Annotated in this window: 88 protein-coding genes, 3 tRNA genes and 2 pseudogenes; 31 read left to right on the top strand and 62 right to left on the bottom strand. The window is 38.5% G+C overall.

Annotation, left to right across the window (positions count from 1 at the left end):
• The 5 genes from ACXM0J_RS14160 to ACXM0J_RS14140 all read left to right on the top strand — a co-directional run.
• A partial coding sequence (locus ACXM0J_RS14160; RefSeq protein WP_479750610.1) for a hypothetical protein occupies positions 1–376 on the top strand: 376 nt, incomplete at its 5' end.
• 67 nt (positions 377–443) lie between these two features.
• Positions 444–1,088 (top strand): SOS response-associated peptidase, encoded by a 645-nt coding sequence (locus ACXM0J_RS14155; protein ID WP_086264485.1) that lies wholly within the window; start codon positions 444–446, stop codon positions 1,086–1,088.
• Positions 1,089–1,203: 115 nt separating this feature from the next.
• Entirely contained in the window at positions 1,204–1,701 is a 498-nt protein-coding gene (locus tag ACXM0J_RS14150) for a LexA family protein (protein WP_086264484.1), read from the top strand.
• Complete coding sequence (locus ACXM0J_RS14145; protein ID WP_086264483.1) at positions 1,698–2,993, top strand: Y-family DNA polymerase; 1,296 nt, start codon at positions 1,698–1,700, stop codon at positions 2,991–2,993. The genes ACXM0J_RS14150 and ACXM0J_RS14145 overlap by 4 nt, the downstream gene beginning before the upstream one ends.
• Positions 2,994–3,054: 61 nt before the next feature.
• Positions 3,055–3,711 (top strand): hypothetical protein, encoded by a 657-nt coding sequence (locus ACXM0J_RS14140; protein ID WP_139841458.1) that lies wholly within the window; start codon positions 3,055–3,057, stop codon positions 3,709–3,711.
• 143 nt (positions 3,712–3,854) lie between these two features.
• Here ACXM0J_RS14140 and ACXM0J_RS14135 read toward each other — a convergent pair.
• The 15 genes and pseudogenes from ACXM0J_RS14135 to ACXM0J_RS14065 form a co-directional block, all read right to left on the bottom strand.
• Positions 3,855–4,172: pseudogene (locus tag ACXM0J_RS14135) on the bottom strand (ubiquitination-like system serine protease family protein).
• Positions 4,173–4,718 carry a glycoside hydrolase family 108 protein gene (locus tag ACXM0J_RS14130; RefSeq protein WP_086264500.1) on the bottom strand — a complete coding sequence of 182 codons (546 nt, stop codon included), beginning with the start codon at positions 4,716–4,718 and terminating at the stop codon, positions 4,173–4,175. It lies immediately after the preceding pseudogene.
• A gap of 41 nt (positions 4,719–4,759) precedes the next feature.
• Positions 4,760–5,149 (bottom strand): hypothetical protein, encoded by a 390-nt coding sequence (locus ACXM0J_RS14125; protein ID WP_000433895.1) that lies wholly within the window; start codon positions 5,147–5,149, stop codon positions 4,760–4,762.
• Between the two features lie 340 nt (positions 5,150–5,489).
• Positions 5,490–7,766 carry a phage tail protein gene (locus tag ACXM0J_RS14120; protein WP_235823107.1) on the bottom strand — a complete coding sequence of 759 codons (2,277 nt, stop codon included), beginning with the start codon at positions 7,764–7,766 and terminating at the stop codon, positions 5,490–5,492.
• 62 nt (positions 7,767–7,828) lie between these two features.
• Complete coding sequence (locus ACXM0J_RS14115; protein WP_086264480.1) at positions 7,829–8,437, bottom strand: hypothetical protein; 609 nt, start codon at positions 8,435–8,437, stop codon at positions 7,829–7,831.
• A complete protein-coding gene (locus ACXM0J_RS14110) occupies positions 8,430–9,023 on the bottom strand; it encodes a baseplate wedge 1 family protein (protein WP_086264479.1) in 594 nt (197 codons plus the stop codon). The genes ACXM0J_RS14115 and ACXM0J_RS14110 overlap by 8 nt, the downstream gene beginning before the upstream one ends.
• Positions 9,023–10,207: a baseplate J/gp47 family protein gene (locus ACXM0J_RS14105; RefSeq protein WP_086264478.1), complete on the bottom strand. Its 1,185-nt coding sequence runs from the start codon at positions 10,205–10,207 to the stop codon at positions 9,023–9,025. The genes ACXM0J_RS14110 and ACXM0J_RS14105 overlap by 1 nt, the downstream gene beginning before the upstream one ends.
• A gap of 2 nt (positions 10,208–10,209) precedes the next feature.
• A complete protein-coding gene (locus tag ACXM0J_RS14100) occupies positions 10,210–10,563 on the bottom strand; it encodes a contractile injection system sheath initiator (protein WP_086264477.1) in 354 nt (117 codons plus the stop codon).
• Positions 10,564–10,597: 34 nt separating this feature from the next.
• Positions 10,598–11,260: a Gp138 family membrane-puncturing spike protein gene (locus tag ACXM0J_RS14095; protein ID WP_086264476.1), complete on the bottom strand. Its 663-nt coding sequence runs from the start codon at positions 11,258–11,260 to the stop codon at positions 10,598–10,600.
• Positions 11,261–11,262: 2 nt separating this feature from the next.
• Positions 11,263–12,222, bottom strand: coding sequence for a phage protein (locus tag ACXM0J_RS14090; RefSeq protein WP_086264475.1), 960 nt, complete (start codon positions 12,220–12,222; stop codon positions 11,263–11,265).
• Entirely contained in the window at positions 12,223–12,516 is a 294-nt protein-coding gene (locus tag ACXM0J_RS14085; RefSeq protein ID WP_086264474.1) for a phage baseplate plug family protein, read from the bottom strand.
• Between the two features lies 1 nt (position 12,517).
• Positions 12,518–13,111 carry a phage baseplate protein gene (locus ACXM0J_RS14080; RefSeq protein ID WP_086264473.1) on the bottom strand — a complete coding sequence of 198 codons (594 nt, stop codon included), beginning with the start codon at positions 13,109–13,111 and terminating at the stop codon, positions 12,518–12,520.
• Between the two features lie 54 nt (positions 13,112–13,165).
• Positions 13,166–13,888, bottom strand: coding sequence for an HNH endonuclease (locus ACXM0J_RS14075; RefSeq protein WP_086264472.1), 723 nt, complete (start codon positions 13,886–13,888; stop codon positions 13,166–13,168).
• Between the two features lie 3 nt (positions 13,889–13,891).
• Positions 13,892–15,064, bottom strand: coding sequence for an AAA family ATPase (locus ACXM0J_RS14070; protein ID WP_086264471.1), 1,173 nt, complete (start codon positions 15,062–15,064; stop codon positions 13,892–13,894).
• A gap of 33 nt (positions 15,065–15,097) precedes the next feature.
• On the bottom strand, positions 15,098–15,487 hold the full coding sequence (locus ACXM0J_RS14065) for a hypothetical protein (RefSeq protein ID WP_086264470.1): 390 nt from the start codon (positions 15,485–15,487) through the stop codon (positions 15,098–15,100).
• Between the two features lie 58 nt (positions 15,488–15,545).
• Here ACXM0J_RS14065 and ACXM0J_RS14060 point away from each other — a divergent pair, with 58 nt between their 5' ends.
• A complete protein-coding gene (locus ACXM0J_RS14060) occupies positions 15,546–15,896 on the top strand; it encodes a lysozyme inhibitor LprI family protein (protein ID WP_086264469.1) in 351 nt (116 codons plus the stop codon).
• Here the strand turns inward: ACXM0J_RS14060 and ACXM0J_RS14055 are convergent.
• The 26 genes from ACXM0J_RS14055 to ACXM0J_RS13930 form a co-directional block, all read right to left on the bottom strand.
• Positions 15,886–17,919 carry a cell wall hydrolase gene (locus ACXM0J_RS14055; RefSeq protein WP_086264468.1) on the bottom strand — a complete coding sequence of 678 codons (2,034 nt, stop codon included), beginning with the start codon at positions 17,917–17,919 and terminating at the stop codon, positions 15,886–15,888. The genes ACXM0J_RS14060 and ACXM0J_RS14055 overlap by 11 nt on opposite strands.
• Positions 17,920–17,926: 7 nt before the next feature.
• A complete protein-coding gene (locus tag ACXM0J_RS14050) occupies positions 17,927–18,109 on the bottom strand; it encodes a DUF6889 family protein (RefSeq protein ID WP_016802831.1) in 183 nt (60 codons plus the stop codon).
• Positions 18,110–18,114: 5 nt separating this feature from the next.
• On the bottom strand, positions 18,115–18,579 hold the full coding sequence (locus ACXM0J_RS14045) for a phage tail assembly chaperone (RefSeq protein ID WP_068523664.1): 465 nt from the start codon (positions 18,577–18,579) through the stop codon (positions 18,115–18,117).
• A complete protein-coding gene (locus ACXM0J_RS14040) occupies positions 18,579–19,022 on the bottom strand; it encodes a phage structural protein (protein ID WP_086264467.1) in 444 nt (147 codons plus the stop codon). Before ACXM0J_RS14040 ends, ACXM0J_RS14045 begins: the two co-directional genes overlap by 1 nt.
• Before the next feature lie 15 nt (positions 19,023–19,037).
• Positions 19,038–20,513 carry a DUF3383 domain-containing protein gene (locus tag ACXM0J_RS14035; RefSeq protein WP_086264466.1) on the bottom strand — a complete coding sequence of 492 codons (1,476 nt, stop codon included), beginning with the start codon at positions 20,511–20,513 and terminating at the stop codon, positions 19,038–19,040.
• 8 nt (positions 20,514–20,521) lie between these two features.
• Positions 20,522–21,061 (bottom strand): phage neck terminator protein, encoded by a 540-nt coding sequence (locus ACXM0J_RS14030; protein WP_086264465.1) that lies wholly within the window; start codon positions 21,059–21,061, stop codon positions 20,522–20,524.
• 3 nt (positions 21,062–21,064) lie between these two features.
• Positions 21,065–21,436, bottom strand: coding sequence for a hypothetical protein (locus ACXM0J_RS14025; protein WP_033848441.1), 372 nt, complete (start codon positions 21,434–21,436; stop codon positions 21,065–21,067).
• Complete coding sequence (locus tag ACXM0J_RS14020; protein ID WP_086264464.1) at positions 21,437–21,916, bottom strand: phage virion morphogenesis protein; 480 nt, start codon at positions 21,914–21,916, stop codon at positions 21,437–21,439.
• Positions 21,913–22,296: a DUF4054 domain-containing protein gene (locus ACXM0J_RS14015; RefSeq protein WP_086264463.1), complete on the bottom strand. Its 384-nt coding sequence runs from the start codon at positions 22,294–22,296 to the stop codon at positions 21,913–21,915. Before ACXM0J_RS14015 ends, ACXM0J_RS14020 begins: the two co-directional genes overlap by 4 nt.
• A 2-nt stretch (positions 22,297–22,298) precedes the next feature.
• Entirely contained in the window at positions 22,299–22,697 is a 399-nt protein-coding gene (locus ACXM0J_RS14010; RefSeq protein WP_086264462.1) for an STY1053 family phage-associated protein, read from the bottom strand.
• Between the two features lie 11 nt (positions 22,698–22,708).
• On the bottom strand, positions 22,709–23,737 hold the full coding sequence (locus ACXM0J_RS14005) for a DUF2184 domain-containing protein (RefSeq protein ID WP_033848431.1): 1,029 nt from the start codon (positions 23,735–23,737) through the stop codon (positions 22,709–22,711).
• A 62-nt stretch (positions 23,738–23,799) separates the two neighbouring features.
• On the bottom strand, positions 23,800–24,288 hold the full coding sequence (locus ACXM0J_RS14000; RefSeq protein ID WP_086264461.1) for a structural cement protein Gp24: 489 nt from the start codon (positions 24,286–24,288) through the stop codon (positions 23,800–23,802).
• A gap of 13 nt (positions 24,289–24,301) precedes the next feature.
• Positions 24,302–25,627 (bottom strand): DUF2213 domain-containing protein, encoded by a 1,326-nt coding sequence (locus tag ACXM0J_RS13995; protein ID WP_086264460.1) that lies wholly within the window; start codon positions 25,625–25,627, stop codon positions 24,302–24,304.
• A 46-nt stretch (positions 25,628–25,673) separates the two neighbouring features.
• Entirely contained in the window at positions 25,674–26,360 is a 687-nt protein-coding gene (locus tag ACXM0J_RS13990) for a phage head morphogenesis protein (protein WP_235823106.1), read from the bottom strand.
• A complete protein-coding gene (locus ACXM0J_RS13985; protein WP_086264458.1) occupies positions 26,320–27,735 on the bottom strand; it encodes a DUF1073 domain-containing protein in 1,416 nt (471 codons plus the stop codon). Before ACXM0J_RS13985 ends, ACXM0J_RS13990 begins: the two co-directional genes overlap by 41 nt.
• An 11-nt stretch (positions 27,736–27,746) precedes the next feature.
• Positions 27,747–29,402, bottom strand: a complete 1,656-nt coding sequence (locus ACXM0J_RS13980; protein WP_086264457.1) for a terminase large subunit — start codon at positions 29,400–29,402, stop codon at positions 27,747–27,749.
• Positions 29,399–29,914, bottom strand: coding sequence for a DUF2280 domain-containing protein (locus ACXM0J_RS13975; protein WP_086264456.1), 516 nt, complete (start codon positions 29,912–29,914; stop codon positions 29,399–29,401). Before ACXM0J_RS13975 ends, ACXM0J_RS13980 begins: the two co-directional genes overlap by 4 nt.
• A 46-nt stretch (positions 29,915–29,960) precedes the next feature.
• Positions 29,961–30,608 (bottom strand): putative metallopeptidase, encoded by a 648-nt coding sequence (locus ACXM0J_RS13970; RefSeq protein WP_086264455.1) that lies wholly within the window; start codon positions 30,606–30,608, stop codon positions 29,961–29,963.
• Positions 30,609–30,648: 40 nt separating this feature from the next.
• Positions 30,649–31,455, bottom strand: a complete 807-nt coding sequence (locus ACXM0J_RS13965) for a hypothetical protein (RefSeq protein ID WP_139841457.1) — start codon at positions 31,453–31,455, stop codon at positions 30,649–30,651.
• A 373-nt stretch (positions 31,456–31,828) separates the two neighbouring features.
• Entirely contained in the window at positions 31,829–32,047 is a 219-nt protein-coding gene (locus tag ACXM0J_RS13960) for a hypothetical protein (protein WP_086264453.1), read from the bottom strand.
• A gap of 756 nt (positions 32,048–32,803) precedes the next feature.
• Positions 32,804–33,301: a hypothetical protein gene (locus tag ACXM0J_RS13955; protein ID WP_086264452.1), complete on the bottom strand. Its 498-nt coding sequence runs from the start codon at positions 33,299–33,301 to the stop codon at positions 32,804–32,806.
• Positions 33,298–33,690, bottom strand: coding sequence for a DUF559 domain-containing protein (locus tag ACXM0J_RS13950; protein ID WP_086264451.1), 393 nt, complete (start codon positions 33,688–33,690; stop codon positions 33,298–33,300). The genes ACXM0J_RS13955 and ACXM0J_RS13950 overlap by 4 nt, the downstream gene beginning before the upstream one ends.
• The gene (locus ACXM0J_RS13945) at positions 33,687–34,622 is read right to left on the bottom strand and encodes a helix-turn-helix domain-containing protein (protein ID WP_086264450.1); all 936 of its coding nucleotides are present in this window, start codon (positions 34,620–34,622) and stop codon (positions 33,687–33,689) included. The genes ACXM0J_RS13950 and ACXM0J_RS13945 overlap by 4 nt, the downstream gene beginning before the upstream one ends.
• Complete coding sequence (locus ACXM0J_RS13940) at positions 34,619–34,939, bottom strand: hypothetical protein (RefSeq protein WP_086264449.1); 321 nt, start codon at positions 34,937–34,939, stop codon at positions 34,619–34,621. The genes ACXM0J_RS13945 and ACXM0J_RS13940 overlap by 4 nt, the downstream gene beginning before the upstream one ends.
• Positions 34,940–34,999: 60 nt before the next feature.
• On the bottom strand, positions 35,000–35,356 hold the full coding sequence (locus ACXM0J_RS13935) for a transcriptional regulator (RefSeq protein WP_086264448.1): 357 nt from the start codon (positions 35,354–35,356) through the stop codon (positions 35,000–35,002).
• Positions 35,357–35,364: 8 nt separating this feature from the next.
• Positions 35,365–35,583, bottom strand: coding sequence for a YdaS family helix-turn-helix protein (locus tag ACXM0J_RS13930; RefSeq protein ID WP_086264447.1), 219 nt, complete (start codon positions 35,581–35,583; stop codon positions 35,365–35,367).
• 128 nt (positions 35,584–35,711) lie between these two features.
• Here ACXM0J_RS13930 and ACXM0J_RS13925 point away from each other — a divergent pair, with 128 nt between their 5' ends.
• The 10 genes from ACXM0J_RS13925 to ACXM0J_RS13880 all read left to right on the top strand — a co-directional run bounded on the left by ACXM0J_RS13925 (position 35,712) and on the right by ACXM0J_RS13880 (position 41,107).
• Complete coding sequence (locus ACXM0J_RS13925) at positions 35,712–36,386, top strand: LexA family protein (RefSeq protein ID WP_086264446.1); 675 nt, start codon at positions 35,712–35,714, stop codon at positions 36,384–36,386.
• Between the two features lie 12 nt (positions 36,387–36,398).
• The gene (locus ACXM0J_RS13920; RefSeq protein WP_086264445.1) at positions 36,399–36,803 is read left to right on the top strand and encodes a putative four-helix membrane protein; all 405 of its coding nucleotides are present in this window, start codon (positions 36,399–36,401) and stop codon (positions 36,801–36,803) included.
• A gap of 226 nt (positions 36,804–37,029) precedes the next feature.
• Complete coding sequence (locus ACXM0J_RS13915; RefSeq protein WP_086264444.1) at positions 37,030–37,470, top strand: hypothetical protein; 441 nt, start codon at positions 37,030–37,032, stop codon at positions 37,468–37,470.
• Between the two features lie 2 nt (positions 37,471–37,472).
• Positions 37,473–37,799, top strand: a complete 327-nt coding sequence (locus ACXM0J_RS13910) for a hypothetical protein (RefSeq protein WP_086264443.1) — start codon at positions 37,473–37,475, stop codon at positions 37,797–37,799.
• Positions 37,800–37,809: 10 nt separating this feature from the next.
• Positions 37,810–38,880 (top strand): ATP-binding protein, encoded by a 1,071-nt coding sequence (locus ACXM0J_RS13905; protein ID WP_086264442.1) that lies wholly within the window; start codon positions 37,810–37,812, stop codon positions 38,878–38,880.
• Positions 38,877–39,878, top strand: a complete 1,002-nt coding sequence (locus tag ACXM0J_RS13900; protein WP_086264441.1) for a hypothetical protein — start codon at positions 38,877–38,879, stop codon at positions 39,876–39,878. Before ACXM0J_RS13905 ends, ACXM0J_RS13900 begins: the two co-directional genes overlap by 4 nt.
• Entirely contained in the window at positions 39,878–40,174 is a 297-nt protein-coding gene (locus ACXM0J_RS13895) for a hypothetical protein (RefSeq protein ID WP_086264440.1), read from the top strand. The genes ACXM0J_RS13900 and ACXM0J_RS13895 overlap by 1 nt, the downstream gene beginning before the upstream one ends.
• The gene (locus ACXM0J_RS13890; protein ID WP_086264439.1) at positions 40,175–40,459 is read left to right on the top strand and encodes a hypothetical protein; all 285 of its coding nucleotides are present in this window, start codon (positions 40,175–40,177) and stop codon (positions 40,457–40,459) included.
• 81 nt (positions 40,460–40,540) lie between these two features.
• Complete coding sequence (locus ACXM0J_RS13885; protein WP_086264438.1) at positions 40,541–40,882, top strand: hypothetical protein; 342 nt, start codon at positions 40,541–40,543, stop codon at positions 40,880–40,882.
• Complete coding sequence (locus ACXM0J_RS13880; protein ID WP_086264437.1) at positions 40,883–41,107, top strand: hypothetical protein; 225 nt, start codon at positions 40,883–40,885, stop codon at positions 41,105–41,107.
• 138 nt (positions 41,108–41,245) lie between these two features.
• On the opposite strand, the gene groL is transcribed toward ACXM0J_RS13880, so the two are convergent.
• The 5 genes from groL to ACXM0J_RS13855 all read right to left on the bottom strand — a co-directional run bounded on the left by groL (position 41,246) and on the right by ACXM0J_RS13855 (position 54,960).
• Positions 41,246–42,880 carry a chaperonin GroEL gene (gene groL, locus ACXM0J_RS13875; RefSeq protein WP_002120607.1) on the bottom strand — a complete coding sequence of 545 codons (1,635 nt, stop codon included), beginning with the start codon at positions 42,878–42,880 and terminating at the stop codon, positions 41,246–41,248.
• Between the two features lie 58 nt (positions 42,881–42,938).
• Positions 42,939–43,229, bottom strand: a complete 291-nt coding sequence (locus tag ACXM0J_RS13870; protein WP_002120604.1) for a co-chaperone GroES — start codon at positions 43,227–43,229, stop codon at positions 42,939–42,941.
• 240 nt (positions 43,230–43,469) lie between these two features.
• Positions 43,470–52,979, bottom strand: coding sequence for a biofilm-associated Ig-like repeat protein Blp1 (gene blp1 / locus ACXM0J_RS13865; RefSeq protein WP_139841456.1), 9,510 nt, complete (start codon positions 52,977–52,979; stop codon positions 43,470–43,472).
• Between the two features lie 303 nt (positions 52,980–53,282).
• Positions 53,283–54,041, bottom strand: a complete 759-nt coding sequence (locus tag ACXM0J_RS13860) for a metallophosphoesterase family protein (protein WP_086264436.1) — start codon at positions 54,039–54,041, stop codon at positions 53,283–53,285.
• Entirely contained in the window at positions 54,022–54,960 is a 939-nt protein-coding gene (locus tag ACXM0J_RS13855; protein ID WP_086264435.1) for a diacylglycerol/lipid kinase family protein, read from the bottom strand. Before ACXM0J_RS13855 ends, ACXM0J_RS13860 begins: the two co-directional genes overlap by 20 nt.
• A 391-nt stretch (positions 54,961–55,351) precedes the next feature.
• Here ACXM0J_RS13855 and ACXM0J_RS13850 point away from each other — a divergent pair, with 391 nt between their 5' ends.
• Positions 55,352–57,184 (top strand): phosphoenolpyruvate carboxykinase (GTP), encoded by a 1,833-nt coding sequence (locus ACXM0J_RS13850; protein ID WP_086264434.1) that lies wholly within the window; start codon positions 55,352–55,354, stop codon positions 57,182–57,184.
• A 41-nt stretch (positions 57,185–57,225) separates the two neighbouring features.
• On the opposite strand, the gene glpD is transcribed toward ACXM0J_RS13850, so the two are convergent.
• The gene (glpD, locus tag ACXM0J_RS13845; protein WP_086264433.1) at positions 57,226–58,743 is read right to left on the bottom strand and encodes a glycerol-3-phosphate dehydrogenase; all 1,518 of its coding nucleotides are present in this window, start codon (positions 58,741–58,743) and stop codon (positions 57,226–57,228) included.
• Positions 58,744–58,897: 154 nt separating this feature from the next.
• Positions 58,898–60,406, bottom strand: a complete 1,509-nt coding sequence (gene glpK / locus ACXM0J_RS13840) for a glycerol kinase GlpK (RefSeq protein WP_479750599.1) — start codon at positions 60,404–60,406, stop codon at positions 58,898–58,900.
• 373 nt (positions 60,407–60,779) lie between these two features.
• Between glpK and ACXM0J_RS13835 the strand changes: the two genes are divergently transcribed.
• Together ACXM0J_RS13835 and ACXM0J_RS13830 are read left to right on the top strand one after the other, a co-directional pair.
• Positions 60,780–62,111 carry an MFS transporter gene (locus ACXM0J_RS13835; protein WP_005803945.1) on the top strand — a complete coding sequence of 444 codons (1,332 nt, stop codon included), beginning with the start codon at positions 60,780–60,782 and terminating at the stop codon, positions 62,109–62,111.
• 117 nt (positions 62,112–62,228) lie between these two features.
• Complete coding sequence (locus ACXM0J_RS13830) at positions 62,229–62,651, top strand: hypothetical protein (RefSeq protein ID WP_086264431.1); 423 nt, start codon at positions 62,229–62,231, stop codon at positions 62,649–62,651.
• A 22-nt stretch (positions 62,652–62,673) separates the two neighbouring features.
• Here ACXM0J_RS13830 and ACXM0J_RS13825 read toward each other — a convergent pair whose 3' ends face one another.
• Positions 62,674–63,342 (bottom strand): class I SAM-dependent methyltransferase, encoded by a 669-nt coding sequence (locus tag ACXM0J_RS13825; protein WP_086264430.1) that lies wholly within the window; start codon positions 63,340–63,342, stop codon positions 62,674–62,676.
• A 270-nt stretch (positions 63,343–63,612) separates the two neighbouring features.
• A complete protein-coding gene (gene folD, locus ACXM0J_RS13820; protein WP_002115552.1) occupies positions 63,613–64,461 on the bottom strand; it encodes a bifunctional methylenetetrahydrofolate dehydrogenase/methenyltetrahydrofolate cyclohydrolase FolD in 849 nt (282 codons plus the stop codon).
• A gap of 152 nt (positions 64,462–64,613) precedes the next feature.
• Here folD and ACXM0J_RS13815 point away from each other — a divergent pair.
• Both ACXM0J_RS13815 and ACXM0J_RS13810 read left to right on the top strand, forming a co-directional pair.
• Positions 64,614–64,687: transfer RNA gene (locus tag ACXM0J_RS13815), tRNA-Cys, on the top strand.
• An 11-nt stretch (positions 64,688–64,698) separates the two neighbouring features.
• Positions 64,699–64,784: transfer RNA gene (locus tag ACXM0J_RS13810), tRNA-Leu, on the top strand.
• Between the two features lie 103 nt (positions 64,785–64,887).
• Here ACXM0J_RS13810 and ACXM0J_RS13805 read toward each other — a convergent pair.
• Positions 64,888–66,675 carry an alkaline phosphatase D family protein gene (locus ACXM0J_RS13805; protein ID WP_086264429.1) on the bottom strand — a complete coding sequence of 596 codons (1,788 nt, stop codon included), beginning with the start codon at positions 66,673–66,675 and terminating at the stop codon, positions 64,888–64,890.
• A gap of 196 nt (positions 66,676–66,871) precedes the next feature.
• Between ACXM0J_RS13805 and ACXM0J_RS13800 the strand changes: the two genes are divergently transcribed.
• Together ACXM0J_RS13800 and ACXM0J_RS13795 are read left to right on the top strand one after the other, a co-directional pair.
• Positions 66,872–66,957, top strand: a tRNA-Leu gene (locus ACXM0J_RS13800).
• A gap of 78 nt (positions 66,958–67,035) precedes the next feature.
• Entirely contained in the window at positions 67,036–67,377 is a 342-nt protein-coding gene (locus ACXM0J_RS13795) for a hypothetical protein (protein WP_213034370.1), read from the top strand.
• On the opposite strand, the gene ACXM0J_RS13790 is transcribed toward ACXM0J_RS13795, so the two are convergent.
• The 4 genes from ACXM0J_RS13790 to rlmE form a co-directional block, all read right to left on the bottom strand.
• The gene (locus ACXM0J_RS13790) at positions 67,378–67,692 is read right to left on the bottom strand and encodes a DUF5713 family protein (protein WP_057062925.1); all 315 of its coding nucleotides are present in this window, start codon (positions 67,690–67,692) and stop codon (positions 67,378–67,380) included.
• Positions 67,693–67,826: 134 nt separating this feature from the next.
• Positions 67,827–68,678, bottom strand: coding sequence for a dihydropteroate synthase (gene folP / locus ACXM0J_RS13785; protein WP_213034368.1), 852 nt, complete (start codon positions 68,676–68,678; stop codon positions 67,827–67,829).
• A 133-nt stretch (positions 68,679–68,811) separates the two neighbouring features.
• Positions 68,812–70,707, bottom strand: coding sequence for an ATP-dependent zinc metalloprotease FtsH (ftsH, locus tag ACXM0J_RS13780; RefSeq protein WP_033848050.1), 1,896 nt, complete (start codon positions 70,705–70,707; stop codon positions 68,812–68,814).
• Positions 70,708–70,840: 133 nt separating this feature from the next.
• Positions 70,841–71,491, bottom strand: coding sequence for a 23S rRNA (uridine(2552)-2'-O)-methyltransferase RlmE (gene rlmE, locus ACXM0J_RS13775; RefSeq protein WP_000235573.1), 651 nt, complete (start codon positions 71,489–71,491; stop codon positions 70,841–70,843).
• Positions 71,492–71,690: 199 nt separating this feature from the next.
• On the opposite strand from rlmE, the gene yhbY reads away from it, so the two are divergent.
• Together yhbY and ACXM0J_RS13765 are read left to right on the top strand one after the other, a co-directional pair.
• Positions 71,691–72,014, top strand: coding sequence for a ribosome assembly RNA-binding protein YhbY (gene yhbY, locus ACXM0J_RS13770; RefSeq protein ID WP_002115576.1), 324 nt, complete (start codon positions 71,691–71,693; stop codon positions 72,012–72,014).
• A 16-nt stretch (positions 72,015–72,030) separates the two neighbouring features.
• Entirely contained in the window at positions 72,031–72,567 is a 537-nt protein-coding gene (locus ACXM0J_RS13765; protein ID WP_086264428.1) for a DOMON-like domain-containing protein, read from the top strand.
• Positions 72,568–72,626: 59 nt separating this feature from the next.
• Here ACXM0J_RS13765 and ACXM0J_RS13760 read toward each other — a convergent pair whose 3' ends face one another.
• Positions 72,627–73,214, bottom strand: a complete 588-nt coding sequence (locus tag ACXM0J_RS13760) for a hypothetical protein (protein WP_086264427.1) — start codon at positions 73,212–73,214, stop codon at positions 72,627–72,629.
• Between the two features lie 29 nt (positions 73,215–73,243).
• Positions 73,244–73,390, bottom strand: a pseudogene (locus ACXM0J_RS13755) (hypothetical protein); the annotation flags it as partial.
• Between the two features lie 136 nt (positions 73,391–73,526).
• On the opposite strand from ACXM0J_RS13755, the gene carA reads away from it, so the two are divergent.
• From carA to ACXM0J_RS13735, 4 genes are all read left to right on the top strand, one after another.
• Complete coding sequence (gene carA, locus ACXM0J_RS13750) at positions 73,527–74,666, top strand: glutamine-hydrolyzing carbamoyl-phosphate synthase small subunit (RefSeq protein WP_005067597.1); 1,140 nt, start codon at positions 73,527–73,529, stop codon at positions 74,664–74,666.
• Positions 74,667–74,680: 14 nt separating this feature from the next.
• A complete protein-coding gene (gene carB / locus ACXM0J_RS13745; RefSeq protein ID WP_086264426.1) occupies positions 74,681–77,911 on the top strand; it encodes a carbamoyl-phosphate synthase large subunit in 3,231 nt (1,076 codons plus the stop codon).
• 88 nt (positions 77,912–77,999) lie between these two features.
• A complete protein-coding gene (gene greA / locus ACXM0J_RS13740) occupies positions 78,000–78,476 on the top strand; it encodes a transcription elongation factor GreA (RefSeq protein ID WP_002115570.1) in 477 nt (158 codons plus the stop codon).
• A gap of 74 nt (positions 78,477–78,550) precedes the next feature.
• Positions 78,551–79,180, top strand: coding sequence for a CatB-related O-acetyltransferase (locus ACXM0J_RS13735; RefSeq protein ID WP_086264425.1), 630 nt, complete (start codon positions 78,551–78,553; stop codon positions 79,178–79,180).
• Here the strand turns inward: ACXM0J_RS13735 and ACXM0J_RS13730 are convergent.
• Entirely contained in the window at positions 79,175–80,605 is a 1,431-nt protein-coding gene (locus ACXM0J_RS13730; RefSeq protein ID WP_086264424.1) for a KAP family P-loop NTPase fold protein, read from the bottom strand. The genes ACXM0J_RS13735 and ACXM0J_RS13730 overlap by 6 nt on opposite strands.
• 187 nt (positions 80,606–80,792) lie before the next feature.
• Between ACXM0J_RS13730 and ACXM0J_RS13725 the strand changes: the two genes are divergently transcribed.
• Positions 80,793–81,230, top strand: a complete 438-nt coding sequence (locus ACXM0J_RS13725) for a universal stress protein (RefSeq protein ID WP_086264423.1) — start codon at positions 80,793–80,795, stop codon at positions 81,228–81,230.
• Between the two features lie 73 nt (positions 81,231–81,303).
• On the opposite strand, the gene ACXM0J_RS13720 is transcribed toward ACXM0J_RS13725, so the two are convergent.
• The gene (locus ACXM0J_RS13720; RefSeq protein WP_086264497.1) at positions 81,304–81,633 is read right to left on the bottom strand and encodes an MGMT family protein; all 330 of its coding nucleotides are present in this window, start codon (positions 81,631–81,633) and stop codon (positions 81,304–81,306) included.
• 82 nt (positions 81,634–81,715) lie between these two features.
• Here ACXM0J_RS13720 and ACXM0J_RS13715 point away from each other — a divergent pair, with 82 nt between their 5' ends.
• Positions 81,716–82,432: a zinc metalloprotease gene (locus tag ACXM0J_RS13715; protein WP_086264422.1), complete on the top strand. Its 717-nt coding sequence runs from the start codon at positions 81,716–81,718 to the stop codon at positions 82,430–82,432.
• Here ACXM0J_RS13715 and ACXM0J_RS13710 read toward each other — a convergent pair.
• The 3 genes from ACXM0J_RS13710 to ACXM0J_RS13700 all read right to left on the bottom strand — a co-directional run.
• Positions 82,429–84,159, bottom strand: coding sequence for a CapA family protein (locus ACXM0J_RS13710; RefSeq protein ID WP_086264421.1), 1,731 nt, complete (start codon positions 84,157–84,159; stop codon positions 82,429–82,431). The genes ACXM0J_RS13715 and ACXM0J_RS13710 overlap by 4 nt on opposite strands.
• Positions 84,156–85,811, bottom strand: a complete 1,656-nt coding sequence (locus ACXM0J_RS13705; protein WP_086264420.1) for a glycoside hydrolase family protein — start codon at positions 85,809–85,811, stop codon at positions 84,156–84,158. The genes ACXM0J_RS13710 and ACXM0J_RS13705 overlap by 4 nt, the downstream gene beginning before the upstream one ends.
• 144 nt (positions 85,812–85,955) lie before the next feature.
• Positions 85,956–89,952: beta strand repeat-containing protein (locus ACXM0J_RS13700; RefSeq protein ID WP_304457334.1), on the bottom strand; the 3,997-nt coding region annotated here is incomplete at its 5' end.

Raw genomic sequence — 89,952 nt, 5'->3', positions numbered from 1 at the left:
GCATGAGGTTAAGCTTAAGGCTCTACTAAATGAATTTAGTAGTTTGGGTAATGAGTTCTTATTTCTTAATAAAGATTTTGCGAATAACGTCTATCTACCCATCTATAATGAAATAAAATCTATTAGTAGTGTCGGATGGACTGATTCAACCCTAATGACCCCTTCTCTATCTGGAGATGGACAAAAAGATAACTTAGTTCAAAACTATTATAGAGTGTTAAATAATTTTTATAATAATGCTGGTGTACTTGAAGAGATGGATAAAAGAACAGGCCAATATACTTCTAAGTTTTTAAATTATAATGATTTTTATAAATTAATGAATGATTGTTATGAGGAGATAAATAAAATTATAAAAAAACGAATGAGGGCTTAAGTCTTTATTAGAAAAATATTGAACTTTTATACACACTAAATTTTTTAAAACAAATAAGGGTGTTTTTATGTGCTCAAACTATGAACCAATTGCAAAAGATAGAATTCACTTGCTGGATCTGTTTGAGCCAACATTTGAATATAAATCTCATATCTATCCTAACTATGAAGCTCCCCTTCTATTCTCTAAAAATGAACAAATGGAATGGCGATTAGCTAGATTTGGCCTAGTAGCCCCTTGGGTTAAAGATCTTAAAAAGGTCCATAATACTTACAATGCAAGAACTGAGACTGTTCACGAAAAGCCCAGCTTCAAAAATGCTTGGAAGAAAAACCAATTCTGTTTAATACCTGCCGATGTAATTTTTGAACCGAAGTATATTAATAACAAGCCAGAATGGTGGGGAATTTATCGCAAGGATGAAATGCCTTTTACCATTGCCGGCATTTATGAATATGCAGTAGTGAACGGCGAAGAAATCAGATCTATGAGCATGCTCACAATTAATTCTGATCACCATCCTTTCATGAAGCAATTTCATGCGCCAACCGATGAGAAGCGCTCTATTATTGTTATTTCACCAGAACTAAGAGATGACTGGCTGCATTGTAAACATGAAGAAGCTAAGGAGTTTTTCTTAGATATGCCATTAGATGAGTTCGTAGCACAACCTAAATCAGAATTGAAGAAATTCCGACCAAATGCACAATAATGTGCGACAAGTTACGACTAGTCATTATTTATCCACAACTTTTTAAATTTGAAATTTAACTAAGCTCTAGCATATCATCTTGAATATGTTACAAATTCAAGTTAAGGGGTATTTTATGAGCGAAATTGCACCATCCATTATCCAGATAAAACCGTACCTCACACAAGGCGCTGTTTTATCTGAAGCCTTGTTAATCAAGCAAGTTGTACCATCAACACACCTGCTTGTCCCTTACGCTCTTGAAAAAATTTCCGCTGGCTTCCCCTCTCCTGCACAAGACTATATTGACAAAGCGCTCGATATGAACGAGCACTTAATAAAAAATGAAACTGCGACTTTCATTGTCAAAGTCGCTTCGCTCTCTATGCTTAATGCAGGTATTGATATTGATGACGAACTAATTGTCGATCGTAGCTTAGATGCAAAACACGGCGATATTGTAGTCGCACTAATCGATAATGATTTTACTGTTAAGAGGTTAATGATCGATGAAAAAGGCCAATGGCTAAAAGCAGAAAATCCAGAATATAAAAATATCTATTTGCAGGAAGGACAAGAACTAATTATCTGGGGCGTTGTCACCTGCATTATTAAAATGATTAGAAACTCATGAAACATGAGAACAAAGTCTTTTTCTTGATTGACGTCAATAACATGTACGTTTCATGTGAGAGAGTCTTTGACCCAAGTTTAAATAACAAACCTGTGATTGTTCTGAGCAACAATGATGGTTGTGCCGTTGCTCGCAGCAATGAGTCAAAAGCGTTAGGCATTAAAATGGGCGTCCCCCTATTCCAGATCAAAGATATTGTTCAGCAACATAATGTCTTAGTGCTATCAAGCAACTATGCAATGTATGCAGAAATGTCGAGACGTTTTCATACGATCCTTGCTTCTTATGTTACAGATCAAGAAGTTGAACCGTACTCAATCGATGAATGCTTTGTTGATTTCACAGCTTATGAAAAGAACTTTGATTTAGAAAAAGTCGGGCAGCAAATGCGCCAGCAAATATGGAAATGGCTGGGCCTTCCTGTATGTGTTGGTATCGGTAGAAGTAAAACTGAATCAAAGATAGCTAACCATATAGCTAAAAAGAATGCGGGATTTAACAGTGTTTGCGATCTCGTAAATATGGATCCGTGCAATAAAGAATATTACTTCTCACTTATCGATGTTTCAGAAGTTTGGGGAGTTGGCCGTAAGCATGCAAAAAAATTGCAAGGTATGGGCATCAACACTGTTTTAGATCTTGCATGTGCAGAACCACGTGAAATGCAAAAGAAATTTTCTATTGTCATGGCTCGTACTATCTATGAATTGCAAGGCATGTCATGCATTGAGATTGAACATACTCCCCCATCAAAAAAGCAGATCGTTGCTTCTAGGTCTTTCGGTGGTCGTGTAACTGAACTAACGGATCTAAAAGAAGCTATTTCGATGTATGCGCAAGATGCATGTAAAAGGCTACGTGATGAAGAGCTTTTATGCGGATGTATGATTGCTTTTGTACAGTCAAATCCATTTGATCCAAATGTACCTTTTTATAATAAGTCGATTACTGGTTCATTTTCTGAACCCACAGATTGCGCTATTGATTTTGTTAAAGCAGCAACAAGAATGTTGAATGAAATCTATAAAGAAGGGATTAAATATAAGAAGTGCGGTGTTGTGCTAACTGGTCTTGAGCCAAAATCTGGTCATACTTATGACCTTTTAACCGACTTTGAGCACATAGAGAAAAAGGAATGTTTGATGAAAGCTATGGATGGTATTCATAGTAAGTTTGGAAAGAAGAAAATAGGAGTCGGACCATGTTTTGTTCCTGATCGGAACTGGTCGATGAGTAGAGATAAATTGAGTAGGAATCCATTCAGATGGGAGGAATTGTTGACTATTAAGTAATAAGTATAGTAATTAATCTTTTAGATAAATTAAATTTATGAAAATATTTAAGGTAAATTATATGTATAAATATACTTCAAAGTATGTAGCTGATCTTCTTTTTCAAAAAAATATTATTCGAATTGGTACTTTAAAGGGCTTCAGAGAGATGGAAGAAAAACAAGGTATATCTGATCCCTTAGAAGGATCTTATAGGGACATATTTCAAACATCAAATGTTAATGAAAAAAATTATTTTAGTAATCCAAGATTAAGAGAGAATATCAAGCATGCTATTTCAATTGGTCCAAATAGTTCAAATATTCATATTGGCAGCGTAGAAATTAGAACTCATCGACAATCACCCAACTATCTAATTTATTGTATTGCACATACAAAGTCAAAAGACCTATTAGATGAGTTTGAGGGAGCAGAAATATGTTATCAAATTAATAAGCCTGATACTTTTTATCAATTAATTACTTGGGCTTTAGAAAAGAAATTGAATTGTGAAGTTGAGTTTTTAGGGGTGCACGAGGTTTCATATGATGAATATGAACGAAAACGCTCTGATGAAAATTCACTACCAATTCCTCCTGCTTTGACAAAAACTAGTCATTTTTCTCGTCAATGTGAGTTAAGAGCAATTTGGAAGGCTCCAGAAGAGTTTATAAATGATCCATTTTATGATCTAAATATTATAGGACTAAAAAAAACATGTAGCATAGCTGATTTATAAAAAATCTTAAAAATTTAAAAGATCACAATATTTATAAAAAAATCAGCCCTCATTAGAGGGCTTTCACACAAATACCTACATTAACATTGCTATTGATCGTATGCGCTGAGCATCCTGATAATAGGATACATAACATCAAAAACTTAAACATCGATCGGAACCATGTCGACCGTTTGACCAGCCAATTCGTGATGACAGTCAGATAAAAATTGAATCTTCCCGTCAGTCAAAAACAGATGGCATCAGCTTGCTGGATAATGGTCATTAACAAGTAAAGAAGGTTTAAACGTTGGTTTTTCAACGTCTCCGTTAAAAGTCCAGATGCTGCCATTATGATGTGCACCCTCTTTAACATTAAAAGGATGTAAATACTTACAACCAGGGCACTTAAACATATAGATACCGCTGCTCCAGTACTCAAGATAAGGAGTAAGCTCAGTTACTGTTTCTGCTTGAGTCATTTAGATCACCACTCGATTGCTGATCCAACCATAGAAAAATTGTTCCTGGCTTGGATTGCGTTCGCAGATTTCAATGTAACGTTGGCCTTGCATGATATTAAGAACTCGCACTAATACTTTTTCACCTTCTTTCCCGCGCTTGGCCATAAAAGTTTTTAGTGCATTCAGAGTTGCTGGACCATAAATCCCGTCCACTGATAAATCTGGCCACCCTGCTTTACCATTGTTATTTAATAGATTCAAAGCACGTTGTAAAAGTGGCTTTGCAAATCCAGTGCCGCAATTCACACCAGTATCTAGAAGTTCTTCAGCTACTGCAGAAGAAACGATATTCACTTGGTCAAATCGCGGAGCTGTCCAGTACTGCTTTTTATAAATGGCTTGGGCCACATCAAGCGGTAAATCTTTCATGTTGCCCTTAAAGCCGTTTGTACGTGCTACTGCTTCAGTAATACCGAATTTTGTTGCACCTCCTCGATCCGCTGGATTATTTACATACCCGCCTTCGCGTTTAATCAGATCTTCAAGATATTGATCAATATTCATTTCAGTTTCCTTTAGATGTAAAAAACCGCCTTTCGGCGGCATTAACTGTTTTCGATATCTCTTTTGGCTTTCTTAACTTCTTTAATTACTTCGACAATCGTCTTACCTTCTTGTTTATCAATGAAGTTGAAGATCCATCTGACTAAAGCCCAACCGGGTAAACCACAAACAAAGAAAAATCCACCTAATGCAGTCATGCCCCATATATCTGTAACCCACTCATGAAGCCCCCACTTCACAATAATGAATGAACCACCTGCCAAACTCGATACAACCGTACAAATCATCCCAACAGCCCACTCTCTCGGTGAACGTGGCATGCGTGTCATCATCACAACCATTGCAACCAGTGCGATTGCAAGCGTAATCATAATTGCAGCACCGTAAAATTTTAAAAGTGCTGTAAAACCGCTAGTGGAAACTGGTTCCATTTATTTCTCCAGAAAATTTAGGTAATAAAAAAGCCCTAACTTATTAAAGCTAGAGCTTTCAATGATGTATGAGGGGAGCCCCCTAAACTGTATTCTTGTACTCTCTACTAAACACTGAATTAAAGTATCGTCTAAACTCATCTTCAGCTAACTTTCTTGAATTACCTAGATCAGCTTCATAAACAAAATATTCAATTAGATATTTAATTTTTCCAACATAAATATAGTCTTGAACACGTACATACCCATCATCGGTCCGGTATGTATTTTCATTTAGCTGAATCAAAGCACATGAACGAGTACCACCATAAAGTTTAAATAATATTTGCATAATCAATACCTATACTATTTTTAAGAAAACACGGCCACTTGGTGTAATAGTTTTACTAGTGCTTGATGGGTTAAATATCCACACATCAAATGTACCTGTTGCTGTAACTTCAGCAAAAATCTGACATCCTAGTAGCGGAATATCTGCTGTAACTTGCAATTTATCTGATGTAAGTAATCCTGAAATAGTACCTCCATCAATTACCTTTACCTGAGAATTTGCAGGTACTGTTACTACATTTAAAATTAAGCTAGTCGGTCTGGATTCAATTTTTTCAAGAACTGCCGTACCTCCATAAACACCCGCTGTCACAACACGAAGCCTGTTTGTGGCACCAGCCCCAACACCAGCAAGATTAATGTAGTCATTTGACTTGACATTAAGTCCGATTACAGCAATAGGAGTTGAGTAAAATTCTCGAAACATACCATTAGTTTTCTTTGTGACCCCACCTTGTATCGCAGATGAAACCGAACCAGAGGCGACACTATAACTATCTAGAGAGATAGGATCATTCACATCATTTGTGTTACTGATTAAAAAAGTTTGAGTATAGAGAGGATCATTTACATGTATCTCACCTATACTAAAATCTCGACCTAAAGCCCCATTTGCGGTATCTGCAATGCAATAAGCGTTACCATGCTCTTCAATAACAATCTTATCCACTCTACAGTTGATAGAGAGTTTATTTGTTACTCCGGTCCGGTAGGCATTGTTTGTTGAAGTTATGCCAAAACGTCGTAACACTAATTTTTTTATCAGGACATTTTTTGGCAAAACTGATGCTGTAGTACCAGAACCTTCAATAACAAGAGGATTTAACTTTGAATCAGTGACAATCAATTCATCAATAGTGATATCGTGACCAAGATTTTTAGCAGATAAGCCTGAGTAGAATTTTGTAGCTTTTGCAACGCCAATGTTCAACCGTCCCTTTCCTGTCCTTCCGCCTATAGCTAGATTTGATGAAACATTCCTTGTGTAATCACCTGTAACGTCCATGTAATCAATATCTAATTCAATCTGAGCAAGATAGTCCTCATAAATAGGTGGTATAGGAACATTTGTAGTATCGTCATTTGCACCATACAAAGCCCATGGGATTAAATCCACTCCGTATGCGAATGTTTTTCCCTCCACTGTTCCAATTTTAAGTCTTCGCATTTTATGGGCTTTTTCTTCACTAGAAGCATATGCAAAGCCTAAATCACCAGGCGTAATAACAATGAGCCCCTTATCAGTTTGAGAGCTATCGAGAAGATTCCCATTTACTTTTTTAATTTCAATATCATACCCTGCGGAAATACATACAATTGCACTTACATCATTAGTGTCACAAGTTAAATTCCCAGTCACAATTTCATCAATAATACAGTCATGTGGATGAGTTGTTGGACTGTAGTTTGCAACATGTCGGTATGTACCATTGTCATTGTAATGCTGAGTGAAATTCCCCCAGTGGGCCATGAATACGCGAGCGATAGCATCAGTGTCATCACATACTATTCGCTTTCCTCGAACTAAGCTTGCACCACCTGCCATAGCCAATCCGGTGATATTTTTATGTCCACCTTTAAATCTTAATGTTTCAAAATAAAATCCACGGACTTGAGGAGTAATATTATTAAAACTATCTAAACGTACATGGCATTTTTCCCCCCATGGATTTGTAGTAGGAATCCCCATATCAATCGTTAAATCTCCAGTTAATTTGACGTTTGATCTCGGCGCAAGTCCAGATGCTGTTTTACTTGCTAAAGCATCACCAACTTGCTCGATTGTTGTAAAACAACTCAACCAAGTAAGATTTTCTGGCAAAACAAACTCTTGAGATAGTTTATAAGTCTTATTCTTTGTAACTAACGTAGCGTTATTAAATGCTGCAAATTCTGCTGCCGCAACAATGTCATCATTAAAATGTTCAGGAAATACAAACATTGTTTTAAGGCGAAGATTAATCATTGCCTGATTTTCAAGACCGTCCTGTACTAATAGCGCAGTCCATCCATTCGCTCCAGCTCCAGCAGCTGCAGCGGCTTCAATAGCATCATTAAATGCAGAAGTCCGCTCATCAATCTTTTGGTCGAGAAATGTGAGAGTTTCTAAAGCTTCTTCAATAGTGATTTGACCATCAGCTGCAACTTTCTCTAATTGGGCCAATACTTCATCAATTGTTGTTCCATCAACTTTTAACTCAAGAAGAGAAAGCACTTTGCGTAAAATAGCTAGAATATCTGCTGAATTATTAACATTCGCTAATACCGCATTCCAGTTTGTTGCCATATCAAAATCTCCACGCAACAAAAAACCGCCGGAAGGCGGTTAGTAAAATGTTTGTCAAAAAGTTAGTAAAAGACGACTACCGTACAAATCTGGGGAGTATAAGGACCTTGAGTGTTATCACCACCATAGGCCCCCATTAAACGGAACTTTGTTTTTGTTCGAACAAAGTCAGCACGTTCCTGCAGACTTACTGCATCGGTATTATTGCTAGAACCGGTACAAAGTAATCCAAAGTCTGTATCTGGAGCAGCCGAGGAAAGGGTAAATTCAATTTGACCTCCCCCAACATTTGAAACGGAGGAAAAACCAGAGTTCTTGACGATTTGATAAGATGAGCCATTTAACCGAATTACAGCAATTGCCTTAATCCCTAGAGCAGCCTCGAAAGTAGTTTCAATACTAATATCTTGTGAACCATCAAATGTTTGACTTCCTTTAACTACTCCAGTAAAAGTAATTTTTCTAGCGGTTTTTAATTTCTCTGCAGAAACTGCACTAGCCTCCGCATCAAGCTTTCCATCAATAATTTCATTGATCTTTTTGGTTATTGAATTAAATAACCAGTTAAACCATTGTCTTGCAGGTTTCTTGTTTGATGGGAAGCCATCCAACAATGTCAATTCATCAATATTTTTTGGCCCATTGAGGCTAAATTCTTCTAACTTATCCATCTATTAATTCATCCAAAAATATTAACTCAACTCCGCTTGGTAAGGGAAACAACAAGCGAACCAGCTCTTTATCGATAGGTTGAAATTCAGCAAGAAATTCAAAGGTAACGGTCATATCCCTGTTGTCCTTTAATTTGAAAGGAACATCAGTTAATAACTTGCAAATTTCAAATGCGTCATCAAGGGTGCAATCACAATTGTTAAGTAGGATCTTAGCTTTGACTACATTGGGAAGCTTTTCAGGTGATATCGTCTCTCCCCTGAAGCTATTCATCCCTGATTCACGCCAGTACCCGCCAATCTCAGGGTTATCAGTCTCCCCAAAAGTTAATGACTCTGGTTGGTCTGAAAACCCAAAGAAAGGCAGCGGTACCGTATTGGGTACTACTGTAGGTGCACCTACCCACTCGGCCAATATTGTTAACTGGTCACCAGATGCAGAATCTAAATCAAATTTTTCATGCAGTGTTTTAAGCACATTCATACAGTCAAGTATTGGCTCAATTGACACTTGAACTGTGCTCTTAAACTTGGGTTTGGTTCTGTGTTGATTGATTATTAAATTTAGGTAATCCTCTGTCTGCATCAAGCACCTCCGGTTACACTAATTTCAATATCATCAGAATCACAAAATGCGACTTCATTGAATGCCAACGTGTAATCACCTATTTTTGGCGATCCATTAATAATTAGTTGAATGCTGTCTAACTCATATGTTCTTGCTTCTAAAGCACCATACAAACCCGCTGGCACATAAAGCTTATTAAGACTTATACGATCACCAATATCGAGTTGGTTTACATAGTCAGCAATTGCATATTTGACCTGTTCACCAATATCAACTGTGTAATCTGTTGTTGTTCTTAAATTTAACTTTAGTCCCACAACAACTTGATTTGGACGCCAATATTGAATTTCTACAGGATCACCGTAAACGGTCGGGCGAACCACAGTTGTATTTCCGTACAGATCACAACCGGGTGCCTTCTTTACTCGAATCGTCTCAGCAATCAATTGATCATCTCCACCCGCTACGACAACGGCCAAAGAGTTTGGCGGCAAGCCTAGCGGATCATTAAATGATTTTTGATTTTCATAAACCTTACAACGGCTCACACCATCAAGACTAAATAGAGCACCTAAAATCCCCTCTGTATATGAACGCGAAGGAATGGCCGTTGATAATGCTTGGCGTTGACGTAATTTAGTATTGCTTTCGACCGGAGCACCTAAAGTGGAAGCCTGAGGATTGTTTACGGATTGCCAACCACGTGTAGGTGTTGAAATAGTAGTAACAGCATTGGGCAGCGCTAGAATTGCTCCAGCTTTTTCAGCTATAGCAGATACAATAATTTCCCCTTCAGTTGGGATAATAATCTGTGCCGGCAATAACCAACGATTATTATTTTTGTCGCTCACAATACCGTTATTAATGATTGTCCCAGCAACACCAACCAACACCACCGAAACACTTGATTGTGTGGCCACAGCACGGCGAATACCGTTAATCTTTACATTACGTGATAGCGCATCAGTATCGGCAGTACTTGGTGACATAGAGTTATAAGCATTTATAACTTCAGCATTACAGTCAGCAATTGCACGTGCAATAACTCCAATCCACTGACCGTCTTGACTATCGTTTTCCAAGTAAACATCGTGGCCGTAAATTCCTCGGTACTTATCCTTTAGATACTCGACAATTTCACTATAAGTTGCAGCTGTAGCACCATACTGATTAATTACAGGGGCTATGCTAGTTAATGCCATCTTTAAATCTCCCCTTGTAAATTTGCCGAACCGTAGATCGTTGTAATGGTTGATTGAATCGATAGCTTTCGTGTTTCACCATCAAATTGACTATCAAAAGAATCGACTCTTAAAACACCCTGAGTACTTAAAATTCGCTGTCGAATCATGAGTTCAAACAAATGGTCGGTGAATTTCCCTAAAACATCAGTGGTCCATCCTGTGCCGTCTGAAGTATCAGCAAACCATTCACCTACCCAAAATTTAAGGCGGGTCATTACCGCCTGCGCTACACCCTCAGGTGTATTTATATGGAAATTGTTTTGACCTTGGCCAAAGCTATAATCCCCATCATCATCTAGCTTTCTATAGCGCATAAAAAAAGCCGCCTTTCAGCGACCCCTCATTTATTTATGGTTTTGGTGGACCAGATTCACCATTACCCGGTTGTACTTTCGTATGGCCATGGCTAGAGCCAACATCAATATCGTTATTTTTTAACGCCCCTAAGACACCTAATCCTTCTTTCATTTCAACTGGGCAATTAAAAGATGCCTTGGTACCGAAAAACTCTAATTCACCTGCATCATTTATCCGGATCTTGGCATTACCTGCATCATTTCTTAATTCAACCGCATCAGTGGCCACACTATTTAAACGTTTAGGCTGTGATTGCGGCGCAAATGTAGCGAAGCCATCAGATAGATCATGCTTGCGGTTTTCAAACGGTGGTTGGATCTCACCACTCTGCCACCATAAATCAATGCATCGAGATGAAAAATGCACTAAACACTCATCCCCCTGCTTAACTGGAAATGTTAAAGCAAAGCCTCCAGCCTTAGGCCAGCATACTGGAACATCAGGCAATGGTTTAATTGTTACCATCTCAATAGATCCATCTTCTTGCATTACAGGAATTTGAATGGCTGGTGTAACAGTCACTGTTTGCTTATCTGGATCATAAGAATCAACAATACAAGGTAAATTGGTCCAGACTACGGCCAAGGCTGATTTAATCGCGTCATTAATGATATTCAGTAAATGAGGCGATCTTTCGTTATTACTTAAAGCCATATTCAATCCACCGCCAAAATAGTGATACCAGATTTAGGAACTACAGCACCCTGACCAACTGCAACAAGACTTGTATACCAATCATCGCCGCGTGTATCTCCGTAATGCTCTACCGCTTTAATGATGTAAATGCCATTAATGCCACCAGCTGTTTTAAGGTCCTTTTGTGCCTGGTCTTGCCCTTGAGTTTGGTAATCGATATCAAAAGCCTGTGTTTGGATGCTTGTCGTATCAACATGAATTCGCCCACCACGGCGCAATTGTGGATTGAGCAAGCAATTCACCATTAGCCCCTCTGTTGTGAGTTGAGGCATGCCAATCATGCCCGAGCTGGCATCCATTTCAAAAACTGAGTCAAGTAAAAAGCTACTGATACCAACCATGTACAGGTACTCATCATCAATAAAGTATTCTGTGTTGGTATCTTTGCAAAACTGTCTGATCTGCTCGTCTAATGAACCGAACATTACTTTGCCGCGAACATATTTTTGATCACTCAGCTGCGGCAGTTCGCCTGTTTCCACTCCATTCGCTTGATACTCTTTTGCGAGCTCATTCTTGACTTGATCGACTGAGGTACCAGCTGCAATGGTTTTATTAACCAACGCATAGTTTTTAGCTTTATCACCAGACTGAGCCAGAATGCATAAAAAGGTATCTGTCGGGCTTTCTCGTCCACGGCGATATTGGAATGTTGAACCTTTGAAAATTGTGGCCAACTCTTCACCGTAACCAGCCTCGAAAGTGACCATCGCTCCCACGTTGGAATTATCCTCGCCAGCAAGTCGATTCATTGTATCGACTGATAAGTTATAGATATAAAACTCCGCTGCTTTGGGTGTTTCAGCTGTAGGTTGATTAATACGAAATACAATCCGCATTTCTGATAAATCTAATGCCTCTGGCTCCCCATATTTAAGCTGGACGGTTAGCCGGCAATTTCGCTTCCATTGTTCAGTCATTTAAGGATCCTGCCAAAAAAGCTTTATGTGGGTGCCTAAATCACTAAATGATTGGCTCTCATCTTCATTGAGGTTTTGAACGTACATAGAACCGCTAATTACATGGCTAAAAGGGCTCAAAATATCGATACCTGAGACTAACGGAATACCTAACGCAACAGGCTCAGAATTAGTTTGAAAAATATCTAGGTACCATCGTTTTCGATAAACAAGTTTGAGCTGGTAATTCACCTTGTTCAGTTTGATAAAAAACTTTTGGTTGCGATCGAGCAAAGGGATTTCATACAAAGCCATGTTAAAAACCCCATTCGTATGCGCCGCCAGCTTGACCTAAGCCAGTTACTGAACTAATTAGCGATTTATCAACCTCTTTAGGTTGCTTAGTGCCTGTATCCACAACATCTGAGGTAACTTCTGGATTCTTCTGTTCAGCAATTGAAACGAGTGTTTCTTTGGTTGAAACAATAAAAACTTTTTTAAAAACAATATCGATCATTAAAGCGTTTTCGGAAGTTTCATCAGTGACGTTCTTTAATGATTTAATGAGCATGTCTGTATAAAGGCGTTTTCCCGTAGAGATAACAAGCCGCTGACCTTGTAAAGCTTGTAGTCCTTGGTAAATCCCCAATAGAGACAAATCAGAGCCGATAAACGTATTACCAATAAGTCCATTCATTTTGCCAGCACTTTCAGACCAGCCAATCTTCATTGTTACTTCTGGCGGAGCTTTATAGCAGTGGTCAGAAATCGGTGAACCCTTTTCTACTGGATGCTCGGTAATAACAAGCTCATCAGAAAGATTTTCCTCAATCACCACATCAGCAAATAAACCCATTATCGAACGATGGCCACCAAGTAAGAGGGAGCCAACTGTTTCAGTGATAGCCATGCTTTTCTCCAGGCATAAAAAAACCACTTGTGAAAGTGGTTTTTTTAAAAATTATTAACTTATTTTCAGTGGAAGCGCGATTTCCAGTGATGCTTTATGCAATCTTTCCAATTCCTCAGTCCATAACTCTTCATGAATTAATCTATTTTTAATTTCTAGATATTCATCCATAGAATGAATAGTTGCAGAAACTGTTGCAGAATAAGGTTTTGATGATTGAGCCATCAATAAAATATTTTTGAATCTTCTCCTTTTATGATGATCAAGTCTTTCTAACTCAAGAAAGTCCTTATATATTTCTTTTAAGCTTTTAATAGCTATGGATGTAATTCTAAATCTTTTTACTAAAAGATCATCTTCATTTAAATCAATTATATTTTCTGTATCTTCACCTAATACAGTACTGCCTAAAATTAAAAATTTATCTAAAAATAGTTCAGTTCTAGGATCATTTACATAGGGGTTAATAATCAATTTATCTTTCGCACTTTTTGTACCATTACATCTTTTACATGAAGGCAATAAATTATCCCAATCCACTACAAGTTCTGGTGATGCTTTTTTATGCTTAAAGTGCTCAACTTCCATATAAATGCCAGGATCAGTAACTACAGTTTCACAATATGCACATTTTCCATTAGAACTTTCAGATAATGGAGCTTTAATTTTTGCATGATTCCATACTGATTCTTCAGTTTCAGAATATTTAGTTGTTAGTTCTGCAACTTTATCATCAGAAAGATAATCAGGTTTTGCACCTTTTATTAATTTAATCATGGATTACTCTCCAAGACTAAGAAGTTGTATTTTGTAAATTTCAATTAATTCATTTTCTGGGTGGAGCATTTTTTTAAGTTTATTAAAAGCTATTTGTGCAACTTCATAATTATTCTTTTTATATGCATTAATAAAGGATTCACGGGTTTCGATATATTCTGGAGTTTTTAACGAACCCATTCCCATTACATATTTTAAAACCTCTTCAACGGTCCAGCCTAGATATCCATATTCTTGATTTTCTAAATTCCTTTTATGCACATCATCGCCTAGTCTTTCTAATGCAATAACTTCACCTTTTAGGGCAGTTTGGATAACATGAGGGCTATGAGTGGTTAATATGAATTGGGCATTTTTGAATACATCTTTTAAGATTCTACTTACCTGTTCTTGCCATTCAGGATGTAAATGAAGCTCAATTTCATCGATTAAGACAATACCGTCAAACTCTTCTGCTCGAATCCGATTATCACGAAATCTAAATTCAATTTCTCTAATGATTCCAAATAATATTGATATTATTGATTTGAATCCTGAGGATAAGTACTCATAGATAATATCTCCACTTGGCGTATTAACAATAATATCAAGACTATCGGGATCAACTGTTTTGAAAGAAAATTCCTTATTTAATTTTGAGAAACAACTTTTGGCAAGTTCAAAATTATGTATTTGCTCAGGTTTTAAGGAATTTGGAACATTTGCAAATACAAACTTATTTATAAACCATGATTTAGTTGAGGTATGATGAATACCAAGCATAGAAAGCTCTGCGGAACGACTGATATCTACAATATCATCCTTAGCAATGGCACCTAGATTTTCATAATAAAAAGTTCTATTCGTTTTTAAATGAATAATTTTATTTGAAAGATCTGAACGACTATTAAAGCGACATTGTTCTAATGGATTGTATACATCGATATTTAGAGTATCAGAGATATCTTCAATGTCCTCAAATTGAAGTGTATATTTTATTGATCCAGTTTCCGAATTAACATTTTTTTTTAATAGTTGTGAATATCCATGAGTAAATATATGGGCGATACTATCTATGATTGTAGTTTTTCCAATACCATTTGGACCGCAAATGATATTCATTTTTGGATCAAAATTATCTAAAGTTAATCTTGGAATTCCCCCAATATTTACTATTTCAAGCTCTTTAATTCTCATGAGTTTAATACCTATTTAAATAACTTCTTGATTTTAACGCGTTCTATAGCAAGTATCCATCTTGCCACTCACTTGCTTATAACAAAGCCAAGCATCTTCTTTATACTCTTTAAGTTCATTCTTAGTCTTTTTATCACGATAGTACTCTTTAGCTTCCATTAGCTCATCTGAGTCACTACCCATGGATATAGATCTATCTTCACTATCAGGATTCATTGTTGACTCTTCAATTAAGTATTCTTTCTCACCAATTGTAAGAAGCGTATACATTCCACCCGCACCGCCACCAGAGGAAACAATACATCCTTTAGTAATATTCTTCCCATCCACTACAAAGCACTTTCCAATACGGTCAGGATTTTCATGTGCAAATGCTGCGGCTGAAATTAGAAGAGAACTTAGTAAACAAGTAATAGTTTTCATGGAAAATAATCCGTTTCTTATTTAAGATTAATTAATTTTTAAAAATCAGATTATATCCATGAAAAGATTACTTTTAATAACTTTAACTACATTTTTTAGTATGAGTACTTTTGCTGATTGCTCTAAAACTAAAACTTCATTTGAAGCACAGAAGTGTTTAAACCAAGAAGTTAAAGCTTTAAAAACACAACTTAACGCAACCTATAAAAAAGCATATGAGACAACCTCAGCAAAAGAAGAGTTAGATAATGCCCAAAAACAATGGTTAAGTTTCAAAGAAAAACAATGCGGTGATTTTGTTGTTGCGGATACACAAGGAAGCCCAGCAACTGTTGAATATGATTTAACTTGCCAATCTATTCTTTATAAACAACGCATCTCATTTTTAAAGGAATTATTTAACCAATAAGCCCTTTAGCATTTCTAGCCATCTGAACCATTGTATTTTCATTGTTACGTTTAACCAAACTAGCTGTCTCCTTAGGATTATTCGCCTCATTAATCACCATGTCAGTTTTATGAGTTTGGTAAATAGTAATATTCTTTGAGCTAGAATTAGCCGAATTCAACTGATCCTTATAAGGATTACTTGAATTTGGCACAGCAATATTTTTAATGCTGAGATTTGAAAAATTATTAGCTCCCAAAGCACTATTCACACCTAAAGAAATGGCAAAAGGTTTAGGCATTTTATGCTTATCAGCAGTAGGTGTCCCATGCACATGTACAGCTTTACCTGATCCAAAAACTTGTCCCGTTTCTATTGCCTGTTTCTGCACCTCTCTAACCCATTTCTTAGTTGAACTACTCGCCTCACTTAAATAATAAGGATTAGCATAAGAGACATTTTCACCAACTATAGACTCTTGCCCAGCTGCTCGTTTGGCAACATATTCACGAACAAACTTTTCCATACGCTTAGACACTCTTGACATTGGAACTTTATCGACACTTCCATATGCACTTTTTCTAGGTGCATTAATGTCTGAAAATGCCCAGCGTTGATTAACAACACCTTTAACGCCTTCCCCATACTTTCCAGAAGCCACTCGATTCAAAATTGTATCAACTACTCCAGCAGCTTGATTCTCAAAGTCCTTACCTTTCAAAGAACCTACTACTTCAGTAGACGCAACTTTCATAATATCTACAATATCCTGTTCGGAAAGTTGCAAAACTCTTCCACTTTTTGCAGTAGAAACTGAGCTCTTAATATTACTTATTGTTGTCTGAGTTGCATTAACCACAGCAGCTGCACCAGTTTTAGCAGCTTCAGTTACTGCTGCAACAGTTTCTTTTGCTGTACCTGCTGGATCATCAATTGCCTTAGTGACAAACTCTACAGTTTTATCTTTTAGGTTTTTGATTAACTCAGCCAATTCCTTAATGCGGGCAATCGCCGTTTCAATTCCACCTTCCCATTTAGACCAATCGATAAGGCTTTCACCACCATTTTTCCAAGTTTGGTAGTCATCCCACAATGCAGCAATAGCAGCGGCAAGCGCTAATACAATACCGATAGGTGAAGCCAAGAAAGCTAAACGTAACGACTTGATCAGGAAAAGTAGACCTTTCAACATTGGCAGTACTGAGGCCAATTTAGCAATTGTTCCAATAAACCCACCAAAGATGACGGCGAGCAAAGCAAACTTTAACCCTGTGGCCAGAATTGCTTTAAACCGTGGATCTAGTTCAGCGAACCAAGCTATAGCACTTCGCAAAAAGTTATTGATCATCTTCAGGATTGGTATAAGTGCCTGCCCCGCGGTCATTACAACAACTTCAGTGATGGCCTTAGTTGTCATCGTAATATCACGGAACTGGACCATGAACTCTGTACCAGATTTAGTTAGCTCATCAGTTAAACCAACGTCCTGCCGTAATTTCTGGTATTTCTCCATGTTGCTGATGAACTTATCATCACGCATGGCCATAAGTGTATTTTCATCAATACCTAGTGAACTTGCGTAAGCATTTGCTTGGTAGTAATCCATGCCTTTCATAGTCTTTGAAAGGTCTTTCATTACTTCCACACGGTCACGTAATTGGCCGTTACCATCACGGGTAGCAACCCCCATGCCTGTTAGCATGCCTTCATAACCGGGTGAATTACGCATTTTCTGCGAAACATTCTCAAGCGACTGTAATGCATTTTGAGCATTACCACCCATTTGTGAGATTGCATCACCGTAGGCTCTAATATTTGATGCAGATGCGCCAATACGTTGAGATGAGTAATACAGCTTATCGAGTTCGCTTGCTGTCTTTGCTACTGCCACAACTGCACCTGTTGCCAAAAGCAAAAGTGTTTTATGTAGTAATGTAGCTTTTAGCTCCACCCCTTTGAGGGCATCGCCCATTTTTCTAGCGCCTTCATTATCCGTAGAAAAACCCAAGGACACTAAGAAATCACGAATAACTGTATCGCTCATGTTTATCTCAACCTTTCTTTTGATCGTTAAATCTTTCAAGTAAAAGCTGGTTATCTGCCTGCACATCTAATGCATCGTTCATCAATGCAATATCAGCTAGATCTACAGTTCCATCTTTTAAAGACTCAAAACGACAAAGACCACGAATCACCGGCCGTAAAAGCCAATCTTCGTGGTCTGGTAAATGCATAAATTTTATGTGGGTTGTTTCTTGCTCAATGCCTGAGTAAGCAACCCTTGAATAAAATTTCCCAAGTTAATACGAATCACTGCAATTGTTAGCGGGAGGATGTGTTCGATACCTAAGTTATCGAACATCAAAGCATCTTTAACTACTAATCGTGCACCATCGCGTGTAACGACAGATAAGCACTTTTTCATAACGTAGTTAGCATCTTCTTCGGGCATCTTCGCGAATGCATCGATAAAAGGCTGAATTGCTTCACCAAAACTATTTAGATCAAAATTCTCTAAAGCGCTTAAATCTGGATTATCCGGATCATCACCAAACTTATCTAAGAGATCCATTACATTGCTTTTCAGAATCTCAGTCATGAAAGGAACAATCGTAGGAATAACCGGTGCAATTTTTCGCGATACGTGAAATTGATCAAAAGCATCTAAGCGACCAATTTCGTAATTATGATTACCAATTTGCATTAGTCATAAGCTCCTAACTTTTGATCGATCTTGATTGCATCAAAAGCCCACTCGTTAAATTCTCCGACTGTCTTATAAGCTAGATCAGCATGTTTCTTAAAAGCACATTTCGTGGCGGTCGCATTGTCACCAGATCCGGTATGGTTCAGTGTGATAGTGTTCTTACCCCACTTTTTCGTGCTTGAGCGTTGAATGTGGTAAAGATTGGAGAGCTTGGCATTAACTGGCGATGTTTTTAATAATCGTACAGTCACAGTGCCAGACTTATTGGCACTTAATGAATGCATCCCTTCACCATCAGCGCCAATAGTCATGGTGTTAGCATCGCCAGCCATCGCAATGGTAATACCTTCATCTGCAACGCCCGCACCGTAACCTAGGTCGATTACCCCATCGTCACTGGCAAGCGTGCATTGAGTATCCATAAATGAATATGTAGACATATTTTCTTGTCCTTATTAGCGGTTAACTGAGACAAGCACATCAGAGAAATGTGTTGCACCAGCCAATTTGATTGCGATTTGGAAAACTGGAGATTTACGCGCCTCACGTTCAGATTGAGCTTGATCATCTAAACTATTGGCAAAGACGTAATATCCTTTTGGAAGATAGTCACCAGTTTCTAAGGCCCCAAAAGAATCACCATTCCACTGACCGGGGCCAATAAGCCCGTTCGTTACTGCTTGCTCTAATGCTCGCTCAAGCACCGTACATTGACGATTTACGCCACTCTCTAGCTGTGGAACTTTGGTTGGTGTAGTGTAAAAAAGATTCCACAGTGCCGTTTCTAAATGGTTTTGCAACCAATCAAGACCATGACGCTCATCAATGAATGAGCCATCACACATAACGCCTTCTTGTAAAATAGCCGTGTCATTGTTGTATCCAGCAAATACATTGCAGTTTTTTGCATTCAAGGCTTTCGCTTGTGAGACTTGCAAGTCTTCAGCTTCTACACCCGGAAGTTGTTTAAACTTCAATGTAATGGTGGTGTTTGTGCCATTAAAGTTGACGCTAAAAGCTCGTCCAAATACCGAAGCGGCTGCATGTGGGGTATCACCAGAAAAGATAGTAAATACTCGGCCATTGTTGGCTTTGCTTAGTTTATAAGCCAGATCAGTTGTGCTGGTACCATCCAAAGCTAATGCGTTTGTAATTGTCTGGCCATAAATACGTGGTGGATTTGCAGCAAGAATAAAATCTCCTACTGCCTCAACATCAGCGTCCGAGATTGGCTCAGCGATATCTAATCCATACCATTTAAGGGATTTGTCAGCTAAATACGTAATCGCATCCATTAAAGGTTCTGCAGCATAACCATTCACTGGTACCGATGCATGACCAACTGTTAAGCCCATCAATGACGAAACATCTGTGCCAGTTGCATTGGCAATAGCGTAAGAAATCGTTGATGTGGTACCAGTGGTTAATGATGTAATTTCAAAGCGATTGTATACATCGTTCCAAGTTACTGAAGCGGTACCGAGCTTTGTGGTTAATGCTGAAGCTACACCATTTAAATTAGTCACGGCTGATAGATTCAATGCAGTGACAATTTTTTCAACACCATCAATGGTGATTTTCATCGAACCATCAGAAATAGCTGTGAAGTTTGCAATATCTCGCTGGGCTGAGGATAGAACAGCACCTTTTAAAACGGCCGAACTTGCAGCCTTAACCCAACGGCCAATATATAAAACTCGAGGTTTAGGCACTTGCCCAAAGTACTTTTGTGCCGCTTTGTATTCTGGTGCATCAGTTCCAAAATCTAATGCTACTGGCGTTGGATCTGAATATTCACGTATACGCTCAACTGGATCTACTACGCCATCGGTAGCCCCCAATACAAGCAAAGAGCCAAAGCTACGCGGCCCCGCTGCTAAAGCCGCCAAACTAATGGAGACATTAACAACATCAGAGGTGGACAATGTCATGGTTACTCCTAAGTCTGGGTATTAATCCCAGAGGTGTCTAAAAGAGGAAGAATTGGATATGTCCTAGCTGTCTTACGTCTAAAATTAGCTACGACATCAAAACGGTGGACATACTGTTCATTGATAAGATCAGGCGCGGTTGTAACCCGCCCAATTCCGATATATTTGATTTGATGCTCTTTAAGCTGCGATATGTTTTGTGGAATGGCACAACCATCGATAAATAACTTTGCAAAGTGCTGGCCGTTGTTCCCATAAAAAGAAAGGAAAACCTCAAAATCTTCGTGACGGACAGATTTAAGATTTTCCTGATTTTGGGAGAAGTAAGGCCCATCGTCAGACAGTTGGTTTTGAACTCCGAACGCTACCCAATCAGTACCGACCTCTGGTATAGAGGGCGGGATGATTTGAAAGCGAGGGCGAACATATTCACCAGCGATACCCGTAATCGAATGGATAAACTCTTGCAAAATATCTTCTAAAGTCTGGTCATTAGGCACAGTTCCACCATCAGGTGATAAATAACCACCTGTTGCGGATGTATTCATGATTTAGCCTGTGACTGGTTTCAGGATACAGATAGCTTTAATAAAGCCGTTCCCATACTGCGTATTAGATAAAACTTGATGAACAATATAGTTTTTACCTTGCCATGTAATCTCATCCGCTTGATGATCTTGATCACCCGGAATAAGTACAAATTGAGTATGAATATTGATTGCTCCCTTAATAATGGTACCGTCTGGCTTTCGATCTAACTGAAAACCATTATTGGTTGTTACCACAGCATTAAAGGTGTGATTGGTGATAGTTGTTTGAGCACGACCATTGCTACCCACAATTACAGCTGTTCGCTTACAAATCAGACCACTGGACATAAAATCAGGATCCTGAAGCACATCCGATACATCTAGAAATGGCATCTATTCCCCCTTTTTTCGGATTACGTAAGTAATTGAATTACGTAATTGACCAGTATCAATCAATGGTTTTGTTCTGGTTTTACCAGCCCGGAGACGTGCATTAATGGTAGCTTGAGACAAAGGGGTGAAAGCCGCAGTCGTTATATAGTGCCGAACACTGTTTTGGGCAGTCATGCCCGCTATGTGTAAGAATCTATTAACTCCAGCCAAATTACCTTTCAAGCCCTCATCAGCAGCTTTGGTTAATTGCTTTGCCGTTAGATCGTTTACTGCCTCTACACCCGGTACAAGAAAAGGACGGGCAGGCAAATTCATTGCTGGTGATCCACTTTCATGTAAATACCCAAGCTGCGCATTAGTCATATCTGCATCAGATCTAGTTTCACCGTGTGGAATACCGATTAACACTTCATGTTGGGTTAGAACCTGAATAGCCTCAAATATGCCTGCTAATCCTTCCCCTGTAACTTTTACACTCAAAGCTGAAACCCTCCAGCGCCAACTATCTGGATCAACATAAAGAACTGAATGCCGTAGCTTGTCTGGTTCCAATATCCTGCATCAGTATAAAGAATCCCTGAAACATCCATTGATTTAGAAACACCATCAACCGCCTTGGCCGTTTCATTTCCTACAACCTTACCAGCAGCACCAACCGTAGCTAATGCAGCGTTACGGGCAAATAAAGCCAAATAGTGAGCAATAAAAAAACTCAAGCCTTCATCGTAGAAATTAACCCAACGATCTTCAGGCAAGAGCTTTTTACCCAAGTTCAAATAAAAGTTGAACTGGCTAGACGGATACCGTGCAGTATCCGCAAACTCAGGCATGTTCTGCCGAAAGGTTGATTCATCTAACATGGTTACTTAGCCTTTGCTGCTGGTTCTTTAGCTTTCTCGTCCGGTGAAGACTGTTCTTGCTGAGCTTTAGCCAAAAGGACGTTAAGATCATTAATCTCCTTATCCTTTTCCTTGATCTCACCAGCATGTTTATCAATTTGCTCTGTGGCTTTATCAAGTTGAATTTGCATTGCTGCAATTTCGTCATCCTTTTCCTTGATCAAGCCTTCAAGCTCATTGGTGTATGCCGCATTTGAAGGAATTTCCTGAGCGTGGGCTTTTACAAACCAATGATCAGCAATTGCTTGATCAACTTCTTGCAAACCAGCTTCTAGCTTCAGAGTTTGTGGATTACCGTTTTCATCTTTACCTAGATTCACGGTCAATTGTTTTGAAAGCAGAATTTGTACTTTTTTACTCATTGTCTAGATCCTTATAGCCCATCACCGTAATACGCTGTTTCCGGGTAAACCCACTCAACAACACCAAGACGACCAAAATAGGTAGTCAATTGACGTAAATCGCGATATTCAATAGGAGTGCGCTGTAAAGGCACCATTGGGAAGCGAACACGATGCTGTGCTTGTGTATAAGCAAGCATACGGTCTGTACCACCAGCTCCACGACCAACACACCATTTAGAAGGTTGAATATCTAAAGGACGGCCATTTTTGGCATTACATAGTGAATTAAGCTTCAAGTACTCAAGGATTGAGATATTGCCTGCATCAGAAACTACACGTGAAACAAGGTAGCCAAATTGAACTGGCGGCAATAGCAACTTATCAGGCACGACTGCAAATGCCGATGCGATCCATGCGTTATTCAGGATAAGGTTTACATCATCAAGAATTTCTTGAACGGTAGCTGTTGCCCATGAGGTGCCAACGTTTGTAGCTCCCACTTTTGACGAGTTAAGCAGCCCCTCAACACCAAGCATACTGTCACCGATATAGACCTGCTCATCTACATCCATATTGTGTTTTAACAATAGACCTGAATATTTTTGAGTATCAACTGGGCGGCCCACTTTGATAGCTGACTCCAGCTCTGGAATGGTCCAACCAATTTGCATAGCCCAAAGTGTTAAAGGCTGTGCGGTTTTACCAATATCCAACGCAATACCTTGAATAGCATCCGCATCTTTACCTACCCAAGCTTTACCACCCGGAGAAGGCCCGCCAGCAGCAGCAAAGGCACTATTAGTAAATGATGATGTTTCATCCGCAATAGATACGTCTGAGCGCAAATCAATATCGCGTGACCATGTAACATCAGCCAATGGATCATGAATCGTTTGGTCTAAACGCTCCAATTCCCCAACTAAGAATGAGCCAGTACTATCAACAGTACGTGCATCAAATGTCATCATCTGGTCACGCGTCCGCGCACGTACCGGCATTGCTGTTGTTCCCAATGCTACAGCTGCTGCCATGTTTGTAGCTAAGAGTAATTTACTCATATCGTGTTTTCTCCAGACACAAAAAAACCCGCCTATAGCGAGCCGTGTCTTAATTTAGATTTTTAGATGTTGTATGAAATTTCTACATTGCCTTGAGCATCTGCGGCATGCATAAACATTGCACTTGGTAATGCAATTGAATTTGCCCCATCAGCCACAGCCTCAATACCACCAACTGGCTTAGCTTCTGTACCAGCTCCGATACGCACGTATACAGTACCGCCTTTAGTGGCTGTTCCAGCATTACATTTAACCGTCATATAACCACGGCGCAGAACATCAGTAATACCAGTTGCCAAAGGCACAGCTTTGCCCAGCTCGTTCTGTGCTGTCTGTGTTGGATAAGCGCGCACCAAAAGACCGTAAATTTTAGCTACGGTATCAGCAGCCTCTAAAGCCACAAATTTACCTGTAGCTGGGTCAATCTTCCCGAACAAACCAAATGCAGCAAATTGAGAGCCAATAGGGTGTGACTCAATAGTTGAGTGCGATTTACGAGACACATCACCCGGAATGCCTGATGGCATACGATATAGATAAGCATTACCCATAATTAATTAATCCTTATTTTTTGTTCCAGTAAGCGCGGTTACGCTCATTGATCTGGTCAATTGTTAATGGTTGACGGCCAAAGTCTTTAGTTGAAACACCTGAACGGAATCCCTTGGCATTGTTTTGTGATTTGATTAACTCAGCAGCTCCAGTAAAAGCCGCGTCAATTGTTGCTTGTGGCATAGCATCAAAATCAGATTTTCCACTAGTGAATAAATCAATTGTCTGCTTTGCCTTTGGGTCCTGATACGCTTGTTTAAGCGCAGTACGTTTAACACCTAAAGCGACTTTGCCAACGTCTGCTGTTTTGGCATCCATGGTTGGTAAGCTAATACCCGGCACAAGGATTTCAGCACGGGAGCGAATCTCTTGAAGGGAATCCCCGGTGTAAGACTGAACACCATTTTCAGATAATTTTGCAGCTTCTTCAGCTTCCAAAATATCGTCTTTGGTTTCTTTCCCGTCTTCGCCCTCGTCATCGTCTTCGGTTTCTTCGTTTTCGGAATCTTTGGTTTTTTTCTTTTCCAATTTATCTAATCGAGCATCCATAGTGTTTAGCTTTTTTAGAATTTGAAGACTGAGGGCATCGCTAGTTTTACCGTCATCCTCTTCGCCAGTCTCTTCATCCTCTCTAGGGATTTCGAGCTCTTCATCTTCTACAGCTTTAGCAATTTTTTCAGCTTCGTCTGCATCTCGAGTAAAAATCAACTGGCGAATACGATCACCGATACTTGTACGCTTTTTCTTAACTACTTTATTAGCCATAAAGCTATCTCCTATAGAGCAGCGAGAACCGCAACGCCCTTTTTTCACTAATGCAAAATGGTTTCCCATAATATTGCTCTGCATCCCCTTACCGACGCTGACTTCAATATAGTCAGCATCGTATCCAAGAGAAATTTCGACCTTTCCATCCATTACAGCCTGAATGGTATCTTTATCTGTTATTAATAGATCAGCCATCAAAAAGTCGGCATTTACACCATCTCCACGGCGTACATCTTTTCCAAACCCTTTGGATAACTCTTTCCAATTATCAGGAGTAACCCAATCATCTGGATGATCGTCTGTAACTGGCTTACCCTCAAAGGAAGCTATTGTTTTTGGATCGAATAGAACAGACTCACCACGCTGAATTAGTATTAGGCCTGTATTATCTGCCGTAACAGGAACTTCACCCTCCCCATACATCAACGTGCCAATACGTGCGACAGGAACATCACGACAAAGTAAATAACCTTCTGGTGTTATCTCGCGGGTCCGTCCAATTTGTCCAGTGGTGTAGATCTCTGACCGATCCACTGTTTTTTGATCTTTAGTCTTTTTGCTTTTAAACATGAATCACCTTTTTTGCAGGCATTAAAAAACCGCCTGTAATGGCGGCTCAAAATTCTGGTATCACTGGTTCTGGATAACACCGGCAATTAGGTAAACATCCAGCATGTCCAGTGAGTCGATCTAAAGTTGGAGGCTTATCCCATGAGACAAATTTTCCATTCATCTCTCTATGGCTTTGTCTCACGTCACTATCTTCAGAAGTTCGCCAAATATACCCCTCACTTCCCAAAGCCTCAGCACGTGCTTGTGTAAATACTGAAGCGGCTCGAGACACTTCTGTTCTAGCAATGGTGTTTGCACGTGCCTTAGTTACTCGGCCCGTAGCCATAATTAAGCTTGAGATTTCACTTGCTCGGCCGCTTTCTATCAAAGCACGTGTAGAAAGATCATGTACACGCTGTGCTGCTTCTAATGGCAAGGATTTAATGAGCCTGACCTGTTGGGCTAATAGTTGTTGATATGTAGCACCTATATCAGTATTGCGGATCTGGTCCTTAACACCTTTTGATAAGTCTTGAGCGTAAATAAGCCAAGTTTTCTCATCACGCAGTGCCACATCCATAAGTATGTTTCCAGCCGCATTGTGCGCCCAAAGGTCTAATGTTTCAGCATAACGGCGTAATGCAGTCACTATTGAAGGATAAACAGTTGGGTCAACTACATCGAAGCCCTTAACAAGAGTGTCGATATAGCTAGCTATCTTCCGTAACTGGCTCCCGTAGCGGATCTCCACCTTTCTCGCTCGGTTCGGTGTGTGGCGTAATCTCTCCATCATCTAACTCACTTGGTCGGGGTGGATCATCCTCTGCGTCTTTAATTTCCTCATCACTGATATTGGAATAAATACCAGTTGTTTCACTGCTCTGGCGGAGTTCCTTCATTGCAGTTTGACGCGAAATCAAGCCTTGTTCCTCAGCTTTACAGACTGCGCTTGTAACCTTGTCAGCAATTTCAGCTTTAGCCGAATCATCAATTTGCCATAGAGATTTAAAATCAAATTCAAACCCCTCAGGCACATCTTTACCTAAAGTGGATAAGGAAATAATTCTGATTAGCTTATGGAGTGGTGTGCGTAAACGGCGCTCTTGCTGCTGGTTGATGTTGTCGTAATAGTTGGAAAGGTCTGATTCACCAGTAGCATTTAAGCCAGCTGGTGATTGTCCAAATAAGCGGACTAACGGGATCTGAGAGGCACCTGAGAGCTGCTGCCCAAATTGAAGTAAAACGGCATCTAATCCTGAGAAAGAATATTGATGTGTCTCAAATTCATCTTCAGCATCCATGAGGGTCATACCTTCATTGGATTGCCATAAGCGAATATGTTCAATCTGTTTTACAAGTGCTTCAAATGCTTTACCGCCAGCAGCAATGATTGATCTAAGCCCTTTTACTTTATAGGTCCTTAAATGGGCCTTATAGACCAATTGAGCCACACCCATAGAGGTACTATCAAAAGCAGTAAGACGATCAAACAAGCGCTCAATTACTGAAATGCCCCATAGGTTTTCGGCTATACGTTGCCAATAAGGTAAGTTCACACCATCGAGACGGATAACACGGCTATGGTGAATACGCATACCACTTAAGCCAAAGGAATCAGCAACCACGTCATAGTATTTAGGCTTACCAAAATCAACGCCAAAATCGGTGACAAGATCTGTAAGGGTTGGTGTAACAAGCCATCGATCCAGAACTAACAAGCCCTTAAATTGATCTTTGCCGATAGTGTCGATATTTAACGGCGTACCAACGTTTTGACCATCAATCAACATCACAGCAATAGCACCGCCATATAAACGGCCCCATTTGATCGTATCGCTCAATCTGTCCCAAATTTCTAGCTGATCCATTACAGAATTGATCTTTATCGCATCGCTTGGATCTTCTAAGCCTCGAATATTTACACCCTCACGGGTCATATCCTCAGCGACCACATCAACAACCTGACCAACCACCCAAGACGATCGATACATTACCTCCAGCTTTACCCGGTCACGACTTAAAAAATCGAAACCGTAAGTTGACTGGTCATGTTGGCTTCCAGCGCCCAAGCCTAGGCGTGCCGCAAAGTTTTGAAAACTATCAGCAGTATATTTTAATAATCCCATAGATAGACTCTTTACAGCTTATTCCAGATGTTGATATCGGAATTAGTAGGGTTAAAACAGATCATGACGGAATCGGCACTGTTAGGTGACATAGTTCCATCTGGTTGTTTATTTACAAGGATTTTGCCAACGGCATTTTTTGTATAAGTGGGTTGCGATAGTTCCATAAGGAGCTTGGTACGCTCTTTTTCTTCTATCTCACTAGAAATGGAAATAAGCATATCGGGGTCATATTCCATACCATTTAAAGCGCGGTAGGTGTTTTGGAAAAGGAGACGCAACCACCACCAAGACTGAGCTTTCAAATTTGCAAAGAAGTCTTTATTAAGTCGCTTCTCTACCATTTCACCCTCTGGATCATTAACCGCACCGGATCCACGGAAAGGCTCAACTGTTACTTCATCCCAGCCCTTTTCTCGTTGCTGCTCATTGATAACCCTTGCATCTCCTCGCACGCCAGCGCCTAGGCCATCTGCATCATAGAACATTGTGAGGTATTTACGTTCTATGCAAATATCCATGCTCTTTTGAGTGGTATAGAAAATATCATCTCCCTTACCAGACCATGACTGTATGTACTCCAGAACTATGCCATGTCGCCCAGCTAAAGAGTTCTTATCACGGCCCTCATCAGCAACGTCTAAACCAGCTATACGATCACCTGTAGGCTCTATCTTCAGCTTTGTATGTGCATCTATTGCTGATTGAACCCAAGCTGAAGGAATCAAGACACCTTCAACTGAGGCGGCGTAGTTAATATCGACCTCTTGAGCGAGGACCACATCATCTAAAGTGGCCAGCTGCTTTTCATACCATGGGTAAATAACTTTTCCGTTGTAGTTTACGGTCCAGTTCTTATCCGGGTTAGCTCGCCAAGGCATAGTAAAGACGGCGTAACGTCCGCTAAAACGATCCTGATGGAATCGATCACCGATACCGTTAGGAGTGGATCCTTTGATATGAACGTTTGTATTTTGCGAGATAGCAGCATCAACAGCTTCTTGCCGTTCTACGAATGCCCATTCATCCAAAAAATACATCGTGGTACGTCCACCACGGCCAATATTGTCGCCAGCCTCACCGGTAATTGTTGCGCCGTTATCCGGGTTAATGATGCGCATGTAGTTATCATGCACTTTCTCGACAAAGCCCTTTGGCTTCAACCATTGGGGCATTTTGCTGAACATGTCGCGGAATTTGTGAAATAGAGTTTTAGGATCGCCCTTCTTATCTACTAACTCTTCCTTACGACTACCAACACCACCCGCAAAACCTTCAACGAATAACCAACGATGCAAGAAAAAGCCCAGTACAACGTAGCTCATCCCCTCATCACGGGACTTTTCAATTAGTCCGTGTGTTTGAGTGCTTTCACGTTCCTCTAGCCACGCCACAAGCTCAACCTGTTTAGGTCTCAATACAAAAGGAATGTTGGCAGGCAAACCAAATGCCATACCACGAGGGTCATATGTCCAAATCCAATTGTTAAACCAATGGACTGGATCTTTACGGCACTTGTATACCTCGGCTTGAATGCTTAATTCGTTTTGCTCGATTGCAGCCTTGTAGTAATAACGCCGTGTCATCTCAGTCATTACTTCAGGCAGGCGCACGTTAATAGTCCACTCTTTAATTAAAGGGGCTATTTCATCTAATGCGTATGTCATAGCTTTCCATTAATTGCCAAACGGGATAACTCTTGTGGGGTTAAATCCTTAAGTTCTTCAGGTGTAAATACTGGCCTTGCTTCTGGCGGCTTCTCAGTATTTTCCGTTTTAACTGGTCCACCGCCTGCCCCTGTTATTTCCTTACGATTGGTATAAAGCCCACCGACCTCTTTAGCTGCCTGCTCCATTAAGCTCGGCACTAATACCGGGTTATCTTTGAATTGTTCATGGTCGATGAATCGTTGTAGACGCTTGAGGCGGTAGGCAATATTAGCGATGGGAATTGCGCTGAGATTGTCATTCATTTCCTTACGGACTTTGAAGAACTCTGTTTTAAATTCTTCGCTTAAATCCTGCCCAGTTTTCTTTGTTGGGTCGTATGCTTCACACTGCTGTTTAGTGACGGTAATACCAAATTCTTCTTGGACGCCCTTCGCTGTTTCCGAGGGTGTCTCATAGGTAGCAAGTGACCGTACTATATAGAGTTTTACCCGTTTATTTAGCCTTGCCATTTATCTCTATCCGTCCAAGTACGTCCAAGTAGAGTGGCAAAAAAATTTAAACCACCTTTAAGTAACAAGTGCCGCATGTGTAATGAACATCTGCACGTGACAGCTCTGGTCTTGTATTTGCTGCCTCAACCATTCTTTTGACATCCTCACTAGCTCCATATCGGCGAACAACGCCCACAAACTCTTCAACATCATGCCCCTGTATAGCTAATTTAGGCATACCAGTTTCTCTGTTATAAGCTGGTGTTCCGTACTGGTCTTTCTTGTGCGCAATGTGGTAAAGCTCATGTTCTACCAAAGCACAAAAGTTCACATTACTTGCTATAAGTGAATATGAAGCATCAAAAGTAATTAAGTATTCAGGTAAATAATTGAACCACTGGATGTATTGTTCTTCTTGTCGTTCTTTCTTCCAGCCACCAGCATTGATCATGATCTTCTCAGTTGTACCAATGACTTGACGCCCTTGCTTTTTAAAACCAGATCTAGCCCACATCACAGCAATATCGGGATATCGAAATGAACGTAAATGTATATGGTCAGGATTAAATAATTTTGATTTTGGATCTAGAAATACTTTGCCTATCCATTCCCACATTTCTGGTGCTGGTACAAAGTTAGGAGTATCCATTTCAAAAAGCCAATCTGGTGGCATTGGGCGAACAGGAACATGAAAGCCGACTTCTTTTTTCATAAATTTAATCCAATAAAAACCGCCTTTCGGCGGCTGAAAATTACTTTCTAAGTGATGCTAATCTTTTTTTAAAATCTTCTTTATTTTGTTTGTGTGCTGCTAATTCACTAATTAAGTATTCGATACAGGCTTGTAAATTTTCTGCTTTCTCTAAACATTCATTGTCTGTTAGCGAGTGTACACCATCACTTAATAATCCATAAATTTGACCTAATGGATTGAATCCATCTGGTTTTAAATAGTCTGGAAGTGCATTATTAGCAATTCTGATTTTATCGGACATTGGGCTTGTTATTTTAAGTTCTGCAAGACTTAAAGCTAAACTTGAATCCTTATCCATATCTTCTTGTATTAAATCCAAAAGACTATTTATATTATTTTCAACAATTCTACGCATGTAAGCAAAGGCAGCTACTCCATAACCATTTGCTAAACAAACAACAGCCTTGTTATATTCCTTTTTATCATCTTTAAAAAATTTACTTAAAACTTTACTTCTTGGTAATTCTTTTTGTGGATTTTCACCAATTTTAGTAACTTTTAAAAGATCATCCTCTAGCTTTTCAAATTTTACTAGAAATGACTTTGAAAAAGTGCGGCATGAAACACAAGTAAACGCTACAAATGTCATAAGTTTTTTCTTAGACGGATCAAATCTATATATTATAAGATTGTCATCATCATTATGTAGAGGCTTCATGCAATCGCAATTGGGGCACATGTACTCAATTTCTCTGAGAGTCTGAGTAGTGGTAATATGCTGATTGAAAATCCTTGGTATCACTAATTCGTTATATAAAGGTCGATTTTCCAAAAAATCCTTTAATAAAATTTGCTCTTCATTCATGATTATTAAATTAGTAATTTAAACTTTGTATTTTACAATTAACTACATTGTAATTGCGAGCCAAAAATCCTGCCAACTTTTAACTTACTGCACGCCTATTCTTATTAAACTTTTATCAAGACATTTTAAATATCTTACACGAGACTTTTGGAAAATTTTCTTATTACCCTCCATTTCAATTTCGTTATAGATACCATCTCAAAGGCTACCAATAAACCATCTTAGATTAACTCCACCTTATAAATTTCCTAAAACGGCTAGCCTTGAGATTACTCCATAAACTTAAAAATATTGAATCAATAAAAAAGCCCCACCAATAATCGATATTCAGCGGGGCCCTGTTGTGCCGTAATACACTCGGCAAAAGTTAAAACTAACTCTTAGCTGAGCGAAGAATTTCTAATACTTTATTTGATAGATCGTGAAGATCAACGCCGTAGGGGTGCCAAAACTTATACATCACATTGTCGCGGTTATAAATTTGTAGGTAGTAAGTTGATGTGTAGCTTGGATCAATTTCGGAAGCCTTAAACGTCTTCACATCTTTTTCAATTTCTTGACCGTCTAATTCACCGCCAACACAAAGTGTCATTTTGTTTACCAGTTGAAATTCAGGCTGGAATATAACACATAAAAAAACCTCCCGTAGGAGGCGCGTATCTATCTAAGCTAACCTTTTAGGAAAACTTATATATATAATCGAGAAGCAGCATCATCGTGTAAACAATACTGATAAGGTAATATATATTTTGAATAGACCACTTAGTTTTGTTGCATTTCTGCATTTCCCAGACTCCTCTGCTTAGTTAAACACTCAATCTGAAATATTGAAAAACTAATTAAAGTTTTCCTTACCTCAGTGATTTACGTTTAAAAAAAGAAGAGTCCAACCTTATATTCAAAACTTGTCTTAATATATTAGATTTTTTCTTAGATATCAATAAAAAAGCCCATCAAATGATGAGCTTTTTGTTTAAATTTGGCGCAGGGGTTTTGGGGGATACCTATAGCACATGGCTACATATAAAGTTCTCAATTTACTCAGTCATAAGCGCGGTTGATGTACCCTGCATCACACCCAAAACACCCAACGCTAACATACAAATTTTCTTTAATTTGTTATTCATTTTAATCCCCTCATTGCATTAACAATTTTTCGAATAGTTCTCAAGCTGAAAACCCATCCTGCGAGGTACACCAAAACTTCAAGCACCGAGTAGATTTCAAACCCTAAATGCACTGGAGCTGGAGTTAAAACCAACTTCACAATATAGAGTTCTTAAAATACTGTTGTGGAAAATATTACTAATCCAATTTAACTTAAATATGCCATACCACGTGCGCACACTCAAGTGATTTTTTCAAAAGTTTCAAAGGCAAAATGAGGATTGCGACTTTTAATATAAGCAAGACCACATTTTAAATCTTGTCTAATTTGATTAACTGAAGTGTCATTACTCTGAGCAATATCTCTTAAAGAATTACCCATTACATAATGTGACCAAATTGCTGAGATCCATTCTTGTAAAATATGGTCTTCGATTAACTGTATATCTATAAACAATCTATGTACACCACGTGCTTCATTATCGTTTAGCTGACAACAAGTGCCTTTACGGCGAATGCTTAGGCGATCTTTCAAAGTTTCATCACTCATGTACATGGCCATTAATTGTTCCCGTTGTTTTTGAGTAATGCGTTTAGTTGGCATCGTCTTAACTATTTTTACCATTGTTTCAGTATCGCCGTTTAGCCATGCACCAAGCTGGCGACACCATTCTTCAAAACTATATTTAGACCAATCGACCGCTTGTAAAATGTGTTGTACTGGCATATTCATTTTCATCCCACCAATTGCTCAATTTGTTTAATTGCCACGCCTGCTTTAACTTGCTCTGTACTGAAACGTAAAACTGTAAACCCCATAATTGCCGCTTCGTTGTATTTCTCCATATCCCCTATGTAGCCCTTGCCTCTTGTATGGCGGCCTCCGCTCCAGATCCCGCCTTCTAGCTCTACCAATATCTTTTTTCCCGTAATTAAAAAATCTGCCCGCCACTTACGTTTTGGATGGAACTTATATTCCTGCGCAAAATCAATCTTGCAGGCTTTAAGATGAGTTGCTAATAAAACCTCCCCTACACTTGGTTCCCTTGTTTGCTTTGCTGAACGGCGCTTTTTATTTTTCTGAATTGGAAATAATTTACGGTATTCAGCAAGGCTCATTGATGTCATGCGGCCCCCTTTGCAGTGAAACCAACTTGAATTAGGTATGGCATCAATTTTTGCTGTTGCTCAGGATCTGCAAGTTTCACTGCGACACGTGCAGCAAGTTGTTCATAGCTCTCGTTACCTTCAGCGTATTTGCTTGCAAACTCAGGATGTACAGAAAGTTTTTGAGCAAATGAGTAAATCTGTTTTGAACTAAGAGTGTTTGATTCTCCCTGCGGGACTCGAACCTGTGTTCCAGAATTTGGTTTTTTAGATTGTTCACGTGCTTGGTATTTTCCACATGCGTTGATTAACCAATCTGCAAAGTGGTAATTCATGAGTTCGTCACAAAGATTCTTCTCAACGTTGTAGAGTTCAAAAGCACGTAACTCTCGATCGAACCAAGTCGCGTTTTTGATCTGCTCGTAAGTTTCCTGATCAGTCGCCAAAAGAATTTCTTCACCAAGTTTTTTTAAACTCAACCATGTTTTTTTATTTTTAGATTCTATTGATAGTTTCCCTGATAGGTTCTGTGTCCCAATATTGGGACTGGTCTCGGTACCGTTTTTGGGACTGGTTGCGGTCCCATTATTGGTACTAGTACCGTTTTTAGAACCAGTACCGAAATCGGAACCAGTTCCGTTATTGGTACTAGTCCCATTTTTGGGACTGGTTAAATCATTTTCTTCACGGCCCATCACACCAATTAACTGGTAAACCTTCACACCATTTCCTGTGATTTCACCTGTAAATTTAATTAATGAAATTGCTTCAAGTTCATCTAATACTTTGATCACTGTTTTACGGTTAAGCACGGTGTCTTTAACCATACGTTTAATGCTTGGATAGCATTTATGGGACTCTCCCGCCCTATCAGCCAAAGCCAATAAAACGAGCCTTTGACTTGAGGTTTTCACCTCTGCTTTGAAAGCCCAAATTGTTGCATCTAAGCTCATTTATCCCCCTCTTCATTCAACTGAATGAAAGTGCTACCTAGGTAACGAATCCGTTTAGCCCGATATAAACTTGAGATGATTTGACCAGCATGGAAAAGTGGCATTCTGTGCTGATCTGAAAGTGCTTGCATAAACTCATCACGTTTTACCGCTGCATTTTTTTCTTCGCGGTTTTGGTTTCTCAAATTCTCTCTACGCTTTTCAAGTAAATCATCTAACGTTTTTAGAGCTGGCTCATACCAAGATTGAATGATTTGCTGCCTCTTCTGTTCTTGCAGATTGTCTTTAGTAGTTTGATTTGATAAATTAGTTTGCATATTCGATTCCTCTAGCCAGTAATTGAATTAACTAAGCCTGATTTCCGAGATCAGGCTTTTTTAATATCCAAGCTTTTCCTTTTGACCACTGATTTCGTCATGAAACAGATCATCAACAGTTTCAATTCGATTCATCCAGCTTTTTGACATAACTAAAAGTGCAGCAACTCGCTCTTTATCAATGCTTTGATAATCTTTTGGTACAACCTTTAAACCAAGCAGACTCAAGAGCTCGCAAAACATTTCAATTTCATTCAAACCGTTGTTTTTCTTATCTGTTTTAAGTCGAGTAATTGTGCTTGGATCAACATTTAAGTGTTCTGCAATCTCTTTTTGATTGCTTAAATCAAGACCATGCAATATGCGTGATGCATCATTTCTAGCGCTTGCAGAAAGATCAATTGATAATTTGCTCATGGTTATTCCTAAGCGAATAAGTTCTTAAGTTCTTTTAGGGCAGGACACAAATCGACTGCCTTAAATTCACCGTTGGTAGCTTTTTCAGCTTTGATTGCAACTTTTGCTGACATACTCCAACGACCTGATGTGTACCCACTAATGTTTGATTGACTAACATTTAGAGCTTTTGCTGCGGCTACTTGCCCACCAAAATGCTCTACAAGATTTTGGTAAATGGTTTCCATGGCCATCTCTCAAATATAAGTAATACAACAAATAATATTAGCATTCTAATATTCAGTCAATAAGTATTCTAATTTGATTGAATATTAGTTCTCTAATATTCTTTAATCAGATGTAAAGGATATTTTTTATGATTGGCAATAGACTCAAAGAAGCTAGAAAGAAAGCAGGTAAATCACAAAAAGATGTAGTTGAAGCTGTTGGTATCACCCAATCAGCTCTCAGCCAGCTTGAAAATGGATTAGTTTCTTCTTCTTCTCACCTCCCCTCAATTGCTAAATATTTGGGCGTAGATTCTTATTGGCTCCAAACTGGAATTGAATCTAGTACTAATAATTTTTCAAATAATAAAAATGAAAGTAATGTTTCTCTACCTGCCAATCCTCTATGTGCTATTCCTCTATTAGATTATGTGCAAGCTGGCTTATTTCATGAAGTTGGTTACGATGGGCTAAATCCTCTGGGTACAACTTGGACAACTTATGAAGGTATACGACCAGAATGTGTATTTTCATTAAAAGTCGAGGGTCTAAGCATGGCCCCAGAGTTTATGCCTGGTGATGAGATAGTGGTTGATGGATATTTAGAACCTAAGCCTGGATCTCTGGTAATTGCTCAAGAAATACAGCATGGAGTAGCTAGAACAACTTTTAAAAAATATAGAGTGATTGGCGTGAATGAGTTTGGTGTTGATATCATAGAATTAGTTCCATTAAACCCTGATTTTCCAACACTTAATTCTTTACAAATTGAAATATCAATAATAGGTGTAGTCGTTAGGCACAATAGAGAGGTTAAATATTAAAACGAGACTCATATGAATTTATTAAAATATTTTGGAATTTTTATATTTTTATTGCTTACTAATTTTCAAGTAAATGCTGCGATTTATAGTGGATATAGAGTGACTGGTAGCCCATCAACTAACAGTCCAGCATCTTCTCTCTTCATGATAGTTCTTGGTATAGGTGCATCTTACTTTTACTACAGATCACTTAAAAGCTGGATAAAACGAAAAAAGGAAGGTGAAGAGCCAGAACGTTTGTATGGATTAAGCGATTGGGGAGTAATGTTATTCATTTTGGCTCTAATGGCCTTATTTGCTTCTGGTCTGTGTTTTGAAATAGTTGGTGCATACGGTGGCCGAGAACTAATCAGAGAGATTTGGTACTGGATTTATTTAAGTCTTTTCTCATTTCTTTTGATTCTAAACAGAACTTAATTTTAATAATAAAATCTTGCCATTTTTAAAAAATATTAATTCTAATTCTGCCCACTTGATGTGGGCTTTTTTAATTTATTCCTTTCATAAAAAATAAGTAAACTAATATTTATTAAGCATAACTATTGACTGATAATATTAGTATGCTAATATTTTCTCACAGACAACAAAAAAGCACATCGACTCTTCTACCTTCCGATGTGCTTTGCAAACTGCGAGATCAATTATGAATGCAAAAGCAATTCCACACAAGCATAAGGTAGCAGGCTTTACAGCAATTACTGTACTTGTAGCCCTTGGTTCTTGTGAATATCAAAGCGTTAACTCTAGCGTTCCTTCTATTTACCCATATGAAAGCAAGCAAATGGTTGCTTCTGAATACGAGCTTTTAGGTGCTAAGCAGACTGGTGAAAAAACTGGTGTAGCTGTTATACGCATTGACGGCTTTAAGTTAAATGTCACTTTTGATTATGAAGGCGTTCCTGACAGTTACGGCGTAGCAGGATCTGACTTTACAGCTGCTGAAATTACTAACTTGGCCATAGAGTCAGTTACAGACCTAAGCGGCAAACCTTTCAATGATTTCACCAATCGCGATGACCATAAAAATATAAATATTTTGTTGGTGGGCTACATCGATCGTAACCATTGGATCGAGGAGGCTTAATCATGACTAATTTCAAAAAGCACCCTGACGGCTACAAGTCTTATTTAGGTCTTGACCGTTTAACAAGCCTCTATTCCGTTCGAATTGGCTGGCAAGTGTATGCATCTAATGCTAATGGCTCTGTTCTTTATAAAGTTAAAGACGAAATTAAGACGCCTTTAGATGTTGAAAAGTTCAAAACTGAATATCCGAAAGTTTGGGAAGTTCTCACACAAGAAATTGATTTCCAACGTAGAAAGCAGCTCGCAATAAAGCTACTTGAAACAAATATCTCATCATATGACCGTGCTGCTTACAAGCAAAAACGCGGCTTCACTGGCTCAAGATAGGATAATAAAAATGACAGTTTTCTTTAAAAAAGCAGAACGTAAAAACGCGAAATTGCGTTTAGCAATTGCAGGGCCTACCGGCTCAGGTAAAACCTTTACTGCCCTATTACTTGCTAAGGGTATGGGTGGCCGTATAGCTGTAGCTGATACTGAGAATAGTAGTGCTGAGTTATATGAAGATTTGGTTGAATTTGAACATGCCAATATTCAACCACCATATACACCAGAAAAGTTTATTCAGGTAATTAAAGCAGCTGAGCAAGCAAAATTTGACACACTCATTTTAGACAGTATTACTCATGAGTGGTCTGGTGTAGGTGGGTGTCTTGAAATTGTTGACCAACTTGCCGCTGGACCATTCAAAGGTAATTCTTGGGGTGCATGGAGCCAAGTAACTCCACGCCACCGCAAATTTATTGATGCAATGTTGCAATCCAGCATCAACATCATTGTGACCATGCGCTCAAAAATGGAAACCATACAGACCAACGATAACGGCAAAAAGAAAGTTGAAAAAGTTGGTATGAAGGCCGAACAACGTGATGGTATCGAATATGAGTTTACGACTGTTCTAGATTTAACTCATGACAATATTGCTATCGCAACTAAGGACCGCTCTCGCCTGTTCTTAGATCCTCGTCAATTGGGTGAGCATGACGGCGTTTTATTAAAACAGTGGCTACTTTCAGGATCTGCTAATGCATGTATCAATGGGAATCAATTTTTAGAACTTGAGCACTTAATGCATCAAGCGGGAATTGATATTGCGAATTACTGTGCAAAGCGTGGTCTAAATAGTCTTCATGATGTGAAACAGCAAATATTTGAAGAGACTTGCGAAGGTATTAAAAAAATCATTCAGCAAAATCAACAAGCTCAACAAGCAAATGAACAACGCCTTATTGAGCAACAAGAAAAGACTTTAGAAAACGAGTACCAACTCGCTTTGAAACACATCGAGTCAGCTATACGTATCAGTGACTTGGATTATCCCACTAATTACTTCAAGGGTACCAAGTACGAACAAAACATTTTAAACGCCTGTACTGCTAAATCAGACATGGAAGGATGGACAGCATGAATAATTTACTAACAGCATCTGAAGCATTTGCAGCTCTTCAAAAAGGTAAAACTGTTCTTTGTCGTCCTGCTGGAGACATGTTGGACTTTGCAGATTTAGATCAATTCCCTGCGTCTGTTTTTGGCAAAACGGGTTTTGAATTCTGCATCAAAATTGATGTGATTGAACTTGCTGGCATTACTTTTACTAAGCCTTTAACTGTTGATGAATTAGAGGTTGGCACAGAGGTATTTGTTATTAATCCCGCTGGCTATATTGAGAAGCATGTTTATCAAGGTGTGGGCTATGGCATTGTCACAATGGTTGATGGCGGTTTTGCTCAACGTGATTTGGATAATGCCAGATTACAATATGAAGCTCTTTGTAAAGTACTTGGTGGCAATTCAATAAAAGATGTGCCTTTAAAAACTACGGAACTTGAAATTGAGAATAAACAGTCAAAGAAGCGTAGTAAAAAAGAACCTCAGGTCAAGGCAGAAGAACCACAAGTTAAAGAAAAGACTAGTGAAATTATTCCTGTAGAAACTCAGCCTGTAATTGTTATTACTGAACAAACTAATGTCACCACGTCTGAGGATCTGTTAGTTCCAGAAACTAACAAGCCTAAAGTTGATCCTGAATATCAAAAAAACCTCGATAGCCTTCTGCAACGAGTTAGGGAATCAAAAACACCTGACGAAGTGAATGCAGTTTATCGCTATACCCGCACTTGGTCAGACAAACAAATGGAACCTCTTTTATTAGCTACTCACAAACGACTTGAAGAGTTGGAAAAAGAAAAGTCTTCTTCAGGTGAACCGCCTTCTCTAATGGTTCAGATCCAAAACGCACCAGATCTTACTACCTTGGATGCACTTGAAATTGATGTGGCTGCACGAGATCCACAGATTCAACCGAAGCTTATGGGGTATGTGAGAAAACGCCGTTTTGAATTAGAAAATCTAGCAGTTTCTCAACCAGATGGTGAACCTGATTATTTACTGGAGGAACCTTTCTAATGTCGAAACAAACTACTCCAGAGTTTCTTTTCGAGCCAAAGCTGCTACCCCAGCAGCTTTTCGAGAAGTTCATAGTATTCAACGTAAATGCGGGTTATCGCGGAAGAGGTACTCCACACGGCGTAAATCTGATTAAAGGCAATAAAGCTACCCTCACTTTGACCGATAAAGGTGAGATGAACAAAGCAGCTCACGAGCGCTACAAGTTAATGCTTTTGAAGTATTTCAAGGAAGGCCGCTCTGCAATGGATGAACTAAATCATGAAGTTAAACGTATTTATAAACAGGTGGCGTGAATGAGCAAAGTAATTGGTGAAGTGAACTTAAATCCAAGTCGTATTGAAGGTACTCCAGATCAGGTAGCGGTTCATATTTTTAAAGAAGTTATTTGCCCTAGTACAGAAGAGCTTCTCAAAAATAACCCTGAGGCTGCGAAGGTGTTTGCTTATCACATTTTTGGTTTAGCCCTATCTCAACTGGCAGAGTTTCATTCAACCAAAAGTTTAGATAAAGCTGTAAGCGTTACCCTACACAACCTTTTGCGCCAGCTGAAGAAAGAACGTAACGAATTGAGGAGCTAACGAATGAAAGAAGCACTCTACGGAACAAATATTTTATGGTTTTTAGCTTTTTTAATTGTGGTTTTCTGGTGAGGTGACAGCATGACATTTCAAATTCAACCAATTGAACTGCCAGATGATTTAAATAGTTGCTGGTTCCACCCTGATATTGAACAGCATGACACTATTGGAGAGCACGCTGAGTTTTATACAAAAGAACAATGGGAACAATTGCAAAAGAATCTTGGTGTTTTTATAAAAATCGAAAACTTTGATTATTGGGATATTGAAGAGATCCCAGAAGAAGACACTAGCGATTGGTCAAATTGGAAGCCGCAACCATCGGAACAAGGACTCTTTTTAATTGCAGCATTTGACTCAGAAAATGGCCCTGTTCTTTGGTGGGCAAATCCAAAAGTACAAAGTAAGGAGGCAAAGAATTAAATGGGAGTCGCAATCGATTTAACAAACACTGAGCGTAGAGTCTCAACTGCTGAGTTTGCCCTTCGCATGAATGTCACAGAAAAAGAACTTTACGAACGCATTAAGGACGGGAGAATTAAGCCGCCAAATAAAGATGGCCGTAAAAACTTTTGGTTAAATAGTTATGTTCTTAGCTGCATTCGACAAGGTTCAGATGAAAATGAAATTCAGGAACTGAGAGCATGAAATCAGTTAAAGAAAAAGGTCGCAATGAGCGACCTTTTCTTTATGGCTAAATTAAATGTGAGTAATACTGTGAGTAAATATCCTTTAAATTAATAATTAAACACTATATTACAAACACTTAACCTAAATTTGAGCGGTTTACATCATGCCGCCCATACCACCCATACCGCCCATATCTGGAACAGCTGGTTTATCTTCAGGAATGTCAGTAATCATACATTCTGTAGTTAACATTAAGCCAGCAACAGAAGCTGCATGCTCAAGTGCAGAACGAGTTACTTTAGCTGGGTCAAGGATACCCATTTCTAACATATCGCCATATTCACCAGTTGCAGCGTTGTAACCAAAGTTACCTTCACCACCTTTAACTGCATTGATCACTACAGATGGCTCATCACCAGCGTTTGCAACGATTTGACGAAGTGGAGCTTCGATCGCACGGCGTAAAATGTTGATACCTGCTGTTTGATCCTCATTAGCGCCTTTTAAGCCATCTAATGCATTAACCGCACGTACTAGAGCAACACCACCACCAGCAACAACACCTTCTTCAACTGCTGCACGAGTTGCATGAAGCGCATCATCTACACGGTCTTTCTTCTCTTTCATTTCAACTTCAGTTGCTGCACCGATTTTAATTACAGCAACACCGCCTGCTAATTTAGCAACGCGTTCTTGTAATTTTTCACGGTCATATTCTGAAGTAGATTCTTCAATTTGAGCACGGATCTGTTGAACACGCTCAGCAATACCAGCAGCGTCACCAGCACCATCAACAATAACAGTGTTTTCTTTAGACACAGTGATCTTGTGCGCAGTACCCAAATCTTGAAGAGTTGCTTGCTCTAAAGACATACCAACTTCTTCAGAAATAACAGTTGCACCAGTCAAGATTGCGATGTCTTGAAGCATTGCTTTACGACGGTCACCGAAACCAGGAGCTTTAACCGCACATACTTTGATAATACCGCGCATGTTGTTTACAACAAGTGTAGCAAGTGCTTCACCTTCAACATCTTCAGCGATGATAAGAAGTGGTTTACCAGTTTTTGCAACTGCTTCTAAAACAGAAATCAATTCACGGATGTTGCTGATTTTTTTGTCAACAAGAAGAATGAACGGGTTTTCAAGTTCAGCAGTTAAAGTATCTTGTTTGTTTGCGAAGTATGGAGAGATATAACCGCGGTCAAACTGCATACCTTCTACAACGTCTAACGCGTCTTCGAAGCCAGAACCTTCTTCTACAGTAATTACACCTTCTTTACCTACTTTTTCCATCGCTTGAGCGATAAGTTTACCAACAGTAGTATCAGAGTTAGCAGAGATAGAACCTACTTGCTCGATCGCTTTAAAATCGTCAGCTGGTTTTGCATTTGAACGGATATTTTCAACTACAGTTTTTACTGCGATATCGATACCACGTTTTAAATCCATTGGGTTCATACCTGCAGTTACAGATTTGATCCCTTCATTTAAAATTGCTTGAGCAAGTACAGTTGCAGTTGTCGTACCGTCACCAGCGATGTCATTAGTTTTGCTAGAAACTTCACGAACAAGTTGAGCACCCATATTTTCAAACTTGTCTTTTAAAGAAATTTCTTTAGCAACAGTTACACCGTCTTTAGTAATGTGCGGAGCACCGAAAGAACGGTCAATCACTACGTTACGACCTTTAGGGCCTAAAGTTACTTTAACAGCATCTGCAAGTACATTTACACCTGCAATCATTTTTGAGCGAGCTGAATCACCAAATTTTACGTCTTTAGCTGACATATTAAACTCCGAATCTTTTTAAATACTGAATCTGATAATGAATTGAGTTATGGATTGATTAGCCTTCCAACACAGCTAAAATGTCTGACTCTTTCATGATTAAGAGTTCTTCACCACTTACTTTCACTGTTGTACCTGCATAAGTACCAAACAATACTTTGTCACCAACTTTAACATCCAAAGCACGTACGCCATTCTCAGTGATTTGACCATTACCTACTGCAATTACTTCACCTTGAGATGGTTTTTCAGCAGCAGAACCTGGAAGTAAAATACCGCCAGCAGTTTTGGTTTCTTCTTCTACGCGACGAATTACAACGCGATCATGTAATGGACGAATGTTGCTCATAATTAACTCCATCAGACTAAGTCTTTTTGATTAATCGTTATTGCTTTAATCCAGAGCAATAACAAAATATTTAGATGTCACTTTTGTGGGGATGAAAAAAAAGGCTTCAAGGGGAAAATGAAAAAAAACTTATCTTTTTTGGTCATTTTTTAACAGGTTGTGAAGAGTTTTTATTAAATTTAAAGCACAAAATAAAAGAGGCTATTTTCATAGCCTCTTTTATAAAAATAAATTTTAATGTTAAACAAAGAGTTGCTGATTATTCAACAATTCATCTAATGTTGTATTTACCTGATTTAAAGTTATCAATGACACACTACTAAACATTGTACCTTCACCATCTCGGTCAAGACTAATAGTCGTGTTTCCAGCATCTTGCTCTACAGTAATAAATTTCGCTAATGTGCTCACATCTTTAGAGTAGTCAATTAATAATTCACTTAAATCAATTTTATCTGCTTGAGCATCGGTTCTTACATCCCCTAAAGTAAAATCTAACACCGTATCATGTCCATTCCCGCCAGTCGCATCTTGGCTATTTAGCAATTGGAACAGAATGGTATCAGCACCTTCATGAGTCATATAGGTATCATTACCTTCACGCCCATTCAAAACGTTATTACCAGAGTTACCTGTTAAAAGATTATCTAAAGCATTACCTGTTGCATTCAGATGAGCAGAACCAACCAGTTCTAAGTCTTCCACATAACGACCGCTTTCCAGACCTGTCGACCAATCAGAATATCCAACCAGACTATAATTCACAGAGCTAATTATTTTATCGTGTCCACCAAAATCAACATCTCGATAGCCTGATTCAACAAGTTGACTTTCCCAGTAACCGCTTTCTACGAAAACATCTTGATAGTGGCTAGTATCTACCCAAACATCTTCATAACGACTCAGATCGACATAAACGTCTTCATAATGACTAGTATCAACCCAACCTTCCTCTGAACGGATATAAGTCAGTTCATAGCCTTCTTGCCATTGCCCATTCGCAAAATCATAATATTGTTGTTCATATCGACTATAATCGCTATCTGCCGTGCCATTATCAATATAAGTTATACCATTTTGACTTTGATAAACATTTTGTACAGTTGAATAACCACTTGTGACCCATTGGGAATCATAATAACCATCAACAAACCATATCTGTTCGTAATGACCTTCAGTAACCCATTCTGGATATGTATAGCTATCATCAATCCAGACGTCTTTATATATTGCATACGGCTCAACAATATATTCTTGAACAAAATCATTTATATGATCAACTATATAAATATTATCAGTAGCATCACCTATAAACTGGTCAACCGCGATCTTAGGTAAATCATTAATCGCTTTACTGATAGTTTCACTACGATTTCCTGCACGATCAATAACAGTAATATCAAATGATGTCGCATTCTCATACATATAAGTAGAGAAAGCTCCATCTGCCATGACCATAGTATTTGTTACAAAAGGTTCTTGATCAGCAAAATGATATGTAACTTCAAGAGTAGCCTTACTTTCTGCATGCCCCGTGAGCTCGTCCCATCCCTTCATAGCAAGCTGTGTGGCTACATTCGGTGCTGTTGTATCATTTATAGCAACAACCGTTGTACTCTCATTCTCATTTTGATTGGCATCAACTACTTTTACCGTCAATGTTTCACCATGCCAATATTGTGACCATAAGTATGTTGTAAAACTTCCATCATTTCTGACAGTAGTCTGACCTACTAAATTATTATTAGCATCAAAAATATTAACTGTTGAATATGCTTCCGCTTGTCCTGAAAGTACATTTCCATCTTCTAAGACAAGCTGAGTTGCTGCATTTGGTGCGACAGTGTCTATAGGTGCCTTAATTTCTGTATAAACGCTTTGATAGCCATTTTGCTCCACAACAACGCGTAAAGTTTGTCCATTCGCCTGAGGTGAGTATAACTGGATATTAAAATGCCCTGTTTCATCTACAGAACCGCCAGCAATATAATTACTATACACATCAAAAATGCGCACCTCACTATTTAGTGAAGCAGTTCCCTCAACAAAGAAACCATTTTCAGATACCACAATATGCTCTGCTGATGGAGGTGCATTAATATCTGCATTAAAAGTAATATTAAATGGAGAACTTATATTTTTAGCTAAATCTGTTGCCGTGATAAATAACTGCTCTCCACGTAATATAGGTGGATAAATACTAGCATTGAAATATCCAGCTTCATCCGATTGAAATTCTGCTCTAAAATCTCCATCCGCATCCATTACTTTAATGATTACTTTCGAATCAGTGTGTCCTGTAATGCCATAACCGTCATTACTAATCACCACATCATTAATTACTGGAGCAATATTGTCTAAAGGCGCACTAATTTCAGAGATTAGGCTATATTGATTCGTATTCAGGTCATAAACTCGAACTTGTAATGTCTGTTCTTGTAGATAATAGTCATTTAACGGAATAGCAAAACTACCATCTTCATTCACAGTATTATTCCACCCTCCATTAATGGTCTGACCACCAGTAGATGTAACAACAATCGTCATTCCGGCTGTTGCCTTCCCTGTCAGAATATGGCCATCAACATCCAATTTTAGCTCTGTTGCAGCAATTGGTGAGTTGGTAAATACAGGTACTAACTGATGAGCAACTTCACTTCGGTTGCCAGCAATATCTTTGACAACAATACTCAAATTTTGTGTCTGGTATTGACTCAGATTAATCCATTGATTAAATGTGCCATCGTACCAAACATAAGTTGTTGCGATAACTGCACCATATTGATCAATAATTTCAATCGTTGCATTTGGCTCAGCCTCACCAAAAAGCAATCCGTCTGAGGTTAATGTAATATTTGAAGCAGCTGATGGTGCAACATCATCAATTAAAGCATTGTGTTTAACCTCAATACTTCGGTTACTTGCTATATCTACAACGATGAAAGTTAATTCCTCTCCATGTAAGTAGACTTGATTAAAATAACCTGACACATTACCAGCACCATCTACATAACCAGAACCTATCACCTCACCCGCAGCATTTTTGACTTCAATCCAAGTATTTACTTCTGCTTGCGCTGTAAAGTTTTGACCGTTTGAGTCGAGCACAATATTTTCAATCGGATTTGGCGAGATATCATCAATTAAGGCATTCTGCTTGACCTCTGTACTGCGGTTACCAGCTCGATCAACTACAACAAAAGTAAGCTCCTCTCCATGTAAATACACTTGATAGAAGTAACCAGAAACATTACCCATGTTATCGGTTGAACCAGATCCTACCACCTCACCAACAGCATTTTTAACTTCGATTCGACTGTCTGCTTCCGCTTGCGCTGTAAAGTTCTGTCCATTGATATCAAATATAATATTTTCGATTGGATTCGGTGCAATATCATCAGTTAAAGCATTTTGCTTAAATTCAATACTTTGATTACCTGCTTTATCTATAACAATAAAAGTGAGTTCCTCACCTTTTAAATAAACTTGATTCAAGTAACCTGACACATTACCAATGCTATCGACATAACCATAACCGACAAACTCACCAGCAGCATTTTTGACACCAATAAAACTATTAGCTTCTGCTTGTGCTGTAAAATTTTGCCCATTTTCATTAAAGATGATGTTTTCAATCGGCTTTGGTGCAATGGTATCCATCAAAGCATTTAACTTCATTTCATCACTACGGTTACCTACTCGGTCTATAACAACGAACGTTAATTCTTCTCCATGTAAATACACTTGATAAAAGTAACCCATCACATTACCAGTGCTATCGGTAGAGCCCCAACCTATCTGACTACCAAATGAGTCAAAAATTTCAATCTGACTATTAGCTTCTGCTTGTGCCGTAAAACTTTGGCCATTTACATCAAATACAATATTTTTAATCGGATTTGGCGCAATATCATCAAATGGAGCCTTAACTGAAACAGCTTCACTCACATTTCCAGCTCGGTCTTTAACAGTGACTGTGAACTCTTCACCATGTAAATTGTAAGTACCGAAAGAAATAGTGAATGTACCATCAGCATTTACACTCTGATTCCACGTATTCACCTGTTGACCATTCTGATCAAATATCTGGATGAAGGTATTTGGCTCAGCTACACCAGAAAGGGATGAACCATCTTCACTAAACGTGAGATTACTTGCAGCCACAGGAGCAATATCATCAAGCGGTGCTTTTACAGTAACCCCACCACTCAAATTACCAGCCCGATCTACTACAACTACTTTAAACTCTTCGCCATGCAAATAGTTACTGTATAAAGAGATGTTAAATGTTCCATCCCAATTAACATTATTATTCCACTGATTTACCAATTGACCATTCTGATCAAATATCTGAATCGTAGCATTTGGCTCAGCCATACCAGTTAGATATGAACCATCTTCGCTAAATACTAAATTAGTCGCATTTTCTGGTGGCGTATTATCGACAAAGGCTGTTTGTTTTACTTCAGCGCTGCGATTACTAGCTTGATCAATCACAATAAAAGTGAGTTCCTCACCTTTTAAATAAACTTGATTCAAGTAACCCGAGACGTTACCAGCACTATCTACATAACCAGTACCTACAACCTCACCCACAGCATTTTTAACTTCAACTTTGCTATTTGCTTCTGCTTGCGCTGTAAAGTTTTGACCATTTTCATTAAAGATAATGTTTTCAATCGCATTCGGAGCAATGTCATCAATCAAGGCATTCTGCTTGACCTCTGTACTGTGGTTCCCTGCTCGGTCAATTACAACAAAAGTGAGTTCGTCCCCATGTAAATAGACCTGATAGAAGTAACCAGAAACATTACCCATGCTATCGGTTGAACCAGATCCTATGACTTCACCCGCAGCATTTTTGACTTCAATTTGAGTGTTTGCTTCTGCCTGAGCTGTAAAGTTCTGTCCGTTCGCATCAAGTACAATATTTTCAATCGGATTTGGTGCGATATCATCAGTTAAAGCGTTTTGCTTGATTTCTGGACTACGGTTACCCGCTCGGTCAACGACAATAAAAGTGAGTTCTTCTCCATGTAAATAGACTTGATATAAATAACCTGACACATTACCAGCACCATCTACATAACCTGAACCTATGACCTCACCCCCAGCATTTTTGACTTCAATTTGAGTGTTTGCTTCTGCTTGCGCCGTAAAGTTTTGACCGTTTGAGTCGAATACAATATTTTCAATTGGATTTGGTGCTACATCATCAGTTAAAGCATTTTGCTTAACTTCTGTACTACGGTTACCCGCTCGGTCAACGACTACAAAAGTAAGCTCTTCGCCATGTAAATGTACTTGATACAAATATCCTGAAACATTGCCTGTGCTATCTGCGGAACCATATCCGATGACATCACCATTGGCATTTTTAATTTCAATTTGGCTATTTGCTTCTGCCTGAGCTGTAAAGTTCTGACCATTGATATCTAATACAATATTTTCAATCGGATTTGGCGCGACATCGTCATTCAAAACACTCTGCTTGACCTCCGCACTGCGGTTACCCGCTCGATCTACTACAACAAAAGTAAGTTCCTCACCGTGTAAGTAAACTTGTGGGAAATAACCAAATACATTACCTAAGCTATCGGTATAACTAGTAGTAATCTTATTTCCATCCTGATCGAATACATCAATAGAGCTTCCCGCTTCTGCCTGGGCTGTAAAGCTTTGGCCATCTTCGTTGAAGATGATATTTGCAATCGGATTTGGTGCAATGGTGTCAATTAAAGCATTTTGCTTAAATTCGACACTGCGATTACCAACTCGATCTATGACAACAAAAGTAAGCTCTTCACCATGTAAATAGATTTGATTGAAAAAGCCTGAGACATTACCAGCACTATCTGTAGAGCCCCAACCCGTCTGATTACCTAATGAATCAAAAACTTCAATCTGACTATTTGCTTCTGCTTGTGCTGTAAAGTTTTGACCGTTTGCATCAAGTAAAATATTTTTAATTGGATCCGGTGCAATATCATCAAGTGGAGCATTTATTGAAACAGCTTCACTCACATTTCCGGCTTGGTCTTTAACGGTGACCGTGAATGCCTCCCCATGTAAATTATTGCTACCTAAGAAAATAGTAAATGTACCGTCCGAGTTTATGGTGTTATTCCATATATTCACGAGCTGACCATTATGATCAAAAACCTGAATCGTAGTATTCAGCTCTGCTACACCCGTAAGATATGAACCATCTTCTGAGAAAACTAAATTGCTGGCTGGTGTAGGAGCAACCGTATCAGCGGTAATTACAGTATCGGTGCTTACTTGCCCACGCGCATCCTTAATTGATAAGAAAAACTGCTCACCATCGACAAGAGGACGATCAAGCTGGAGTTTAAAATAACTTGATCCATTCCAACCGTTATCTTCACCGACTTTAATTTCAGCTACGACTTCACCTTTGGCATCTTTAACAATGAGAGTACTATTATTTTCAGCTTGTCCACTTATCACTCCGTCCGAAGTAAAGCTATCTACATGGGGGGCAAAAGCATAATTAGGCGCCTGTATCTGCGCTGCTAAACTTACATTTCCATTCACATCGGTAGCCGTGACATAAACCGTCTCAGCATTAGTTAAAAACATACCAAGTTCTATCGAAAAACTTCCACTCTCATCAGTCCAGTTATTCCAGAACCATTTATTAAGAATGTTTCCTTGCCCATCTTTAACTAAAATTTCAGAGAAAGGTTCTGCATGACCATAAACTAAATCGCCAGCATCATTGAAATTTAAATCTGTTGGAACAGGTGGAGGAGTCAGATCTACAATGATATTCTGCTCAGGACTCATCAACCCTTTATTATCAATAATTTGAACTGAAATTTGCTCTCCATCAATTAAAGGTCGGTTTACACTCAAGCTAAAATGACTAAATTCATTCCAACTATTGTCATCACCTACTGTAACTTTTCCTAATTCATTTCCCTCGGCATCACGCACGATTACTGTACTATTATCTTCAGCAAACCCAGAAATTAAGCCTTCTTGTGTAATACGTTCAACATGTGGAATATAAGCAAAGTTTGGAACTTCGATTAGGACTTCACTCGTATTTTGATTTTTATCTACTACTTGTATGGTAACCGACTCACCTTCTTTTAAAAATTGGAACACCTGTAAACTTGCAAAGCCTTGTTCATCGGTAAAACCTGTAGCAATTAAATTGCCCTCTCCAGAAAATGCTCGAATAAAGCTGTTCGGCTCATTAACATGTACTGATAAAGTTTCACCACTGATATCAAATTGTGGTGTTTCTAAAAATACTGCGGGAGTATAGTCTGCGGTAATATATTGTGGATGGCCTGAAATATTATCTTTATCTGTAGAGATAATAATTTGAGTACCTTCCTCTAAAGGTTGGTTGAGGGTCAAAGTAAATGGTCTGACCTCACCTAATGCCATTACACTAAAAGGCGTAATACCTGAACCCTCAAATGCAATGGAGTTAAACTCTTGTAGAATATTTCCATTCTGATCTTTTACAATAAAATGACTGCCTTCGGTCGCATAACCAGTGATTACACCTTCTGGACTAATTCTTGTAATACTAATAGCAGGAACTTCAGTAACTAGGCCAATTGACGAATTTTCACTGCTATATCCATTATAAGTAGCGACTGCATAAACCTCTTGATTTGAGTTAATCGAAAGGTTTTGTAAAGTAAATTTACCTTCGTCATTAGTTATGGTACTTGCAAGCCAGTCATCATTTTTATTGTAAATATCAACTTTACTTCCTTTATATGCACTACCTAAAATGATAGCTCCATCTATATTGTTGAAAGTTAGTGAATCTAGAGTTGGTGAATTCGGAATATGATCTACATTATAGTTTTGGGTTTGTTTAATATTAGCCGTATTGCCAGCTTGATCAGTCAGGCTAATATCAATTGATATATTAGTTTGCGATTCATCTGACCACAGAAACTCTGCTGGAATTTCACTAACCCATTCTTGGGTGACTTCATCAAAATGAAAGTTATAAACAACATTGTTTAATGTCGTATTTACTGATGTCAGTGAGCTATTTAAATCTGTTGGTAGATTATCTACATCCAGTCTTATAGAAATAACCTGATCTTTTTCAACTAGGCTTATTGTATTGTCTTCAGTAATCGACTTTATAGTTACTGTGGTTGATTCAATATTTAAAGAGTTATCTATAATTACCTTTTCCACACCAGTTTCTGATGTGTTGCCTGCAAGATCTGTCACTATAGCTTTATATTGGTAAACACCATCAGCCAAATCTTTTTGATTTACTTTCGTTTCCTGCCATGTCTTTCCATCATCTTTCGATATCCAGTAAGTGATTTGGCTATTTACTTCTTGTCCGCTAATATTTAAATCAAAAGTTTTATCTTGCGTAATCTGATCGGTTACCGAAACACCCGTATCACTTAAATCAGATATAGTCAGTTCACCTGCTTGCGGCGCTGTTGTATCCACAACGACTTTTTGTATAGCGGTTTCTGATGTATTGCCTGCAACGTCGGTTACTATTGCTTTATATTGGTAAACACCATCAGCCAAATCTTTTTGAGTAACCGTTGTTTCCTGCCAAGTCTTTCCTTCATCTTTAGATATCCAGTAAATGATTTGGCTATTTACTTCTTGTCCGCTAATCTTTAAATCAAAAGTTTTATCTTGCGTAATTTGATCAGTTGCTGAAATGCCCGTATCAGCCAAAGCAGCTAAAGTCAGTTCACCTGCTTGCGGCGCTGTTGTATCCACAACGACTTTTTGCACACTGGTTTCAGATATGTTGCCTGCAACGTCGGTTACTACAGCTTTAAATTTATAAATACCATCAGCCAAATCTTTTTGAGTAACAGTTGTTTCCTGCCAAGTTTTACCATCATCGATAGAAACTAAATACGTTACTTGGCTGCCACTTTCCTGTCCTTCAAGCTTTAAATTGAAGTTTTTATCTTGCGTAATCTGATCAGTTGCCAAAACACCTGTATCACTTAAATCAGATAAAGTCAGTTCGCCTGCTTTTGGCGCCGTAGTATCCACAACAACTTTTTGTATAGCAGTTTCCGAAACATTTCCAGCTCGATCTGTTACTACAGCTTTGTAGAGATAAACACCATCGGTTAAATCTTTTTGATTTACTGTCGTTTCTTGCCAAGTTTTTCCTTCATCGGTAGAGACCAAATATGTTACTCGGCTTCCACTTTCCTGTCCTTCAAGCTTTAAATTAAAGTTTTTATCTTGAGTAATCTGATCTGCAGTTGATCCCCCAGAATCTAAAAAATTTTTGAGACTCAAAGTTCCTGGCTCAGGAGGCGTCGTATCTTTAGAATCTTTCCGAGACAATAAAGCAATTGTTCCTGCTCCTGCTAAAGCGCTGACTAACCACGACCAGAGGGGTACAGAAGATGAACTATCAATAAGCTTTGGCGTATCTTTTAATTCTAAATAATTAACAGTGGTCTGTCCGCTAGCATCTTCTCCCAGATTAGCAGCCCAATAACTCTGCCCTTCATTTAAAAGAATTTGCGGGTTTTCGCTAATAAAATAGTTTTCTAAAACAATTTCAGTTCCATCTTTTAGATGAACAATTGCATTGTTTCCTGCTCTTGTTATTGAAGAAATTTTTTCTGGATTTATATCGATTTTTGCGATTTCTTTAGAATTTACTACAATATTTTTTATCTGGCCTACATTAATATCAACTGTATTATTTTTTGAAGCATTATTTGCCATTAATGATACTTGTACCATTTTTCCACCATGAAATTTTAAATATTATTAAGTTATTCTAAAATATTAAGATAAATAGATACTCATTTAATCAAATATTATTAACTATCATAAAACACTAAACCCTTATTGTAGCCACTTTAAATCGCGGCTTTTTATATAGTTAAAAATTTTTTATGTATCCATTAATATTATTTTTAAAATGATAAAACATTTAGAATGTTTTCCTATTCCCCATATATAGAATTTAAAGCTTAGGCATTGTAATGGATAAAATTTTATCAATCTACTCTTAAGTTAAATGTCTTATATAATTTTTATAAATTAAATTAATTGAAAAATCTTTAAATCGTAATTAAACCAATAATGATTAATTTTTCCTTCATTTGAAATAACATTAAAACTATTCGGAACATGATAATGCAAACGGCTAGAAGTTGCTGTTCCTGCATGAATATCATAAATAGGATGATCTATCTTTAATTGATAAATTTGCGTTAAATCATATACAGCAGTTTTATGTAAATGTCCGTGTAACATTCCAAATAGTCCTGTTGTACTCCATTTTTCGAGCGCCATTTTTCCTAATACAGGACAATCTTTAATACCATGCTCATCATCAGGTGGAGTATAAAAAGGCTGATGGAAAACAACTAATTTGATTTTATCCACTGGCCCTTGCTGTAATCGCTCATATGTAGTTTGAATTTGCTCAATCGAAATATGTCCACGAGTATGATAACGACGGCGAATACTATTCACTCCAACAATATAAAAATGTTCAGTTTCTAAAGTCGGTTCAAGCTGGCCAAAAAAATATTGGTAGCGAGTAAATGGTGAAAAAAAACGATTCCAGACATGGTACAACGGAATATCGTGGTTACCAGGAACAACAAGATAAGGAATATTAAGGTTATCTAAAAACTGACGGCATTTATAAAACTGTTGATATCGGGCACGTTGAGTAATATCCCCACTCACCACAATGACTTCAGGTTTATGTTGAGTGCAAAAAAGTCGGATTGCATCTAAACATGCCTCAACTTCTGTTCCAAAATGCAGATCAGACAGATGTAACAACATTTGGCACCATAATATTTAAAGCATTCTTTTCTACAGAGAAGTTTAGAGGTGTTTTCATCTCTAATATTTCCCCATCTAAAGCCACGGTAAGTTTTGATCTTTTTGCACAATCAACCATCACATGATCTGCACAAAAACTATAAACATCTTGTGCCTCTTCTACTTTGCCTTGAATCCACTGCCATAACATGTTTAATAAACTAAGCCTATCACTTTTCGTAATGACAACTCCTGCAACTCGTCCTTGTGCAGCACAATCGGCAATTCTTAGTTTCATATCACATAACTGCAACTGATTATTACCAAAGAAAATTAAAGGTGTTTTGACTGGATATCTCTTGCCATCAACTGTGACGGAAAGTTTCATGGATTTATTTTCTCTTAATAAGACATCCAAAGCTGAGGTATAAGCATGTAAAGGTAAACGCCCTAAGTATTTATTATAAAGCTCACGTTTTTTTATAAATAATGGATAAAGTCCTAGACTCGCATTATTCAAATAAACATGGTCATTAATTGTCGCAATATGTACAGAGCGTGGTGTACCTGTAGCGATGACTTCAGCAGCTTCTAACAAATCTAAAGGAATATCCAAAACTTTAGCGACATAATTAAAAGTTCCCAAAGGTAATATTCCCATTGGAATATGAGTATGCCTAAGTTTTGATGCTACCGCATTTAAAGTTCCATCCCCACCCGCTGCAACAACAACACCTAAATTTGCATTTTGACTATGCCGATGTATCACTTGATTCATTAAATCCTCAAAAGACACATCTTCAGCTAATTCAAAAACTTGTATTTCGAAACCAAATTCGGTGAACACAGTCATTAACTGTTCATACATATCTTCATGTTTTGACGCATGAAAACCCGACTTTTGGTTATAAATGATAGAGAGAGGTTTTAAAGTCCGCATTTTTATTATCTTAGAGGGATTCGTCCTGAATATTGTATATAAAAACACCTAATAAAAGTCTCTTTATGTAAATTTTGAATGAAGATCATTTGTTTAATCAATAATAATTCTCAAGAAAAAAATAAGAATCAAGATATTGATTTTTAAAGAAATAAATAATATAAATAACATACATACAACATAAAAATATTGAGAATAAGATATTGCAAAAAACTACAAGTTAATGATTTAAATAAGAAAAAAACAAAAAAGTAAAATATCTATTTCTTAGTCTTTAGTCTTATTTTTTTTGTGATTTTGTGCTTTAATACAGCCACTTTTTTATTTGATCTTTCATTGTACCTCTCAATGAATGACTTGTACGTTGTACATATTTTGAATAGGCCTCACCATGACCACAGTGAACGCACCAGAATTCGTTCGTCATCCTAAGCTTATTGCATGGGTTGAAGAAATTGCAAACTTAACCAAACCAGCAAAAATCGAATGGTGTGACGGAAGCGAAGAAGAATATCAACGTCTAATCGACTTGATGATCGCTAACGGCACCATGCAGCAATTAAACCAAGAAAAACATCCTGGTTCTTATCTTGCAAATTCTGACCCATCTGACGTTGCACGTGTTGAAGACCGTACTTACATCTGCTCTCAAAATAAAGAAGATGCTGGTGCGACAAACAACTGGGAAGACCCAGCTGTTATGCGTGAAAAGTTAAACGGTTTATTTGACGGTTCAATGAAAGGCCGTACGATGTACGTTGTTCCTTTCTCTATGGGCCCACTTGGTAGCCATATTGCTCATATCGGTATCGAATTAACTGACTCTCCTTACGTTGCTGTTAGCATGCGTAAAATGGCACGTATGGGTAAAGCAGTTTATGACGTATTAGGTACAGACGGCGAGTTTGTTCCATGTGTACATACAGTAGGTGCTCCACTTGCTGAAGGTCAAAAAGACGTTGCTTGGCCATGTAACCCTGAAAAATATATCGTTCATTACCCAGAAACTCGTGAAATCTGGTCTTTCGGTTCTGGTTACGGCGGTAACGCATTACTTGGCAAAAAATGTTTAGCTCTTCGTATCGCTTCTGTCATGGGACGCGAACAAGGTTGGTTAGCTGAACACATGCTTATTCTTGGTGTAACTAACCCTCAAGGTGAAAAACACTACATCGCTGCAGCATTCCCGTCTGCATGTGGTAAAACAAACTTTGCAATGTTAATTCCACCAGCAGGTTATGAAGGTTGGAAAATCGAAACTGTAGGTGACGATATTGCTTGGATCAAACCAGGTGAAGATGGTCGTTTATATGCGATTAACCCTGAAGCTGGTTTCTTTGGTGTAGCTCCTGGTACAAACACCAAGACTAACCCGAACTGTATGGCAACTCTTCATAAAGATGTTATCTATACAAACGTAGCGGTAACTGAAGATGGTCAAGTATGGTGGGAAGGTCTTTCTAAAGAAGTTCCAACAAACTTAACTAACTGGAAAGGCCAACCTCACGTAAATGGTGAAAAAGCAGCGCATCCAAATGCTCGCTTTACTGTTGCAGCTGGTCAATGCCCTTCTATCGATGCTGACTGGGAAAATCCAGCAGGCGTTCCAATTTCTGCATTTATCTTCGGCGGTCGCCGCGCAGATACAGTTCCTTTAGTTTCTGAAGCTTTCGACTGGGTTGACGGTGTATATAAAGCGGCAACTATGGGTTCTGAAACTACTGCTGCTGCTGTTGGTCAACAAGGTATTGTGCGTCGTGACCCATTCGCGATGCTTCCATTTGCTGGCTATAACATGGCTGACTACTTTGATCACTGGTTAAGCCTTGGTCAACAAGTAAGTACAAAAGCTGAAGCAGCTGGTAATAAGTTACCAAAAATCTTCAATGTAAACTGGTTCCGTCGTGATGCTGAAGGCAATTTCGTATGGCCTGGTTTCGGTCAAAACATGCGTGTTCTTGAGTGGATCATTGATCGTTGTGAAGGTCGTGCAAACGCTGTTGAAACTCCAATTGGTCTTGTTCCAACATATGACGACTTGAACTGGGAAGGTACTGAATTCTCTAAAGAAGAATTCGACCTAATCACAGCTCAAGATAAAGATCAGTGGATTACTGAAATTGAAAGCCACACTGATTTATTTAATAAACTCGGTGATCGCTTACCGAAAGCATTAAAAGAACGTCAAGCAGCTTTACTTGAAGCTGTAAAAACTGGCTTCTAATTGTTACATATAAAAAAGGTCGCCATGTGCGACCTTTTTTATTATGCAGCATCGTCTTTTTGTCGACGCTCAGATAAATAAGCTTCTAATATTTTTACTTGTTTCTCATCAAATGCTAGACCTAGTTTTGTTCTACGCCACAATATATCCTCAGCAGTAGTCGCCCATTCATATTCACATAAATATTTGACTTCGCATTCAAATAAATCATTTCCAAAATTCTGGCCTAATTGCTCTATTGCATTTTTCTCTCGGAGCATATTCCAGACTCTTGTGCCGTATGCATGCGCCCAACGGTTAGCAAGTGATTCAGACACTCCACTTACACGTGACTGAAGCTGATGCGTTAAATCATCTAATGTTGTCCAGTTTTCAGCACCAGGTAATGGCTCATCTACAGTCCACTCTTCTGCCATGTCATTAAAAAACGCAGACAAATGCTCTAAAGCAGCTTCGGCTAATTTTCGATAAGTTGTGATCTTGCCACCAAACACAGATAACAATGGTGGCTTTCTCTCTTCTGCTTGTAGCGCCAAAGTATAGTCACGTGTAATCGCTGAAGGATTATCAGACTCATCATCACATAAAGCACGTACACCCGAATATTGGCTTACAATATCAGCCCGAGTTAACTGCTTTTTAAAATGTGAATTGGTCACTGTTAAGAGGTAATCTATTTCTACATCGGTAATCTCTACCTTTTGTGGGTCATCTGTATACTCCTGATCTGTCGTACCAATTAATGTATATTTTTCTAAATATGGAATTGCAAACACAATGCGTCGATCTTCATTTTGCATAATGAAGGCTTTATGACAGTCATATAATTTTGGCACAACAATATGACTTCCTTGGATCAGCCTAATTTGATAAGGCGATTTTAGATTCAGATTTTCACTAATAATTTCTTCAACCCAAGGGCCTGCTGCATTCACTAAAGCTCTTGCACGTATCTGGTAAAACTCTGCTCCACTTTGTAACTCCAGATGCCACAGCTCTTGTTCCATATAAGCTTTAATACAACGCGTACGCGTTACGACTTTGGCGCCTTTCTCTTTAGCCTGCAATGCATTTAACACCACAAGACGTGCATCATCTACAGTACAGTCAGAATATTCAAAACCACGCGTTATAGCCGGTTTTAAAGGACTATTTTCTTTGAAATAAATAAGATTTGAACCTAATAATTTTTCTCGTTTTCCCAAATGATCATAAAAAAACAAGCCCGCCCGAATTAACCATGCAGGACGTAAATGTGGTCGATGAGGCATAATAAAGCGCATTGGTTTAATAATATGTGGAGCTTTAGCCAACAACACTTCACGCTCTGCTAAAGCTTCTCTAACCAGTCGAAATTCTTTATGCTCTAAATAGCGCAGACCACCATGAATTAATTTGCTGCTAGCAGATGAGGTGTGACTAGCTAAATCATCTTTTTCACATAAAAATACCGATAGTCCACGGCCTGCAGCATCATTAGCAATACCAACACCATTAATACCGCCACCGATCACGGCAATGTCATATATTTTTGAATAATCATTAGGCTGTATTTTCATTTCTCATTTTCTTTTTATTGTTGATCTTATAAAAATTAAAACACCAAATTGAAGAAACAACAATCAAAAAAGTAGAATAATCAATTTTAAATAACCAAGTATTTAACCGTTAATTGATTACCCTACTATTGAATTCAACCAATTAAAGAACGAATTAATCCTCAGCCCAACTTTGACTACGCTTAACTGCCTTGAGCCAACCTTTATAAATAATTTCTGATTGTTCAGAAGACATTTTTGGCTCAAATACTTTTTCTATGGCAGATTTATTTCTTAACTCATGTAGATCTTGCCAGAAACCCGTCGCCAGCCCAGCAAGGAAAGCCGCACCCAAAGCTGTGGTTTCTTTCATTATTGGACGTTCTACTGGTGTTGCTAAAATATCGGCCTGAAATTGAATTAAGAAATTATTTTCCGTTACTCCTCCATCAACACGGAGTGTACGGAGCTCTTCTTCTGCATCTTGCTGCATTGCATCTAAAACATCTCGGGTTTGAAAAGCAATAGACTCTAAAGTTGCACGAATAATATGTTCAATACTAGCCCCACGAGTAAGTCCAAAAATAGCTCCACGCGCTGTTGGGTCCCAATATGGTGCGCCTAACCCTGTAAAAGCAGGTACAACATATACACCGTTACTATCTTTCACACGTGTTGCATAAAGCTCAGAGTCTTTAGCATTCTTAATGACCTTTAATTCATCGCGCAACCACTGAACGCAAGAACCACCATTAAATACGGCACCCTCTAAGGCATAGTTCACCTCACCACTCGCACCACATGCAATAGTAGTTAGCAATCCGTGTTCTGAACGGACAATCTTCTTACCTGTGTTCATTAATAGAAAACAGCCTGTGCCGTAGGTATTTTTTGCCTGGCCAGACTCAACACACATTTGACCGAACAGTGCGGCTTGTTGATCACCTGCGATTCCTGCAATGGGAATACCAACTTCTTGCCCACTAATGGTATGTGTATATCCATAAACCTCAGATGAGCTACGTACTTCGGGTAACATTGCTCGAGGGATATCTAAAACTTGTAAAAGTTTTTCATCCCATTCTAGCTTTTCGATATCAAACAGCATAGTTCGTGAAGCATTGGTAAAATCAGTGACATGGACTGTACCATTGGTTAGTTTCCAGATTAACCAAGTATCCACCGTACCGAACAACAACTCTCCTCGCTCAGCACGTTCACGGCTTCCTTCAACATGGTCTAAAATCCATTTAATTTTTGTGGCCGAAAAATACGGATCAATCACCAAACCCGTTGTTTTACGTATGTATTCTTGCCATCCTGCTTTATGCAATTGATTGCATATCTCAGTCGTTTGTCGACTTTGCCAAACAATCGCATTGTAAATAGGCTTGCCTGTTTTTTTATCCCAAACAATTGTGGTTTCACGCTGATTTGTAATCCCAATTGCTGCAACTTGCTCACTCTTAATGCCTGCTTGAGCTAGAGCCTCTACCCACACAGCACTTTGCGTAGCCCAAATTTCCATAGGGTCATGCTCGACCCAGCCAGGCTGCGGATAAATCTGGGTAAATTCTTTTTGAGCAATACTTACAACGTTAGCATCATGGTCTAAAACAATTGCTCTTGAACTCGTTGTTCCCTGATCAAAAGCAACAATATATTTTTTCAGGCAATTTGACATCTGAATGTCCCTTTCATTATCCACACACATCTAGTCCACAATGCCAAGACATCATGCCTAACTGTATTTATTTAAAATTTTCTTTGGAATATATCATTATTTTTAAGGCATATAGGTTTTCTTCGCCCAAACTCTACTCATTCTTTATTAGTTTTTACTATTTGGAAAAAAATAATAGGCTAAATAACCGAATAAGATCATAAAAATGGACTAATCGGCTAATTTGAAATCATATAAATATTCAACTTATTCCTTTGCTTAAATAATAAACATTGTTTTACAGACATAAAAAAAATAAAGTGAAATACTCCTCTAGAAAATATGTAAAAACGGAATAAATCTTCTCTTTTTTAGCATTCAACCCAAGCGAAACATGGAGCGACTCATGGTTGATCAACCTTCTACCGCAACAACTCCACATTCTAATTTAGATACAAAAACTCGTCTAAAATCCATTTTGGGCGGTTCTGCCGGTAACCTTGTTGAATGGTATGACTGGTATGTATATGCAGCATTTACGCTCTATTTTGCTCATGCTTTTTTCCCGAAAGGTAGCCAGACGGCTCAGCTCCTTCAAGCGGCCGCAATTTTTGCTGTAGGCTTTTTAATGCGCCCAATCGGTGCATGGATTATGGGAATCTATTCAGACCGTAAAGGTCGTAAAGCGGGTCTGACCCTTTCCGTCACTTTAATGTGTATAGGTTCGCTGCTTATTGCCGTGACACCAAGTTATGAAAGTATTGGTGTATTTGCCCCTCTTCTTTTAGTTGTCGCTCGTTTAATTCAAGGCTTAAGTGTAGGCGGTGAATATGGTGCTAGTGCTACCTATTTAAGTGAAATGGCTGAAAGAAATCGACGTGGTTTTTTCTCTAGTTTCCAATATGTCACCTTGATTGCTGGTCAGCTCACAGCTCTATGCGTTCTATTAATATTACAAATGGTATTAACTGAAGAACAACTACATGATTGGGGATGGCGTATTCCATTCTTTATCGGTGCTTTACTTGCGATTGTAGTTTTCCGTATTCGACGTGGCCTACTAGAAACTCAATCTTTTAAAAATGCTCAGGCAGAGACAGACCAACCAAAATCAGGCATGTTTGCTTTATTTAAACATTACCCTAAAGAAGCTTTCACAGTATTGTTTTTAACCGCTGGCGGGACTTTAGCTTTTTATACTTATACGACTTATCTGCAAAAATATTTAGTCAATACTTCTGGATTTACCAAACCTGAAGCCACTCAAATTACAACTTTAGCGCTATTTATTTTTATGTGTCTACAGCCTGTAGCAGGTGCTTTATCAGATCGCATTGGTCGAAAACCCCTTATGATTTTCTTCGGAATAACAGGTGTTTTATTCACATACGTTCTATTTGATGCACTCGCAAATACACATAACTATTGGACAGCTTTCTGGTTATGTTTTGGAGGTCTCGTAATGGTGACTGGCTACACTTCAATTAATGCTGTAGTGAAAGCAGAACTTTTCCCTGCGCACATTCGTGCTTTAGGAGTTGCATTACCTTACGCGATTGCCAATACATTATTTGGCGGAACAGCAGAGTTCTTTGCTTTAAGTTTTAAAGAGGCTGGGCATGAATCTTGGTACTTTATTTATGTAAGTATCATGATCTTCATTTCTCTCATTATTTATATTTTTATGAAAGACACCAAGCACCATTCAAAAATCAAAGAACATTAATACGTTACCAATAAGGGCTAATATCGTTCGCCGATGTTAGCTCAAATCATGAGATTAAGCCCCAACAACCTTTGTATTTTATGAGATACTAGCTATAAGAAAATAAGGACGATACTGATGAATAGAAGTATTTTATGCTTGGCATTAAGTAGTATGTTTGTTTTAACTGCTTGTCAGACTACCCCTCGACAATATAATGGTTCAACTGGATATCAGATTGAAAACCAAACAAAAACTTCAGCGACTTTAGCTTACACTTTAGCGGGTCGTAGTAACCAGCAACTCGATGAACGTAAATTACAACGAGCTTGTCAGAATGTACTAGGTGCTCAGAAAGTTTATAAATTATCAATTTTGAGTATCAACGAAATTCCTAATCCAGCGAAAGATGAGCATTATGGAATTAAACTCGGCGAAACTCGTGCTTCTTTTGGTTTATCAAACACACCTAGCTTAAATAATGGTGAGGACTATGCAACTCGCCAAGCGCTTGAAGCACGTCCAAGCACATTAAAAGTTGTTCGTTATACTTGTTCATAAAATAAAAAAAGACGCTGTTCTTTTACAGCGTCTTATAAAAACTTACATTTCTAAACTCTTTAGCTTCATCCAGATCAGGCCATGTAGAAGCACTTCTTTCATCAATCTTTTGATATTTGGGATGACTAAAGTTCTTAACACGGCTATCAGCCACCCAGACTTCTGGCGCAAATTTTAAAAATTCATCTAAGAAAAAGCGGTTACATTGATCGTATAAAACATCAGCTGCCAATAAAATATCAACATGCTCGGCCTTATATAAATCATCTAAATATTCTAGCTCAACATTATTAAGTAAAGCGTTTTCACGGCAAGCATTCAAACTAACTTGATCGATATCACAGCAGATGACTCGTTTCGCCCCTGCCATTTTTGCAGCAATTGCCACTACACCAGAACCAGCTCCAAAATCCAAAACAACTTTATCTTTAACATGGTGCGGCTCTGCAAGTAACCACTGTGCCATTGCTAAACCAGATGCCCAACAAAAAATCCAATACGGCGTGTCATTCCAAATACGGCGAATAACTTCATCATCTAAACGATCAGTTGGAAAAACAGGTGGAATCAACCATAAAGAAATAGCCGTTTCAGGCAACTGTTGTGCCATCAACTCACAATTGGGAATAACTTCATTTAGTGCTTGAAGTAAATGTTCAGGGGCTTTGGATAGTTGAAAGGTGCAGCTCATCAGATTTCTTTTAATTCATTTTTATAACAAGCATAACAGAGTCATTCCATTATGATTTGAATTTCTAGAATAACCTTCGGTTGGACCTGAGAAGCCCTGCTTCGCAAGGCTTTCGTGAGAATTAGGTCTAACCATTGTCATCCGCAAAACTCGGCAGATACTATCTATAATTGAAGCATCGCAGAAACATTTAATTTTTAACGTATTTCTGCCTCAAACAATTGCAGATGACGGTTACGCGTATCAAATAACAGCCTAGCGTTAATTAAATTAACCTAAAGCTTTTTCAGCAGCTTCTACAGTTTGACGGATCAAAGTTGTAATGGTCATTGGACCAACACCACCCGGTACTGGTGTGTAAGCAGAAGCAATTTCTTCAATACCTTGTAGTTGAATATCACCTACGCCACCGCCATCACGAGGATGGAAACCAGCATCTACAACTACTGCACCTTGTTTAATCCAATCTTTTTGGATAAGTTCAGCTTTACCAACTGCACCCACAATAATGTCAGCTTGCTTCACAAGCTCAGGTAAATTTTGTGTGCGTGAATGGCAAATTGTTACTGTTGCATTCGCTTGCAAAAGCATCATTGCCATTGGTTTACCTAAAATTGCAGAACGACCGACTACAACCGCATGTTTACCAGCAATTTCGATATTGTTTTCTTTTAAAATAGTCATAATGCCCGCAGGAGTTGCTGAACCATATGCAGCTTCGCCCATAGCCATACGGCCAAAACCAAGACAAGTTACACCATCAACATCTTTAGCTAATGAGATTGCATCGAAACATGCGCGCTCATCAATTTGCTCAGGAACTGGATGTTGTAAAAGAATGCCATGTACATCTGGATTAGCATTAAGTTTTTCAATTTCAGCTAATAATTGTTCTGTTGTCGTTTCTTGTGGCAATTCAATTTTTAAAGAGTCCATGCCTACTCGACGGCAAGCATTTCCTTTCATGCGTACATAAGTTGCAGATGCGCCATCATCCCCAACTAAAATAGTCGCCAAAATTGGGGTACGACCTGTTTTAGCTTTTAAAGCTTCAACACGTACTGACAAATTTTCTTCAATTTGCTTTGCTAATGCGCGACCGTCTAAAACCAATGCCACAGCACATCTCCAAGGTAGACATGAATTTAATGTGCCAATAATACATGATTATTTGGACAAATTTATTCTAGATGTTGCTTTTATGTTCATCTTATCTCAAAACAGTATTGTTTTTTTTGTAAAGGTTGCTAATATGTGCATCACCAAATGTAGGCGGGGTGGCAGAGTGGTCATGCAGCGGACTGCAACTCCGTGGACGCCGGTTCGATTCCGACCTCCGCCTCCAAATTTGGTAAAGCCCGGGTGGTGAAATAGGTAGACACAGGGGATTTAAAATCCCCCGCCCACAAAGCGTGCCGGTTCGAGTCCGGCCCCGGGCACCATTTTCTAGTACAGAAATTGGTGTCATAAAGAATCCAGCGAAAGCTGGTTTTTTTATGTCTAAAAAAAAGGATGCTTATTAGCATCCTTTCTCGCCCCATATATTTAAGCAGTTTTTTGCTTGTCTTTTTCAGGTGTTAAACTCGCATCCAACACCAATTGATAGCTTCGGCTAGAATCTACTTTGTATTCTGGATTTTTAATTGAATCTACAAAAATCCAATCCGACTGCGCCTGCTTATCATCAAGTGTAACCATCAAATAACCACGCTGATTTAAATTACAATATGCCAATTCATCGATAAGCGTAGTAAAGGCAAATTCAAACTGTTGTAGCTGAGCTAGTGGAATACTTAAATATTTTTCAAGCCCCGGGGAAGATACCGAACTTGTCGCCAGTTCAACACCAACATATTCGCCCTTTTGGCTATATAAGTAAGATGTCCACGCATTATGAGTATCACCCGCTAAAACAATAATTTTCTTATTAAACTCAGCCAATTTGCCATACAAAAACTCTCGCTCAGCATAGTAACCATCCCAAGCATCAAGGTTATATGGAACTAATGTTGTGACTCGCGCTTTTTCTTGAACGGTTAAAGTTGGATCACCTTGCTCTAATCGTAATTTTAATGTGACTAATTCTGTAATTTGCGCATTCATTTTAGCTAACGTATCCGGCGAAGTTCCGCCTGAAGTAATTTGCCCCAACGATGCCAACAACTCAGCTGGAATCCACATTTTACTCATTAAGACTTGCTGCCCAATCACATTCCATGTTGCAGTTGAACTTTGTAAGACACCTACTATATTTTTCTCTTTACTACCCAATAACCACTCACGCTGAGTTTGCCCCATTAAGGTCCGCATTGGATTAGTTAAATCCGCTTGGAATTTTTCAATATCTAAGCCATTCGCTGTTATATATTTGCCATAATCCAACTGCTTGTCACGGGCAATAATACGAGTATCTAACATTATTAAATTAACAAGCCCCCCAAAATCAAACTGACGATAAATATTTAAATGATCGGTACTAGAAACTGGGCGAATCGGCATCCATTCAAAATAAGCTTGTAGAGCAGCTAATTTACGCTCCAAGAAAGGACCCTCATTACTTTGATGATTCTCTGCACCTTCGCGCCAAGTATCATTCGCTAACTCATGGTCATCCCAAACTACAATAAAAGGATGACGCTGATGAACCGCCTGCAAGTCTTTATCTTGACGATAAAGCGCATAACGTTTGCGATAATCATCTAATTTAATAATTTCTTTATTATTATCGGACGGTAAAGTACGACCCAGCTTTGCGGCATCTTCTGTTGCATAGCCATCAGCCCCATATTCATAAATATAATCGCCCAAATGAATGACTACATCCACATTCTGTTTTGCCATTTCACGATAAACGTAAAAATAACCCGCAGGATAATTAGAACAAGAACATACTGCGAAGCTGACCTTATTGGTAGTTACAGGTAATGTTTTTGTTTGCCCTACTGGCGAGACTTTGCTACCAAATCGAAAGCGATAATAATAAGTCATACCCGCTTGTAGACCTGTTGCATCCACCTTCACGGTAAAATCGTCAGTTTTAGTCGTTTGAACAGTACCAGTCTTTAAATTCTGCTTGAACTGATCATCGGTAGCAATTTCCCAAGTAACTTTAAGACGCGCATTAAGATCTACTGGTGTTAACCGCGTCCATAAAATTACTTTATCTTGCAATGGGTCGCCGCTCGCCACTCCATGTAAAAAATCTGCTTGTGTTTCTGAATTCTCCTCATCAGAACCATCATTACACCCTGTAAAAACTACAGGCAAAGATAGCGCCCCAAAACCGAACAGACTTTTTTGAATTAATTCTCGGCGTGAAATTTTCTCTGACATAAAATTACCTAAGTTTTAAGCAATGAGTGTCTTAAATTTAGGTAGATAAGATGAACAACTGATCTCAGTTTAATGAACAAATCATGACATAAATTGGTTAATTTATATAAATACCAACAAGAACTGATTGAAAATAAAGCAAACTCTCTGATTTTCTCTTGCCAATCGCGCACTTGTCCTCTATTATTGCGCACATGCCCGGGTGGTGAAATAGGTAGACACAGGGGATTTAAAATCCCCCGCCCACAAAGCGTGCCGGTTCGAGTCCGGCCCCGGGCACCATTTTCAAATGTTGAATTTGGTGCTACAAAGAATCCAGCGTATGCTGGTTTTTTTATGCCTAATTAAAAAATGAATTTTATGATAAGAATATTATTACTCGTTTGCACTACCCTCTCTATAACAAAGGTTTATGCCACAGATCTTTTCTCTGGCACTATTTCTTTCAAAGACAACAATTGGTATTTTTCACGTTGCTCTATTACCAAAGATGATTATTTAGTTAAAGCACCCGAACAGATAATAGATAAATTTAAAACGTTGGAACAAAAACGAGAAACTTATTGGGTCAGTTTATTAGCGGACGCAGATTATCAAGAGAATGGTGTTTTAGTTTTAAAAGTTAAAGAAATAGACGAAATACATTTAAAGGCATCTTGCCACTTGTTAGATGCATTTGAAGATATTGAAAATCGAGAGTAATCACCACTCTCGATTCATAACCAGCTCTTCCATTTCAAGGTCTAAATATCCTGCATCCTGTGCCACCATCATCATTGCCTCAGCAATATAGTCAGCTGCACTATCATCCAAGGAAGAATCTAGATCTTCGAACTGAGGTTTCATTTCATTGATTGCAATTACAGTTTGATGAGCATATCGATAGATATCCTGCTCAGCTAAAGCAGGCTTCTGAACTTTTTTAGCAAATTGTTCAATGAGCTGCTTGAGTTCAGCGACCAAAATATCTGGATAATATTCATCATCAAACATCGGGAGAAGTAAGTCTTCGAACATACAAAAGTTTACACAACAGCAAAAACTTGCCGCTTATAACATATTTTCAAAAGAATAACGATATTTTTCCCTGACTCAATCATCTAGCTCATTAAATTAATGAGCTACTACCTGATTTTATAGAGCCTACTTTGCTAAGCTTGTATCATCGCCTTCCAAACTAAAATTGCATCAGTCATTGCTTTCACGTCATGTGCTCTGACAATTGATGCTCCTTGCTGAATACTAAGCAAATGCCCCATAACGCTCCCTACCGCACGCTGATCTGCAGTTACACCCTTTAATGCTTCACCAATAAAACGTTTACGAGAAAGGCCAGATAAAATCGGATAACCCATTTCACCAAGCTTCCAAAATTCTTTGAGTAGTCTTAAATTTTGCTGCGCATTTTTTGCAAAACCAAACCCAGGATCAATAATAATATTATGTTTTTTCACACCTGCATTTAAAGCTTCATTCACGCGCTGCTGAAGCTCTGCTATAACATCTACGGTTACGTCCGTATATTGGTCTAACTGATTCATTGTAGTAGGCTCACCACGCATATGCATGATCACTACTGGTATATCCAGATCTGCTGCCGTTTTTAAAGCATTCGGACGAGTAAGCGCACGTACATCATTCCAAATATGTGCTCCTGCTTCTTTCGCTGCACGAATAACATCAGGCTGACTCGTATCAATTGATAAAACAATATTATGTTTAGCTAAAGCTTCAACTACGGGCACAACTCTTCGTATTTCTTCTTCTATGCTTACTTCAGATGCCCCTGGACGGGTAGACTCTCCACCAATATCAATAATGGTGGCACCTTGCTCTATCATGGCTAACGCATGAGCAATCGCTTGATCTATTTGATTATGCTTTCCGCCATCACTAAAAGAATCTGGTGTGACATTTAATATACCCATAACGTGAGGCTGTGATAGATCTAACTGAAGCTGTCCACACTGTAAAATTTGTTGAGGCAAAGGCATTAGTTGCATAAAAAGCTCCAGTTTAAAATCAGGCTGTATTTTAGCAATTATCATCTATGTATGGTGTTGATTTGTTTTCAGCTTTTAACAAAATCAAACCCATAAAAAAAGCCACATGACTGTGGCTTTTTTAATTAACTAATTAGTTCATTGCTGGCAATGGTGGCGGTGTAGATGGACCATCTTTTGGTGGTTCAAATGCAGCCACTGGGTTTTCAGCAACATATACTTTAGGCGGTTGTGGCTCACGACCTTCCATAATGTCACGGATTTGATCACGATCAATAGTTTCCCATTCCATCAAAGCTTTTACCATCGCGTGTGCAATATCTTTATTACTTTCTAAGATATTACGTGCAACTTTGTATTGCTCATCAAGAATACGACGTACTTCTTCATCAACTAACTGTTGAGTTGCTTCAGAAATCGTACGGCTTCCTACATTACCAAAGAAACCATTTTGGTTTTCATCTTCGTAAACCATTACACCCATTTTGTCAGACATACCGTACTTCGTAACCATTGCACGTGCCATTTTAGTAGCTCGCTCAAAGTCATTTGAAGCACCAGTAGATTGCTGTTGGATAAATACTTCTTCAGCAATACGACCACCAAACAAAATTGCAATTTCGTTTAGCATCTTGTCTTTATAGTGGCTAATTTGGTCTTGTTCAGGTAACTGCCAAGTTACACCTAAAGCCCAACCACGCGGCATAATCGTTACTTTATGAACAGGATCTGTACCCGGTAAAATCTCGGCAACAATCGCATGACCAGCTTCATGATAAGCCGTTGCACGACGCTCTTCTTCACGTAGAACCATCGATTTACGCTCTGGTCCCATGTAGATTTTGTCTTTTGCATCTTCAAAGTCATGCATGTCGACCGTGTTCTTATTACGGCGTGCAGCAAATAATGCAGCTTCGTTAACAAGGTTTGCCAACTGCGCACCAGAGAAACCTGGAGTACCACGAGATAGAACCTTAACATCCACACCCGTAACTGAAGGTAATTTTTTCAAATGTACGTTCAGAATCTGCTCACGACCACGAATGTCAGGTAAACCTACCATTACTTGACGGTCAAAACGACCTGGTCGTAATAACGCTTTATCCAAGACATCAACACGGTTTGTCGCAGCAATTACGATTACACCTTCGTTACCTTCAAAACCATCCATCTCTACAAGCATTTGGTTCAAGGTTTGCTCACGTTCATCATGACCACCACCTGTACCTGAACCACGGTGACGACCTACTGCATCAATTTCGTCAATAAAGATAATACAAGGCGCATGACGCTTCGCTTGCTCGAACATATCACGGACACGGGACGCACCCACACCCACGAACATTTCGACAAAGTCAGAACCTGAAATGCTGAAGAAAGGAACTTTAGCTTCACCAGCAATTGCTTTGGCTAATAACGTTTTACCAGTACCCGGAGGACCAACCATAAGTACGCCACGAGGAATAGTAGCGCCCAAACGTTTGAATTTTGCAGGGTCTTTTAAGAAATCTACAATTTCAACAACTTCTTGTTTTGCTTCATCACAACCAGCGACGTCAGAAAAATTGACTTTGATTTGATCTTCAGAAAGCATTTTTGCTTTCGACTTACCAAAACTCATCGGTCCATTTTTTCCGCCTGCACCACCACCCATGTTACGCATAAAGAACATGAATAACAGAATGATTAACAGTACAGGGAAACTAGCAATGAGAAGTTGCATCAAAATGCCTTGACGTTGAGGAGCTGTTCCCTCTACAACAACATTTTGCTTATTTAAGCTCGGCATAAGCTCAGTGTCTTCAACTTGCGGACGAACAGTTTCAAACTGTGATCCGTTAGTTTTTTCACCATTAATATTTAAACCGTCAATTGTGACTTGCTTAATTTGGCCAGCATTCACCGCTGCAACGAAATCTGAATATTTCATCGCAGTAGGCTTATTGCGGTCACTGATATTACTGAAAATTAAAATCAGAACACCAAGTATTATTAGCCACAATACGGCATTCTTGAAGTAATCGCTCAAAGCTTTATTCCCATATCGATCTAATTTGATCATGCCCAATCTTGGCTGATCGTCATAAAAACAGCAACTGTATTGCTTGCGGATAACCTAAAAGTACAAAATGCACAATTTTTAGGAGCTTGGCAAGTAAACTTTATTGCAATGCTTTCTTACGCCCTTGTCCAACCAAAAAAACTTCTTTAGAACGCGCCCGAGAAGCTGCTGGTTTTGCTGTCTTTAACACATCAAAACTATCAACCACTTGTTTACGAAACTCATCAAATCCTGCGCCTTGGAACACTTTAACAACAAACTGTCCATTAGGACCAAGAACCTTTTGAGCAAAATCTAAAGCGAGTTCACATAAGTAAATCTGTCTAGGTTGATCAACAGCCCTATTACCTGATGTATTGGGGGCCATATCAGAAATTACAATGTCTACTTGTCGCCCATTTAAAATATTTAACAATTTTTCAAATACAGCTTCTTCTCTAAAGTCGCCTTGTAAGAAAGTGACATCAGGCAAAGCATCCATCGGCAAAATATCTGAAGCAATCACTAAACCTTTGCTACCCACAAGTTTTCCAGCAATTTGAGACCAGCTACCAGGAGCTGCACCCAAATCGACTACCGTCATGCCTGGCTTGATCAACTTATATTTTTCTTGGATTTCAAGAAGTTTATATGCTGCTCGCGCACGATACCCTTCCTTTTGTGCTTTTTTTACAAAAGGATCGTCTAGATGTTCCCTCATCCACGCACGACTACTTTTCGACAATTTCTGGTTTGTAATGCGTGTTGCCATAACTCACTAAATATCAAAAAAACTTCTGATCGTTCATTGTACGTGAAAATTACTCTCATTACAGTACGGATGTAGCGTAATCTCACCAAGTTTTACAGTTTTTTTCCAATAATGTTGATCGATTATTTATACAGTTTTTCGTACATCTGAATTTAAGTTTTTTGCTATACTAAGTCGTTTTTAAAATCAGGTATTTTTAATGGCCGCTTTATCTATCCATGAACGTAAACGTTTACGTCAAATTGGTCATGTGCTTAATCCGGTTGTCATGATTGGTGGACAAGGCTTAACAGATGCTGTTATCGAAGAAACTCTTCGTGCTTTAAACGACCACGAACTTATCAAAGTTAAAGTTGCTGGTGAAGACCGTGAAGCACGTACTGCTGTAATTGATGCAATTGTAGAAGCGACTGGCGCAGAAGCTGTGCAAAAGATTGGTAAAATTGTTTTACTTTACAAAAAAGCAGCTAAACAAAACCAGCATTTGTCTAATCTTGTTCGCCACGCTCATTTAGCAAATTAAGTTGATTTGACAAACTATGGCAAGTTACGAACTTTCAGCTTTTGATCGTTTTCATGCTGTTTCTGTTGTTGGCGCAATTGAACAGCAAGCACCGCACACCTTAAATGTCGGTTTTTGGATTCGTGATCCAAATCAACTCATTGTCTGGCCCCAAGAAGTCGCGGCTCATCCTCGTCAGGATTTTTTGTGGGAAGAAACTTGTTTCGAAATTTTTGTTGGCGTGCATGATGAAGATTATTATCGGGAAATTAACCTTTCCCCTTCTCAAGCATGGCAGTCTTATCAGTTTGAAGAATATCGCTACCCAGAAAGTATGCCTCCCCTTGCTGCTTACGATATCGAACTGAACCATCTCAAGCGTACTCATTATGGCTTAAATGTTAGTCTTGATTTGGGACAATTTATGCAAAAGCATCGCTTGAAATGGGCAAACCTCTATTTAGGTTTAACTGCAGTTTTAAAAACCCAAGAAGGTATGCAGTACTATGCAATGCAGCATAGTGGAAAAAGTGCAGATTTCCATAATAAGCGTGACTGGTTACATCAGTTTTAAAAGTAAAAAAGCGAGAAATTAATTCTCGCTTTTTTATAGCTGGGTAAAAGCTAAGATCATTAGTTATCTCGTGCTTTATTCCAAGCTTCAACTGCATTATTTTTAGTACGCTTAATACTTTCACTTAAAGAATCTTTGTGCTTCAAAGAAATCTGGCTAATATCACCTTTAAGTTCTTTACTGACTTTAGTCAAATCTTCGATAAGCGCGTTAATTTCTGCTTTCAAAGCATTTTTAAGTTCAGATAGTCCTTCTTGTGAAGTGGTAAACTGAGCTTTAATCACATCAAGACGTTGTAAAATATCTTGTTTAATTTGAATAAATTGATTTTGAATATTCTTGTTTAACTCATGAGTTTCAGCTTCAATTTTTTCTTGAGTTTCACTAAAAACCTCTTTGACCTGCTCTTGAGTTTCAGTGATAGCTTCTTTCACTTGCGTTTTTGCTTCTGTAGCAACTTCTTTAATCTGCTCAGTTTTCTCTGCAACACTTTCTTTTACTTGCGCAGTTTTAGCAGTTACTGTTCTTTTTGCTTTAGTTGTAGTAGCAGCTACGGTTTCTTTCACTTCATTCACCTCAGCTTTTACTGAATCAACTACAGCTTGAGCTTTCTCGCTCACATCTTTTGAAACTTGATCATTACTCATGCTATTTCCTCATATTGTTTATTTTTTAACTAGCAATACAATAAATCCAGTTCTAAAAATTCAGCCAGCAAATTGTTAGACAATTTATTAAAAGTAAATGATTCGGATGAGCACATAATTTTTTTGTAAAAATCAAGCAATGAATTATGTTTTTTAGCAGAAAATAAATAGACTTTTTAAGGTTCCATGCGTATAATGCGCTGTTAAGTTACAAGCGAGCAGACCGATAGGGAGGGGCATGTTTTATCACAACATCGCCTATCTTTTTTGGGTCTACTCGCTTTTTTACAGCCGAAATTCAGGAGCTTTGGTTTGAGCACCCCCGCCATTTTAGCCCTCGCAGATGGAACGATCTTTAAAGGAACGTCAATCGGCGCAACGGGAAGTACGACTGGAGAAGTCGTTTTTAACACAGCCATGACAGGCTATCAAGAAATTTTGACTGACCCAAGTTATGCACAACAAATTGTGACATTAACTTACCCACATATTGGAAACACTGGCTGCAACGCGGAAGACGTTGAATCTGGTCGTATCCATAAAGTATGGGCGAATGGTTTAATTATTCGTGACCTTCCACTACTACACAGCAACTTCCGTGCTGAACAGTCATTGAGTGAATATTTGCAAGAACACAATGTTGTTGCAATCGCGGATATTGATACACGTAAATTAACACGTATTTTGCGTGACAAAGGTGCACAAAATGGTTGCATCCTTGCTGGCGAAAATATTACTGAAGAAGAAGCTATAGCCAAAGCTCGTGCTTTTGGTGGCTTAAACGGTTTAGACCTTGCAAAAGAATGTTGCGATCCAACTGGTTTTGAATGGTCTGAAGGTTCATGGACTCTAGGCCAAGGCTTCTCTCAACCTGAATTAAAATATCATGTAGTTGCATACGATTACGGTGTCAAAACCAACATCTTGCGTATGCTTGCAGACCGCGGTTGCAAGTTAACCGTTGTACCTGCAGAAACTCCGGCTGAAAAAGTATTGGCACTTAATCCGGATGGCGTATTCCTTTCAAATGGCCCTGGCGATCCAGCTGCTTGTGATTATGCAATCGAAGCTGTAAAAACTATTGTTGAAACCACAACATTACCTGTATTTGGTATCTGCTTAGGCCACCAAATCTTGGCACTCGCTTCTGGTGCAAAAACTGTAAAAATGAACCATGGTCACCACGGTGCTAACCACCCTGTACAAAATCTTGAAGATGGTACAGTGATGATTACTTCACAAAACCATGGTTTCGCTGTAGATGCTGAAACTTTACCGGCTAACTTAAAAGCAACGCATAAATCATTGTTCGATGGCACCTTACAAGGGATTCACCGTACAGACAAACCAGCTTTCAGCTTCCAAGGTCATCCTGAAGCAAGCCCAGGTCCACATGATTGTGCCCCATTGTTCGATCATTTCATCGAACTTATCGAAGCATCTAAACAGTAATTAAGGAGCGAATAATGCCTAAACGTACGGATATTAAAAGCATCTTAATTATTGGTGCTGGCCCGATTGTGATTGGTCAGGCATGTGAGTTTGACTACTCAGGTGCTCAAGCGTGTAAAGCGCTTCGTGAAGAAGGCTACCGTGTTATTTTGGTTAACTCTAACCCAGCAACCATTATGACAGACCCTTCAATGGCTGATGCAACTTATATTGAGCCAATTACTTGGCAAACAGTTGCACAGATTATTGAAAAAGAACGTCCAGATGCAGTATTACCAACTATGGGTGGCCAGACTGCGTTGAACTGTGCACTTGCACTTGATGAGCACGGCGTTCTTGAAAAATATAATGTTGAATTAATTGGCGCAACTAAAGACGCAATTGAGAAAGCCGAAGATCGTAAACTCTTCGATATCGCTATGCGTAAAATTGGCTTGGAATGTCCAAAAGCTGCCATTGCTGAAACAATGGAAGAAGCTTTAGAAATTCAGTCACGCTTTGGTTTCCCGGTAATTATCCGTCCATCATTCACAATGGGTGGTTCGGGTGGTGGTATCGCATATAACCGCGAAGAATTCCTTGAGATTTGTGAACGTGGTTTTGACCTCTCTCCTACTCACCAGTTATTGATTGATGAATCTTTAATTGGTTGGAAAGAATACGAAATGGAAGTTGTTCGTGACAAAAACGACAACTGTATTATCGTATGTGCGATCGAAAACTTTGACCCAATGGGCGTACACACTGGTGACTCAATCACTGTAGCACCAGCTCAAACATTAACTGACAAAGAATACCAATTGATGCGTAACGCTTCGGTTGCAGTTCTTCGTGAAATTGGTGTTGAGACAGGCGGTTCTAACGTTCAGTTCGGTATTAACCCGAAAGACGGCCGTATGGTTGTTATCGAGATGAACCCTCGTGTATCTCGTTCATCTGCACTTGCTTCTAAGGCAACAGGTTTCCCGATTGCTAAAATCGCAGCAAAACTTGCTGTTGGTTATACCCTTGATGAATTGAAAAATGACATCACTGGTGGCGTAACTCCTGCAAGCTTCGAACCATCAATTGACTACGTTGTAACGAAGATTCCTCGTTTTAACTTCGAGAAATTTCCGCAAGCTGAACCAGTTCTTACTACTCAGATGAAATCTGTTGGTGAAGTGATGGCTATTGGCCGTAACTTCCAAGAATCTGTACAAAAAGCATTACGTGGTCTTGAAGTTGGTGTAAGCGGTTTTGATGAAAAAATCGAAGCTGGTGCAACAAATGCAAAAGAAATTATTCTAAAAGAACTTAAAGTTCCAGGTCCTGAGCGTATCTGGTACGTAGCGGACGCTTTCCGTCATGGTTTCTCTTTAGATGAAGTTTTTGAAGCGACTAAGATTGACCGCTGGTTCCTTATCCAAATTCAAGATATCGTTAAAACTGAAGCTCAAGTGAAAACTTTAGGTTTTGGTGACTTAAACGCTGACAACATCCGTTCGTTCAAGCGTAAAGGTTTATCTGACCTTCGTATTGCTCACCTTATGGGCATTTCACAAAAGCAATTCCGTAAGCAACGTTGGAACTTGGGTGTTTATCCAGTTTACAAACGCGTTGATACATGTGCAGCAGAGTTTGAATCTGGTACTGCATACATGTATTCAACTTACGATGAAGAATGTGAAGCAAACCCATCTAACCGTGACAAGATCATGGTGATTGGTGGTGGTCCAAACCGTATTGGTCAAGGTATCGAATTTGACTACTGCTGTGTACACGCTGCATTAGCTATGCGTGAAGACGGTTACGAAACAATCATGGTGAACTGTAACCCTGAAACTGTTTCTACCGACTATGACACATCTGACCGTCTATACTTCGAGCCCGTAACACTTGAAGATGTACTTGAAATCGTACGTACAGAGAAGCCTAAAGGCGTAATCGTACAGTATGGTGGCCAAACTCCACTTAAATTGGCACGTGCTTTAGAAGAAGCAGGTACTCCAATTATCGGTACATCACCAGATGCGATTGACCGTGCTGAAGACCGTGAACGTTTCCAACAAATGATCCAACGTTTACAGCTTCGTCAACCAAACAACAGCATTGTAAAATCTGCTGAAGAAGGTATCTCTGAAGCTGCAAAAGTAGGTTATCCGCTTGTTGTTCGCCCATCTTATGTATTAGGTGGTCGTGCAATGGAAATCGTATATAACGAAGAAGAACTTAAACGTTACCTTCGTGAAGCAGTTCAAGCATCTAATGAAGCCCCTGTTCTTCTTGACCGTTTCCTAGATGATGCAACTGAAGTTGATGTTGACTGTGTATCTGACGGTAAAGACGTTGTGATCGGCGGTATCATGCAGCATATCGAACAAGCTGGTATTCACTCAGGTGACTCTGCATGTTCAATTCCTCCTTATTCTTTATCAAAAGAAATTCAGGATGAAATGCGTCGTCAAACGATTGCGATGGCAAAAGAACTTGGCGTTGTTGGCTTGATGAACGTTCAGTTCGCTGTAAAAGGTGACGATATTTACGTTCTAGAAGTTAACCCACGTGCTTCACGTACAGTTCCATTCGTATCTAAGTGTATTGGTGATTCTTTAGCGAAAATTGCTGCACGTTGTATGGCAGGTCAATCTCTTGAGTCTCAAGGATTTACTAAAGAAATCATTCCAACGCATTTTGCTGTGAAGGAAGCCGTTTTCCCATTCGCTAAATTCCAAGGCGTAGACCCTATGCTTGGACCTGAGATGAAATCTACAGGTGAAGTGATGGGCGTAGGTAAAACATTTGGTGAAGCATTCTATAAAGCTGTTTTAGGCTCGAATGAACGCTTACCTGGTTTACCAACTGAAGGCGAAGTAAAACATGCTTTCTTATCAGTACGTGAATCTGACAAGAAATACATCGCTGATATCGCTAAGAAATTAGTTGAATATGGCTTCAAGCTTGTTGCAACAGGTGGTACTTACCAAGTGCTTAAAGAAGCAGGTTTAGAATGCGAATCTGTAAATAAAGTTACTGAAGGTCGTCCACATATTGTTGACCGCTTGAAAAATGGTGAAATACACCTTATTGTCAATACCACTGAAGGTAAACAGGCTCAATATGACTCTGCAATGATTCGTCGTGCTGCCCTACAAGGCAAAGTGTATTACACAACGACTATCAATGGCGCAGAAGCTGTTTGCCAAGCCTTTGCTGTGAAATTGCCAATGGATGTATACCGCTTGCAAGATTTAACTGTAGGTTAATTTTTTTACCGATAAGTCCCGTCACCTTATCGGTGGCGGGATTTTTTCATTTTTTTAACTGTGTTTTCTCAACTTAAGAGGGACCGAAATGCAACGTTATCCAATGACCCCTGAAGGTAAAATCGCCTTAGAGAAAGAATTACAACATCTGAAATCTGTTGAACGTCCACGTATTACTCAAGCAATTGCTGAAGCACGTGAACATGGGGACTTAAAAGAAAATGCAGAATACCATGCTGCTCGTGAACAGCAAGGTTTCTGTGAAGGACGCATCCAAGATATCGAAGGAAAATTGGGTGCTTCACAAGTCATCGATGTTAAAGACTTAGAACAAAACGGTCGTGTTGTATTCGGTGTTACGGTAACGATTGAAAACCTTGATACTGAAGAACGCAAGACTTATAAAATTGTTGGTGATGATGAAGCTGATTTTAAAATCAATAAAATCTCAGTGAACTCACCAATCGCACGTGGCCTTTTGAGCAAGAGTGAAGGTGATGAAGTAAAAATCGTTACTCCTCAAGGCGAAGTGGAATATGAAATTGTAAGTGTAGAATATCTCTAAGATAATACACAACTAGCCCCTCTTTATGAGGGGTTTTTATTCAATACCATTGATATATTTTTGGGAAATCACAAATGGATACTTCTTTAATTAACACCCCAGTTCGTCATTGGTGTGAATTTGAGTTTATTTCCAAAACTGTTAAAAACCCGAATATCCATATTAAAGGTCATTATTCATATTATTCAGCCTATTGGGACCAAGGTTTTGAACGTTGTGTTGTACGTTATTTACATGACAAAGCCTCGACACCTGACAAACCGATTGATCAACTTTATATTGGTAATTTTGTTTGTTTTGGCGCTGAATGCGTAATCATGATGGGTGGTAACCAACTCCATAGACCAGACTGGATTTCGACTTTCCCTTTTGATACCCGTAGTTTTTTAGCAGCTGGTGACACAGTTATTGCTGATGGGTGTTGGATTGGCAGTCGCGCAATGATTATGCAAGGTGTCAAACTTGGTGAAGGTGCAGTGGTTGCAACTGGAGCTGTAGTAACTAAAGATGTTCCACCCTATGCAATTGTAGGTGGTGTGCCTGCGAAAATTATTAAATATCGCTTTCCTCAAGAACAAATCGATAAACTGCTTGCTTTAAAACTGTATGATTTAGATGAAAAGCAGATTCTGAAAATACGTGAATATTTGCAAACTGATGATATAGCTTGTCTATATGAATATATGGAAACTCAAAAATTATAGCCCTTCTTTAATATATGATTTCCAATCTTCCTCAAAACGATTTGAGTGATCAATGTTATAAATAGCTAAATCTTTAAGGAAATTTCGTAAAGTATATTCTCTTGAAGAACTATCATTACTACGTCTAGCTTGATCATATGCTTGTATTAATTTATCAATAATAGTTCCCTTTACTTGATAATCATATTCGAGAATAATTCTATACCACTCTGCGTCTGAAATATTTTCAATACCATGCATACCTGCACTCAAATGATGCTTGCTTAGAAATTCGCGCTTATCTTTACATAGATAAGAAATTAATTTGTTAATGACTTTCTCTATATAAATTTGATGATTTGCAAATGGCTCTACCCCCATCATATAGCTTAGTAAAATCAAATTTTTATTAGCATTATCAGTTCGTAACAATGCAAATTGATTAATTTTCCTTATAAATGCACGCGCATTGAGTTTTTTTTCAAGCTGCAAGGCCAAAGTAAAAAAATATAATTCATTCACTTCATCTAAACTTGTTAACTCTCCGATCCTAAACAATTGTTCTTTAATTATATTTTCATAATGGTAATCTGCAATATTGGATGGAAATTGAATTGTAAAATCGACGAATTTTTCTAAATAATCACCTTGTATTTCCGAATCATATCCATAAAAGGTTTTTATTGACTGAAGTAATTGTGTTTTATTCATTACTAGAACAAAAACAATTTTTGGGGTATCAAAAAAATGCTTAATTCGTTCAATCAAACGAATAGCAAAATCAGGACGACAGCGATCTAGTTCATCTATTATAAAAACTAATGGTTGATCCAACTTACTAACTGTCTCTGTTAAATATTTTTTGAAGTCATTTAGTGTTTTCTTTTCAGCTTCATGCCCTGCAATTTTTTCTTGAATGCTTTCCTTAATTCGATCACTTGCTTCCTCAGTTAGACTTTCTACTTCATCTTTTGCATTTTCATAACCTTGCTGTAAAAGTCCACCTAAAAAACCAGCTCCAATTAAATGTAATCCTATAGTAAGTGCTACTTTAGGCAAAGATGGTAATAGAGCTGTTCCAATAGATGCCGACAATTTGATTAGATTTTCCACATTTTTCTTAGTTTTTTGGTCTTTACTTAAAATATTTGTAATTTCTGAAGTTATTACTAAAAAGGGGTCATCTAAGTAATCATTCGCAAAAGCATCTAAATAAATTACATTATGGCCAGTATGCTCAAGGTGTTTTTGCCAATGTTTAACAAACCATGTTTTTCCCTCTCCCCAACGTGCATCCAACGTCAGAACAGCTCCACACTGTAACCGATCAACATAGTTAGTTAATCTTTCTCCCAAATATTTTCGCCCCCAAAGGTCTCCCTCCCAAGCATTCTCAATATTATCTAAGTTTGTATTGTTCCAATTAAGTTGGTTTAATTCGCTCATTGTATTAATTAGATAAAAATAAAATTTATTATTCCAATATAGCATTTAGAATGATTGAACTAAAAATAAATAATTTAGATTGTTCTACTAGGTTTTTTTAAGTATTTAATGGGTTTAAGATAAAGGAATAGTCATTTTTTAAAAAGTATTTAAGACTAACTGAAATAAAATGATAAGGAACAATCTCATGTTATATCAACATATTCTAGTACCAATTGATGGTTCTGAAACTTCTATGGTCGCCATGAAAGAGGCCATTAAACTGGGAAAAGCACTAAATAGCAAAATTACAATTGTACAAGTGATGGCACTTGATCCTTTTATTGCTGATGTCTACGTAAAAACTGGTCAAACTAATGATTTGATTGAACGCACAAGAACTTATTTACTCGATATTTTAGAACACGCAAAACAAGAGTTTGCCAATGAAGGCATTACCGTTGAGACTAAACTGCTGGAAGGTTTTGTCGTTCATGAGGAAATCATTCAGGCTGCCCAAGACTTAAATGCAGATTTGATTGTAATGGGCTCTCATGGGCGCACGGGGGTACGAAAACTCGTTTTAGGAAGTGTGGCACAAAAAGTTTTAGGGGAAAGCCATATTCCCGTGTTAATTGTTCGATAATTTTCAATATTGCCTATCTTGTTAATCTTAATAATTTAGGCAATTTTTGATAAATAAACTTTTTTCAATAGATTTAAGGCTGCCAAGCAAACTGCTTTAAGTCAACTTTACCATTTAACAAATAAACACCTTCAGCTTCCAATTTTAATTGCTGAATATTTTCACCTTTTTCATTAAATTTACTTAGGCTAATTTTTCCTTGAGAATTAATCACACGATACCAAGGAACTTGATGATCAGTTTCAAGATGTTTTAAAACATAGCCTACTAATCTCGCATGTTTTGGTAATCCTGCCATACGAGCCACTTGTCCATACGTTGCAACTTTTCCGTAAGGAATCAAAGCAATGACTTCTAAAATTTGCCGATGTAGTTCATACTGAGTTGTCAAAGTGGACTCCATAAAAATTGACATAATTCATATCATATAAAAATTTTTTGAATAAAACTAAATGCAATCCAAGGTGGGCTTGAGGGAAATCTGCATGAAAAAAACATTACTGGTGATTACTGGCACTTTACTATGCGTTTCTTGTACTACACGCCCTCCTCTTCCTTTAGGAGAAGCACCTAAAGTCTCCACAGATGGCCGCCCTATTATTCCAGTCACTTTTGTTTTTACAACTAATTCTCCAGAAGCAACAAAGTTTGATAATTATCAACAGATGCGTAAGGAAATTAAAATATTAAATAGATACTATGTGGATGATAAAAATAATAAAATTTTTAAATTTAAATTACATCGTTATATTCCTTATGAAGAGTTTTCAAAATTACATTGTGATTTAAAACAACAGATTAATCAGCCCTACCCAATTACGATTGAAACTATTCCTGCCAGTGTAAATACGTGTTTTCCAAAACGAACTGCGAGTAAAGAAGTGATTGTTTTTATTTATGATGCCTATTCAACGAAATGGAAATTTGAAGATGTAACGAGTAGAGCCTTTCGTAATAATGGCAAACCCTTTATTTTATTAGACTGGAACCGCCTCAATTATAATATTCAGGCTGGTAGCGTGCATGAGATGGGACATGTGTTTGGTCTAAAACATGTTTGTGCGCCAAAAGCTACAAAACGTACTCCAACCAACATCATGGCAAGCGCCGAATGTAAATTAGGCAGTGGTGGCTTAAGAAATTTAGGATTTACGCCGGTACAACTTCAAACGATTTTATCAACGTACAAACAATATCCCTAAAATTTAATTTCAATATATGCTCCTAAGTTATCTTGGGTAGCGATGTAATTTTCAGGGGTCAGTAAAGATGTCATGTAAGTACTCGCCTTTAAGAAATCTTCAGCATCGACTGGATACGGCTGCCAAAATGTTTTCAAATTATTGGTGTAAATTGGATAAAGGCGAAGTAAGTCTTTTGATAAATCTAACCTTGCTATACAGCCAAATGGTAAAGCATTGTGTTTTTCATATTCGCCATTGCTATTAAACACAGCATTGCCAATACCAAATACGACTGGCTTTTGGTTGATGATCTGGACAGGTTGAATAGTATGGGCACCATGGCCAATGATCAGGTCAGCGCCAGCTTGGATTAGAATCGTAGCAAGCTTACTCTGTTCTTTCGTAATTGGCTTAAAGTCGACACCCCAATGGCAAATAACAATAATTTTATGTTCAGGATGAATCAGCCTATAGCGACCTATTTGTTCAAGCAAAACACCATTTAAACACGCGACCCCACTCTTATGACCTAAAGCATAAAAATCATAATCGAGATAGGCAGTGTCTCTATGCCAGTATCCGTTAAAAATAGCATAACGCTTATTTTCAAAAGAGAGTTGAAAGTAGTTATGAGCATCTTTTTGGTTTACACCTGCCCCGATATAAGAAATGTTAGCTTGATCCAACTGTTGTAATGTATAAGTCAGCCCACGATCCCCATAGTCTTTTAGATGGTTATTTGCCAACACAACATGATTAAGGTGAATATTTTTGAATTCTACTAATGTTTGTTCAGCATCAGCTTTAAGAATAAAAGGCTTTTTATGATCTAAAGGAGATTGGTTTTCTAAAGAAAATACCGCTTCAAAGTTAGCAATATTTAAGTCATGTTCACCTAAAAAAGCTTTTATTTTCTCAAAAGAATAGTCATATCCATATTGTTGTAGAGCATCTTTTTGACCCTTTGACTTGCGCTTTTCTGTATAGATCTCCCCAAAATAAGTATCCCCCAAAATGTTGATAATACCACTTGGGGCTGAGCAAACTTTAGGTTGTACCTTCTGTGCTTGAAAACAATGGTAATAAGGAATCAAGTGCTCAGCACGATGAATATCATCTAAAAATGAAAAGAAACCAATCGTTTGGTTTTCTTCAAAGAACGTGAGATAAATTCTTCTAAAAGAATTTGTAAGATATAAGACCTCTACTACATTCTGTCCCACTAATGGTGTCTGAGGGAGATAAGTCTTTCCTTGAAAATTCAGCTCTTTTATAAAGAAGAGTTTTTTTATTTCATTGGGATAGCTATAAATTTTTCTGAGCAATAAAAACAAATGCTTTAACTGATTTCGTAAACCTTCTTTTTTTAATGTTAAGTGATAGACATCAGCCCTTTCGGACAAAATTAAATGTGCTTTTTCACTTTTACCGAAAAGCATATTACTTAAAGCTTCTTTTACATCTACTGCTTGAGTAAAAATTAAGAACTGGAACAGTTCAGTAAATGTATACTTTTCAGATGCTTTTAAACCTAAATTTTGCTGTCCAATGTGCTTACTCATATTTTGTGGCACAATATAGACGTCTTGAGCCAGTACACTTTTTTGCTGAAATTGTTCTAGTGCATAGTCGATCAGCAATAACGTGGAGATGTCATCGTCAAATTCGAATTGCCATACAGCTTCATCAAAATTTGTAGTGTCGATATGTGCTAATAACTTGATTTCAACGGGTTGATACTTCATAGCTCATCACCTTTGTAATCTTTAACGTAAGCGATGTAACCCGATAAGTTATGCTCTTGGTCATCAATCCTTACTCGAAAACGGTCATGACGAATATAAAATGCATGTAAAATTTTATCTGGTCGTGCCATATACATAGCCACTTCTGGATAAAAAAATCCTGTTGTTTGAAAATCAGTTCTAAATTCAATTAATTTTTGAAGCTCCGGCATGTAAGCCTGCTCAAAAAGTGCTGTACGTCCCTGCTCTTTTAAGCGGCTAACCATTTTATAAGCAGCCATTAACATTTCTAATAAAGTCGCATACGTTGTTTTTCGGTTACGAATAAAAATAAAGTGTTTTAAATAATTATTTAAACCAAAAATAAAATATTTATCTTCAGGGCATATTTTTGTAAGCTCATTGGTACAATAACTTAACCAATGATCATGATATTTTTCATATCTATTTTCAATAAAATATTCAAACATTAATTTAACAGTTTCTAATAATTTTTTATCCTGATTAATTTGATATAACCTTAATAAAGCTAAAGCAGCTTCACCATCATAATAAATAATTCTGAATTTTTCTTTTAAGTCATAATCTGGATAATTTAATACGTGAGTTGTTGAGCCATTTGAATTTACTAATTTTAAAATACCATTTGCTAATTTCTCTGCATATTTTTGATAATCAGTTTTTTGAGTAATTTCCTGATATTTAGTGAACATTAAAATAGCAGCCGCATTGGCTCCTAATTTAATTTCAAACTCCCCTTCTTTACCATCAATCATAAAAGCAGTTTCTGAATCTTTTTCTTTATAAAAGTTGGTCAGTGCATATTGGATAGCAGCATGTATTTTGGGCCAATATTCTGGCTTACTCTGCACTTCAAATGTTTCTAGCAATGCATACACTGAAGTACAGTGGCGTACCGTATTGTAGTTACGAATATTGCGATCATAGGCAGAAAAATAGCCATAGATAAATTTGCCATTTTCTTGAATTTGATCATGCAAAAATGCCGAATTTTTTTCAATTAACGACTGAAAATGCTGTTTCTTATTGCTCGAAATCGCCCTAATACCATTTGCATCATAACCGCTCGCTAAATTAATCAATTGCCCATTTTCATAAAATGCTGCGTAGGTATCAAAAGTCCAAATGTCTTGTAGCTCTTGTAGTTTAATCTGTGGTCTAGTCACGTTATATTTTTGCTTAATTGCATAATTCAGATTTGTTTCATCAAAAAAGTTGGGTTTGTCATAGCTCAAACCTCGAATAATTGCTTTTCCATAAATCTCTTGCTCAAGAAAAGCAACTGAACATTGTTCATCAAACCCAATACCTTTACGGTAGTGGTTGTTGTGAAATTGATGATGGACCTGTTGCTCTACTACTTTCCAAGCTTGCTTCGTTAAATTATATGCAACATCAATTTTTATATAATCAACAAGTGACTCATGTGCAAACTGGTCATTAATGAAGGCTAAGAATTGTATTTTTGCTTGAGAAAAGTTTGTTTTCTCACTATGCCATACGTTACATCTTTGGTCTTTAGGCCCATAAGATATAAATAAAATCGTCTCTTTTTGAAGATCTGAAACATGGGGAGCGATATGTTCTAACCAAAGGTTCAGTTGTCTTTGGAAGTTTAAAAATGCTGTCACTCGAAATCAGTCCCTATCCGTTATTTGTTGTTCTATAAAGTTTTCAATCCATCATAACATGAACATGTGAAACGCTAAGTTAACGTATTGTTTAGACGAAAAAAAAGAGCCCGAAGGCTCTTTTTTTATAAGTCACTTGTCAGATTAGAAAATGATTTGACCATTATTGATCAAGTCATTCAATGTCACAGAACCTGTAAGGTTAGTCAATTGAAGCAATGGCGTTTCAGTGTAAGTACCTTCGATGAGTAATCCGCCATCACGGTCTACGCTGATTGTCGCAGTTTGAGTACCAGCATCATAACTTACTGTCACATATTGACCGATTGTTAAGTTAGTTTGAGAACCAATTAACAAGTTACTTAAGTCAATCTTATCAGCTTGATCATCTGTTGCAGTATCACCTACATGGAAGTCAGTCCATACATCTACACCACCTGTTGTGTTACCGCCAGTTGCATCAGTGACACTTGCAGCCGTTAACGTGTTGTAGATCAAGGTATCAGAGCCATTACCGAGAGCAAATGTATCATTTGCCGCAGTACTTACCGCAAGGCTATTCAACTCTTGACTCAAGTTAATCGTCAATGTAGAGGCATATTCACTACCATCGATCACTGAAACCAACTTGTAATCAATCACATCAACTGTCGCATTTGCCGCGCTATCTAATGGTTTGTAGAAATAAGACCCATCATTGTATAGATACAATGTGCCTTCACCTGTATCCACTCCTTGACCAGCAGCTAGCTCATAAGTGCCAGTCGTTGAGTTCATTACATAGAGCTGAGTGCCTTCTACGACATCATTAGTAAGAACGTTGCCAGTAATCCAGTCTGTTTGACCATCTGGTGTGTATTGGTCTAGATGCGTAACAGTAGTGTTCACTACAGTATCCAGAGTTACGTTACCAATTGAAATCAAACTAGATAAACTGAATTGTACTCGATATAGACCTTCTGACAAATGAGCTACCGAATCAGATAAAGCAGGTGCTCCAAGTACACCAGCTAAAGCAGTTTGAGAACTAGAGTACGCTGTATCTACCCAAGTTGCACCGCCATCTGTAGAGCGCTGGATTACATAACCTACAGTTGGTAATGCAGATAAGCTTAAAGTAGCCGTATAAAGCATTTGTAGATTGACATCCGCTACAGTATTGGCCGCGACAGTAAAGTTATTTGACAATACAGTATTACTATTATCAAAAAGACTAATCGAAACATTTGGACTTGTTACATCCACAAGTGGATCTACCACTGGTGACATGCTGATTGTTGCATCATCTGTATCAGCTGTTACAGATGGTGTTGGAAGTGTAGCATCTGCCGAAGGATCTGCTGTATTCCAAGTTACATCAACATCTGGCGAACCAACTTGAACATGTAATGTCGCGGTATCAGTTCTACCAGTAACTGGATCTGTGACTGTGTAAGTGAAGCTATCAACTTTACCTACATTCGCCATATCCGCAGTTGCTTGATAGCTATAAGTACCATCTGAATTAATAGTCAGAGTTCCGTATACACCAATAACCGTTTCTGGAGTACCCGCTACAATTGTAGCCGTATTACCATTTTCAGCTGTAACAGCAGTTACTACAGAAGTTGTCGTAATGTAGTCCGGCACATAGTTTGTACCGTAAACCGCAGAGTTATCATCAGCAAGTACATTACCAGTTACAGGGTCAACAACCAGTACAGGTGGCTGAGTAATATCACCATGATTCAGCGTGATATCCGCAGTAACACTACCTAAAGCTGTAAGTAATGTGTTGCTTTCCATGAACAACTCGTAAGTACCGGCACTTAAGTTATCAATCTTGAATTGAACTTCGGAACCAAAGATACCTAATAAGTCAATCACGCCAGTATCAGAACTATCCGCAACTACAGTACGAGTGCCATCTGGATTTACTCGTGTTAATACCACATGTAAACCGTCGACAACCGTAGCAACCGAACCAAAGTCCACTGCAATAATGGCGTCTGTCAGATTACCTGGATCAACTGTAAATGTAGCTGTACCTTCTTTAGCTCCGATAACGATACCACCCACACCGAGTAACCAGTTATAGCTAATCGCGTTATCAAGTACCTCAGTCGTTACAGGATAAACCATGTCTATTTCAGCTGAAGCAACGTTATCCATCGCATCTACTGGAAGCGGACTAGTAATTACAGCTGGTTGAGATGGATCTGCATCATTCCAAGTCATATCTACACTGTCACTATCGAGACGAACGTAAAGTGTTGCCTCAGAAGTGTTACCTGTTACAGGATCAAGCAAGGTGTAGGTAAATTGATCTACCTGACCTAGGTTTGCTCCGTCTACAGTTGGAGTATAGGTGTAGTTACCATCTTGGTCGATCACCAATGTACCGTATGTACCAGTGATTGTTGCACCAGCAACTGGATCAACTGCAACACCATTCACTTGAGAGATCACAGCGCTGCTGCTTGCTGCATCAACTTCACCAGTGAGGCTTGCATCTTTGATGACATTACCAGAGATCGGTTCAACAGAGTAACCAGCCACGATGTATGGATTATAAACATCCATCGTACCAGTTAATGTTCCGCCTAAACCTACACCTAGCAAGCCTTCATATCCGATGAATGCGCGGTACTGACCAGCATCCAATCCTTCAAGTACAGCTGTTGGTGTACCTCCGATAAGCGATAAATCGATAAGTGATGCTTCTGGGTTAGTACCACCAATCGATACCCATTGTCCTGTTGCTTCATCAAATTTCTGAACAACGATTGCATAATCGCTGAGTAAATCTGCTGTGATTATGGCATCGAATGTGAACGTTGCTGTACCTTCGCGGTTTGGATCAACAGTAAACTCAATTGCGTCGTTACCAAGCAATTGTAAGTCGATACCTGCTAACGATACTGCTGCAAGGTAAGTTGAACTACCTAACGCTACATCATCTGCAACTAGCAATGGTTCTGGGTTGATCTCTGCAGTTACAACATTATCCACTGCTTTCACAGAACTCAATTGAATGTTGAGGTTTGCTTGAGCCGTATCACCAGTTACAGGATCAGTTAACGTATATGTAAACTGCTCAGTTTGTCCTACACCAGCTGCGCTTGCAGTAGGCGTATATGTGTACGAACCATCAAGGTTAATCTCTAATGTACCGTAAGTTCCATTAATGATCGTACCATCTGCTACAACAGGTTGACCATTAACCGCACTTACAACAGTGGTTGCAGTTACAACATCCACCTCACCTGAATCATTAATTTCCGTAATGACGTTACCGTCAGCAACTTCAGTGTAGTAACCACCTACTTGTGTTGTGTCATAAACATCCATTGTGCCTGTTAAGGTGCCAAGTAAACCAATACCTAGAAGACCGTTGTAAGTCATGAATGCACGGTATTGTCCTTCTTCTAGACCATCAAGAACCACACCAGGAGTTGAACCTAGTAAAGTAAGATCAAGAATATCAGCCTCACCACCACCATAGACCGAAGTCCATTCGCCTGTTACTGGGTCAAGTTTCTGAACTACTAGAGAGTAATCAGATAATGCATCCACTCCAATTAAAGCACTATAAGTAAAGGTCGCATTGCCTTCTTGACCAGCACCCACTGTAAAGCCAATTGACTCTGATCCTAACTGCAAATCAAGTCCAGCAAGCGATACAAGTGCTAGATAAGTATTACTTCCTAATGCTGCATCATCTTGTACAAGCAATGGTTGAGGAGCAAGTACAGCTGTATCAGTGTTATCGAAAGCAATGATAGAGCTTGCAAGAGTATAAGTTTGCGTATCTTGAAGTGTACTAGTGTTTCCTGCGAGGTCTGTGAATGTTGCAGTAGCATCAACAGTTAAGTCTGAATCTGCTGCAAGACCACTACCAGCTACATCAACTGTCCAAGTACCTGCTACGGCATCAACTGTGGCTGTATAGTCAACACCATTTACAGTAACCACAACACCGGTTGTTACTGCATCTGCAGGGATGTTGGTTAATGTACCTGTTAAGGTCACTGATCCACCAGCTTCTGTCGCATCCAAGATGTTATCAGCAGTAACTGGGTCAATTGCTAACACAGTTGTAGTGATATCAGGTGGAGTAACATCTAGAGTTACCGTTACATCTGCATCAGCAACATCTACG

The organism is Acinetobacter sp. GRABPA_MV_2, from assembly GCF_056725885.1.
Note: the sequence above shows the minus strand (reverse complement) of the source record. Positions and strands in the feature narration are given on the sequence as shown.

What these genes read in the sequence shown, in the direction of transcription:
- ACXM0J_RS14155 (WP_086264485.1), top strand. Translation starts at nt 444, where the DNA reads ATGTGCTCAAACTATGAACCAATTGCAAAAGATAGAATTCACTTGCTG.
- ACXM0J_RS14150 (WP_086264484.1), top strand. Translation starts at nt 1,204, where the DNA reads ATGAGCGAAATTGCACCATCCATTATCCAGATAAAACCGTACCTCACA.
- ACXM0J_RS14145 (WP_086264483.1), top strand. Translation starts at nt 1,698, where the DNA reads ATGAAACATGAGAACAAAGTCTTTTTCTTGATTGACGTCAATAACATG.
- ACXM0J_RS14140 (WP_139841458.1), top strand. Translation starts at nt 3,055, where the DNA reads ATGTATAAATATACTTCAAAGTATGTAGCTGATCTTCTTTTTCAAAAA.
- ACXM0J_RS14130 (WP_086264500.1), bottom strand. Translation starts at nt 4,718, where the DNA reads ATGAATATTGATCAATATCTTGAAGATCTGATTAAACGCGAAGGCGGG.
- ACXM0J_RS14125 (WP_000433895.1), bottom strand. Translation starts at nt 5,149, where the DNA reads ATGGAACCAGTTTCCACTAGCGGTTTTACAGCACTTTTAAAATTTTAC.
- ACXM0J_RS14120 (WP_235823107.1), bottom strand. Translation starts at nt 7,766, where the DNA reads ATGGCAACAAACTGGAATGCGGTATTAGCGAATGTTAATAATTCAGCA.
- ACXM0J_RS14115 (WP_086264480.1), bottom strand. Translation starts at nt 8,437, where the DNA reads ATGGATAAGTTAGAAGAATTTAGCCTCAATGGGCCAAAAAATATTGAT.
- ACXM0J_RS14110 (WP_086264479.1), bottom strand. Translation starts at nt 9,023, where the DNA reads ATGCAGACAGAGGATTACCTAAATTTAATAATCAATCAACACAGAACC.
- ACXM0J_RS14105 (WP_086264478.1), bottom strand. Translation starts at nt 10,207, where the DNA reads ATGGCATTAACTAGCATAGCCCCTGTAATTAATCAGTATGGTGCTACA.
- ACXM0J_RS14100 (WP_086264477.1), bottom strand. Translation starts at nt 10,563, where the DNA reads ATGCGCTATAGAAAGCTAGATGATGATGGGGATTATAGCTTTGGCCAA.
- ACXM0J_RS14095 (WP_086264476.1), bottom strand. Translation starts at nt 11,260, where the DNA reads ATGGCTTTAAGTAATAACGAAAGATCGCCTCATTTACTGAATATCATT.
- ACXM0J_RS14090 (WP_086264475.1), bottom strand. Translation starts at nt 12,222, where the DNA reads ATGACTGAACAATGGAAGCGAAATTGCCGGCTAACCGTCCAGCTTAAA.
- ACXM0J_RS14085 (WP_086264474.1), bottom strand. Translation starts at nt 12,516, where the DNA reads ATGGCTTTGTATGAAATCCCTTTGCTCGATCGCAACCAAAAGTTTTTT.
- ACXM0J_RS14080 (WP_086264473.1), bottom strand. Translation starts at nt 13,111, where the DNA reads ATGGCTATCACTGAAACAGTTGGCTCCCTCTTACTTGGTGGCCATCGT.
- ACXM0J_RS14075 (WP_086264472.1), bottom strand. Translation starts at nt 13,888, where the DNA reads ATGATTAAATTAATAAAAGGTGCAAAACCTGATTATCTTTCTGATGAT.
- ACXM0J_RS14070 (WP_086264471.1), bottom strand. Translation starts at nt 15,064, where the DNA reads ATGAGAATTAAAGAGCTTGAAATAGTAAATATTGGGGGAATTCCAAGA.
- ACXM0J_RS14065 (WP_086264470.1), bottom strand. Translation starts at nt 15,487, where the DNA reads ATGAAAACTATTACTTGTTTACTAAGTTCTCTTCTAATTTCAGCCGCA.
- ACXM0J_RS14060 (WP_086264469.1), top strand. Translation starts at nt 15,546, where the DNA reads ATGAAAAGATTACTTTTAATAACTTTAACTACATTTTTTAGTATGAGT.
- ACXM0J_RS14055 (WP_086264468.1), bottom strand. Translation starts at nt 17,919, where the DNA reads ATGAGCGATACAGTTATTCGTGATTTCTTAGTGTCCTTGGGTTTTTCT.
- ACXM0J_RS14050 (WP_016802831.1), bottom strand. Translation starts at nt 18,109, where the DNA reads ATGCATTTACCAGACCACGAAGATTGGCTTTTACGGCCGGTGATTCGT.
- ACXM0J_RS14045 (WP_068523664.1), bottom strand. Translation starts at nt 18,579, where the DNA reads ATGCAAATTGGTAATCATAATTACGAAATTGGTCGCTTAGATGCTTTT.
- ACXM0J_RS14040 (WP_086264467.1), bottom strand. Translation starts at nt 19,022, where the DNA reads ATGTCTACATATTCATTTATGGATACTCAATGCACGCTTGCCAGTGAC.
- ACXM0J_RS14035 (WP_086264466.1), bottom strand. Translation starts at nt 20,513, where the DNA reads ATGACATTGTCCACCTCTGATGTTGTTAATGTCTCCATTAGTTTGGCG.
- ACXM0J_RS14030 (WP_086264465.1), bottom strand. Translation starts at nt 21,061, where the DNA reads ATGAATACATCCGCAACAGGTGGTTATTTATCACCTGATGGTGGAACT.
- ACXM0J_RS14025 (WP_033848441.1), bottom strand. Translation starts at nt 21,436, where the DNA reads ATGCCATTTCTAGATGTATCGGATGTGCTTCAGGATCCTGATTTTATG.
- ACXM0J_RS14015 (WP_086264463.1), bottom strand. Translation starts at nt 22,296, where the DNA reads ATGTTAGATGAATCAACCTTTCGGCAGAACATGCCTGAGTTTGCGGAT.
- ACXM0J_RS14010 (WP_086264462.1), bottom strand. Translation starts at nt 22,697, where the DNA reads ATGAGTAAAAAAGTACAAATTCTGCTTTCAAAACAATTGACCGTGAAT.
- ACXM0J_RS14005 (WP_033848431.1), bottom strand. Translation starts at nt 23,737, where the DNA reads ATGAGTAAATTACTCTTAGCTACAAACATGGCAGCAGCTGTAGCATTG.
- ACXM0J_RS14000 (WP_086264461.1), bottom strand. Translation starts at nt 24,288, where the DNA reads ATGGGTAATGCTTATCTATATCGTATGCCATCAGGCATTCCGGGTGAT.
- ACXM0J_RS13995 (WP_086264460.1), bottom strand. Translation starts at nt 25,627, where the DNA reads ATGTTTAAAAGCAAAAAGACTAAAGATCAAAAAACAGTGGATCGGTCA.
- ACXM0J_RS13985 (WP_086264458.1), bottom strand. Translation starts at nt 27,735, where the DNA reads ATGGGATTATTAAAATATACTGCTGATAGTTTTCAAAACTTTGCGGCA.
- ACXM0J_RS13980 (WP_086264457.1), bottom strand. Translation starts at nt 29,402, where the DNA reads ATGACATACGCATTAGATGAAATAGCCCCTTTAATTAAAGAGTGGACT.
- ACXM0J_RS13975 (WP_086264456.1), bottom strand. Translation starts at nt 29,914, where the DNA reads ATGGCAAGGCTAAATAAACGGGTAAAACTCTATATAGTACGGTCACTT.
- ACXM0J_RS13970 (WP_086264455.1), bottom strand. Translation starts at nt 30,608, where the DNA reads ATGAAAAAAGAAGTCGGCTTTCATGTTCCTGTTCGCCCAATGCCACCA.
- ACXM0J_RS13965 (WP_139841457.1), bottom strand. Translation starts at nt 31,455, where the DNA reads ATGAATGAAGAGCAAATTTTATTAAAGGATTTTTTGGAAAATCGACCT.
- ACXM0J_RS13960 (WP_086264453.1), bottom strand. Translation starts at nt 32,047, where the DNA reads ATGACACTTTGTGTTGGCGGTGAATTAGACGGTCAAGAAATTGAAAAA.
- ACXM0J_RS13955 (WP_086264452.1), bottom strand. Translation starts at nt 33,301, where the DNA reads ATGAAAATGAATATGCCAGTACAACACATTTTACAAGCGGTCGATTGG.
- ACXM0J_RS13950 (WP_086264451.1), bottom strand. Translation starts at nt 33,690, where the DNA reads ATGACATCAATGAGCCTTGCTGAATACCGTAAATTATTTCCAATTCAG.
- ACXM0J_RS13945 (WP_086264450.1), bottom strand. Translation starts at nt 34,622, where the DNA reads ATGAGCTTAGATGCAACAATTTGGGCTTTCAAAGCAGAGGTGAAAACC.
- ACXM0J_RS13940 (WP_086264449.1), bottom strand. Translation starts at nt 34,939, where the DNA reads ATGCAAACTAATTTATCAAATCAAACTACTAAAGACAATCTGCAAGAA.
- ACXM0J_RS13935 (WP_086264448.1), bottom strand. Translation starts at nt 35,356, where the DNA reads ATGAGCAAATTATCAATTGATCTTTCTGCAAGCGCTAGAAATGATGCA.
- ACXM0J_RS13930 (WP_086264447.1), bottom strand. Translation starts at nt 35,583, where the DNA reads ATGGAAACCATTTACCAAAATCTTGTAGAGCATTTTGGTGGGCAAGTA.
- ACXM0J_RS13925 (WP_086264446.1), top strand. Translation starts at nt 35,712, where the DNA reads ATGATTGGCAATAGACTCAAAGAAGCTAGAAAGAAAGCAGGTAAATCA.
- ACXM0J_RS13920 (WP_086264445.1), top strand. Translation starts at nt 36,399, where the DNA reads ATGAATTTATTAAAATATTTTGGAATTTTTATATTTTTATTGCTTACT.
- ACXM0J_RS13915 (WP_086264444.1), top strand. Translation starts at nt 37,030, where the DNA reads ATGAATGCAAAAGCAATTCCACACAAGCATAAGGTAGCAGGCTTTACA.
- ACXM0J_RS13910 (WP_086264443.1), top strand. Translation starts at nt 37,473, where the DNA reads ATGACTAATTTCAAAAAGCACCCTGACGGCTACAAGTCTTATTTAGGT.
- ACXM0J_RS13905 (WP_086264442.1), top strand. Translation starts at nt 37,810, where the DNA reads ATGACAGTTTTCTTTAAAAAAGCAGAACGTAAAAACGCGAAATTGCGT.
- ACXM0J_RS13900 (WP_086264441.1), top strand. Translation starts at nt 38,877, where the DNA reads ATGAATAATTTACTAACAGCATCTGAAGCATTTGCAGCTCTTCAAAAA.
- ACXM0J_RS13895 (WP_086264440.1), top strand. Translation starts at nt 39,878, where the DNA reads ATGTCGAAACAAACTACTCCAGAGTTTCTTTTCGAGCCAAAGCTGCTA.
- ACXM0J_RS13890 (WP_086264439.1), top strand. Translation starts at nt 40,175, where the DNA reads ATGAGCAAAGTAATTGGTGAAGTGAACTTAAATCCAAGTCGTATTGAA.
- ACXM0J_RS13885 (WP_086264438.1), top strand. Translation starts at nt 40,541, where the DNA reads ATGACATTTCAAATTCAACCAATTGAACTGCCAGATGATTTAAATAGT.
- ACXM0J_RS13880 (WP_086264437.1), top strand. Translation starts at nt 40,883, where the DNA reads ATGGGAGTCGCAATCGATTTAACAAACACTGAGCGTAGAGTCTCAACT.
- groL (WP_002120607.1), bottom strand. Translation starts at nt 42,880, where the DNA reads ATGTCAGCTAAAGACGTAAAATTTGGTGATTCAGCTCGCTCAAAAATG.
- ACXM0J_RS13870 (WP_002120604.1), bottom strand. Translation starts at nt 43,229, where the DNA reads ATGAGCAACATTCGTCCATTACATGATCGCGTTGTAATTCGTCGCGTA.
- blp1 (WP_139841456.1), bottom strand. Translation starts at nt 52,979, where the DNA reads ATGGTACAAGTATCATTAATGGCAAATAATGCTTCAAAAAATAATACA.
- ACXM0J_RS13860 (WP_086264436.1), bottom strand. Translation starts at nt 54,041, where the DNA reads ATGTTGTTACATCTGTCTGATCTGCATTTTGGAACAGAAGTTGAGGCA.
- ACXM0J_RS13855 (WP_086264435.1), bottom strand. Translation starts at nt 54,960, where the DNA reads ATGCGGACTTTAAAACCTCTCTCTATCATTTATAACCAAAAGTCGGGT.
- ACXM0J_RS13850 (WP_086264434.1), top strand. Translation starts at nt 55,352, where the DNA reads ATGACCACAGTGAACGCACCAGAATTCGTTCGTCATCCTAAGCTTATT.
- glpD (WP_086264433.1), bottom strand. Translation starts at nt 58,743, where the DNA reads ATGAAAATACAGCCTAATGATTATTCAAAAATATATGACATTGCCGTG.
- glpK (WP_479750599.1), bottom strand. Translation starts at nt 60,406, where the DNA reads ATGTCAAATTGCCTGAAAAAATATATTGTTGCTTTTGATCAGGGAACA.
- ACXM0J_RS13835 (WP_005803945.1), top strand. Translation starts at nt 60,780, where the DNA reads ATGGAGCGACTCATGGTTGATCAACCTTCTACCGCAACAACTCCACAT.
- ACXM0J_RS13830 (WP_086264431.1), top strand. Translation starts at nt 62,229, where the DNA reads ATGAATAGAAGTATTTTATGCTTGGCATTAAGTAGTATGTTTGTTTTA.
- ACXM0J_RS13825 (WP_086264430.1), bottom strand. Translation starts at nt 63,342, where the DNA reads ATGAGCTGCACCTTTCAACTATCCAAAGCCCCTGAACATTTACTTCAA.
- ACXM0J_RS13805 (WP_086264429.1), bottom strand. Translation starts at nt 66,675, where the DNA reads ATGTCAGAGAAAATTTCACGCCGAGAATTAATTCAAAAAAGTCTGTTC.
- ACXM0J_RS13795 (WP_213034370.1), top strand. Translation starts at nt 67,036, where the DNA reads ATGATAAGAATATTATTACTCGTTTGCACTACCCTCTCTATAACAAAG.
- ACXM0J_RS13790 (WP_057062925.1), bottom strand. Translation starts at nt 67,692, where the DNA reads ATGTTCGAAGACTTACTTCTCCCGATGTTTGATGATGAATATTATCCA.
- folP (WP_213034368.1), bottom strand. Translation starts at nt 68,678, where the DNA reads ATGCAACTAATGCCTTTGCCTCAACAAATTTTACAGTGTGGACAGCTT.
- rlmE (WP_000235573.1), bottom strand. Translation starts at nt 71,491, where the DNA reads ATGGCAACACGCATTACAAACCAGAAATTGTCGAAAAGTAGTCGTGCG.
- yhbY (WP_002115576.1), top strand. Translation starts at nt 71,691, where the DNA reads ATGGCCGCTTTATCTATCCATGAACGTAAACGTTTACGTCAAATTGGT.
- ACXM0J_RS13765 (WP_086264428.1), top strand. Translation starts at nt 72,031, where the DNA reads ATGGCAAGTTACGAACTTTCAGCTTTTGATCGTTTTCATGCTGTTTCT.
- ACXM0J_RS13760 (WP_086264427.1), bottom strand. Translation starts at nt 73,214, where the DNA reads ATGAGTAATGATCAAGTTTCAAAAGATGTGAGCGAGAAAGCTCAAGCT.
- carB (WP_086264426.1), top strand. Translation starts at nt 74,681, where the DNA reads ATGCCTAAACGTACGGATATTAAAAGCATCTTAATTATTGGTGCTGGC.
- greA (WP_002115570.1), top strand. Translation starts at nt 78,000, where the DNA reads ATGCAACGTTATCCAATGACCCCTGAAGGTAAAATCGCCTTAGAGAAA.
- ACXM0J_RS13735 (WP_086264425.1), top strand. Translation starts at nt 78,551, where the DNA reads ATGGATACTTCTTTAATTAACACCCCAGTTCGTCATTGGTGTGAATTT.
- ACXM0J_RS13730 (WP_086264424.1), bottom strand. Translation starts at nt 80,605, where the DNA reads ATGAGCGAATTAAACCAACTTAATTGGAACAATACAAACTTAGATAAT.
- ACXM0J_RS13725 (WP_086264423.1), top strand. Translation starts at nt 80,793, where the DNA reads ATGTTATATCAACATATTCTAGTACCAATTGATGGTTCTGAAACTTCT.
- ACXM0J_RS13720 (WP_086264497.1), bottom strand. Translation starts at nt 81,633, where the DNA reads ATGGAGTCCACTTTGACAACTCAGTATGAACTACATCGGCAAATTTTA.
- ACXM0J_RS13715 (WP_086264422.1), top strand. Translation starts at nt 81,716, where the DNA reads ATGAAAAAAACATTACTGGTGATTACTGGCACTTTACTATGCGTTTCT.
- ACXM0J_RS13710 (WP_086264421.1), bottom strand. Translation starts at nt 84,159, where the DNA reads ATGAAGTATCAACCCGTTGAAATCAAGTTATTAGCACATATCGACACT.